This is a genomic window from Paraburkholderia diazotrophica (assembly GCF_900108945.1).
Classification (GTDB): domain Bacteria; phylum Pseudomonadota; class Gammaproteobacteria; order Burkholderiales; family Burkholderiaceae; genus Paraburkholderia; species Paraburkholderia diazotrophica.
Map to the genome: position 1 here is coordinate 1 of NZ_FNYE01000035.1, position 84,968 is coordinate 84,968.

73 protein-coding genes and 1 pseudogene are annotated in these 84,968 nt (G+C 61.0%); 28 read left to right on the top strand and 46 right to left on the bottom strand.

The features are described from left to right. The 3 genes from BMW76_RS30850 to BMW76_RS30860 all read right to left on the bottom strand — a co-directional run. A partial coding sequence (locus BMW76_RS30850) for an acyl-CoA dehydrogenase N-terminal domain-containing protein (RefSeq protein WP_143062358.1) occupies positions 1-110 on the bottom strand: 110 nt, incomplete at its 3' end. A 183-nt stretch (positions 111-293) separates the two neighbouring features. Then, a complete protein-coding gene (locus BMW76_RS30855; RefSeq protein WP_090872136.1) occupies positions 294-1,307 on the bottom strand; it encodes an AraC family transcriptional regulator in 1,014 nt (337 codons plus the stop codon). 60 nt (positions 1,308-1,367) lie between these two features. Then, positions 1,368-2,606: an acyltransferase family protein gene (locus BMW76_RS30860; RefSeq protein ID WP_177200543.1), complete on the bottom strand. Its 1,239-nt coding sequence runs from the start codon at positions 2,604-2,606 to the stop codon at positions 1,368-1,370. Positions 2,607-2,882: 276 nt separating this feature from the next. Between BMW76_RS30860 and BMW76_RS30865 the strand changes: the two genes are divergently transcribed. Continuing rightward, the gene (locus BMW76_RS30865; protein ID WP_177200544.1) at positions 2,883-4,037 is read left to right on the top strand and encodes a patatin-like phospholipase family protein; all 1,155 of its coding nucleotides are present in this window, start codon (positions 2,883-2,885) and stop codon (positions 4,035-4,037) included. A 111-nt stretch (positions 4,038-4,148) separates the two neighbouring features. Here the strand turns inward: BMW76_RS30865 and BMW76_RS30870 are convergent, their stop codons facing one another. Beyond that, on the bottom strand, positions 4,149-5,696 hold the full coding sequence (locus tag BMW76_RS30870) for a hypothetical protein (protein ID WP_090872139.1): 1,548 nt from the start codon (positions 5,694-5,696) through the stop codon (positions 4,149-4,151). A 569-nt stretch (positions 5,697-6,265) separates the two neighbouring features. Between BMW76_RS30870 and BMW76_RS30875 the strand changes: the two genes are divergently transcribed. The 3 genes and pseudogenes from BMW76_RS30875 (at position 6,266) to BMW76_RS42870 (ending at position 7,615) form a co-directional block, all read left to right on the top strand. Then, positions 6,266-6,451 (top strand): hypothetical protein, encoded by a 186-nt coding sequence (locus BMW76_RS30875; protein WP_245763440.1) that lies wholly within the window; start codon positions 6,266-6,268, stop codon positions 6,449-6,451. Next, a pseudogene (locus BMW76_RS30880) lies at positions 6,448-7,307 on the top strand (ABC transporter ATP-binding protein). Before BMW76_RS30875 ends, BMW76_RS30880 begins: the two are co-directional and overlap by 4 nt. Continuing rightward, positions 7,280-7,615, top strand: a complete 336-nt coding sequence (locus tag BMW76_RS42870) for a CBS domain-containing protein (RefSeq protein ID WP_407669047.1) — start codon at positions 7,280-7,282, stop codon at positions 7,613-7,615. Before BMW76_RS30880 ends, BMW76_RS42870 begins: the two are co-directional and overlap by 28 nt. Positions 7,616-7,628: 13 nt before the next feature. Here the strand turns inward: BMW76_RS42870 and BMW76_RS30885 are convergent, their stop codons facing one another. The 3 genes from BMW76_RS30885 to BMW76_RS30895 form a co-directional block, all read right to left on the bottom strand. Next, positions 7,629-9,554 carry a hybrid sensor histidine kinase/response regulator gene (locus BMW76_RS30885; protein WP_245763441.1) on the bottom strand — a complete coding sequence of 642 codons (1,926 nt, stop codon included), beginning with the start codon at positions 9,552-9,554 and terminating at the stop codon, positions 7,629-7,631. A 455-nt stretch (positions 9,555-10,009) separates the two neighbouring features. Beyond that, entirely contained in the window at positions 10,010-10,636 is a 627-nt protein-coding gene (locus tag BMW76_RS30890; protein WP_090872142.1) for a class I SAM-dependent methyltransferase, read from the bottom strand. 117 nt (positions 10,637-10,753) lie between these two features. Continuing rightward, positions 10,754-11,953 carry a hypothetical protein gene (locus BMW76_RS30895; RefSeq protein ID WP_218162562.1) on the bottom strand — a complete coding sequence of 400 codons (1,200 nt, stop codon included), beginning with the start codon at positions 11,951-11,953 and terminating at the stop codon, positions 10,754-10,756. Positions 11,954-12,438: 485 nt separating this feature from the next. On the opposite strand from BMW76_RS30895, the gene BMW76_RS30900 reads away from it, so the two are divergent. Continuing rightward, positions 12,439-12,933, top strand: a complete 495-nt coding sequence (locus tag BMW76_RS30900; RefSeq protein ID WP_090872144.1) for a hypothetical protein — start codon at positions 12,439-12,441, stop codon at positions 12,931-12,933. Between the two features lie 384 nt (positions 12,934-13,317). Here the strand turns inward: BMW76_RS30900 and ehuB are convergent, their stop codons facing one another. From ehuB to BMW76_RS30965, 12 genes are all read right to left on the bottom strand, one after another. Next, a complete protein-coding gene (gene ehuB / locus BMW76_RS30910) occupies positions 13,318-14,175 on the bottom strand; it encodes an ectoine/hydroxyectoine ABC transporter substrate-binding protein EhuB (RefSeq protein ID WP_090872146.1) in 858 nt (285 codons plus the stop codon). 61 nt (positions 14,176-14,236) lie between these two features. Next, on the bottom strand, positions 14,237-15,544 hold the full coding sequence (locus BMW76_RS30915; RefSeq protein WP_090872148.1) for an amidohydrolase: 1,308 nt from the start codon (positions 15,542-15,544) through the stop codon (positions 14,237-14,239). Between the two features lie 15 nt (positions 15,545-15,559). Then, positions 15,560-16,987 carry an aldehyde dehydrogenase family protein gene (locus tag BMW76_RS30920; protein ID WP_090872150.1) on the bottom strand — a complete coding sequence of 476 codons (1,428 nt, stop codon included), beginning with the start codon at positions 16,985-16,987 and terminating at the stop codon, positions 15,560-15,562. Continuing rightward, positions 16,987-18,039, bottom strand: a complete 1,053-nt coding sequence (locus BMW76_RS30925) for a threonine aldolase family protein (RefSeq protein WP_218162563.1) — start codon at positions 18,037-18,039, stop codon at positions 16,987-16,989. Before BMW76_RS30925 ends, BMW76_RS30920 begins: the two co-directional genes overlap by 1 nt. A gap of 8 nt (positions 18,040-18,047) precedes the next feature. Further along, positions 18,048-19,418 carry an L-serine ammonia-lyase gene (locus BMW76_RS30930; RefSeq protein WP_090872152.1) on the bottom strand — a complete coding sequence of 457 codons (1,371 nt, stop codon included), beginning with the start codon at positions 19,416-19,418 and terminating at the stop codon, positions 18,048-18,050. A 16-nt stretch (positions 19,419-19,434) separates the two neighbouring features. Then, on the bottom strand, positions 19,435-20,700 hold the full coding sequence (glyA, locus tag BMW76_RS30935; protein WP_090872154.1) for a serine hydroxymethyltransferase: 1,266 nt from the start codon (positions 20,698-20,700) through the stop codon (positions 19,435-19,437). A 16-nt stretch (positions 20,701-20,716) separates the two neighbouring features. Then, positions 20,717-21,112: a tunnelling fold family protein gene (locus BMW76_RS30940; protein WP_090872156.1), complete on the bottom strand. Its 396-nt coding sequence runs from the start codon at positions 21,110-21,112 to the stop codon at positions 20,717-20,719. Further along, positions 21,109-21,735: an aminomethyltransferase family protein gene (locus BMW76_RS30945; RefSeq protein ID WP_090872158.1), complete on the bottom strand. Its 627-nt coding sequence runs from the start codon at positions 21,733-21,735 to the stop codon at positions 21,109-21,111. The genes BMW76_RS30940 and BMW76_RS30945 overlap by 4 nt, the downstream gene beginning before the upstream one ends. After that, positions 21,728-24,727, bottom strand: coding sequence for a sarcosine oxidase subunit alpha family protein (locus BMW76_RS30950; protein ID WP_090872160.1), 3,000 nt, complete (start codon positions 24,725-24,727; stop codon positions 21,728-21,730). The genes BMW76_RS30945 and BMW76_RS30950 overlap by 8 nt, the downstream gene beginning before the upstream one ends. Next, positions 24,724-25,041: a sarcosine oxidase subunit delta gene (locus BMW76_RS30955; RefSeq protein ID WP_090872162.1), complete on the bottom strand. Its 318-nt coding sequence runs from the start codon at positions 25,039-25,041 to the stop codon at positions 24,724-24,726. The genes BMW76_RS30950 and BMW76_RS30955 overlap by 4 nt, the downstream gene beginning before the upstream one ends. Before the next feature lie 8 nt (positions 25,042-25,049). Then, positions 25,050-26,306, bottom strand: coding sequence for a sarcosine oxidase subunit beta family protein (locus BMW76_RS30960; RefSeq protein ID WP_090872164.1), 1,257 nt, complete (start codon positions 26,304-26,306; stop codon positions 25,050-25,052). Positions 26,307-26,380: 74 nt separating this feature from the next. Next, complete coding sequence (locus BMW76_RS30965) at positions 26,381-27,526, bottom strand: M24 family metallopeptidase (protein WP_218162564.1); 1,146 nt, start codon at positions 27,524-27,526, stop codon at positions 26,381-26,383. A 325-nt stretch (positions 27,527-27,851) separates the two neighbouring features. On the opposite strand from BMW76_RS30965, the gene ehuC reads away from it, so the two are divergent. The 5 genes from ehuC to BMW76_RS30990 all read left to right on the top strand — a co-directional run bounded on the left by ehuC (position 27,852) and on the right by BMW76_RS30990 (position 32,336). Beyond that, positions 27,852-28,580 carry an ectoine/hydroxyectoine ABC transporter permease subunit EhuC gene (ehuC, locus tag BMW76_RS30970; RefSeq protein WP_090872168.1) on the top strand — a complete coding sequence of 243 codons (729 nt, stop codon included), beginning with the start codon at positions 27,852-27,854 and terminating at the stop codon, positions 28,578-28,580. A gap of 38 nt (positions 28,581-28,618) precedes the next feature. Further along, positions 28,619-29,245 carry an ectoine/hydroxyectoine ABC transporter permease subunit EhuD gene (gene ehuD / locus BMW76_RS30975; protein ID WP_090872250.1) on the top strand — a complete coding sequence of 209 codons (627 nt, stop codon included), beginning with the start codon at positions 28,619-28,621 and terminating at the stop codon, positions 29,243-29,245. Beyond that, positions 29,242-30,033, top strand: coding sequence for an ectoine/hydroxyectoine ABC transporter ATP-binding protein EhuA (gene ehuA, locus BMW76_RS30980; protein ID WP_281248564.1), 792 nt, complete (start codon positions 29,242-29,244; stop codon positions 30,031-30,033). Before ehuD ends, ehuA begins: the two co-directional genes overlap by 4 nt. A 50-nt stretch (positions 30,034-30,083) precedes the next feature. Beyond that, a complete protein-coding gene (locus tag BMW76_RS30985; protein ID WP_090872171.1) occupies positions 30,084-30,770 on the top strand; it encodes a GntR family transcriptional regulator in 687 nt (228 codons plus the stop codon). Positions 30,771-30,956: 186 nt separating this feature from the next. Further along, entirely contained in the window at positions 30,957-32,336 is a 1,380-nt protein-coding gene (locus BMW76_RS30990) for an MFS transporter (RefSeq protein WP_090872173.1), read from the top strand. Between the two features lie 40 nt (positions 32,337-32,376). On the opposite strand, the gene BMW76_RS42505 is transcribed toward BMW76_RS30990, so the two are convergent. The 7 genes from BMW76_RS42505 to BMW76_RS31020 form a co-directional block, all read right to left on the bottom strand. After that, complete coding sequence (locus BMW76_RS42505) at positions 32,377-32,499, bottom strand: hypothetical protein (RefSeq protein WP_281248565.1); 123 nt, start codon at positions 32,497-32,499, stop codon at positions 32,377-32,379. Next, positions 32,496-33,974, bottom strand: coding sequence for an outer membrane protein assembly factor BamB family protein (locus BMW76_RS30995; RefSeq protein WP_090872175.1), 1,479 nt, complete (start codon positions 33,972-33,974; stop codon positions 32,496-32,498). Before BMW76_RS30995 ends, BMW76_RS42505 begins: the two co-directional genes overlap by 4 nt. A gap of 167 nt (positions 33,975-34,141) precedes the next feature. Continuing rightward, on the bottom strand, positions 34,142-34,684 hold the full coding sequence (locus tag BMW76_RS31000; protein ID WP_090872252.1) for a DUF488 domain-containing protein: 543 nt from the start codon (positions 34,682-34,684) through the stop codon (positions 34,142-34,144). A 166-nt stretch (positions 34,685-34,850) separates the two neighbouring features. Continuing rightward, positions 34,851-35,432: a hemerythrin domain-containing protein gene (locus tag BMW76_RS31005; protein ID WP_090872177.1), complete on the bottom strand. Its 582-nt coding sequence runs from the start codon at positions 35,430-35,432 to the stop codon at positions 34,851-34,853. A gap of 339 nt (positions 35,433-35,771) precedes the next feature. Beyond that, entirely contained in the window at positions 35,772-36,899 is a 1,128-nt protein-coding gene (locus tag BMW76_RS31010) for a YbdK family carboxylate-amine ligase (RefSeq protein WP_090872179.1), read from the bottom strand. Positions 36,900-37,159: 260 nt separating this feature from the next. Further along, positions 37,160-37,492, bottom strand: a complete 333-nt coding sequence (locus tag BMW76_RS31015; protein ID WP_245763443.1) for a hypothetical protein — start codon at positions 37,490-37,492, stop codon at positions 37,160-37,162. A gap of 256 nt (positions 37,493-37,748) precedes the next feature. Beyond that, positions 37,749-38,090 (bottom strand): hypothetical protein, encoded by a 342-nt coding sequence (locus BMW76_RS31020; protein WP_090872181.1) that lies wholly within the window; start codon positions 38,088-38,090, stop codon positions 37,749-37,751. A 258-nt stretch (positions 38,091-38,348) separates the two neighbouring features. On the opposite strand from BMW76_RS31020, the gene BMW76_RS31025 reads away from it, so the two are divergent. Next, on the top strand, positions 38,349-38,822 hold the full coding sequence (locus BMW76_RS31025) for a YbhB/YbcL family Raf kinase inhibitor-like protein (protein ID WP_090872183.1): 474 nt from the start codon (positions 38,349-38,351) through the stop codon (positions 38,820-38,822). 64 nt (positions 38,823-38,886) lie between these two features. On the opposite strand, the gene BMW76_RS31030 is transcribed toward BMW76_RS31025, so the two are convergent. Further along, positions 38,887-39,813, bottom strand: coding sequence for a LysR family transcriptional regulator (locus BMW76_RS31030; protein ID WP_090872185.1), 927 nt, complete (start codon positions 39,811-39,813; stop codon positions 38,887-38,889). 101 nt (positions 39,814-39,914) lie between these two features. Between BMW76_RS31030 and BMW76_RS31035 the strand changes: the two genes are divergently transcribed. The 5 genes from BMW76_RS31035 (at position 39,915) to BMW76_RS31055 (ending at position 45,853) form a co-directional block, all read left to right on the top strand. Beyond that, positions 39,915-40,817 carry an HpcH/HpaI aldolase/citrate lyase family protein gene (locus BMW76_RS31035; protein ID WP_090872187.1) on the top strand — a complete coding sequence of 301 codons (903 nt, stop codon included), beginning with the start codon at positions 39,915-39,917 and terminating at the stop codon, positions 40,815-40,817. A gap of 76 nt (positions 40,818-40,893) precedes the next feature. Then, complete coding sequence (locus BMW76_RS31040) at positions 40,894-42,099, top strand: CaiB/BaiF CoA transferase family protein (RefSeq protein WP_090872190.1); 1,206 nt, start codon at positions 40,894-40,896, stop codon at positions 42,097-42,099. A 12-nt stretch (positions 42,100-42,111) separates the two neighbouring features. Beyond that, the gene (locus BMW76_RS31045; RefSeq protein ID WP_090872191.1) at positions 42,112-42,966 is read left to right on the top strand and encodes an amidohydrolase family protein; all 855 of its coding nucleotides are present in this window, start codon (positions 42,112-42,114) and stop codon (positions 42,964-42,966) included. A gap of 87 nt (positions 42,967-43,053) precedes the next feature. Further along, positions 43,054-44,418 (top strand): short-chain fatty acid transporter, encoded by a 1,365-nt coding sequence (locus BMW76_RS31050; RefSeq protein ID WP_090872193.1) that lies wholly within the window; start codon positions 43,054-43,056, stop codon positions 44,416-44,418. A gap of 97 nt (positions 44,419-44,515) precedes the next feature. Beyond that, a complete protein-coding gene (locus tag BMW76_RS31055; protein ID WP_177200546.1) occupies positions 44,516-45,853 on the top strand; it encodes an alpha/beta fold hydrolase in 1,338 nt (445 codons plus the stop codon). A 145-nt stretch (positions 45,854-45,998) separates the two neighbouring features. Here BMW76_RS31055 and BMW76_RS31060 read toward each other — a convergent pair whose 3' ends face one another. Further along, entirely contained in the window at positions 45,999-46,628 is a 630-nt protein-coding gene (locus tag BMW76_RS31060) for an MBL fold metallo-hydrolase (RefSeq protein WP_218162565.1), read from the bottom strand. A gap of 618 nt (positions 46,629-47,246) precedes the next feature. Here BMW76_RS31060 and BMW76_RS31065 point away from each other — a divergent pair. From BMW76_RS31065 to BMW76_RS31075, 3 genes are all read left to right on the top strand, one after another. Next, positions 47,247-48,908, top strand: a complete 1,662-nt coding sequence (locus BMW76_RS31065; protein ID WP_090872200.1) for a Na/Pi cotransporter family protein — start codon at positions 47,247-47,249, stop codon at positions 48,906-48,908. A gap of 219 nt (positions 48,909-49,127) precedes the next feature. Beyond that, positions 49,128-50,540, top strand: coding sequence for a GAF domain-containing sensor histidine kinase (locus BMW76_RS31070; protein ID WP_177200547.1), 1,413 nt, complete (start codon positions 49,128-49,130; stop codon positions 50,538-50,540). 209 nt (positions 50,541-50,749) lie between these two features. Beyond that, on the top strand, positions 50,750-51,223 hold the full coding sequence (locus tag BMW76_RS31075; protein ID WP_090872204.1) for an NUDIX hydrolase: 474 nt from the start codon (positions 50,750-50,752) through the stop codon (positions 51,221-51,223). A gap of 73 nt (positions 51,224-51,296) precedes the next feature. On the opposite strand, the gene BMW76_RS31080 is transcribed toward BMW76_RS31075, so the two are convergent. Continuing rightward, positions 51,297-52,178, bottom strand: a complete 882-nt coding sequence (locus tag BMW76_RS31080; RefSeq protein ID WP_177200548.1) for a response regulator — start codon at positions 52,176-52,178, stop codon at positions 51,297-51,299. Positions 52,179-52,209: 31 nt separating this feature from the next. Between BMW76_RS31080 and BMW76_RS31085 the strand changes: the two genes are divergently transcribed. After that, positions 52,210-52,626: a response regulator gene (locus BMW76_RS31085; protein WP_245763444.1), complete on the top strand. Its 417-nt coding sequence runs from the start codon at positions 52,210-52,212 to the stop codon at positions 52,624-52,626. Positions 52,627-52,682: 56 nt separating this feature from the next. Here BMW76_RS31085 and BMW76_RS31090 read toward each other — a convergent pair whose 3' ends face one another. Further along, positions 52,683-53,222, bottom strand: coding sequence for a low affinity iron permease family protein (locus BMW76_RS31090; RefSeq protein WP_090872208.1), 540 nt, complete (start codon positions 53,220-53,222; stop codon positions 52,683-52,685). Between the two features lie 545 nt (positions 53,223-53,767). Between BMW76_RS31090 and BMW76_RS31095 the strand changes: the two genes are divergently transcribed. From BMW76_RS31095 to BMW76_RS31110, 4 genes are read left to right on the top strand one after another with little or no spacing between them, the layout of a single operon-like run. Further along, positions 53,768-54,685: a DUF3034 family protein gene (locus BMW76_RS31095; RefSeq protein WP_090872256.1), complete on the top strand. Its 918-nt coding sequence runs from the start codon at positions 53,768-53,770 to the stop codon at positions 54,683-54,685. A 53-nt stretch (positions 54,686-54,738) separates the two neighbouring features. After that, on the top strand, positions 54,739-55,143 hold the full coding sequence (locus BMW76_RS31100) for a group I truncated hemoglobin (protein ID WP_245763445.1): 405 nt from the start codon (positions 54,739-54,741) through the stop codon (positions 55,141-55,143). Continuing rightward, complete coding sequence (locus BMW76_RS31105) at positions 55,140-55,796, top strand: methylamine utilization protein (protein ID WP_245763446.1); 657 nt, start codon at positions 55,140-55,142, stop codon at positions 55,794-55,796. Before BMW76_RS31100 ends, BMW76_RS31105 begins: the two co-directional genes overlap by 4 nt. Before the next feature lie 7 nt (positions 55,797-55,803). Beyond that, complete coding sequence (locus BMW76_RS31110) at positions 55,804-58,140, top strand: putative bifunctional diguanylate cyclase/phosphodiesterase (protein ID WP_090872212.1); 2,337 nt, start codon at positions 55,804-55,806, stop codon at positions 58,138-58,140. Positions 58,141-58,494: 354 nt separating this feature from the next. Here BMW76_RS31110 and BMW76_RS31115 read toward each other — a convergent pair whose 3' ends face one another. The 6 genes from BMW76_RS31115 to BMW76_RS31140 all read right to left on the bottom strand — a co-directional run bounded on the left by BMW76_RS31115 (position 58,495) and on the right by BMW76_RS31140 (position 63,623). Then, positions 58,495-59,670: a DUF4382 domain-containing protein gene (locus tag BMW76_RS31115; protein ID WP_090872215.1), complete on the bottom strand. Its 1,176-nt coding sequence runs from the start codon at positions 59,668-59,670 to the stop codon at positions 58,495-58,497. Between the two features lie 218 nt (positions 59,671-59,888). After that, on the bottom strand, positions 59,889-60,665 hold the full coding sequence (locus BMW76_RS31120; protein WP_090872217.1) for an alpha/beta hydrolase family protein: 777 nt from the start codon (positions 60,663-60,665) through the stop codon (positions 59,889-59,891). Next, the gene (locus BMW76_RS31125; RefSeq protein WP_090872219.1) at positions 60,662-61,858 is read right to left on the bottom strand and encodes a DUF3182 family protein; all 1,197 of its coding nucleotides are present in this window, start codon (positions 61,856-61,858) and stop codon (positions 60,662-60,664) included. The genes BMW76_RS31120 and BMW76_RS31125 overlap by 4 nt, the downstream gene beginning before the upstream one ends. Positions 61,859-62,074: 216 nt before the next feature. Then, positions 62,075-62,503 (bottom strand): VOC family protein, encoded by a 429-nt coding sequence (locus tag BMW76_RS31130; protein ID WP_090872221.1) that lies wholly within the window; start codon positions 62,501-62,503, stop codon positions 62,075-62,077. A gap of 224 nt (positions 62,504-62,727) precedes the next feature. After that, positions 62,728-63,183 (bottom strand): carboxymuconolactone decarboxylase family protein, encoded by a 456-nt coding sequence (locus BMW76_RS31135; protein ID WP_090872223.1) that lies wholly within the window; start codon positions 63,181-63,183, stop codon positions 62,728-62,730. 23 nt (positions 63,184-63,206) lie between these two features. After that, positions 63,207-63,623, bottom strand: coding sequence for a cupin domain-containing protein (locus tag BMW76_RS31140; protein WP_090872260.1), 417 nt, complete (start codon positions 63,621-63,623; stop codon positions 63,207-63,209). Positions 63,624-63,952: 329 nt separating this feature from the next. Between BMW76_RS31140 and BMW76_RS31145 the strand changes: the two genes are divergently transcribed. After that, positions 63,953-64,642, top strand: a complete 690-nt coding sequence (locus BMW76_RS31145) for an HD domain-containing protein (RefSeq protein ID WP_090872262.1) — start codon at positions 63,953-63,955, stop codon at positions 64,640-64,642. 299 nt (positions 64,643-64,941) lie between these two features. On the opposite strand, the gene BMW76_RS31150 is transcribed toward BMW76_RS31145, so the two are convergent. From BMW76_RS31150 to wecB, 3 genes are all read right to left on the bottom strand, one after another. After that, on the bottom strand, positions 64,942-66,615 hold the full coding sequence (locus tag BMW76_RS31150; RefSeq protein WP_245763447.1) for an NfrA family protein: 1,674 nt from the start codon (positions 66,613-66,615) through the stop codon (positions 64,942-64,944). Between the two features lie 17 nt (positions 66,616-66,632). Beyond that, on the bottom strand, positions 66,633-68,555 hold the full coding sequence (locus BMW76_RS31155; protein ID WP_090872264.1) for a glycosyl transferase family protein: 1,923 nt from the start codon (positions 68,553-68,555) through the stop codon (positions 66,633-66,635). A 123-nt stretch (positions 68,556-68,678) separates the two neighbouring features. Next, complete coding sequence (gene wecB / locus BMW76_RS31160) at positions 68,679-69,899, bottom strand: non-hydrolyzing UDP-N-acetylglucosamine 2-epimerase (protein ID WP_090872227.1); 1,221 nt, start codon at positions 69,897-69,899, stop codon at positions 68,679-68,681. Between the two features lie 1,948 nt (positions 69,900-71,847). On the opposite strand from wecB, the gene BMW76_RS31165 reads away from it, so the two are divergent. After that, positions 71,848-73,491, top strand: coding sequence for a DUF2334 domain-containing protein (locus BMW76_RS31165; protein ID WP_090872265.1), 1,644 nt, complete (start codon positions 71,848-71,850; stop codon positions 73,489-73,491). A 52-nt stretch (positions 73,492-73,543) separates the two neighbouring features. Further along, entirely contained in the window at positions 73,544-75,364 is a 1,821-nt protein-coding gene (gene glmS, locus BMW76_RS31170; RefSeq protein WP_090872229.1) for a glutamine--fructose-6-phosphate transaminase (isomerizing), read from the top strand. Positions 75,365-75,562: 198 nt separating this feature from the next. On the opposite strand, the gene BMW76_RS31175 is transcribed toward glmS, so the two are convergent. The 6 genes from BMW76_RS31175 to BMW76_RS31200 form a co-directional block, all read right to left on the bottom strand. Continuing rightward, positions 75,563-77,122, bottom strand: a complete 1,560-nt coding sequence (locus BMW76_RS31175; protein ID WP_090872231.1) for a SulP family inorganic anion transporter — start codon at positions 77,120-77,122, stop codon at positions 75,563-75,565. A 94-nt stretch (positions 77,123-77,216) separates the two neighbouring features. Next, positions 77,217-77,840, bottom strand: coding sequence for a carbonic anhydrase (locus tag BMW76_RS31180; RefSeq protein ID WP_090872233.1), 624 nt, complete (start codon positions 77,838-77,840; stop codon positions 77,217-77,219). A 320-nt stretch (positions 77,841-78,160) separates the two neighbouring features. Continuing rightward, a complete protein-coding gene (locus tag BMW76_RS31185; RefSeq protein ID WP_090872235.1) occupies positions 78,161-79,795 on the bottom strand; it encodes a choline dehydrogenase in 1,635 nt (544 codons plus the stop codon). Positions 79,796-79,797: 2 nt separating this feature from the next. Further along, positions 79,798-80,109 carry a cupin domain-containing protein gene (locus tag BMW76_RS31190; RefSeq protein ID WP_090872267.1) on the bottom strand — a complete coding sequence of 104 codons (312 nt, stop codon included), beginning with the start codon at positions 80,107-80,109 and terminating at the stop codon, positions 79,798-79,800. An 82-nt stretch (positions 80,110-80,191) separates the two neighbouring features. Then, positions 80,192-81,055 (bottom strand): glycine betaine ABC transporter substrate-binding protein, encoded by an 864-nt coding sequence (locus BMW76_RS31195; RefSeq protein WP_090872238.1) that lies wholly within the window; start codon positions 81,053-81,055, stop codon positions 80,192-80,194. Between the two features lie 56 nt (positions 81,056-81,111). Then, on the bottom strand, positions 81,112-82,368 hold the full coding sequence (locus BMW76_RS31200; protein ID WP_090872240.1) for a M24 family metallopeptidase: 1,257 nt from the start codon (positions 82,366-82,368) through the stop codon (positions 81,112-81,114). Positions 82,369-82,528: 160 nt separating this feature from the next. Here BMW76_RS31200 and BMW76_RS31205 point away from each other — a divergent pair, with 160 nt between their 5' ends. Then, on the top strand, positions 82,529-83,443 hold the full coding sequence (locus BMW76_RS31205) for a LysR substrate-binding domain-containing protein (RefSeq protein WP_090872242.1): 915 nt from the start codon (positions 82,529-82,531) through the stop codon (positions 83,441-83,443). Between the two features lie 1,167 nt (positions 83,444-84,610). Here BMW76_RS31205 and BMW76_RS41380 read toward each other — a convergent pair. Then, a partial coding sequence (locus BMW76_RS41380; RefSeq protein ID WP_218162566.1) for a hypothetical protein occupies positions 84,611-84,968 on the bottom strand: 358 nt, incomplete at its 5' end.

The following is an 84,968-nucleotide window of genomic DNA, read 5'->3' on the forward strand; positions in this document are numbered from 1 at the left end:
GCCGTTTCAAGGCCGGCCTCTTCGAAGCCGGGCAACGTTGCAATGTCTTCGATGCCGCTCAGCTCGCTGAGCACGAAAAGCATGTCTTTGACGGGGGCGGTGTAGCTCATGGTGATTCGTCCAATCAAGCGGTCGATGAATAACTGCCACGACGCCTGAAAAGGAAATGGCCAAGGCCGTGACGATGCAACCGATCGTACCGGCATATGCCGCGCACAAGCTGTCCAAACCTGCCCACGTAGTGGCAAATCCGGCCAGGACGAGCGGGCGCGCACGTACCGGCCCCAGGGTTTTCACCCAGCCTCGACGGGCCGTCGGTAGGTGCCGGGCGTGCTGCCCGTCCAATGGCGGAACGCGCGATGAAACGCGCTTGGATCGTCGAAGCCGATGTCGCCGGCAATCACTGCGATCGTATCGTGTGTCTCGGTCAGCCGCTGGATCGCGATGTCGCGCCGCAGCTCGTCCTTGAGCATCTGAAAGGTCGTCTCTTCGGAGGAAAGCCGTCTGCACAGCGTGCGAACCGAGCAATGGAGATTCTTCGCGGCCTGCTCGATCGTCGGCAGGTCGGGCAGGTCGCCCGCGAGATATTGGCGGACGCGATGACTGACGAGTTGCTCGCTGAACGACTCGAAGATCCACTCGCCTGGAGAGCGCGCGAGAAATTTGCGCAGATTGCGTTTGCGCTGGCGGATCGGCATGTCGAGAAAGGCCGCGCTGAAGCGCATCAGCGTGGCATCGCAGCCGAAGCGCACGGGGCCCGAAAAGAAGTAGCGGTGATCGACGGCATGCGGCGGTTGCGGACACGCGAAATCGACTCGCAGCAGCGGAATTTTCTGTCCGACGAGCCACGACGAAACGCCGTGCACGAGCTTGAGCATCAACTCCTGGCCGAACGGCCCGATGTTCCCGAACGCGGGATTCGGACGCAGTTCGACCTGAGCCATCAGATCGCTGCGGCGCGATTCCAGACGAAAGTCGTCGAGCACGATATGAAAGAACTGGCCGAAGCGGCGCAGCGCCGTTTCGAGGTTCGGCGCATCCAGCAGACTGAGGCAGAGAAACTTCAGTGTGCCGCTGCGCAGCGGACGACTGAAGATGCCCGGCATTTCATCATCCATTTCGATCGCGAGCGTGCGATACAGCGTGGAGAACTGCTCCTCCGTCACGCGGGCGCCTCGCTTGCCGAGTAGTGCAGGCGTGATGCCCGCCCCGTGGAGATAGCGATGCGTGACGTCGGGCTGCGCGCCGGAGGCCTCCAGAAAGCCTTTGACGAGCGAGATCGGGACAGTTGCACTTGGTGTCTGCATTCGTGATCCCGTCGAGGTGGGTACTTCATGCTTCACGGCACGCGTCACTGCATGCGCGGCTCACGCATCATTGTGGATCAGCGACTTTAACGGCTTCGAGTTTTGTTTTGCCGGCGCTCGTCGGCGATCGATGAACGGGTGCTCGACGAATTGGAATGTTATCAGCGAAAGCATGATTGTCACGACCAATACGAGCATGCCCAAGAGCCAATACTCGGCGGGGGTCAGGTGCGCAACGGGCGTGAAATGGTCGACGGCTCTTGACGCGAGGTAAAGCAGCCAGTTGTGCAGCAAATAGATACTGTAGCTGACCAGCCCGAGCAGTCTTGCAGGACGGCACGTCAGAATCCCGAAAGCGTTATTACCGCTCGCAAAAATCGTGAACGGCACGAAAAGAAGTGCCGCGCCGAACATCGTGTAAACCGAGGGCTGCCAGATCAGCGTGGCAACCATGCATGAAATCGCAAGCACTGTAGCCGGCCACCCGCGCGCCATTTGACGCACTCGCTCAATACGCACGACGACAGCCGTTATACAGCCGGCCAGAAAGAACCATTCCAGGTTGCCCTGCGAGAAGACATAGATCAGCACCGCAGACACGGCGGCGAGAGCCCACTGTCGTTTTCCCGTTGCGAAGATCGCGAGCAAAGGAAGCATCAGGTAGAACTTCCATTCATAGGCAAGCGACCAGAAAACTGTATTGACGAGTGACGTCTTTTCGAATCCGTTGATGGGAGGCGTGCCCGGAATGGTAAACAGTGCCCACGACAAGGCTTGCTGCAGCAGATCGCGCGCGCCGACAACCAGCCTGAAGTGCGTCAACGAGAGGGAAGTGACAACCAGTAGACCGGATGCGAGCAGGTACATCGGCACCATGCGGGCAATTCGCGAAACGAAAAACTTGCGAGTATCCAGACTGCCATTCGAAGCGATCACGCGGCTCCAGAACAGGAAAGCGGTGATCATGAAGAACATTGCTACGGCGCCCCGTCCGAGGAAAGTGTTTACGCGGGACGGTGTGAGTTGCCAGACGCCAGTCTGGTAATAGAGGTAGTTGATGCCTATGTGGTGAATCACCACTGCAACGGCGAGAAAGCCTCGCAAGCCGTCTATCGCGTGAAATCTTCGAGAAGCGATTTCGCGGTCGATCGCTGACCGGAAGAACGACAGTTTCGATGCGAGCAAGCTCGCCATCGCGAGTGACACGACGAGCAGGGCTAGCGCCGGAATGGCGGGGTGACTTTCAAGCAGGGACATAAAAGAGGTGGCGGCGGTCGAGCGAGGATTATATGACAGCAAGGAAGCGCGCCTTCGGCTCGTCGAATGCGGTTTCGCCTTTCCTATGAAAGTCCTCCACGAATTGCGCACCCCACGCGCGTGAGGCGTGAAACGGAACGTGTTGGCCGGTCGGTCGAATACGCGTTGCATTTTCACGCTTTCTGTTCGTCTTCCTGGTCACGTGATCGGAGAACCCGAACTTCAACGCCGTTCTTTCTGATCGCTCGCCAACTCGATACGTGTCCTATGAGCGCGCAACGCGAGCGCGTTGAACATCTTATGAGCCGAGGCAACCCTATGGACGCACATGATCGCAAGCGTATCGCAGTTGCCGTGCAAGGCGGGGGTGCACATGGCGCGTTCAGCTGGGGCGCGCTCGACCGACTGCTGGAAGAAGTGGAACGCGACCGGCTCGAGATCGTCGCGTTGAGCGGCACCAGCGCCGGTGGCTTTAACGCTACCCTGTGCGCCTACGCGCTAGGCACGGACGATGAACAGGTATTGCGTGCGCAAACCGCACGGAAGCTGCTAAAGGAATACTGGCTTTCGGATGCGGCCGAGGCGCCGTTCAGCCCGTACACGGTAACGGCAAGAGCCTGGCACGAGACGACGGGATCATGGAACATCGACTCCTCCCTTGTCGCGTTGACAGCCGCGCTAGGCAACCAGTTCTGGTCCCCCCTCTTCTTTCCGCAATACGACTGGCTCGCACAGGTACTCGGCAACAGGATCGACTTTCCGACACTGCAACTTCAACGCGAGCCTCCTCATCTTTACATCGCGACGACGAATATCACACTGGGACGTCGCGACATCTTCGCGAAGAGTGCCGTTACGCTTGAAGTCCTCAAGGCTTCAGCCAGCATTCCGCAGATCTTCATGCCGGCACACTATGGCGATTACGACTACTGGGATGGCGGATTCATGGGTAACCCGCCCTTGAGCCCGTTGATCTCTCACGCGACGGACGTGGTCATCATTCAGCTCAACCCGTTTGCGCGCAACGAGAGGCCCTTGACGGCGATGGCGATCAGCAATCGGGTCAACGAGGTGACGTTCAACTCGTCGCTAATACATGAGATCAACGCGATAGAGGCCATGAACAAAGTGCTGGATTATCTCGATGACAAATCAAAGGACAATGCATCCGTCAGGCAGGCACTGGAGACGCTCGGCCCGCTCCCGTTCAACCGCGTGAACCTTTATCGGATTACCGATGAACCGTACATGAGAACACTCGGCTATGCGTCGAAGGCCGTAATCGTGAGGGAGTTTCTTCAAGAGCTTTATGAAAAAGGATGGAAAGCAGCGGATGACTGGGTGAACAAATATTATTCTTCGCTCTCCAGCACCGCGCCGCGAGTGACTGCACTATCAGATGCACCTCCAGCGAAAGACTTTCCCGATCAGGTTCTGGACGACCTGTTGAGCAGAAAGAATACTTTCAGATGAGCTGAAAGAGCTTCGCGCACGACGATGGACCATTCGAGCCGGCTCGTAACGTCCGTCGAAACCGGCCCAAACGCATCTCTTGATGCGCGTGGGCCTGAAGCGACTCGTCCATCAGACGTCAGGGTTGCCGGCGACGAAAGCGGTAAATGCGTTATAGGGCTGAGTCACCAGGGTTCCGTCGATCATCAGGCCGTAAGTCGTGTCTCCGCTGTCGAGCACGTAATACATCACCGACTGGATGTTCTTCGTCTTCCGCGCGCGATAGTAGTTCGCGAACTGGGTGCTGATGTAGTTCGCGCGATAGGCCTGCGTGCTTTCCGGTCCGGTGTTCCATTCCGTGATCAGGAACGGTACGCCGTAGCGAGCCTTGCAGTAGCCCGGCAGGTCGAAGCCAGGACCCGCTCCATCCGTGCCGACGTTGAAGATGTCGCCGTAGACTTCGTAGTTGTGCCACGTCGTCATATCCCAGCGCACCTTCGGATAGCCGCCCGTGCCGTCAGGCTGCATACCGTCCCACAGTGCGTCGGATGCGCCGACGTCGGCCACGCAAAAGTTGACGCCGCATTTGGCCGTGGGCTGCACCGACTTCACGCCGTCGATCATGCCGCGCATCGCGCCGCGCATGATCGGCCAGTTTGCGTTGTTGAAGTCGACTGCTTTCGATCCTGCATTGGTCTGATCGAGGATGATCTCGCTTTCCCGGGTCAGCTCGTTGCCGCATTCGTACATCGTGACGCCCCACGGTGCGAGCGCGGCGGCGATAGTGGCCGCACCTGCGCGAGTGCGGTTATAGGCAGCCGATTCGCTCGAAAACATCACGCCGGCGGATTCGTGGATGCCGAAATTGATGAGCACGAACAGCTTCAGTCCCGCTGCCTGAAAAGTCTTGGCCAGTTCGACGACTGCGCCTAGCGACACCGGATCGTCAATGCAACCGACCCGGTAGGTCGAGCATCCCATGCGCTTCATGATCGACACGATCTGGTCGGGCGTGTAGCGATAGTCGTAGTGTCCGTTGATACCGTAGAACGTGCCAGCCGTCGCCGCCGACACTATGCGAGGATCGTTGCACGGCAACCAGGTGCCCGCGTCAGTAAAGACATAGAACTGCCCGCCCGTGCCGCGATGCCAGATCTTGCCGCCATACCATAGCAGCAGCGAAACGTTGTAGGTATTGCCGACGGTGTTGTTATTCCGATAGATGACGCCGTTCACGACGGTCCACACATTGCCGAGCTTGTCGATGATGTACGAGGCGGACGGAATCGTCGTGCCATCGGCCGAAGTGCCGCCGAGACGCGGGTCGTTGCATGCGATCCACGTGGTGCCGTTCCATCCGTAGAACTGCCCGCCCGTTCCCTGGTGATAAACGCTGCCGCCATACCACAGCACCATCGACACGTTGTAGTTGTTATTGGCCTTGACCCCGTCCTTGTAGACGGAACCGCCAACCAGCGTCCAGACGGCGCCCTGATTGTCGATGATCGAGTTGGCGGGCGGAATCGTTGTCCCGTTGGCGGATGCCGCGGCCGCTTTGGCTGCTGCTTTGGCCGTAGCGCTGTCGCCTGCGCCGAAATCGGACGCGCCGCCACATGCGCTGAGCACGTAGCTGCCACCGAGTGCCGCGACGCGGCCTAGAAATTGACGTCGATTAATCATGGAATGGTCCGCTGCCGAAAAATGGCTAAAAGGGAACGGTGGTTAAAGCGGCACATGGGAACGAGTGACGACCGATGCATATACTTCGGATTCCGAAATACCAGCCATTGACCTCTGCCGAAATGCAAAGCGGAGATCAGTTGCTTAATCGGTAATTACTGCCCTAATGCTCGCGAATGCGTGTAATTAATACCTGGTTTTCGGCAACGAAAAGGCCGCACATTAGGGTGAAAAATCAAATAAGTCGTTTCTTCTGATGAATGCGTGGTCAAGAGATTTTTTTCGCGTATTGACCTATATGGAGGGACGTTGCCGCGCCATGTAACAGGATGTTACGAAGGAAACGTTTATATATGGCTTCAAAAGAATTCGCTCGCGTTCTATCGGAATTTTATTCTTTATTGATCCCCAATTAATACCGCCGCTCGATCGGGAACGATATTGCATTTAATTGGGGAATGATGAGTGGAAATACCGCCGGCGGAGTGAGACCGCCGCGACTGCCGTAGCGACTGCAGTAGCAACGCCATAACAACGGCCATAACGACTGCCGTAACAACGGAGGAACGATGACCCTGTTCGACTATCTGCCGGCGAACCGGCCTCAACTGCTTCAACTCACGCTGCAGCATGCGTGGCTCGTGAGCCTTGCGGTGGGGTGCGCGATCATCGCCGGCGTGCCGATTGGCGTCGCCGATTTGCTGCTGCAACTGTTGCAGCGCGTACTGACACCGAAGGGAGTGCAGCAAACATGATCGAACTCGACCAGTTGACCAAGACTTTTACGCAGAAGGACGGCCAGCAGGTGCACGCTGTCGATTCTGTCAGCCTCACGGTGGACGAGGGCGAAATCTGCGTGTTTCTCGGACCGTCGGGCTGCCGCAAGACGACCACGCTCAAGATGATCAACAGGCTGATCGAGCCGACCTCGGGCCGCGTACTGATCAACGGCGAGGACACCGGCACGCTGAACCAAACGGACCTGCGTCGTCATATCGGTTATGTGATCCAGCAGATCGGCTGTTCCCGAACATGGCGATCGAAGAAAACATCGCGGTCGTGCCACGCCTGCTCGGCTGGGACAAGAAGCGCTGCGCGGAGCGCGCGACCGAACTGATGTCGATGGTCGCGCTCGATCCGAAGAAGTATCTGAAGCGCTATCCGCGCGAGTTGTCGGGTGGACAGCAGCGGCGTATCGGCGTGATTCGCGCACTCGCGGCGGACCCGCCCGTGCTTCTGATGGACGAGCCGTTCGGGGCCGTCGATCCGATCAACCGCGAGACGATCCAGAACGAGTTCTTCCAGATGCAGCGGCAACTGAAGAAGACCGTGATCATGGTGAGCCATGACATCGACGAGGCGATCAAGCTCGGCGATCGCGTGGCCGTGTTCCGGCGCGGCAAGCTCGTGCAGTACGACCATCCGGACACGTTGCTCGCGCATCCGCGCGATGACTTCGTCGGTCAGTTCGTAGGCGCGGACAGCACGCTGAAGCGCGCCTGTTACTGGTCCAGGCCGGCGACGCGGCGACGACGCCAGAAACCGCGCGTCCCGACACACCGCTCTCAGAGGCATTCACGACGATGGACGACCACGACTTCCGCTATCTGACCGTGGTGGACGAAACCTTCCACGCGCGCGGCTTCGTCACGCGCCGCGCCGCACGCAATGCCGAAGGCGTGTGCGCGGACAAGCTGGCCGAATTCCCGGCCACCGTATCCGACGGCGACAATCTGCGCATCGTGCTTTCGAAGATGTACCAGTTTCGAACCTCGTGGATGCCGGTACTCGACGCAGACGGCGTATATGTCGGCGAAGTCACGCAAGATTCGATTGCGGACTATCTGAGTTCGGGCCGCTCGCGTCATCAGACGGGCATGGCGCCGCAGGGCAAGACGAGCGAGATGGCGGGCACTTGAGGCACGTGTGCGCTCAATCGCTATTGCTGGCGATGCGCGCCACGATCGCGAGCAGCGCCTCGATCTTGACGGGCTTGACCAGGTGACTGTCGCAGCCGGCCATTATCGAGCGAGCCTGATCCTCTGGCTGACCATAACCCGACACGGCCACGATTTCGAGGCGCTTACCCGCTGCGTGCTGGTCCCTTGCCATTTCCCTCAGCCGACGCGCGACATCGTAGCCGCTGATCCCCGGCAGACCGAGATCGAGAAACACGACATGCGGTTCGAAGGCAACGGCGATCTGAAGCGCTTCTTCCCCGCTGTGTGCGGTGCGCACGTCGTGCGTGTCGAAGATCATCGCGAGCGATAGTGCCGCATCGGTGTTGTCGTCCACGATCAGGATGCGCAGCGGAACAGGTGACCGTTGCCCGGCTTCGCCGACGTCCGTCGCCTGCTGGTTGCTATCCTCGCAGATGGGCAGGCGTATCTCGAACTCACTGCCTCGGTTCCTGCCCTCGCTTCTCGCAGTAATCGTCCCTCCGTGCATCTCGGTCAGCGTCTTGCAAACCGACAGCCCGATACCGAGACCGCCTCTCGATTGCTCGCCGTGGCCGGAGCCCTGCACGAACAGATCGAACACGTGAGGAAGCGCTTCGCCGGAAATCCCCGTGCCCGTGTCCGACACGGTGACGGATATGTCCCGCCCGACGACGCTTGCACTTACAACGATCCGCCCGCCGTCATCCGTGTATTTGATGGCGTTGTCCAGCAGATTGGAAAACATCTGCGTCATCCGCGCGGGATCGCCATCGACATGAACGGGCTGATCCAGCGGCAGACGCACGATGTCGTGATGCCGCTGGTGCGCGGCCGGCATGGTGATTTCGAGCGCATGGTCCAGCGCCCGCCGGATATCGAAGACCTCGCGCCGCAATTCGATCTTGCCCGTCGTGATCCGCGATACATCGAGCAGGTCGTCGATCAGGTGCGACAGATGACCGGTCTGGCGCTCGATCACATTGCGCAGCCACTCTCGCTTGACGGGATCAGCGCCTGCGCTGTGGCCCAACAGATGCGCCGCGTTCCGCACGGGCGCCAACGGGTTGCGCAGTTCATGAGCCAGCGTTGCCAGAAAGATGTCCTTGCGGCGATCTGCATCCTTCAGTTTCGCCTCCGCGTCCGCCCGCTCTGTCACGTCGCACAGGCTGCCGACGAACACATAATCGTCCTGCTGCACGGGCGGACGGAGGTACCCGAACATTTCGACGGTCCTGAGCGCCCGGTCAGTGACCCGATACAGCCGGAACGCGACATGCACAGGCTGCCCCGACACCAGCCGGGACTGGAAATGCGATCGCAGCAGTTCGACGTCGGCCGGGTGCACGACTGACGTCATGAACTCGGTTTCCGTCAACGGGCCACGGTGCTCCGGCTGTCCGGTGATCTCGTACATCTGCCGGTTTTCCCACACGCCCTTGCGCGACGCACCACTCCACTCGAAGATGCCGATGCCGGCCGCGCTCGTCGCGACGCGCAATCGTTCCTCCGTGGCCTGCAGCGTGGTCAGCGCTTTTTGCAGGCTGTCCTGTGCCGTCGACACCTCGGCGGCCTGACGCTGCAATTGCCCGTCGATCGCGCATTCGATAATCGCGCGAAACGTGCGCTCGACGATCTCGTGCGCCCGCATGTGCACGTCGACGGAAGCGGCCACGGGACCGAAATAGGCGCGGATCTCGTCCTTCAGACAGTGTTGGAGCAGTTCAATGTTGCGAAACAGGTCCGTGACTCGCCACTCGGCTGGCCAGAATCTGCCAGGCTGGGCGATGCCCGCATTCACCGATACGGAAGCGTCGCTCTCGGCGATCAGCAGTGCGGCGCACACTTCGGACAGCACGTAAGCGAAATAGCCGATGAGTCCCCGTTTGGCGTCCGCATCGGTGCGCGCGCACCGTTTCAAGGTCTCGGCTAGCCAGCGACGCAACAGCTGACGACGTGTGCGTGCCAGCCTGCGAGCGAGGTCGCTGAGGCTCGAGGCGCCATGCGATTCCAGCAAAAGGTCCCGCTTCATAGATGCCCCCTCAGGCGAAAGCACCTGAGCCGCCATGCCGTGCCGGCAGCGGGACGCCCCGTCGAGTCAATCAGCCTCTTTCTCATGGACTGTCTGTTCAAGGTTACGTTTGCGTGTAACTGAAGGTGTCAACCAGCCGGCGCGTGATGACGGTCCATGTCGGTCCGCGTCGTTCACGCCGGTTCGCGCCGGTTCACCGTACCACGCGTGACACTGTACCTGCCGTCCGGCGGCTGTTTAACCGAGACAAACCCGGACCCTTTCCTGTGGAAGCGATTTCAGCGGCGTAACGGGATGGGTGCCTGATTGATTTGAAAAGTTCTCGCTCGCGTATTCGGTGAAAGTCAGTTCGATCCACGGCCTTTGGCAAATACGAGTCGGGTCCAGGTCACGTTCATGCGTTGGTTCGATCGCTGGACGGATTCCGATCGAACGACGTGTATCGGTTGCAGACCGTGAGCCTTCGCGAGCTGGACCGTCTCTTCAGCCGAGACGTCGAACATCCGCCGACCGTCCGGAATCGGACCATGTCGCAATGACATGATCAGCAAAGCGCCGTCAGACAGCAGACGAGCGACATTGGGCATCGCGCGACGACGTTCTTCTTCGTCGAGATGCATCCAGACGGCCGTCAGCATGGCGAGATCGAAACGTCTTCTCATGGCGCGCAGGACACGGATGTCCGGAAGGCTATCGTCGAGCCATTCGATCCGCGATGCCGGATGCAGCTTGACGCCAGCGGCTCTGAACTCGTCGACCGGCTCGACGGCGAGTACTTTATGCCCCATTGCCGCAAGCGCAGCCGCGTCGGTTCCTATACCTGCTCCAACGTCGAGCACCCTGGACGGGCGCGTCGGTATGAAATGCAAAACAGCCGCGTGGTGCTCGGCAAACGAGATGCTCTGCCATTGGCTGATCAGTGATTGGGCGGCCTCCGCGTAGCCCTCTGTGCCGCTTACGTCGATAGACACTGACGCCTCCCCCGTCTGGTGATCCGTGAAGTTTGCCAGATGATCTGGTGGACGCTCCGTCCGAAGGCCGCATAGACGCGTGTTCCGCGGCCTTCAGCAAACACTCGCGCATCGGATCTATGGCTGCGGGACGGCAGTTCGATTCGCCGGCACGATCTGTGGCTGGAAGGAAAAGACTTCGCGAGTGCGGTCGTCGACGAACACCTTTAACCAGTGCACGTCGTTATTACCGTTTGCCTGGTTGTCGCCAAAGGTTTCGACGCGAAGGAAGGTCTCGAGCCGCCTGCCTTGAGCATCCAGAAAAGGCCGGTCGATGCGGAAGTAATGTGAATCGCCATGCACATAGGCAACTGGCTTTCTGAACGCGATAACCTCATCGCGCAGTGCAAGCAAAAAGTCCTTGAAGCCGTCAGGCGTCGGGCCGGGAAATGCCGGGTCCGAGCTGGGCAACATGTCGTTTTCGACCAGCGTCTTTGGATCGCGCGTCGGCGCACGCGTAGCGTCTGAATTGTCCCAACCCGGATCGGCTTGTGAAATGAACATGATGGCCGACGCGCCGCGTGCTTTCGCTTCATCGAATGTCTGCCGCATCCAGACGATATCGGCATGGTTCCGCGCTGCATACTCCGCCGGGTCCGGACTCGTATCGCAAAGGTTGTTGCACGACCCCTGGATGTTGAGCGTCGCATAAACCACGCCGTTCACCATCCAGCGTCGATTCTCGACACAACTCACGAGGTGACTGTTGCTGTCCAGACAAAGCTTGTCCGTCTGTACCTCCTGAAGAATCGGACGTTGTCCCAGCGACCAGGGAGAGCTGAAGAAGAGCTGACGCTCGTGATCGAGCCTCTCCCTCGACGAAAACGCGCCATTCGACGCACGGTCGCAGTCGGTCCAGTCGTTGTCACCCGGCGTGAACATCGCCGGCGATTTCAACGCATTGAAGTAGCCCTGCGCCTGTACGTACAGAGCATCGCTGCAAGTCGAAGGCACGACCGATCCGGGCGTGCCACTGCCGGCCTTGAGGTCGCCGTCGTGGACAGTGAAAGCGAGTTTCTGGGAGTTCATGTCGGCGATCAGGTTCGGCACACCGACCAGTGCTTGCGTGTCGGAGTAAGGCAAGTCACCCCACAGCCCGATCGCATAGGCACGCCCTTCGTCATGTCCGTCATCGTGACCGTTTGCAAGCACATCAGCGGCTGACCCGGCGGCCAGCGAGACGGCCGCGATTGCGCAGGCAACGTTCCGTAGCCAGCGCCACCCTCTCCCTTTAGATTCCGTCTGCAAGCCAGACAACGTACACCGATCTTTTGCCATCGTTAGCTCCTTTATTCATGGCGCGAATTGCGCGTACTGAAGTGAAGGCGCTCCATATGACAGGTGAATGTCGTAAGCCGCAATTCGCCTTTATCCGGTTAATTCGATGAAACGACTCAAGGATAGTCGCGATAGAGAATGTGATGTATTCGCACAATAAGAGCTGTGGAGCATCATTTGGCAAAAGCAATAGCAGCGAACGGTTCGTCGGACCAGGCAGCTCCATCTTCAAGCGCTGTGTGCGGGGGCTCTGATTTCGACAGACATTCTGGCTCACCACTCCTTCTCAATCTAGCTGGTTGCCCCGCCTGAATTTGGCTATAACAAAGACAGAACAGGTGGTAAAGATGCTGCGGCCTACCCTCGACTTACCTCTTCGCTATCCGCAAAGCACCGCGAGCCTCTCGCGCGCAAGTCCTGAGTTGACCCTATCCGTCAGTTCAATCCCGCCTGCCACGCCACATCAACCAGCCGGGAGGCACGACATGAAGATGATTGGTTTGCTCGGACTACTGGCGAGCGCCGCTGTGCAGGCTCAAGTCGCCTTGCCGTTACCAGCGGCATACCCGACGCTGCTCGGAGTCTCGTGCGGCGGTGTACATGTGGCCAGCTATGTCACGGGATTCGATCAGAACGGGTATATCCACGGCGAGGTTTACGCGTGGACGCGCTGCGGCGGTTCGGGGCGCGGCGGCGGCTACCAGAGTCAGACTTATCAGTCCTGGCACACCATCGTGTGGGATCTGCGCCAGAACTACAAGGTGCTGCCCTACGACAACGTGGTTCCCGACCCGGCACTCAGGGCCATCGATGCACACGGCAATAGCATTCTGGATACCTGCACCGTTACAACCGATGGACCGCCGGCCTGCGTTGCGAGTGCTTATATCTACTATATTCCGCCAACCATGAAGCCGATTTCGGACACCGTTCCCGTCACCCAGAACGTTCCGGCGAGACCGGTCGTTCCCGATCGCTGAACTGCGAACGGTCCGGGCTCAGCGCCACTCATGGCAAGCACCTGGGCGAGTGAATTCGTCGGGCACCGTCACGACGACCGGATGACTGAGTTCCGCTGCCAGCGAAGCTTTTGTGAACAGGCCGATTCCAACACCCGCCAGCACTGCCGGCCCGGATTGTTTCAACGCTGTTGGACGACAGGGTTCCTCGCACCGTCACCGTAAATGGCCCTTCCGGTCCGACAAACGGCCACGCAGCAGCCGACTGCGTCAGACCACCCTAGATCAGGTAGTTGTGGTCGACCAGATCGGCAGATGTCTGCGGTATTCCGTGTTGATCGAAATAGCGGCGTGAACCGACGCATATCAACGGCCTGGATTACATGGCTGGGTACCGCAACTGATTTACTGGCCCGAGCAGATCTGCTCGGTCTTCCGGGTCGGCAAGAATCCCTTGCCGAAGCCAAAGGGCGTCACGAGCGACAGGTGTTCACTCGATCCAATGAAAGGCACCAGTGCCTTGTTAAAGGCGTCGCGCAAATCCTTGTCGCTCTTCCTGAACCCGAATGCGCCGTGCGACGTCACAGAGTTGTTGTTGACGCTCTGAAAAGGCGCCGTTGCCTGCACACCGTCGGCTTTCTGCGCCATGTTGTTGATCGAAAGCGCCGTCAGCGCCGCCGCATCGGCGCGCCCCGTCTGCACGGCGCTGACGAGGCTCGGTTGATCGGACAGTTGCACGAGCTGATTCGGCTTTACGCCGCTTTGCTCCGCGTAGCCGACCTCGACGGTGCCCGCCATCACTGCAAGCTTCGTATTCGGCTTTGCGGCAACCGACTGGAAATCCTTCATGTTGTCCGGATTGCCTTTCTTGACGAGCAATGCCTCGCCCATCCCGTAACTCGGCTCCGAGAACAGAATCTGCTGGCAACGCGGAGGCGTGACGGCCATGCCCGCGGCGATGATATCGAAGCGCCCGGCCTGCAAGCCCGGAATCAACGACCCGAAGTCGGTCAGCACGCCGACTACGTTCTTGATACCCATCTTGTGCAGCACGGCTTTCGCAACCTCCGGAGCTTCGCCCGTCACGTTGCCGTCCATGTCCGCGTAGCCATAGGGCGCTTCGTTGGCGAATCCGATCCTGATCGTGCCCGTATGCATTGCCCGTTCCAATGTAGTTTCAGCTTGCGCCGCGACGCTGACTGCAGTCATTGCGAATGCCAACACCATTGAAATGCCGTACCGCAGAGTCTTGCTGTTAAACATTTTCGTTCTCCTGTTTACCGAGTCGAATGGATTACATCCCGTCACTACGAATGCGATGTGCTCAGTCATCCGAGTAGATGCCGGTCAATTGCGCACACAAATCGACACCCCAGCCAAGCAGATCCTCATCGAAGTCGAACCGCTCGTTGTGGTGCCCGCCGCGCGTCTGCCCCGCCAGCAGCAGATAGGTCGAGCGCCCTCCGCGCTGCTGGACCGCGCGCGCCATGTACGTTGCGTCTTCGCTCGCCGGAACGAGGTAGTTCGACACCGAGATGCCGGCGTCATCCCGCATGCCCACGTGGCGCGCCGCCTCGGCCACGGCGTTGACGAGCGCCTCGCTGTTGTCCGCGCCGACAAACTGGGCGACGGGCCGCACCTCGGCCTGCACGCCGTTCATCCGCGCAGCGCCTTCGATGATCTCGATCGCACGCTCATGCATGTACGAACACACTTCGTCGTTCGCGCCGCGGACTTCGAAGCGGAATTGCGCGGCGTCCGACACGACGTTGTTCGCGTTGTTAGAACTGAACTTGCCGACGTTGACGCGCGACGCGCCCTTGCTGTGTCGAGGGATCGCGTACAGCGCCTGCACCGCGCCGCAGGCGGCGAGCAGCGCATTGCGTCCGTCCTGGGGCGCATTGCCCGCATGGCTCGCGCGTCCGGAAAAATGCACGTCGCAGATGCGCGCCGCGAGCCACGTCGCGTCACAGATCAGCTTGCGCTCGGAGACGATGCCGAGATGCAGCGCGACGAACGACTCCACTTCCGCCAGTTGCGGCAAGCGGGCAAACACGGCCCCGCCTCCCGCCACTTCTTCGGCTGGCTGAAAGAAGAGATGCACGCGGCCACGCAGGGTCGCACGCGAAGCCGCGAGCCGCCGTGCAAAGCCGAGCCCGATGGTGAGATGTCCATCGTGGCCGCACGCGTGCATCACGCCGTCGTTGCACGAACGAAATCCCGCAGCGGCCGGCATGTGCCCGGCTGCATCGCTTTCGGCAATCGGCAGCGCGTCGATGTCGAAACGAAACCCATGCGTCGGTCCGATCGATGCTCCATCGAGCGTCGCAACCAGTCCCGTGAAGCCGCCCTTCATCGCAGGCAAATACCGGTTGTCCGCGCCCAGTGCCTCGCTCGCGCGCGCAAACGCCGCATCGAGCGCGGCCGGTGGGGGCAGACCTGAACGCGGGGCGCCTTCGTACAGCGCCTCGCCCCACGTCACCGTGAAGCCGAGCTGTTCAAGTTCTTCGCACAGCTTTGCGGTGGTATGGAACTCAGTCCACGACAGTTCAGGGTACGCATGGTAGGCACGGCGCGTGGCCACGAGCGGCGCCAGACGTTCGGCGTGCGGATACAGCGGAAGTGTGTGCATCGGGTCGGCCCTGCCTCAGGCGAGTAGAGTGGGATCGATGTTGACCGACCGCGCATTGCTGAACGCGGGCAAGCCAAGCGGGGAGAGCGCGATCGAACCGTTACCCGAGTTCTTGTGACCGATCCAGCCGAGCCGCGCATCGACGAAATTGCAGCGGTTCACATACACCGTGCCCGTCTCCGACGCATCGATGAAGCGTTCGGCCCGTGTGCGCGAGCGCGTGAAAATCGACGCGCTGAGTCCATAGTCGGAATCGTTCGCGAGTTCGATGGCCTGTGCGTCGGACTTCACTTTCATCACGGGAAGTACCGGGCCGAATGTCTCTTCTCTCAGGACAGCCATCCGGGGATCGACGCCGGCCAGCAGGGTCGGCAGCAGAAACAGCGCATTGCCGATCCGCTCGCTTCGCCCTCCCGTCACCGCCGTCGCGCCTTTTGCAACGGCGTCGTCGACGAGCTGTTGCAAACGATGCACGGCCGCATCGCCGCCGAATAGCGGACCCAATGTCGTATCCGGCGCCGTGGGGTCGCCGCATCGCTGCTCGGCCATCACCTGTGCGGCCGCCTCGACGAAGCGCTCGTAAAGCTTCTCGTGAACGAACACGCGCTTGACCGCGCAGCACGATTGCCCCGAGTTGTGCAGGCGTCCGACCCGCACGGTCCATTCGACGGCACTCGCGAGATCCGCATCCTCGGCGATATACGCGGCATCGTTGCTGCCGAGTTCGAGCGAAACGCCGATAAACGGATTGCGCAGCGTATTCGCCGCGCGCTTCGCGATGCTCGCCTGAATGGAGCGACCGCCCTGCACGGAGCCCGTAAAGACGACATGATCGATGTCGGCCGTTTCGATGATGCGTGCCGACACGTCGTAGTCAACGGTGATATTCACCAGCAACGAACCGATGCCGCCCAGCGAGCCGAATGCCCGCTCGAAGTGACGACCCACGGATGGCGTGGTCGTATGCTTCAGCAGCACCGCGCTGCCGCTCAACAGCGCGCAGACGGTGCCGTTTATCGCGCAGAACAGCGGATAGTTCCAGGGCGTGATGATGTACACGAGCCCTTTCGGCACGAAGTCGATGCGCCCTTCGAAATCTTCACTGTTGTACGACGCGAGGCCATATGGCGCGAGCGCGCCGTCACTGGCGAAACGGCACATGAACTCGGCGCGCTCGATCATGTAATCGACCTCGGCGGCGGCAGCCGACACAGGCTTGCCCATTTCACGCGTGACCTCGCGCGCGATTGCATCGCGATGTTCGCTGAAGTACCGCAACGCAGCCTTGACCAGGCCAGCACGGTCTTTTGCCGGGAACTTGCGCCATTCGCGCGCCGCTGCGCGAGCCTGGGCAATGCGGCTCGACACCGCCTCATACGTTTCGGACGGCACCGAGAACACCTGTTCCCCAGTGAACGGGTTGCGCAATTCGATCATGCTCATCAAACAGTCTCCCTGGTTGCCAGTCGGGCCATCTCGCCCGTGAATGCATCGATGTCCCGCTCGCTCGTATCGAAGGACGTGACGAAGCGAACCTCGGATACGCGCGGATTCCACACGTGAAAAGCGGTGTGCTGTTGCAGCGGCGCAATCCACGACGGCGGCAAGGTCGCGAACACCATATTGGCCTCCACGGGCGCCGTGACGCGAACGCCTTCGATTGCGCGCAGCGCCGACGCGAGACGCGCCGCCATCCGGTTCGCGTGCCGCGCGTTGTGCAGCCACAGGTCGTCTTCGAAATAGCCGAGGTATTGAGCGGCGATGAACCGCTGCTTCGACGCGAGCTGCATGCCCTGCTTGCGGATCGACGGCAACGCGCCGCCGAGCGTGGGATCGATGACGACGATGGCTTCCGCCATCATCAATCCGTTCTTCGTGCCGCCGAACGACACGATGTCGACGCCCAGATCGCGCGTGATTGCTCCAAGCGACTGTCCGAGCGAAGCGGCGGCATTGGCAAGACGCGCACCGTCCATATGAACGAGCATGCCTTGCGCGTGGGCGAACCCGGCGATGCGGCGAACCTCCTCGGGCTGATAGACGGTTCCGCGCTCGGTCGCCTGCGAAAGCGATACGACGCGCGGCCGGCTTCGGTGCACGAGCCCCGCATGAAACGCGACCGCTTCTTCGAGCGCCGGCAGTTCGAGCTTCCCGTCTGTCGTCGCAACGCCCACCACCTTGCAGCCGGCCATGCGCTCGGGCGCGCCGCATTCATCGACGTAGAGATGCGCACAGTCGGCGCAAAAGACGGCATCGACCGATTGCGCGATCGCCTGCAAGGCCAATACGTTGGCCGCTGTGCCTGTGGTCACGAAAAACACCTTGGCCTGCTCGCCGAAGTGGAGGCGAAACAGCCGCTCGGCGCTCGCCGTGTACGCATCGGCGCCATAGCCGATCGCATGCCCGGCGTTGGCCGCCATCATTCGCTCGAAGAGGGCGGGATGCACGCCGGACGCGTTATCGCTCGCCAGCATCGGTTTTACCGATTCGTTCATGTGGGTTCCTAACATGCGACCACGTTCAGCGCGAGACCGCCGCGCGCCGTTTCCTTGTATTTCGTCTTCATGTCGGCGCCCGTGTCGCGCATCGTCTTGATCACGGAGTCGAGCGAAACGAAATGCTTGCCGCCGTTGCGCAACGCGAGTCGCGCCGCGTTGATCGCCTTCACCGCGCCCATTGCATTGCGCTCGATGCAGGGCACCTGAACCTGCCCGCCGACGGGATCGCAGGTGAGACCCAGGTTGTGCTCCATGCCGATCTCGGCGGCGTTCTCGACTTGCTCGGGCGTTCCGCCCATCACCTCGGCGAGCGCGGCGGCCGCCATCGAGCAGGCCACGCCGACTTCGCCCTGGCAGCCGACCTCAGCGCCCGAAATCGACGCGTTCTGCTTGTAGAGCATCGCGATCGCGCCCGCCGTGAGCAGGAAGCGTACGACGCCCGCGTCGCTCGCACCCGGCACGAAGCGCGTGTAGTAATGCAGCACGGCGGGAATGATGCCCGCGGCGCCGTTCGTCGGCGCGGTGACGACGCGGCCGCCCGTCGCGTTCTCTTCGTTGACGGCGAGCGCGTAGAGCGAAACCCAATCGAGCACGGTCAGCATGTCGCGCAGATTTTCTTCAGGACGCGCGGAAAGATTCCGATGCAGCGTGGCTGCACGCCGCATCACGCGAAGCGGCCCCGGCATGACGCCCTCGCGCGAACAGCCGCGCGTTACGCACGCCTGCATGACCTGCCAGATGCGCAGCAGGCTCGAACGCGTCTCCTCGTCGGCACGCCATGCGCGCTCGTGCTCGAACATCAGGTCGCTGATCGAGCAATTACGTTCGCGGCACAGCGCAAGCATCTGCGCGCCCGATTCGAACGGAAAGCCCGCGTTGGGCGGCGGCTCGTCCGCAAGCCCGGCCGATTGCTTGACGATGAAACCGCCGCCAACCGAAAAGTAAGTCTCGGACTCGCAACGCTCGCCTTGCGCATCGAACGCGGTGAAGCGCATGCCGTTCGGGTGAAACGCCAGCGCACGGCGATTGAAGATCAGATCGGTCTTTTCGTTGAACGCGATCGGCACGACACCGCCAATGCGCAAGCTGCGCGTCTCGCGAATGCCCGCAATACGCGCATCGACCGAGTCGATATCGACGGCATCCGGGTATTCGCCTTCGAGTCCGAGCAGCACGGCCTTGTCGGTGCCATGTCCCTTGCCTGTTGCACCCAGCGAGCCGAACAGCTCGACACACACCCGCGATACGGCGCTCGCCCCATGCGCCCGGCGCAGTACCTGCGCGGCAAAGCGGGCCGCCGCGCACATCGGCCCAACCGTGTGCGAGCTGGAAGGCCCGATGCCGACTTTGAACAGATCCAGCACACTGATCGTCATCACCGCATCCTTTTCATTACAGCGCCTGCGTGCCTTGATAAACCGGAAAGCTCCGGCACAGCGCCTGAACCTTGTCGCGAACCTTGTCGATCGTTGCGCGGTTGTAGACGTCATCGAGCACGTCGCACATCCAATGCGCGAGTTGCGCCGATTCGGCTTCGCGCAGTCCACGCGTCGTGATGGCCGGCGTGCCGACGCGAATGCCGCTCGTCACGAAAGGCGACTCGGGATCGTTGGGCACGGCGTTCTTGTTGACCGTGATATGCGCGGCTTCGAGCGCGGCATCGGCGGCCTTGCCAGTGAGCCCGCGTCCGATAAAGCTCACGAGGAACAGATGGTTGTCGGTGCCGCCGGAGACGACGCCATATCCGCGCGCGACGAACGTCGCCGCCATCGCCTTCGCATTCGCGATCACCTGCCGCTGATACCCGGCGAATTCGGGCCGCGACGCTTCGAGCAGCGCAACGGCTTTCGCCGCCACCACGTGCATCAACGGGCCGCCCTGCGTGCCGGGAAAGACCATCGAATCGATCTTCTTCTGCAACTCGGGATTCTCGCGACCAAAGATGAGTCCGCCGCGGGGGCCGCGCAACGTCTTGTGCACCGTCGTCGTCACGACGTCCGCGAACGGCACCGGGTTCGGATACAGGCCCGCCGCGACCAGTCCTGCGACGTGGGCAATGTCGACGAAGAGCAGTGCACCGACTTCATCGGCAATCTGCCGGAAACGCGCAAAGTCCAGTTGCCGCGAATAGGCGGAAAAGCCCGCGACGATGAGCTTCGGCCGGTGTTCCCGCGCGAGCGCCGCGAGCGCGTCGTAATCGATCAGCCCGTCGTCGTTCACGCCGTATTGCACGGAGCGAAAGAGCTTGCCCGAGAAATTGACCTTCGCGCCGTGAGTCAGATGCCCGCCATGCGCGAGGCTCATCCCAAGCACGGTGTCGCCGGGTTGCAGCAGAGCGAGATACACGGCTGCGTTCGCCTGAGAACCGGAATGAGGCTGCACGTTTGCCCATGCCGCGCCGAACAGCTTTTTGGCGCGCTCGATGGCGAGACGCTCGACGGCATCGACATGCGCGCAGCCGCCGTAATAGCGCTTGCCCGGATAGCCTTCCGCATACTTGTTGGTGAGCGCGCTGCCCTGCGCTTGCAGCACGCGCGGACTCACGTAGTTTTCCGAGGCGATCAGTTCGATATGTTCTTCCTGCCGTCGCTGCTCTCCGCGAATGGCGTCGGTCAGTTCCGGGTCGAATTCCTCGATGCCTGGTGATGCTGTAAACATGTGTGTTTCCTTTTCGTCAATGCCTGGTGGCGTAAACGGTCTCGTAGCTGCTTTGCGTGCCGGCCGCGTCTTCTCCGCGTTTGCACGCACGTACTCTCACTGCGCGAATAGCGGCATTCGAAATCAGCCGTTGCGCGACTGCGCCGCAAAAATCCGCGATGCCTCTGATGTGCGCCCGTCTGCAATCCTCGATCGCATGCCACATCACTTCGTAATCCACGACTTCGTCGAGCGAATCGGAAGCCGGTGTGCAAGCGCGATAGGGCACGTAAAGATCAACCGATATGAAAAACGCGGCTTCCCGATCGTCGCGGTCCGGATCGGTCAGACTCACGCGCCGGTTGCGAAGAAACAGCCGCCGGTGCTGTGCGAGGTCGACGACGTGGACCTCGCTGCGAACGACGCCACTCATCCGTGTGGTACTCGCGATGCACCGTGCGCCGCGATCCACTCCTCGATGCTTTTCGCGAATGTGCGCGGCACATACAGATCGAAGGCTTCGGCGCCGTCGTCGTCGAGCACCGCCATCGCGAGCACGGGAACGTGATGCACGTGGCTCTGCGCGATCGCATGCAGTGCAAATGCCGGAACCGAAAAGTCGATCGGCATCAGCGCGGACATCAGATGACGCACGCCCGCACCCGACAGACGCAGCAACTCGCGGCTATGCCCAAGCTCGGTGACGACGCCAATCGACGCGTCGGTCAAACGGCGCATGCTGTCCAGCCGGCGGTCGCCGCGCGGCGCGCAGATCCGCACGCGACGCGCGCCGACGCGCATCACCCGCAAGCCTTCCGACTCGGCGCCTGCGTTGACGAGCGTCGGCACTGCGCAGCCGATTGCCTTCTCCATTTCCGCGATGGCAGCGTCCCAGTTGTCCTGCCAACCGCCGAACTGCAGCCAGTCGCGGCCGGACACCGCGCGCAGCTTCGTCTGATGACGCGGGTACGAGTGATAGAGGGACGCAGAACCGCCGAAGCCGCCGATGCCGATACCGGCTTGCGCCGCCAACGTATTGAACTGTTCGTTACGCACGGAGACGCTCTCCTTCCGGATCGATAAAAATCGGATTGACGACACGTACCGTGACCGTCTCGCCCTTCAGCGGATACACCGCGCGCAGCCTTTGCCCTTCGCGCTGCCTGCCTTGCTCGACCAGTCCGAGCGCGAGATAGCGGCCGAGCGTCGGGCTATACGTCGTCGATGTGACGTGGCCGATGCCGTGTCCCTTGAGCGGACCATCCTCGGGAAACACGATGCAGCCGGGACGCAACCGCTCTTGCGGGTTCTCGGGCTGCAAGCCCATCAGCACGGGACGGTCGGCGCGAATCAGGTCCGCTCGCTGACGCAGCACGCTGCCGGCGAAGGGCTTTGCTTTCGCCATCCGGCCCAGCCCGAGGTCATCGAGCGTCGTGCGGCCGTCGAGCTCGGGGCCTGCGGCGTGCCCTTTCTCGACGCGCAACGCACCCATCGCTTCCGTGCCATAGGCGATGACGCCATGCGGCTGGCCCGCCGTGTACAGCCGGTCCCACAGGCGCGCCGCATCGCCCGCCGGGCAATAGACCTCATAGGCCAGCTCGCCCGAGAAGCTGATCCGGTGCACGCGCACCGTCACGTCCTCGAACTGTGCGAGCGCACAGCCCATGTATGGCAGCGCGTCGTTCGACAGATCGCCGCCCAGCACCTGCGCGAGCAGCGCGCGGCTACGCGGCCCCGCAACGGCCATCGCGCCCCACTGGTCCGTCACCGACGTGACGTGCACGCGCAACTCGGGCCACGCGGTTTCGAGCAGGAATTCGAGGCGGCTCATCACGGCGGCGGCGTTCGCGGTCGTCGTCGTCATGAAGAAATGATGCTCGGCGAGCCGCGTTGTCGTGCCGTCGTCGAAGACGAAGCCGTCGTCGCGCAGCATCACTCCGTAGCGTGCCTTTCCGACCGCCAGCTTCTGCCAGCCGTTGACATAGACGCGATCGAGAAACTCGGCCGCGTCCGGCCCTTGCACATCGATCTTGCCGAGCGTCGAGACATCGACGATGCCGACACCCGAGCGCACGCTCTTCATCTCATACACGTACGCGGCATCGACGTCCGCGCCGCTCGACGGGTAGTACCAGGGACGCATCCACAGCCCGACCTCCGCCATGTGAGCGCCGCGCGCGACGTGCCACTCGTGCATGGGCGTGCGGCGGACGGGACGGAAATGCTGGCCGACGGCCGCTCCGCCGAGTGCGCCGAGCGCCACGGGCGTGTATGGCGGACGAAACGTCGTCGTGCCGACGGCGGGCAGCGACGCCTGCCGATGTCCCGCCATCGTCGCCATCCCGTTCAGGTTGCTCGTCTTGCCCTGATCAGTGCCCATGCCGAGCGTCGTATAACGCTTCAGATGCTCGACGGAAACGAAGCCTTCCCGATGCGCGAGCGCCACGTCGGCGTCCGTCACGTCCGTTTGCAGGTCGATGAACGCCTTGCCTTTGAAAGCGCCAGCGCCCTTCATCAAATGCAGCGGCAGCAGCGGACTGTGCGCATCCGCGCGCGGCAACTGCTCGATCAGCGCGAGCGCATCTGCGGGCTTTTGCCCAAGCTGCCCGGCGACTTCATGACCGGCTCTGAGGCCCCCGGCGATCGCATCGACGGTCGTCGCCGCGCCGCGAATCGCGCCGGCGCATACGCAGTCGGACGTGTCGGGGCCCGCGACGAATGTGTCGAGCTCCGCGTTGAAGACGGCCTTCGTGCCCCGCTGGCTCTGCAGATGAATGACGGGTGTCCAGCCTCCCGATACGGCGAGCAGATCGCACGCGATGCGCCGCGTCCGCTGTGCATGCACGTTCGCCGACGCGACGGGTGCAAGCCGCACCGCGCGCAGCGCGCGGCCGCCTTCCGCTTGCGCGACGACGTGTCCGCGGATGATCTCGATGCCACGCCGCTCGACTTCTTCGATGAGCGGACTTGCCGCATGGTCACGTCCATCGACGACGGCGATGACCTGAACGCCCGCATCGGCAAGATCGCGTGCCGTGCGGTACGCACTGTCGTTGTTGGTCGCGACGACCACGCGCCGGCCGGGCACCACCGCGTACGCATTGCAGTACTCGCGCACCGCGCCCGCGAGCATGATGCCGGGCAGGTCGTTGTTCGCGAACACCTGCGGCCGCTCGATCGCTCCCGTTGCGAGCACCACCTTCTGTGCGCGCATCAGCCAGACGCGTTGTCGTGGCTCATGCGGAAGCGGCGCGGGCCGATGGTTCGCGACGGCTTCGAGCAGGCCGACCGTGTTGCCGTCGAAGTAGCCGAACGCCGTCGTGCGCGCAAGCAGCGTCACGTTCGGACGGCTCGACAGATCCGCGACCATGCGCTCGACCCAGCGGCTCGTGCTTTCCTTGCCGAGCTGATCGCGCTCGAAACGCAACGCGCCGCCGAATTGCGGATGCTCATCGACCACGGTCACGCGCAAGCCCGCACGTGCGGCCGTGCTGGCCGCAGCAAGACCAGCGGGACCGGCGCCGACGACCAGCACATCGCAGAACGCATTGACGGTTTCGTAGTGGTCGGGGTCGGCGTGATGCGTCGCGCGCCCCATGCCCGCGGCGCGCCGGATGTGCTTTTCATACCATTCCCACGCGCCGCCCGGCCACATGAACGTCTTGTAGTAGAAGCCCGCCGACAGCACGGGCGACAACAGGTTGTTGACGGCCATCAGGTCGAAGCGCACGGAAGGCCAGCCGTTCTGGCTGTTCGCGACGAGGCCGTCGAACAGCTCGACCATCGTGGCGCGCGTATTGGGTTCCGTGCGCGCGCCGCTGCCGAGCGCGACGAGCGCGTTCGGCTCTTCGGCGCCGGCGCTGACGATGCCGCGCGGACGGTGGTACTTGAAGCTGCGGCCGATCACCTGCACGCCGTTGGCGAGCAATGCCGATGCAAGCGTATCGCCTGCATATCCGCGATAACGGCGGCCGTCGAACGTGAAGTTCAATTCGGCTTGCCGGTCGATCAGCCCGCCCGCTGTCTGCCTGAATGCCTGTGCGCTCATGGCTGGACCCCTTCGGCGGCGAGCACGGCGGCCTTCGCGTCATCGCGCGCGGTTGTGTGCTCACGCGCCGCGATCACGTTCAGAATCTCGTGCGTGCCCGTGTCGCGCGTGACGACGAGCCACGCGCGGCAACCGGACGTGTGTTGCCAGCACTCGTCGTGCAGCCCGCGCGGGTTTCGGCGGTCGAACACATACGCGTACCAGCGCTCGAACGACGGGTCGTCCAGCGCGGGACGCGTAACCGTTGCGTCGCCGCCGTACTGAAACTCGGTGTGATCGCGCACACCGCAATAAGGACATCGGATTCTCAGCATGATGCAAATCAGTGCGCGTAAGGGTATGGGCCGGCACCCGACTCGTTGATCGTTGCGCCGGTACGGAAGCGGTCAAGGCTGAACTTGTGGTTGAGCTCGTGGGTGCGATCGTTCGCGATCGTGTGGGCAAAGGTCCAGCCGGCAGCGGGCGTCGCCTTGAAGCCGCCGTAGCACCAGCCGCCGTTCAGATACAGCCCGTCGACGGGCGTCTTCGAAATGATGGGACTGCCGTCCATCGACATGTCCATCACGCCCGCCCAATGCCGCAGCAGCCGCAAGCGCGAAATGCACGGCATCATCGAGCACGCGATCGACGCGACTTCGGCGACGACGGGGAAATTGCCGCGCTGCGCGTACGAGTTGTAGCCGTCGAGGTCGCCGCCGAATACGAGGCCGCCCTTGTCGGACTGGCTGACGTAGAAGTGCGCGGCGCCGAATGCGACCACCTGATCGACGAGCGGCTTGATCGGCTCGGTGACGAACGCCTGCAATACGTGGCTTTCGATCGGCAGCGTGATGCCCGCTTTCGACGCGACGAGACTCGTGCTGCCCGCGACGGAAAGACCGACACGCGCAGCGCGGATTTCACCGCGCGTCGTTTGCACGCCCGCGAGCCGCCCTGCTTCGAACAGGAAGCCGAGCACTTCGCAGTTCTGGATCAGGTCGACGCCGAGCCGGTCGGCCGCGCGCGCGTAGCCCCAGGCGACGGCGTCGTGCCGCGCGGTGCCCGCCTTGCCCTGGTACATCGCGCCGTGAATCGGGAAGCGCGCGGCGTCGCCGTACTCGAGATACGGCACGACCTTACGCACCTGATCGCGCGACCACAGCTCGCCATCGATGCCGTTCAGCCGCATGACGTTCAGACGCCGCGCGAAGCTGTCCAGCTGATCGGGCGAATGCGCGAGCGTGATCTGCCCGCGCTGCGAGAACATCACGTTGTAGTTGAGCTCCTGGCTCAGCCCTTCCCACAGGCGCATCGACCAGTCATAAAACTGCGTGTTGCCGTCGATCATGTAGTTCGAGCGCACGATCGTCGTGTTCCGGCCGATGTTGCCGCTGCCGAGATAGCCCTTTTCGAGCACCGCGACACGCTTGATCCCGTGCACGCGCGCGAGATAGTAGGCGGTCGCAAGCCCGTGCCCGCCCCCGCCGATCACGATGACGTCGTACTCCCGTTGAGGCTTGGGGTCCCGCCATGCGCGCCGCCAGCCCTGATTGCCGCGCAGGGCCTGCCGTACGAGTTGAAGTGCCGAGTATTCTTTCATTTCGATCAGGTGAGTTGGCGTTCGAGCGATCCGCTAGAAGGCGTTTGCGATTGGGGCCGATGGAGCGTTGCTGTTTAGCGGGCGACGGGATCAGACGGCACGGTGGACAGCACCTCTGCACCCGCAGCGGACAGCAGCACCGTGTTCGACATGAAGTAATCGCCTTTGCCCGTTCCCATCAGCCACGACAGGATGTGGAATGTCATCCCCTGCTCGATCACGCGCTCGCTGTCGTGCCGCAAGCCGACGACACGGTTGCCGCCCGTCCAGCTGGGCGCGCATCCGATGCCGACCAGATAGCCGCAGTGATGGCGCCGGTAGTGTTCGAGCCCTGCGCGATCGGCGACGCGCTGCCACGCGGCGTACACGTCTCGTGCGAGTACGCCGGGGCGCAATGCTTCGACGACGGCGGCGAACGCGTCCTGGCAAACGGCCGCCATCGTTCGTGCGGAATGCGGCACGGCGCCGACATGGACGAGGCGTCCCATCGGAGCGTGATAGCGATTCACACAGCCGGACATTTCCAGAAAGACGGTATCGCCGTGGACGAGCCCGCCGCTGCCCCATGTCGTGTGCTCTTCGCCGAGGCGGCTGCCGGGGCGGATGAACGGGCCGAAGCCGGGATAAGTGCCGCCCGCCTCGATCATCGCAGCGCTGCAACGCGCAGCCACATGCCTTTCGGGCACGCCTTCGCGGATCGCGTCGATCGACGCGCTCATCATCGCGTCGGAAACGCGCGCGGCTGAACGCATATAGACCAGCTCGGCGTCGCTCTTGACGAGCCGGATGTCATCGATGACCCACGAGAAATCCACGCACGTCGCGTGACGCATGCCGCCGCGCAGCGCCTGCCCGATGCCATCCGGCAGACCCGCCGACCAGCATTCGAGACCGACGCGCCGTGCGCCGTGTCCGGCGATGCAGGCGAGCGCCTTGTCCGCGATCGACTCACTGTCGCTATGCCCGACGAAGCGCGCATTGCCCACCTGGTTACGGATCGTCACGCCTTCCATCGCTCGCGTAATCAGCGTCAGCTCGCCCGTGAGCGGCACGATCAGAAGATGAGGCGCGAAGTAGCCCCAGTGATCGAGCCCGGTCAGATAGAAGATGTTCTCCGGGCTGCTCACGAGACACAGATCGATCTCGCGTGCCGTCATGGCCTCGCGCACCTTGCGCAGGCGCGCGTCGTATTCGGCGGCTTCAAAAATGACTTGCTGCACAGTTGTCTCCCTTCGTTGTTGCATCACGCTAGTTGTACACAAGTATCGATCAAGAAAATCGGGCTTTCAAGTACCGGCAATAAAAATTTAGCGATGATGTGTACATCATGCCTCGCTGGCGCACGATTTCGTCCCGTTTTATAGGGGATTTACCTGGCTGATGCACACTTCCAATATCGACGGGTGTATACATCTGTCACAGAAGGGGAGCGCACTCTCACGAAGATGTACACAACAGCGTTGTGCCGGGAATTTTGGTTTGACATACTCGCCGCGACGCATCGCTCGTGCGCCGAAGCGGCAACAGGATCAGGAGACGACTGGAATGAGGATCAGCAAGACCCGGGCAGTGTGTGGCGTGGCCGCGACTGCACTGCTGTTGGGCTGCGTCGCCACGCAGCCTCAACTCAGGCAATTTGTTCCCGCGTTGCTCAAGGCGACCGTGATGACGGTGCAGATCACGGCGGGCGCCGCGAGTGTCGCCGTGCCGATGGCGCTCATCGCGGCATTGATGAAGATGTACGGGCCGCTGCCGTTGAGGTGGCTGGCCATCGGCTATATCGAGGTATTTCGCGGCACGTCCGCACTCGTTCAGCTGTTCTGGCTTTTCTTCGTGCTGCCGCATTTCGGCGTCGAGTTGCAGCCGGTGCCGGCGAGCATCATCGCGCTCGGCCTGAACATCGGCGCATACGGCGCGGAAGTCGTGCGCGGCGCGCTGCAGGCCGTCGCCCGCGGCCAGTGGGAGGCGACCATTGCGCTGAACATGAGCTTCGCGACCGCGATGCGCCGCGTGATCATCCCTCAGGCGGTCGTCGCGATGATTCCACCGTGGGGCAACCTGTTCATCGAACTGCTGAAGTCGACTTCGCTGGTCTCGATGATCACCGTCGCGGATCTGACATTCAGGGCCCAGCAGCTCAATCAGTTCACCTTCAAGACCGTGCCGATCTTCACGCTGGTGCTGCTGATCTATCTGATTATCGCGGTGTTGATCACCTTCGGCTTCCGTACGCTCGAGGGCCGCGCGTCGCAGGGCATAAGGAGAAAGTCGTGACCGTATTCGATTGGCACTACGCTTTGCAGATCCTGCCGATGCTCGGGCAGGCGTCGATCATCACGGTGGAAGCCACTGTCGTCAGCTTCGCCGTTGCGGCCGTGCTCGGCCTTGCGTTCGCGATTCTCAGGATGGTCCCGGCGCCCGCCGTTGCCGTGCCCGTCTCCATGCTCGTCGAAGGCATACGAAGCACGCCGCTGCTCATCCAGATCATGTTCATCTACTTCGGCCTGCCGAAGCTCGGCATTGTGATCGACGCCTTTCCCGCCGGCGTGATGGCGCTCGGCCTGCACTACGCGACCTACTGCTCGGAGGTGTATCGCGCGGGTCTTGCGGCGATCCCGCGCGGACAATGGGAGGCCTGCGTCGCGTTGAATTTCAGTCCCGCCGACACGATGCGCAAGATCATCATTCCGCAGGCCATTCCGCCCGTCGTGCCGGCGCTCGGCAATTATCTGATTGCGCTGTTCAAGGACACGCCGCTGCTCTCGGCCATCTCCGTGATCGAGCTCATGCAGACGGCGAGAGTCATCGGCTCCACGAACTTCCGTTACGTCGAGCCCGTGACGCTGGTGGGCGCGCTCTTTCTGGTATTCAGCCTGATCGCTGCATCGGGCGTACGACACGTCGAGGCATGGCTGCGCTCATGCCGGGGAGAAAAATGATGTCGCAAAACACGCAGGATTCGATGTTGCGTTTCGATGGGGTGTCCAAGCGTTTTGGCTCGCATACCGTGCTCGACAACCTGGACCTGAGCATCCGGCCGAACGAGAAGGTCAGCATCATTGGCCCATCGGGATCGGGCAAGACGACGGTGCTTCGCACGTTGATGACGCTCGAACGGGTCGACTCGGGCTCGATCTGGATCGACTCGGAGCCACTTACGCATATGCATCGCAACGGCTCGCTGGTGGCTGCCGACGGACGTCACCTGCGGCGCATGCGTAGTAAGATCGGCATGGTTTTCCAGCACTTCAACCTGTTCCCGCACCTGAGCGCATTGCGCAACTGCATGCAGGCGCCGATGAGCGTCCTCGGCCTGAGCGCGCAGGAGGCGGAGGAACGCGCAACCGCGCTGCTCGACCTGGTCGGCCTCGGCAACAAGCTCGGCCATTACCCGGCGCAGCTGTCGGGCGGTCAGCAACAGCGCGTGGCCATCGCGCGTGCGCTCGCGATGCGGCCGAAAGTCATGTTGTTCGACGAGGTCACTTCCGCGCTCGACCCTGAACTGGTCGGCGAAGTGCTGGGCGTGATCAGGCAGCTCGGCAGCGAACACGATCTGACGATGCTGATGGTCACGCACCAGATGGGCTTTGCCCGTGAGTTTTCCGATCGCGTGTGCTTCTTCCACGGAGGCCGCATTGCCGAACAGGGACCGCCCGAACAGATATTCGGCGACCCCAGGCACGACCGGACAAAACAGTTCCTGCGCGCGGTCCTCTCAGGCTCATGATCGCGCGCGTGCGGCTGCATCTTGTTCACATGAATCGTTGCGAGACTTAATTGCCAAAGAACAGCAATAGCAAAGGAAGCAGTTCCCGTGAGCGCTTCGAGCGGATCTACAGCGCGATCCGCGAAAAAATCTGTCTGCTCGAATATCAGCCGGGCGCGCTTTTATTCGAGGATGAACTCGCACAGCAGTTCGGCGTCAGCCGCACGCCGATGCGTCGGGTGCTGAGCCGCCTCGAAGCCGAAGGACTCGTCGAGAGCCAGCACGGTGTCGGCACGTTCGTCACCGACTTCGACGACGACACGCTGAAAGAGGTCTATCAGTTCCGGCTCGAACTCGCCTCGTTGATGGGACGGCTCGCGCCGATCGCACGCAGTGACGAAGATCTCGACCGGATGAGAGCGCTGGCCGCGCGCGGAAAGCGCCTCGCTGCCGCGCCCACGATGAGTGAGTTCGCGAGGCTCAACCTCGATTACTCGCTCGAACTGACGTCGATGATCGGAAACCGTCCTTTGAAGGAAACCGCCCAGCGCCTGTTCTTTCTCGCGATACGCATCTGGATAAAGACGCTCGAAGCCGACCGGCTGAAGAACGAGGCTCACATATTTCGCCAGGAAATCGAGGATGTGCTGAAGGCGATGGAAATCGGCGATCTCGAATCGGTTGGATATCTGCATCGGACTCATCTTTCGATGAGCTTCGCGCGGCTGCGTCACTATCTCGAATCGAAGCAGGAGTAATTTCTGCGGGGGCCGCGGCGTTCGTATGGATCTTCTACCGAAGCAGAAAGGCGGGGACGTCCCCTGCGTTTCTTTTTCTGCCGACCTGGTGAAATCCCGATGCGAACATCGTCCTATGACATCGGCGTATGTATCCGTCGACGGTACTTTAGGAACCCGACAGATCTAACTTTATTGAGGAAACCAATGAGTTACGCAGAATCGTGGTCCCCCGCCCGCATCACGCCATCCATCGACGACGAGGCTCTTCAAAGCGAAAGCCACGTCATCTCCTCGCGCCAGCTGACGCGGGCCATCACGGCCGCCGCGCTCGGCAATGCAACCGAGTGGTTCGATTACGGTATCTATGCGTATGGTCTCGTCTATATCTCGGCGGCTTTGTTTCCGGGCAACGCGTCAAGCGCGACGCTGTTCGCACTCGGCACCTTCGCCGTTTCGTTTCTGATCCGTCCGCTCGGCGGCCTGTTCTGGGGCCCGCTCGGCGACAGGCTCGGACGCAAGCGCGTGCTTGCGCTGACCGTGCTGCTGATGTCGGGCGCAACGCTGCTGGTCGGCGTGCTGCCAACTTACGCTTCCGTCGGATGGCTGGCGCCTGCCGCGCTCATCGCACTCAGGATGATTCAGGGCTTCTCCACGGGAGGCGAATACGGCGGCGCGGCGACCTTTATGGCGGAATATGCGCCCGACAACCGTCGCGGCTTCTGCGGCAGCTTCCTCGAATTCGCGACGTTGTCGGGCTTCTCGCTCGGCGCGCTGCTGATGCTCGGCTTTTCGATGCTGCTCGGCGACAACGCGATGCATGCATGGGGCTGGCGCCTGCCCTTTCTCGTCGCAGCGCCGCTGGGCCTTGTCGGCTGTTATCTGCGTTCGCGTCTCGAAGAAACGCCCGTGTTTCAGGAAGTCGCGCAAGAGATCGACGCGAAGCATCAACCGGCCGTCTCGCTGAAAGAACTCTTTCGGCACTACGGCAAGCAGTTGATCCTGCTGGGCGGCCTCGCCGCCGCGCTCAACGTCGTCAACTACGTGCTGCTCGCGTACATGCCGACCTACATGCACCGGCAGATGCATGCGAGCGAAACCATGTCGCTGCTGATTCCGCTGATCGGCATGCTATCGATGATGGTGTTCCTGCCGCTCGCGGGCTGGATGTCGGACCGCTGGGGCCGCAAGACGATGTGGTGGTTCTCGCTCGTCGGGCTGTGCGTCGCGGCCGTGCCGATGTTTTCGCTGATGACGCACGGCCTTGTTGGCGCGCTGATCGGCTTCACCGTTTTGGGCTTGCTCTATGTCCCGCAACTCGCGACGATCTCCGCGATGTTCCCCGCGATGTTCCCCACGCAAGTTCGCTACGCCGGGATGGCGATCGCGTACAACATTTCGGCGACGCTCTTTGGCGGAACGGCACCGATCATCAGCGACTGGCTCGTGGACAGGACGGGCAACGCGCTGTTCCCCGCGTACTACATGATGGGTGCGTGCGTGGCGGGCGCGATCGCGCTGTATTTCGTGATCGAGACAAAGGGATGTTCGCTGCGTGGACCTGGATTGCCTGGCAAGTCCAACTGATTGCCGAACTGGTTGCCGAACCGATTGCCGGTGGGGAAGACTACGCCGGCCACTCCAGGCCGATGCCGACTTCGATGAAGGGCACGCCGACGGCTTCGAGTTTATGGACCCGCTTCTGCGCCAGCACGCGCCAGTCTTCCCCGGCATCCGGCGTACGACTCACGGCCCGAAGCTGAACGCGTAGATCCTGTTGTCGCCTGCGATATAGAGCCGTCTGCCCGCCGCCAGAATGGTCGCAAAGTGCCGCAGGCCTGGAATACGGTCTTCGTTCCCACCGCCGGCAAACACGGGCTGGCCATTGTCTCCGCGGAAGCCGTGCAGCTTGTTGTCGCCCTCCGCGCCCGCGATCCACACGATGCGATCTGCCGTGCCGTCGCTGGTCGTGGTGATGGGACTCCCCGCGCCATCCACCCGGGCACACCAGGCGGTGCGGATGCCGCCGCGCGATGCCGCGACGATCTGCAACACGATCAGGCCCGCTCCGCCCTGCCCGGCAGGGCAAGCGACGCCGTTGCCATGAAGCGCGATGTACACGCCGTTCGGCGCCGGATATGATGCGGGTCCCGTTCGGGTCTGCACGCTCGATACCTGCTGAACGTCAAGCGCGCCACCCATGCCGCCCAGGTGGTCCCGATCCAGCATATAGGCCTTGCCATCCTTTCCGAGCGCGACGATCAGCCGCCGCCCATTGACGTCGACCGGCATCGGATTGGTGCCGCCCATATCGAGGTCGCTGTCATCCAGTCGATGCCAGTCGGCAGGCGCAAACGTGTCGCGTCCGCTCGCGGGCGTCTTCAGATCGGTGGCAAGCCGGAGGATAGCTTCGCCGTCGGCCCACGTCTCGATGCCGCTAGTATTGCCCGTCGCGACGAACAGCGCCCTGTCGGCCACGGCGATGCCGCCCGGCGCCCAGATGCCGCCCTTGGGCCCGCGAGTCATCCAGCCGCCAAACACGCCGGGGCTGTCCAGGCGCAAGCCGACCACCCCGCCGTGATAGTTGCCGCAATCGCCAAAATAGCCGCCGTACGGTACGAAAAGCCGGCCTTCCAGAATGACCAGCGCGCCTCGCTCGCTCTGCACGCGCGAATCAAACGACATGCCTCGTGCGCGCAGGCCAGCCGCGACGTCGACGGGCCAACCGGGCAGCACGGAGCCGTCGCGCAAGGACAAGCCATACACGAGATGTGCCGGCTCACCCTGTCGGCCCACCAGCGCGTCGACGTAGAGCTTGCCCGCAGCGGGATCGATGACGGGCGTGCCCGTCACGCCAACGGGATCGACGTTGCCGCACGGCAATGCCGAGCGCGGCACGGGAGGCCCGAGCACCGTACGCCAGACGACACGGCCCGTTGCCGCATCGAGTGCATAGACGATGTTCGCCTGCGTTGCCGCGATCAGCAGTCCGGCCGCCGAACCCGGCGGGCGCCAGTACAGAGGCTGGGCGTAGATATGGCCATCGACCTTGCCGTCGAAGCGGGAGTCGCGATGGAGGTGCGAAGCGCTTTGCCACGTCAGGCCGGGCACGACGTACTGTCCGCTTCGATCGTCCGTGCGGTGGTAGCCGGGAACGGTGTCGACGTCCTGGGCGCGAACCGCGCTCAGACAGGCGCAAGCGCATGCAATGCAGAGGACGAACATCCTCAAGACTGGATTAGCGACCGACACATGCGTCTCCCTTGCTCATCCCTTCGGAACAGCGTCACGCTTGCGGCCACCTGGCTCTATCTTCGATTCCCTTTCCGCCGTGGCCCGCTTCGCTGTGCGAGCGCATTCTATTCTCTTCGAATTGCGCCGGGATATCGCGTTCAGTGTTCCGGCTTCGATGGATAGATCAGCGTTCCGTCAAGCTGCGGTTGCGCTCCGGGTGTCATCGTTGCTGGCTCCACGCGACCGGCGTTCATGATATGCAGCACCGTCTCGCCGCGCTGCAACAGGTAATCCGCGATGATGCGCCGGTGGCATCGCCACCACACGGCTTCTGAACACATGATCACGCACCTTCGCTGATGACCGAGTTCGAGTAGCTGCGCGAGGGCGTCGCGAAATGCGGCGCTCATCGCGTAGTCCGCATAGTTGCGAAAGGCGGGATGCGTCCAGTAGCCATTGGGTGACGGAGCGTCGCCCTTCGATCGGCTGCGCCGCCCGCCCAGCCCGGCAAGGTGGATGTAACCCATGTGCTTGCGACCCAGCGCGTCCGGCAACGTCTCACGATTGAATTGCGGATTAGTGCGAGAACGGGGAATGCTGCGCACATCCACGACTGTCTCGACCTCCGCGCCCGTCAACAGGTCGATGAATTCGCCCAGCGGGTGAGTCGAATGGCCTACCGTGAAAAACGCATTTGACATCGATGTCTCGCGCAAATGATCGCGACGATGCGTTCAGTGTACAGAATTCCTTCTTCGGGACTCGCCGTTCAATGAGTTGATGCAAATACCCGTCTGCTCGAGTCCGGCCTGCGCGCGTCCGGCCGGCGACGTTGAGCGTCCGTCTCACGGCATGGTCCATACTCGCTCAGGCCTGCGCATCCGGAATCGTCTGAACGATCAGAGAAAACAACCGCTGGAAATCCTCGTCAAGCTTTGCGCCTTCAAACGGGTCGCGGTTTGCGCCAAATGCATCATCGAGTTCAATCCAGTCTTCTGTCGTAAGCAATCTTCGTGCGGCGGGAAGGACTATTTCTTCTTCGAGCCGCCTGTGATTTCTGTAAAACGCGGCGTACTCGTTCACCATCGAGCGCAACTGCGGGAAGGCAGATTCGCCCGCCAGTTCGTAACGGGTCAGCGCATGTTCGATGTTTTGTATTCGCCTTTCGCCCTCTACGTGCTGCGCTTCCAGTTCGGCGATCACCTTGTCGAGTTCATGCGTGCGATGCCACAGACGCGCAAACAGATATTGATCTTCCTTCGGATGATGTATCCGTTCAGGATACTCACGGATGTAGTACAGCATCGCCCGGAAGACCATCAGCCCGGGCGTCTTTACGCCATCCCCAAGCAATTCGACGAAATGCTGCATGCCCGCGATGACGACGGCAAGCTGCTGATGCTCTCGCATGATGACCTGAACAGCGCTTCTGGCAGATGGTGTTTGCATGTCACTCCTCCATCGACTCATCGCTGCCGCGCCGTTACGGCCTGGAGTACTCGCATCGCTCGATCAGATGCACGTCCGATCGGCAGACGATAATCGGAGAAAACCTCCGTGCAGCGACTCAAGACAGCGTCGTGAACAGGACGCCGCGCATTCAGGACATCATCGGACGTCTTAGGCTCAATAGATTGATGCTGATCAACCCGAGCGATGAACAAGCAGTACCGGCGAGACTTGTATTGCCTGCACTGTTCGATTGCGATGCATTTGCGGGAGCGTAGGAGAAAGCTGGAAACCCGAAATTGCCGCGGCTGCCACATCGCGTTCGCACAGACTCAACCCCTATTCCGGCATCTGTGCACCACGCCAGATCTGACATTGCTGGCGAGCAACTTCATGCAACGAGTCGTTCGCACTGTAAATACGGCGCAACCACATAGCGTCGCTGAAACCGTCACTCACACTGCGCCTGATCATATCGAGGCCCTCTTCCGCGCCCAGATTCCGCGCATGGCGAGCGATTGCTTCGAGCGTCGCAAGAATGTCGCCCCGAATCGGACCGCGATGGCCCGTCTCCGGGTTCAGGCACACTCCATCGAGCCCGAAGCGGCAGGCCATGAACCGGTTCGTCCGGTAGACCTCATAGTCCCGCTCACTGAGGCGCACGGGCTTTTCATCCAGCAAATAACACGCAACCGTTTGAATATAAGCGGCGATTGCGGCGGCCCATTCCACGCGCAGCGGTGTGTCCATGACACGTACTTCAATCGTGCCGTACCCCGGGCTCGGACGTATATCCCAGTAAAAGTCTTTCAGGCTATTGACGAGGCCCGTTACCGCCATGCGATCGAAATATTGTTCGAATTCGGACCACCTCGTCACGAAAGGCGCTTGCCCAGACAAAGGAAATGGGGCGACCGAATTTAGCCGGGCGCACTGGAACTGCGTATCGCTTCCCTGTACATACGGCGAAGAAGCAGCCAAGGCTATGAAATGCGGAACGTAACGCGACAGCGAATGCAATAGAACAAGCGCCGAATCAGCATCTGGGCAGCCTACATGCACGTGTTGGCCGAAGATCGTGAATTGCTGATATAGCGCCCCGTACAGCCCCATCAGATATTCAGAACGTTCGCGGCCGTCAGAACGCTGGTCGTACCAGTTCTGGAAAATATTGGTGCCTCCGCCGCAAACCCCGACATTCAGAAAGTCGGCTGCTCGAACCAGCGTATCGCGAAGAACCTGCAATTCGCTCCTCACCTGGTCGAAACTCCGGCACACGCCTGTCGATAGCTCGACCATCCCTTCTGTCGTCTCTGGCCTGATCGCCCCAACAAAGTTCTGCTCTCTCACGAGATTCAGCAACTCCGTCGCCGCCTTCGTCAGATTGTAATCGTGGGTATTGACGACCTGAACTTCGAGTTCGACGCCGATCGTGAACGGGTCCGAGGACGCAAATGGTTGCAACATAGAATGTCCTGTTGCACGACGATGCTCACGCTGTGCCTGGCGTGCGAGCCGGCGCTAGCGCATCGGGCCGGGCAAGAGTTTTCAACGGGCACTGCCGACGTGCGGCGCCAACAGCAAGTTCTCTGTCAACCGTCGATGCGGGACCAACGCCGGGCGGGTTCTCTTATTCTACGCGCGTTGGCAGGGCCAAATGGCCCCCGTCGCAGGTGCGCGTACCTTTCGCAGTCGAACATGCGAAACGATGCCGCACACGTCTCTTCCTATTCGCTTTGAGCGTCGTTCATGCCAGCCACCCACGATTGCAGTAGAGGACTGCTTGTCGTGCACTCGCCGCCATCCGCCAGCATGGCGTCGATAAGGGCACGAGCGCTGCGGTCGATGCAGGTGAGAGCGATGCTCTCGGATTCGTACATGAGGGGATCGGCGAATTGACCGATGCGCCTTGGTGTCGTCGTTTGTGCCGACGTCCTTGTGCGCAGCCACCAGGTAACGCAATAGCTCAGCACGAATCCATCGGAGGAGCGGATCGTGCGCGGCTCGATGCGCGCTTCAATGACGAATCCGCGATACCGCCCGACGATGTGATCTTTCATTGGTTTAATCCACAAATCATTGCTTGAGCGGCCGTACCACGCCAACGATGCTGTCTGCCCGATGCTCTCGGGTCAGCGCTTCTCCCACCGGCGAGTGGCTCGCGCAAGCAACCGCATCTGCTGCACTTCTTCGACCTGGCCTTCCGCTCTTCGGGCCTGTTTCGTCCGCGATTGCGCGCGTAAGTTCCCGCCTTGTGCCACGCGTGCCCGCTGCGACGCGTGGCCACCGTCGAAGCACTTCGTCACGTTGCGGCGATCACCGCCCGCTCAGCATCCGAAGGATCTTCTGTACGATGCGCTCGTGCTGCTCCAGCGCCTCATCGAGCGTACGTGCGCCGTAGCTCTCGTTGTCCGGCTCATGGAGCCCGGCAATGCGGGTCACAAATAGCAGGGCATCTCTGGTCCCTGTGTCGGACACACCGCGGAAGCGGGTCGTGACTGTCACGCCGAACTCCTCCATCAACGTGCGACGAAAGGTCAGGTCGTTCTCGGACATCCAGCGCGACCACTCGCTGAAGTCGAATACCTCGACGGGCCTGTTCTTGCCATCGAGGACATACAAGCGTTTGCGTTTGCGCGGGACGCTGCCGGGTTTCATATTTCAATGAGGGTGCGAACGCATGAGCAATGAAGCTGATCGCCTGTCGCCACGACCTCGGGGACGTCGAATCATTGTGGCCGCCGCTTTCACGTGCGATACATCCATCGTATATCATGAAAATTCCTGGCAGCCGCGAAGGTGCGACGCTTCACAGACGCGCGGATTCGTTGACCTTCCGGCCGCGCCAGCGCTTGTGACCGTCTTTTGTGACCGTCTTTTATGACCGTCTTTTGTGACCGTCTGCGTGAGGTCCCTATGACCATGAACCTGACGTCTTCAGCCTTTCGACACGGCGATGAGATCCCCACACGTCATACTTGCCAAGGCGGAGATCTGTCGCCCCCACTGGCATGGACGGGCGTGCCCACGAACGCGAAGAGCCTCGTCCTGATCGTCGACGATCCCGATGCCCCGGACCCGGCCGCGCCCAAAACCGTCTGGGTTCATTGGGTTCTCTACAATATTCCGCCGACGTCCGGCGGCCTTGCAGAAGGTGCTGCGGGAACCCAGGTACCGCAAGGCACGCTCGCAGGCGCCAACGACTGGAAGCGCGCGGCGTATGGTGGCCCCTGTCCGCCCATCGGCCGTCATCGTTACTTCTTCAAGCTGTATGCGCTCGATGCCGCGCTGCCAGATCTCGGCAAGCCCAACAAGTCAGCATTGGAACAAGCAATGAAGACGCATGTGATCGCAGAAGCAGAGCTTCTTGGCACATACCAGAAGCATTGAGTACCGACGCGACTCCTAGCCACCAGGTCACGCGCGCAAAACGGGTTATGCGCAGCATCGCTTGTCAGGCTGAACTGCGCGTGGTTTCGGTTTTCTGCTTCGAGCGCCGGCCGGCACCCGTGTTTGTGAGTACATCGTCAGCGCACTGCAAAAGCCCTCTGATCAACCGCCCACGCGGTGATGTCTTCTGCCACAGCACGCCAAAACGCCGCGGCTCCGTCGGCGTCGGCAAGGCGATTTTTGCGACCTTCAAGGATGCTATCAATGGCGAGACGATATCCGGGACCAGCGACACGCCCAATCCCCGGTCCACCATCATCGCAATCGCCATCAGCGCATTGAGTTCGAACAGTTCATGCGGAACGATGCGTGCGGATCGCAGATATCGATCGGCCTGCTTGCCGCCACCCAGCGACCGGTCATAGCGGATGAACGGCTCGCGCCGCAGCAGTTCGTGCGGGTCCTCGTTTTTCAGCTTCGAAGGCGCGAGCACAACGATCGGCTCCTCTCGAAGCAGATGCCAGTCATACGCCTTGGGCAACGCAAACGCGGGATGCAGGCACACGGCGACATCCAGTTCTCCACGTTGGAGCGTCTCATACAACTCATTCGATGTACCCGCGCGTATCAGCGTCTTGCACTTCGGAAAGGCACGCGCGAATGCAACGAGGACGTCCGGCAACAAGCTGAGCAGCGCCGACGTGATGGTACCGATGCGCAATTCGCCCGCCGTTTCGTCTTCGAGCGCAAACGCTTTCAGATCGGCGAATTCGCGTACCAGGTTTCTTGCGCGCGCGATCACGCGATGCCCGGCTTCCGTCGGAATCACGGTTCGTCCAGCACGAACGAGCAGACGAACACCCAGTTCCCGCTCCAGCGCCTGCACCTGTTGTGCGATTGCCGCAGGCGTTACGCCGACGCGGCGCGCAGCTTCGGCTATCGAGCCGGTATCGACCACGAGCAGCAGATTGTCGAGAAACGCGATGTCCATAAAGATAGAAACACTACGATTTGAAGATAGCTCCAGATAGTTTATCTAAAACATCGGTGTCCGTAGACTGGTTGCCAGGAAATAAAACTGGAAACGCACTCATGAGAAGCAAGCTGTTCGTGCCGGCATCACGGCCAGAACTGTTCGAGAAGGCATTGGCGAGCGCCGCGGACGCCCTCTCGTTCGACCTCGAAGATGCCGTCACGCCCGATCGCAAGCCCCAGGCGCGGCTTGCACTGCGCGATCTGTTATGCGGCGGCGCCATTCGGGATCGCAGGAAGGTGCTGATCGTTCGCGTCAATGCTATTGATTCCCCTTTTTTCGCCGACGACATCGACGCCGTCGTACAGCCGGGACTCGACTACATCAATCTTCCGAAACCCGAAAACGTGGATCACGTGCGCGCCGCAGCGGCTGCGCTCGAAAAAGCCGAGCGGACAAACGGTGTAAGCGTGCCTGTGCGGCTGCTGCTCAATATCGAGTCGCCGGGGGCCTTACGGCACGCGGCGGAATTGGCCGCCGCGCATCCGCGTGTCGCCGGCCTGCAACTCGGACTCGGGGATCTTTTCGAGCCCCTGGGCATCGCACGCCGCGAACCGGCGGCCGTTCAACAGGCGATGTTTGCGCTGCGCGTCGCAGCGGGCGAGGCGAACGTTTTCGCGTACGACTCCGCGTTCGCGAACATCAAGGACGAAGCTGGTTTCCGGGCGGAAGCGCAACTCGCGCACGCGTTGGGCTTTCTCGGCAAAAGCTGCATTCACCCGAGCCAGATCGCGCTCGTCAACGACGTGTTCCGTCCGTCCGATGCAGAAATCGCGCATGCCGTGCGCGTCGTCGAAGCGGCACGCGATGCGCAAGACAAAGGGCTCGGCGCGTACGTCGTCGACGGTCGGATGATCGATCCGCCCTTTGTCGAGCGGGCCCGCGTGCTGGTGCAAAACGCGGCGCGTCTCGAACTGCTGACGGGCGAGCAGCGCGCCGTGCTCGACAGCGCGAGCCTCTGACGCTTGAACACATCGCCGACACACCCGCCATACCCTTTACATGTGCATTGAAAAGAGAATCGAGTTGGAGACAACGATGGAACAACGGCCACATTCGCCGCAGGCCGCTCGGCGAGGTCCGCTGGCAGGTTTGCGGGTGCTCGACCTGAGCGCCTATATTGCCGGTCCCTATGGCTGCACGCTGCTGGCCGATCAGGGCGCCGAGGTCATCAAGATCGAACCGCCGTCGGGCGACAACCTGCGCAAGTATCCTTCGACGCTCGAAGCCGAGAGCCGCGCGTTTCTCGGCGTGAATCGCGGCAAACGCGGTCTCGCACTGGACCTGAAGCAACGGGAGGCGCTCGACGTATTGATACGTCTCGTCAAGACGGCCGACGTCCTCGTGCACAACTTCCGTCCGAGCGTGCCCGCGCGCCTTGGCATCGCGTACGAGCAACTGCGCGAAGTGAATCCGCGGCTCATTTATTGCGCCGTGACGGGTTATGGCGAAACGGGCCCGAACAAGGACAAGGCGGGCTATGACCAGGTCCTGCAAACCATGACGGGCATGTGCACAATGCAAGGTCCGCGTGGCGGTCCGCCTGAAATCCTTTATGGGTCGGTGGTCGATTACTATGCGGCCGCACTCGTCGCGGCGGGGGTGTCGTCGGCGCTCTTCGATCGCGAGCGCAGCGGACTTGGACAGTACGTCGGCGTGTCGTTGCTGCGCAGCGCACTGACGATGCAGTCGGCCCGCATGATCTGGGCCGAAGGCGAGCCGAAGGACATCAGCCGCGACATGCGTTCGGGCGGCATCACGGGCATTCATCCGACGCGCGAGGGCTATCTGTACATTTCGGCGAACACGCCGCATTTCTGGCAGGCGCTGTGCGAGAAGACCGGTTTGCATGCGCTCGCGAACGACGAACGCTACGACACCGTCCGCAAGCGCGCAATTCATCGCGACGAGATCGTGCCGCAATTGCACGCCGCGTTGCAGGCGCGCACAGCACTCGAATGGGAGGCGCTGTTCGGTGACTCGGTGCCGTGTGCCGCCGCGCGCAGCGTCGAAGACATGTTCGACGATCCGCAGGTGCTAGCCGAGGACATGGTGTCGAGCTTCGAGTATCCGGGCGTCGGCCGATATCGCGGCTTCAAGCATCCGATCCGGTTCGGCTCGACGCCGTTGCCCGAGCCTTTCGCCGCGCCCGCGTTCGGCGAGCACTCGAACGAAGTGCTACGCGATGCCGGATGGTCCGACACAGAGATCGAAAATCTTCGCGGGAAGCAGGCCGTGTTGTAGCCGGAGACAGCGATGAATGCAAACCCCCACGCAAACGCTCCGCGCGATACCCCTTTGCGCGCGTGCGATGCGCACATCCACATCTATAGCCGCAGTTTCGCCACGCGTGCCGATGCAGCCGGATTCGTAGAGCAAGCCGATGTCCCGGCATACCGCGACGTGCAGGCGCGCATCGGCACACAGCGCGTCGTGATCGTGACGCCGCGCATCTATGGGACCGACAACGCGGTGACGCTCGATGCGATTCGCCAGCTGGGTATCGCGAATGCGCGTGGCGTGGCCGTCGTGCGTCCCGATGTAACCGATGCCGAACTTGCGAAGCTGCACGAAGGCGGGATTCGCGGCATTCGCTTCACGCTCTATACGCCGGCGAACGCGGTCGTTGGTTTCGACATGGTCGAGCCGCTTGCATGGCGTGTGGCCGAGCTCGGCTGGCATGTCCAGTTGCATTGGACGGCTGCGCAGATCGTCGAACATCAGGCGCTGCTGGCCCGTCTTCCATTGACGATCGTGTTCGATCACTGTGCACGCCTTCCGCTGCCCGATGGGGCGACGCACGCGGCGTTCACGACGGTACGCCGTCTCGTCGATGCGGGGCGCGCATGGGTCAAGCTGTCGGGACCGTATCTCGACTCGATCGACGGGCTTGATGCGCGCTATATCGACGTCGCGCCGACCGCACGCGCCTGGATAGCGGCCATACCCGACAGACTCGTGTGGGGCAGCGACTGGCCGCACGCGACGGAAACGCACAAGCCCGCCGACCCGATGCTGCTGGACCTGCTCGGCGAATGGGCAGACGACGAGACCACGCGCGAGCGCATTCTTACCGACAACGCTGCAAGGCTGTACGGATTCGACAATTGACGGCTGCTGTCTGGACGACAGCGCCGGGTACACAAAGCCCGAACGCACGCAGAACGCGTGGGCACATTTAAAAACCGGAGACACGTGATGAAATCCACCGTTGCGCCCTCTTCCGTGCGCAAGACGCGCTTCACGGAAGCGACGATCAGCCTTTTCGAGCGGACCATTCCCGATCCGTTCGTGCTGGCGATCCTGATTACGTTCATCGTCGCCGTGCTGTCCGCGATATTTGCACCTCATGGATCGTTGGACAAACTGGTAAGCGGCTGGTACAAGGGCTTTTTCGATATTCTCACGTTCGCATTTCAGATCACGCTGGTGCTCGTGACAGGCCATGCGTTCGCCCATGCGCCCGTCGTGCAGCGCGTATTCAAGTCTCTCGTCGCCGTTGCGCGCACGCCCGTGCAGGCCGCGACGCTCACCTTCGTACTGGTCGCCATCGCGTCGTTCTGCAACTGGGGTTTGGGGCTCGTGGTCAGCGCGCTGCTTGCACGTGAAGTCGCCAAACGCATGCGCGTCGATTTCGCATGGATCGTTGCGGCTGGCTTCTCCGGATGGGTCGTGTGGGCGAGCGGCATTTCGAGCTCCATCGCGCTCGCGCAGTCGACACCGGGCAGCGCGATGAACGTCGTGCAGAAAATCACCGGCGAAGTGCTGCCGTTCGGCGCGACCGTCTTCACCCGTTTCAACCTGGTGCCGACGATCGTCATGCTGCTCGCGATGCCGCTCGTTCTCGCATGGCTCAAGCCGCGCGACGAAGACGCCGTCCTGCTCGATACCGGCAAGCATCCCGATGCGCCGCTACGCGAGAAGCCCGAGGGCAAGCTGAGCTTCGCACGCTGGATCGAATATTCGTGGCTCGGCACGGCGTTCATCGGCGCCACCGGCATCGCGTTACTCGTGATCGCGCGGACTCAGCACATCGCGTTTTCGGGGGTCAACGCGGTGATCTTCGTGATGTTCATTGCGGGCGTGATCCTGCATGGCTATCCGCTGGCCTACGCCGATGCCGTGAAAAACGCCGCGAAACAGACGGGTTCGATGATGCTGCAATACCCGCTCTACGGCGGGATCATGGGAATGATGGATGCGACGGGCTTGCCGAACGTCATTTCGCATTTCTTTATCGCCATTTCCAGCGCGCATACGCTGCCGTTCTGGAGCTACGTGTGCTCGCTGATCGTGACGTTCTTCATTCCGAGCGGCGGCGGTCACTGGGCGGTGCAAGGACCGTTCGTCGTGCCGGCGGCCGTCGCGCTGCATGCATCGGTTCCGGCAACGACGATGGCTGTCGCGATGGGCGAGCAGGTGTCGAACATGATGCAGCCGTTCTGGGCCGCCCCTGTCGTCGCGATGGCGGGCATCGGTGTGCAGCGCGTGCTCGGCTTCACGGTGATGACATTCGCCGTCGGCGTGCTCGTCTACGGCGCGGCCTTGCTGCTTCTCGTCTGAAAACCGCCTGCCTGTTCGCGACATGGGTGACGACGGGCCCACCGCTTGCGGCATGCGACGAGGTAAGTCTGCATACGTCGCGAGAAGGGAGATCGACATGGCCAGGGTCATCGAAACGAGGCTGATTGCACAAGCACCTGACGCCCTTTGGAGAGAGATCGGCCGGTTTGGCGCCGTCGGCCTATGGCACCCGATGCTGTCCAGGGTCGAGAGCGAAGGCGAGCACGAAGGCGGTCTGCGCATGGCTGAGGGCAAGGACGGCAGCCGGCAGATCGAGCGCCTGGTCAAGACAGACTCGGAGCGGCACTTCTATCGTTACAGGATGGAATTCACGCCGATGCCCGTTCGCGACTATGTCGCCGAGTTCCGGATCGATGCCAATGCGGACGGCACGAGCACGGTCGTCTGGTCCGCGGAATTCGCGCCGCTGTCGGACGACGAGGGAACGACCAACGTGATCAGCGGCTTTCTGAACGCCGGCCTCGACAACATTGCGACGCTGTACGGCAACGCGCCGATCGCGGATCAGGGACGCACTCGCACAACGCAACGCAATTTTTTCACTTGCCGCACGAAAGAACTCGAAGTGGCCTACGAGGTATCGGGCCCGGCTGACGGACGGCCGCTCGTGCTGGTACACGGCTGGCCGGACGACGTCACGTGTTGGGACAAGACGATCGCGCGGCTCGGTGACAGGGATTTGCGGATTTACGCGCCATATCTGCGCGGATCAGGCCCGACACGTTTCCTCGCTGACAGCACGATGCGCAGCGGCGCGATCGCTGCACTGACGCTCGATCTAACGGAGTTCCTGGATGTGCTGGACCTGAAGAACGTCGTACTGGCCGGCTATGACTGGGGCGCGCGCGCCGCCTATGGCGTCGCTGCGCTGTTCCCCGACAGACTGACAGGCATCGTCGCCGCCGCGGCGGGCTACGCGACCGCGATTCCTCCAGCCGAAATGCCCTATGAGTTGGCGCACGCGTACTGGTATGAGTGGTACGTCGCAACGACATACGGACACAGGGCTTACCGCGACGACCGCGAACGGCTATGCAGATACCTGTGGGAAAGCTGGTCGCCTGCGTGGCCGGACAGGGACACGGAGTTCGACGCGATGGCGGGCTCCCTCAACAATCCGGACTGGGCCGACATCAGCCTTCACGCTTATCGGCAGCGCTGGCACGACGCCGCCGGCGCAAACGGGCACGAAGAGGTTGAGCGACGGCTGGCGGAGTCTCCCACGATCCGTATCCGGACGATCATGCTTCAGGGTGCGGAGGACGGGGACAATATGCCTGTCACGTCCGAAAACAAGGAACGCTACTTTTCGGGCGGCTATGAACGGCGCCTGCTCCCCGGCGTCGGTCACTTCGTCCCGCGCGAAGCGCCCGATGACTTTGCCGACGCGATATGCGCGGTTGCAAAGCGCTGAATAAGGGGAATCCATCTCCTTCTGCAATGCAGGCCAATAGCGGCCCGAGGAGCGCTGCGTGCTCGAACGCCTTTGCAGAAGCAATGAAGGCCGGTGTGCCTATCGTCGCGATCCGTTGCAGCACTCAGCAGATCGTACGCACCGACTAGCCGCGACGCGCCGATGCATCGAAACGGTCTTCGAGGAGGTCGATGTATCGCTGAACCGACGACGCAACGGCCGCCTTGCCATCGGCTTCGATTTCGGCATGACGAAAGCTGCCGTACACGCTCTCATACTCGAAACCGTCGAGCAGCGCCGCCATCGAGCGAACGGTCGAGCCGGACAGCGGCAGATAGTTCGGATAGCTATACATGAACGAGACGTGCGAGCGGTCTGGCGTCACCTGCAGAATATCGCCCGACAGGAGCGTTCCTGCTCCCGAGTTCCAGTGAAGCACGGAGCCTCCCGGGAAATGGCCGCCGAGTCGCAGCAAGGTCATGTCCGATGTAATGGGCAGCGTATCGCCACGCCAGAACTGCACTGCATCGCTATGGCAAACGACCCACTGCCGGTCGGCTTCGTGGGCCCATACCGTGCAATCGAATGCGCGAGCCCACTCCGACATCGTCGAGTAGTAGTGCGGATGCGAAATCGCAATCGCCTTCAGGCCGCCAAGCGCATGAATGAGGTCGACGGTCGCGCCGTCCAGCAGCGCGATGCAGTCCCACAGCACGTTGCCTTCATCGGTTCGCGCCAGCAATGCCCGCTGTCCGATGCCGAACGTCGGTTCCATCCGGATTTCGAACAGATCGCTCCGCAATGCGCGCCAGGCGTTGGCGTGACTTTGACGGAGCGAATCCAGCGACGTCCAGGCCTGGCCCGATGGCGGAATAAACTGCCTGACGTCTTCACAAATCAGACACCGCTCCCGTCGATCGGTCTCGGGGTACTGCGTGCCACACGTTTCGCAGATTCGTTTCATCGGGATTTCCTCCTCGGTTCTGTCCGCGCAATCCGTTGATACGCTTCGTTTGACTTCGTTTAGCTTCGGGAGCCGAAGCACCAATCGCAATGCGTCGCACGCTGTCGTGCATCGAATGAACGCAGCATTGGCTATGCCGCGTCCACATCTTCTGAACCGACGAAACGGAAACGGCTTCTCCTTGGCCGTCCCCGCAGCGAAGCCGGTCACAACTCGCCGACCGTCAAAATCGAAGTAACCCGCGCGTGGCCTGAAACTTGCACAAATACAGCGGCAACCACCGGGGCTTGCGAGAGGAAGTCGCGCCGATGCTCCCCGGGGTTCCCGTTCAGCCGGTAACGGTTCAGACTCCGATGTGAACGCAGGCCAGACGCGACACGCGTAGCAAGAGGCACATGACCCGTCGTTCGGCACGGAGGGCGCAGAATCATGACATTGACGTTCACCCTGATCGATCTGGCCGGGTCCGTCGCGCTGCTGCTGTGGGGTACCCACATGGTGCAGACGGGCATCCAGCGCGCCTTTGGTGCCAGCCTTCGCTCTCTGCTCGGTCGGGCCCTGCACGGGCGACTGGGCGCATTCCTGGCCGGAATGGGTATCACCGCTGCCTTGCAGAGCAGTACGGCGACGGGACTCATGACGGCCGGCTTCACTGCAGGCGGCCTCGTCGAACTGGTCCCCGCGCTCGCTGTCATGCTTGGCGCGAACGTCGGCACGACACTGATCGTCCAGTTGATGTCGTTCAACGTTGTCACGGCCTCGCCGGCACTGATACTCGCCGGCGTATTGATGTTCCGGAAGGCGTCAACCACACGGGCACACGATCTGGGCCGCGTCCTGATCGGCCTGGGCCTGATGCTGCTCGCGCTGCACCAGTTGCTAGGCCTGTTCACGGACTACGAGGACGCGCCCAGTTTACGCATGCTGCTGGGCGCCGCATCCACCGTGCCGCTGGTCGATGTGCTGCTGGCGGCAGGTCTCACCTGGGCTGCGCATTCGAGCGTGGCGATCGTCCTGTTCATCATGTCGCTGTCTGCGCAGAATGTGGTGCCGCCCGATGCTGCGTTCGCATTGGTGCTGGGCGCGAATCTCGGCACGGCCATCAACCCGTTGCTGGAGGGGGCGACCGCAAGCGATCCGGCGTCGAAGCGGCTACCGGTGGGTAACCTGCTGTCCCGGGCCGTAGGCGTCGTGTTGGCGCTCGCCGCAATCGGGCCGCTTGGCCGGTTCATGGTCACGATCGAACCGGACAACGCCCGGGTGGTGGCCGATTTCCATACGCTCTTCAACCTGGTGCTCGCGTGCCTGTTTCTGCCGGTGCTGTCCCCGTACGCGCGACTGCTCGGCCGGCTGCTGCCCCAGCGCGCGGCCCCCACTGACCCGTCGCGCCCACTGTATCTGGACCCGGCTGCACTGCAGATTCCCATGGTGGCGCTTGGCAATGCCGCTCGTGAGGCGCTGCGTCTGGCCGACGTGCTCGGCGACATGCTGGCGGGCGCTCGCGCGGCGCTGGTAGATGGCGATCGCAAACTGATTGTGGAAACCCGGCAGCGCGATGACATCCTGGACCACCTGAATACCGCGATCAAGACTTACCTGACATCGCTCGATCACGAACAACTTGCTGAAAACGATCTTCGGCGGGTGCATGAGATTCTCACCTTCGTTATCAACATCGAGCAGGCTGGCGACGTAGTGGATCTGAACCTGCTCCCGCACGCAACCAAGCGCGTGAAGCGCGGACTCGCATTTTCAAAGGAAGGGGAAGCGGAACTGCTGGCCATGCTGGATCGCCTGATGGCCAATCTGCGTACGGCCGCCTCGCTGTTCATGACGGAGGACACACGTGCGGCTCGCATGCTGGCGGACGAGAAAGTGACCTTCCGGGAAGCGGAATCTACCGCGACCGCTTCGCACTTCGAGCGCCTTCGCTCCCGTCGCATCGACACCGCGCAGACCAGCGCACTGCACCTCGATCTGCTCCGCGACCTGAAACTGATCAATTCGCACATCGTGGCCGCCGCCGCGTACCCGGTCCTCGAACGCACGGGCGCGCTGTTGCCCAGCCGGATTGCCGCAAACGAGATGTGATCGAAAGGACGCGGACTCATACCGCGCTGCACTTGACGGTCGGCCCAGATAGCGCCCGGATCTCTGCGTCCGAACCCGCACCGATCGACCTTGAAGCGCGCACAACAGCGACAACTGCGATGCCGTGAGCGGGAACAGCCCTTGCTGTCGGTTTCGCATCCTCCTCCGGTATACATTTCGATGCCAACACCTCGAGACGTTTGCGCCGAGCGTACAGATATGAACTTCGAAGCGGGCATGGCCTTGACTGATGCAGGCATCCGCGCGGCGCACCGCGAATCGCTGATTACCAGCGAGCTCTCATCGCGAGCAAGCCGCCGTCCGAACCATGGGGCTGAGGCCAAAGTCCTGAGACGCCTTGCCCGCGCGCTGGCCACATCCGACGCGGCCATGCTCGACACGCTGGCATCGGAGGCTGCTCGTTTGTGCCGGGCCGGCAGCGCCGGCATCAGCGTGCTGGAGTCGCCGCCCGGCAGGCCGGCGAGTTTTCGATGGGCGGCCCTCGCTGGCCATTGCGCGCCGCTTCTCAACACCTATCGCCCTTTCGACGACAGTGTCTGCGGTGTCACGCTGGCCATGGGCAAGCCCGAGCTGTTCAGGACGCCACAGCGTTACTTCTCGTCGATAGAAGCCGTGTCGCCGCCCGTCGTCGAAGCGCTGCTTGTTCCCATTCCCGTCGGTGAAGGCCCCTGGGGCGCGATCTGGGTGATGTCCCACGATGAGAACGCCCGCTTCGATGCCGAAGACCTGCGTTTGCTGACGAGTCTTGCGGACTTCACGGGTGCCGCAATGCAGGTGGCCCGAATGCAGGCGCTGGCAGAAAAACGGGCAACGGAAGCAGAAGAGGCCCAGCAAGCACTACGTCTTGCCGAAGAGCGCACCTACAAGTTCATCGCAATCCTCAGCCACGAGCTCAGAAGCCCCATTGCGCCCGTCGTTTCTTCTCTTGATGTTCTTGGACGCCTCGAGACCACCAGCTCGGCGGCGACGCGCGCTCTCGATATCGCGCAAAGGCAGATGGGACGACTGCAACGGCTGATCGATGACTTGCTCGACGCGTCTCGCATCCGCCACGGCAAGGTCGAAGTAAAAATGGGCACATGCCAGCTTGCTGACATCGTGTGGGATGCCGTGCACGCGGTGCAGCCTGCAATCGAGGCGCGCAAGCATCAGCTGACGGTTCATTCTCCGTCCGAGCCTGTAATCCTGCACGCAGACGCGGCCCGTCTGACCCAGGTGCTCGTGAACCTGCTCACCAATTCCGCCAAGTACTCGCCTGACGGCAGCCATATTGAACTCGCCGCTGTCGTCGAACACGCATCGGAGAGCGACGGCATGACACCCACAGGTTCAGTCCGCTTTACCGTGACGGACAACGGATACGGTATTCCTGCCGACAAGCTGCCCTACGTGTTCGACATGTTCACCCAGCTCGACTCGCGGCCTCCGTCAGTGGATTCGGGGCTCGGAATAGGACTCGCGCTTGTCAGATATCTGGTCGAATGCCACGGCGGGACGGTCACCATTGCAAGCGGCGACGGACGGACAGGCACATCGGTAACGGCCATGCTTCCAGTTCTCGAACGGCTTCAGGTTATCTCGCCGCCCGCGCGGGCGGGACAGTGCGAATGACCTGACGAAACATGCCCGTCGCCGCTCCGGCATGCCTGATCGGAAGCGTCGGCTGTCGTCGCGCAATGCGAGTCTGCACTCGCATCCATCACACGCGAAGAGATACACGCCGAATACTCTTGCACTGAACGGCCTTGGCAATCGAGTGGACCATCGATTCGCTCGCGGCATGCGGACTGCTGCATTCCGTATAAGCCGGAGAAATTGCCATGAAGCATCGCGCCACCGTTTTGTGCATCAGACAGGACTGTCTATTACTGGTCGCTAAACGGGGCGGCCGGTGGGCCATACCTGGCGGTCGCAGGAAACGCGACGAGGTGCTGTCGCGCGCGGCGGCACGCGAGCTTTGCGAGGAGACGCAACTGACGGCGTATCGCGTCGATTATCTTTTTCAGTTCTGGGGAGCACACACGCGGCACTTTGTTTTTGCTGCGCAACTGTCGCCCGGTGCCGAGGCAAGGCCCGACAACGAAATCGCCCGATGCAGATGGGTCAAGCTGCGCGACGTGAGCCGACTGCCCGCGAGCATTCCAACAAAAGCTATCGTTCAATATCTGCTGCGTTCGCGGAGCTCTCTGCATCGCTTACAGTGGATCGCCGAAGAATACGAAAACGACCCGCTGACCGAGGAGCCGCTGGAGGCACACGATGCCTCGCACGACGTCAGTGCGCCGACGGTCTGACGAGCATCGCACGGCGGGCCTCGTGAAAGCCATCATGCCAAACGTCATTGCTCAGCGGCGGCGCGGCCAGCGCTCACGGTTTCCCGCGAAAGACTGCTGCGGCATTGCCGGATGACATGTGCTCCAACCGGATGAGCGTCGCAACGCTGACACGCAGGCAGTCGCATAGCTGCTCCGCGACTTCCGAATTGACGCTGAGGCTGTGAAGCCTGTGCAACCGTTCCTCCTGAGCCTCGAGCAACTGCATGCCCCGGTAGATGTGGCGCAGGAGTTCCCGCGTCGCCCGGGTATCTGCTTCTTCTCGTGCAATCGTCAACGGCACATCGACTGGCTGTCGACGGGCGCCCTCGTTCGCCGACACAGCAGCTGTTTCCCATGCCATCGTGTCGCTTGCGCAGGCGTCGGCGGTAAGCTCATCGAGCAACGGCAGCAGTTCCGACGGCGTCACAGGTTTTCGCAGCATAGCCGACACAGCGATACTGGGAACGTTCACGAGCGCCGACATCAGAACGATTGGTATCTGCGCAAATCGCGGCATGGTCCTGATTCTGCGAACCATCTCGACGCCATTCATCGATGGCATCGTCACGTCGGAAACGATGGCATGCGGACGGACGTCGGGCAAAAGACGCAAGGCGTCCATCCCGTCACGCGCGACGATTACATCGTGCCCTGCCACTTCAAGCGCAGTGCCGAGAGCGTCCCGCACGTTAACATCGTCGTCGACCAGTAGGATGCGAGTCATGCAGATGGCTTCAACCCGGGTGAACGGTTTCGCGCATGTTTTGTTCCTGGCCGTGTCGCGTTGCCCTCGCGTAAACTCGGCATGGTGCCCTGAACGGCCGGCGTGGCGCGGCTTTGTACGTTTTACGCTGTCGGCAGAAAATATTCGTGCTCCGCAGTCCCTGGGTTGTGCGCTGCCGCTCTCAGGAAATGGGAATAGCAGATGCTCCATGAGAGGGCGAAGGCAGCCAGGGCACAGTGCCGTGTTCACCATCCTGTTGGTCGACGACGATACCAAACTCCTCCACGCGCTCCAGACGGTGCTTGAGGGAGAAGGCTATCGGGTTCTCACTGCGCCCGACGGGGAGATAGCAACCGCCATCGCCGTGAAAAACCTTCCGGATCTGGTTATAACGGATTGGATGATGCCCCGCGTCGATGGCGTCGCACTATGCACGCGCATCAAGGCCGACCCGACGACCAATAACATTCCCGTCGTGATGTGGTCGGCTGCGTTGCTTCCCCTTCCCGAGGAGCCGCTATGGAACGTGTTCCTCCGCAAGCCGATACCCATCGAGCGCCTGCTTGAGGCTATAACGAACCTTCTGCATCGACCCGTGGCGCTGCCCAGTCGATGTACACAGATCAGCGGCGAGCCGCCGGCGACAGGTGCTGGTTAAACGCAGTGTCCCAGGCGCCCGATATCATTTTCCGGCGCATGTGATGCCCGTTGTCCTCATGAATGGCCTGAACCGCTGGAGCCGTTGGCGTTCGCTTTGGCCTGCGCCACTGACCTGTCGACGGTGCCTTTGTCGCGTGCACGTCTGCCCGCATGTTCGGCGAGCTGCAGATACGCATCGGCGACGCGCCTCAAGTCGTCTTCCGACGCATCCTCAATGCCGATCAGAGCGTCGCTCGCGGTTTTCTGCGATGCCAGGAGTTCGTTGAGCTTCAGATGAACGGCAACGCTATCCTTGTTCTGGCTCTGCTGGATCAGGAAGACCATCAGGAAAGTGACGACGGTCGTCCCGGTGTTGATGACCAGTTGCCAGGCATCCGAGTAGTGAAAAAACGGTCCCGATACAAGCCATGCCACGATGGTTATCACGGCAAGGCCGAACACTACGGGCGAGCCCGCCCATCGCGTGACGGCCGCGGCGAACCTGTCGAATGCGCGTGTAACAGGGTTCCCGGTGGCGTAGGCCGGACTTGACGTGTCCGGCACGGTCTCAAGACGGTCGACAGGACGACGGTCGGTTGAATGTGTGGAACGCATGAGACCTCCATAGCGACGTTGCCTTGTTTCGCCGCGCAAGGCTCGCGGTAATCAGCGTCGGCAAACGACGCGTTGGGGCTTTTCGAGCGCTCAGCAAGCCCTATGCCGATGATTTGCATTGAATGGCCGTCAGTCGCCAGCGGTGGCGAGGACCTGTCCGAGCCCGCGTACGAAAACATCGACACAATGAATGCAACTATGGCACTTGCTTCCGCAAACATTTGCGCGCCGCAATTTGTGCGCGGTCCGAGGTCAATTGGAATAAAACGGCCTAAATCAACGAGCGAAAACAGAAGGACGTTTTAAACCGGGCCGCTGCCGCCTTTAAGCAGATCCGGCAGATTCGGCACTGAGCGTTTTTACCGCTAAAGTTGCTGACGCCTGATGCCGATAAGCGAGAGGTCAGCCGACGCTCCGTTGATCGACGAGATCCGACGACCCGCCGCGCGACGAGAAGAACATGTATCCAATATCGCGAAACATCATGCTGCGCGGCCGGCCACGTGTTGCCCGCCGCGCGACGCAATCTCTTTTTGTCAAACGATATGCGTTGCAGAACTCCCGCACGCGCTGTCGCCAACGCGTTGCTCGCGGCGCTTGCAATCCACGCTTCCATCGTTCGTGCAGGCGAGCCGGCCGCCAACGACGCGCCCGCCGTTCCATTGACGGGCGGCAAGCTGCTGCTTACGGGCGGCGTATCCGAAATCGAAGGCGCGGCGGGAGGCGGCCTTACGCCGTGGGCCGTGATCGGTGGCTACGGCACCGCATCGCAACTGGGCGCGAATGCGCACGCCACCTACGTGCACACCCAGGACTTTGCGCTGACGACCTACGGCGCGCTCGTGGGCGTCGCGAACCGCGTCGAGATCTCGATTGCGCGCCAGGTGTTCGACACCCGCGACGCCGGCGCGCAGCTGGGTCTCGGCTCGGGCTTCAGGTTCGATATGGACACGATCGGGCTGAAGGTGCGTCTGTTCGGCGATGCCGTCCTCGATCAGGATACGTGGGTGCCGCAAATCGCCGCCGGCATTCAGTTCAAGCACAACGAACAGGGCGACGTCGTGAAGGCGGTCGGCGCGACGAGCACTTCGGGCACCGACTTCTACCTGTCCGCAAGCAAGCTGCTGCTCGCGCAAAGCCTGTTGCTCAACGGCACATTGCGATTCACCAAGGCGAACCAGTTCGGCCTGCTCGGCTTCGGGGGCGACAAGTCGAACGCGTATCACCCGGAATTCGAGGCATCCGTTGCGTATCTGCTGTCACGCAACGTTGCCGTGGGCGCCGAGTACCGCAGCAAGCCGGATAACCTCGGCTTCGCGCGCGAGCAGGACGCGTACGACGCGTTCGTCGCGTGGGCGCCGACGAAGCATGTTTCCCTGACGCTCGCGTATGTGTCGCTGGGCGATATCGCGACGATACGCAATCAGCGCGGCGCATACGCGTCGCTGCAAGTGGGGTTCTGATGAAACGCGCACTTTCATGCATTCGACGCCTCGCGTGCGTTACATGTGCCGCCATGCCGCTTGCCGTGCTGCTCTTCGCTGCCCCCGCGCATGCCGACGACGATTCGCTCTATCGGACCTTCGGCGGACAGGCCGGCCTCGCGAAGATCATCGACGACTTCTACGATCTGGTGCTCAAGGACCCGCGCACAGCACCCTATTTCGACGGCGCGCCTATCAGGCGCATCAAGCAGAAGCTCGGCGAGCAGTTGTGCGTGCTGCTGGGCGGCCCGTGCACCTACACGGGCCGCACGATGAAGCGCACGCACGAAGGTCAGAACATCGACCGCGCCGCGTTCAACGCGGCCGTCGAGGATCTGCAAACGGCCATGGACAAAAACGGCGTGCCGTTTCACGCGCAAAACAAATTGCTTGCGAAACTCGCGCCGATGTATCGAGACATCCAGGACCGGGAATGAACACGACAGCACGTCCTTTCATCTGCAACGGCAAACACCGCAAACGCGCGCTGCTCGCGACGGCCGTCCTCGCGCTCGGCTGCCACTTCGCGAGCGCGAGCGCCGCGAGCCTGCAGATTTCGGTGATCGATCAGACGGGAGCGCCCGTGCGCGATGCCGTTGTCTACGCGACACCCGTCAGCGGCAAGCTGCCTGCGGCAAAACCGGCCGCCGCGATCATCGATCAGATCAAGCGCAAGTTCGTACCGATGGTGTCAGTGGTGCAGACGGGAACCGCGATCACGTTTCCGAACAAGGACAACTTCGAACACGACGTGTACTCGTTTTCTCCTGCGAAGAAGTTCGAGTTGCATCTGTACCACGGCGTGCCCGCGAACCCGGTCGTCTTCGACAAGCCTGGTGTCGTCGTGATGGGCTGCAACATTCACGATTCGATGGTCGCGTACCTGCTCGTCGTCGACACGCCCTGGTTCGCGAAAACGGACGCGAGCGGCCACGCGACGATCGATAACCTACCCGCCGACAGCTACAGGCTCACCGCGTGGCACTACCGCCTCGTGGATACGCATGCGCTGCCGGCGCAAACCACGGCGGTGAGCGCCGACACGAAAGCGTCGTTCAGGCTGAACCTGTCGGCTCAAACGCCGGAGTAAGCAAGCGATGCGATTCCATAGCCTGCGCGCCCGTATCGCGATCGTCGTCGTGCTGCTGATGCTCGCCGTGCAGCTTGCCGGCTATGCCGTCATCAGCACGGTGATCCGCTCGAACGCGCGCAGCAACTCCGAGCGACAACTGGCCGTCGCCGAAAACGTGTTTCGCCAGGTGCTGCGCGCGAACGGCGAAAAGCTCACGCAGGCCGCGACGGTCGTCGCAGCGGACTTCGGCTTTCGCGAAGCCGTTGCGACGCACGACGAGAACACCGTCGTCTCGGCGTTGAGGAATCACGGCAGCCGCATCGATGCGGACATCGTGATGCTCGCGACTCCGGACGGCAAGGTGACGGCAGACAGCCGCGGCCCGTCGCAAGGCGCTGCGCCGTTCCCGCTCGCGAGCCTGATCCGCACAGCCGTGCGGCGCGGCGATGCGTCGTCGATCGTGCCGATAGACGGCAAGCTGTACCAGGTCGTCGCCGTGCCCGTCAAGGCGCCCGTAACGATCGCGTGGGTCGCCATGGGCTTCGTGATCGACGACAAGACGGCGCGCGACATCGCAACCCTCACGTCGCTCGATGTATCGTTCCTCGATCGCCTTTCCGATGGGCGCTGGAGCGTGCTCGCGAGTTCGATGCCCGATGCGCGCCACGCGCACGCGAGCATCGCCGATATCGCCGACGAGAACTACGCAACGCGCGTCGTGCTGCTGCAATCGGGCGGCGAAACCATTGCGGTGATGCTGCAGCGCTCACTGCACGAGATCACGGCGCCGTTTCATCGGCTGCAGTCGGTTCTCGCATTCATCACGGCGGTCGGTGTGCTGCTATCGATTGTCGGCAGCATGCTCACCGCGCGCAGCGTGACGCGGCCCGTGCAGGCGCTGATGCATTTTTCGCGGCGTGTCGAGAGCGGCAACTACGATCAGCCGATCGAGGTCTCGCATCAGGACGAGCTCGGCAAGCTCGCCAAGGCGTTCAACCACATGCAGCAGGCGATTTCGGAACGCGAGAGGCACATTACCGAGCTCGCGTATATGGACCGTCTGACGGGCCTCGCCAATCGCGCGATGTTCAACGACCGTCTGCAAGCCGGGATCGAACACGCACGGGCACAGGCGGACGATGGCGACGCGCCGCTCACGTTCAGCGTGATGATGATGGACCTCGACCGCTTCAAGTATGTCAACGATACGCTCGGGCATCCCATCGGCGATCAGCTTCTGTGCGAAGTGGCAACGCGTTTGCGCAATGCGCTGCACAGCAAGGATCTCGTCGCGCGTCTAGGCGGCGACGAGTTCGGCGTTCTCCTGCCCGCCGACGACAATGATGGTGCGCAGCGCGTGGCCGCGCATCTGATCAAGACGCTTGAAGTGCCGATCACGATCGAAGGACAGCTCGTCGATGTGGGCGCGAGCATCGGCATCGTCACCTGGCCGCAGCACGGCGCCGACATGAACGTGCTGATGCGCCGCGCCGATATCGCGATGTATGTCGCGAAGCGCACCAATACCGGCTTCGCGGTCTACGACGAGAAGCACGATCACAACAGCGCCGAACGTCTGTCGCTGATGAGCGAACTGCGCCAGGCGGTCGAGCAGGATCAGCTGATGTTGTACTACCAGCCGAAGCTCGATCTGGCGTCGGGCACCGTCAAGTATGTCGAAGCGCTCGTGCGCTGGGAGCATCCGACGCGCGGCTTCGTGTCACCCGACCAGTTCATTCCGTTTGCCGAACAGACGGGCTATATCAAGGCGATCTCGCATTGGGTCGCGGACAAGGCGATCGGCCAGTGCGCGACGTGGCGCGCGGCGGGGATCGAGCTGGCCGTGTCGGTTAACGTGTCGGCGCGCGAACTGATCCAGTCGACGCTGCCTGAGACGTTCAGCGCGCTGCTGAGCAAGCATGGCGTGCCGCCCGAGCTCGTGTGGATCGAGATCACGGAGAGCGCGATCATGGACGATCCCAATCACGCTATCGAGACGCTCGACCGCCTGCACGCACTCGGCATTCGCCTTGCCGTCGACGACTTCGGCACGGGCTATTCGTCGCTCTCGTATCTGAAACGGATGCCCGTCGACGAACTGAAGATCGACAAGTCATTCGTGATGGCCATGACGCATCACAAGGACGATGAGACCATCGTGCGCTCGACCATCGATCTCGCGCACAACATGGGCCTCAAAGTGGTGGCCGAAGGCGTCGAAACCGAAGATGTGCTCGGGCGGCTCCGCGACTTGGGCTGCGATCTTGTGCAGGGCTTCCATCTGAGCCGTCCGTTGCCGCCGTCACGGCTCGAAGCATGGCTCATCGAGTGGGAAATCCGCCAGACGGCGGACGAGGCCTGATGTCGTCTGAAACGTGGGCATGCCCGTTACGCGATAACGACGCCCACGGTTACGGTCAGTCGATTAGCGAACGCGGCACGGCACGGCCCACGAACGGTTATCTGCGCGGCGTGACAGAGGGCTTGAGTTGCGAAGCAATTAACAGTTTCCCTTCTTCGCCTGTCCGGGCGGACAGAATCCATTGCCCGGCCCTCCTTGCGGCTTGCCTTGCGGCGCGACGACTACGCCAGGCTGATCGGGTACATACACCGCGCACCCCGAGAGCACAGTTACAGCGACTGCCAACAGCGTCATGATCGTTTTCATTGAATGTGCGCCGGGAGGGACCGTTGCGTCCCTCCCGCTTCCCCAAAATCAGAAGTTGAAGTTGATGCCCGACTGGCTGCCAGCCGACACGTTGACATTGGTCGATTGCGTCGTGCCGCTCGCGCTGTCCGCTTCGACGGTATAAGCGCCAGCAGCACTGCCTGCCGGAGCCAATGCAACAGGCAATGTGCCTGCGTAAGTTCCCGTCATCGGCGCCGCTGCCGGGACGGCAAGCGTGTAAGCACCCGTATCGAGATTCGCGTTGACGGAAGCGACTTCATATGAGCCAGCACCGTCGTTCTGCAAGGCGCGCACGAGGGCCTGGGCAGACGCCGTCACGGTACCTGCAACCGTGTTCACCGTAGACGCCGGAAGCGTGATCGGTGCGGCAGTCGTGGCGATCGTCGTAGTCGCACTTGCCGTAACCGGTACCGAGTGGATGACGCCGTTCGCGTGCCCCGTCGGCTGCCGGTTGTCCACGATCACGACATCGTAGTTGCCGTTCGTCGAACTCTGGATCAATGGGCTGAGGACAAACTGGCCATTACTGTCAGCGACCGTGCCGCGAATCACATGACCGTTCTGTTCCGCGTAGACCGTGGCTCCCGCCTCGCCTGGCGCGACATAACCAGCGATGCTGCCGCTGACCACGGTCGGTGTAGCCGTTACCACGGGCTTCAGACTATAGCTGCCGTTGCCGCGCTGGACGATCGATTTGCACGCGTTGAAGTCCAGCACGAGATCCACCAATGTGTTCGCCTGAACCGTAAACGGCTGGATGATCTTGTATCCGCTCTGCGTTGCGCTCGGCGTGACTAACGGCTGCTCGGTACTCGTACCCGTGACCACGACGGAATTCGCAACCGAGTTGCCCTGATTCTGCGCCAGTACGAGTCGGATCTGCTGATACTGACCCGCAGCCAGCGGTGCGCGACCGAGGTCGGTCAGAACGCCATTGGTCAGCGAAAGCAGATCGATCTTTTGCGGTGCCGGCAGCGCGATGTCGGTCCAGCCCCCGTCCGAATCGCCGGCCGTCGAGCTTGCATTGACGCGTACCTTATCGACGGTCACATAGACATGGTCAAAACCGCACGACGGCGCATCGGTCATTGCCACATGCAGCGTGCCGGTTCCGCTGCCAGCGTTATCACCACCGCCGCCGCCGCATGCTGCCAGCACCATAGGAAGTGCCAGCGTACAAAGCCACTTTCTAGTCGTTTTCATGGGAACCCCAGTTATTTGTTCTGTGAGCGGAAGGATACGGAAAGCTCCCGTAAGTTTGCTCGGCAAATTGCAATAATCTGTAACCGATATGTCGTGCCCGGTATATCGTCGGCATGCGCGCACATCATCTCGGCCATCATCGCGGCCAGGATTTCCGGTGCGTCAGCGATCGCGCGACACCGCCTTGACTGTCCGGCTCGCCAGAACTTGGCGAACGTCTATGTCCCTGTCTGATCCGGCGCAGTTCCCCTGACACCTGCTCGCCGGCCCGCGACCATCTCCACCAGCCAGTTCACGACGAGCGCGGTATACGCCCGCTGGCTGGGATCGTCCGATAGCCCGTGGTCCGCGCCTTCGATGATCCGGTACGTGAGCGAATGCGCCTGCAAAAAGGCCTGCAGATAGCTGGCGATCACGGTGTGCGGCACGATCTCGTCGTGTTCTGATTCGACGAGCAGCACATCGCCGCCAAAACGGGCCGCCGCGCGCAACGCGCGATTGTCCGACGATGGCACGATGCGTTTGCGATAAGCGACGAGATCGTGTTCGACATGCAGAGCGCGCTTCGGCGTGTTCCATCCTTCGTCCAGGTAGAGCGCCGGTACGCGCAGACCTAGCCAGCGCACGGGACGCAGCTCCGTCAGGATCGCCGCGAGATAGCCGCCGTAGCTGCTGCCGATGACGGCAACCGCATCGCGGTCGATCGACGGATGTGCAACGAGCGCATCGTAGGCGGCAAGCAGGTCCTGCAGATTGGTTTCCCGCGTCACGTTTTGCTGTTCGTCGAGCGTGCGCCCATGTCCCGTCAGATCGAAGGTCAGGCAGACGCAGCCGAATGCCGCCGTCTGCCGCGCGCGCTCGAGATACTGCCCCTGATTGCCGCCCCAGCCGTGCACGAAAAGAACGCCTGGCACCGTTGTCTTCGGTGCGAGCAGGGTCCCGTCGAGGTAGCCGTTCTCGACCTTGATCTGCACGCCATAACGTTCCGCTGTCATATGCCGCTGCTCCCTTGCAAGGTATGGCGATCCACCGTGTAGTACTTCGTGATGGCGCCCGCTCGCGCATCGACGCCTCGATAGACGATGCAGGCGCCATCGGGCACCTGCACGTCGTCGCCGTAAAGCTCACGTGTCGAGGCGCGCACCGCATAGACCCGAGGGTCCGCCCTGAACATGCGCAACGCGCCAAGCTCGGCGCCCGTCGCGCCGCCGACCCGCCACGACTGCTCGAGCACGCCGCAATGGCGCACGCCTTGTGCATCGATGCCCCAGGCGACGTCGTAGTTGCGTCTCGATGCGAAGAAGCCGGCGTAGTCGTTTTGAACGGCGGCATCGAATGCACGGGCCTTGCTGATTGCCTCATGGATATCGCTCGTGACGTCGAGCTGCGCAAGCATGTCGAAGCCGCCATGCACGACGACCAGGTCCGTGCCGCCATAGACGTGGTGGCCATGGTTATTGACAGTCAGATGCTGCACGCCGTAGTAGCTCGCTACCAGATCGTCGAGCGTCACCTGGCCGACGCTCAGCGTTTCGATGCTATCCAGCTGCCGTTCGACGACGATGCCTTCGGCTCGCAGCGTCGCATCGCCAAGCGCGTCGAGTTCTGCTTCCAGTTCATTCATATCGGCGACCAGTGATTGTCCCGCTCCGCCGATCCCGTAAGGGCGCTTGATCCGCACATGGCCCTGCGGCCAGAGCATGCGTGCCGCGTTGCAGGCATCGTCCCGCGAAAATGCGGAATGGCCGGGCAGAACCAGCGAAGCAGTGTGCTCGCCGAATACGCGCGACCAGCCCGGTGGCGAAGCCTGCGCGTCATCGGGCAGTGCGTGTGCGATCAGCTTCGTCGCGACGAACGGAAACGGCACGACGCCGCCGAACAGATCGCGCACGGATCGAACGCCGAGCTTGCGCGCTTGCGTCAACGTCAGCGTATCGTCGGGGACCAGGTAACGATGCGCGGGATAGGCATCGCTTGCATTGAACTCGCCCGCAAGCGTCGTGCCTTTGAGTTCGGCGATCTGCCTCGCGAGCGCCCAAAGCGTCTCGACCTCGTGGCCAGTCTGATCGGTCTTGCGTTGCCCACGATAGACGAGCACAACGGGCAGCGCCGGTCTCGCCGGAGATAAACGCACCTTCAAGTTGTCCTCCCCGCGCCGGGGCGCAATAGTCGCGGTATTCGTTTTCATGCGCGCGCATCATCGGTCTACGCCGACGTTTGTCAGAGAGCAAGGCTTGTGCCTTTGTCTGCCGGAGGGGGAAGGATTCGGGCGCTAAATCCGCAGAGTTAGTACTGGATTTTTGAGCACGCGCATCGTCGTTCCGGCGCGCTCGCTACAATTGTGCCCGCTCGCGCCTCCCGGCCGGCCGTCGCAGGGGTGTTGACGGATTTATCGCGGTCTGTTTCATTTCTCTTGCCGCATCGATGGCGTAAAGGTGATGCCTACCAGCAATCCTTCCGGCCCGATGAAGCGGCTGACAGTCTGGCCCCACGGCTCATTCCGGCTCCTGACCAGCATCCGATACCCTCGTGATTCGAGTTCCGCCGTAGCCGCTTCGACGTTGTCGACATCAAATTCAATCCAGGCTTGCGGAATGGGCACGTCACGAGGCCACGAATCCGTGCCGAAGCACGACTGAGCAGCCTGAGAGAGCGGCCACAAGGCGAACGTGTTTGCACCTTGCAGCCTCTCCGTATGAAGGTAGCCGCCTTTCTCTTCCTTGAAGGCGATACCGAAGGCACGACTGTAGAGCTCGCGGCTTGCCTGGGCTTCACTCACAATCGGGCCGAAGCCTGCGATGAACAAGGCTGTGGCTTTTGTGATCTTTTCCATGGCTTCTCCTTTGTCGCCAATGAGCGGCGCAATGAGGAATGGACATGAACATGTCTGCGCGCGCCCGTCGAACGGATGTGGCGGCCAGTATTCATGTAGCGCGGGGCATGGATGAGTGTAGGCTTTTTTCAGGTCGCGATTGTGTGTGTCACGTCGCAGGCGTACTACTGACGCTCGATTGTGGCTTTCCAACTTCACGCGCTTCAGGAATCAGCCAGTCTATTTCATTGCTCCAGTACAGCCTGAGGAGTATTCCGGAAGCTGATCGCCATACGGTTATACGTATTCATCACGCTGATCGCGATCGTGAGGTCCACCAGTTCCCGCTCATCGAACACTGCGCGGGCAGCCTCGTAAGCCTCATCGGGTACACCCGTCTGCGCAACCAGCGTGACCGATTCGGCCCATGCGAGCGCGGCGCGCTCCCGTTCGTCAAACAGATGGCCGGCTTCCTCCCATGCCTGTACCAGCGCAAGCTTTTCGACTTTCACGCCCTTGTTCAGCAGGTCACGTGTGTGCATGTCGAGACAGTAGGCGCAGTTGTTGATCTGTGAGACGCGAAGATAAGCCAGATCGACTAGAACAGGCGACAGACTGCTCTGCATGACGTAGCCATAGACGCCGCCTAGGGCTTTGACGCCTGCAGGCGCAATCTGGTTATAGTCGAGACGCTTGCTCATGAGGGTTACTCCTTGCACTTGATCTACTTGACGGGGGTGGTCAGGACTTTGTCGTCGCTATCCGCAACGAACACCGCAAGCAGCTTCGCAGGCCTGGACCTGCTTGCATTGCGGCTTATACGGTGGACGGCGCCGGGCTGCTCGAAAAAACTTTCGCCGGCATGGTAGATGCGCTTCGGGCCGTCGTTCACTTGTGACTCGATGTCGCCCGATACGACGTATGCATAGATGAAAGCGGACTTTGCATGCTCGTGTGCTGGCGATGCTCCGCCGGGGGCGTAGTCAACGACTACGGCGGTCAACGACTTGCCCGGGATGTTGGGAATAGCGTGCTCGAAGTTTGGCGTGACGGTTTCACCCGAGCCATGTGCAGCGGCAGGCATTGCAATGGTGAAGGCAATCCCTGTGCAGGCGGCACCAACGACAGATCGAATGTTCATAACGATGAGGCTCCTTGATATCACCGCATTGTGGTTGCAGACGGGAGCGGAGGAAAGGACCAGGAATGAACATTCTTGATGCACCATGAAGCGATGACGAAGCCCGTCTATGCGGCCGGAGCGATCAAGGCCAGTGGGGAGAGCGGCCATATTGCAATGGTACATTCAGAATGCTCATTCCTGGTGCTGTTCTATGGCCTTAGGGAAGCGTAGTGTTCTCAGTGTAATGAGCCCAGTCGGTCCTGACCGAAAGGTCCCCGGCGGAGCGGTTCGGAACTGCACGAAAACGGCCGAACCGGGCAGCAGCCATCCAGACAATGAGTACCGAGATGAAGCAAGGCAAAGTTGCTCCGACTAACGGAATAGTCGACGTTTCGATCCCTGACAGTTTATTGACGCGTGAGGCTACGCAGCTTATACGCGACACCGAAAGCGAATTGCTATTTAATCACTCGACCCGCGTGTACCTTTGGGGCGCGCTACTCGGAAAAAGAAGAAATCTGACCTTCGACCCAGAGTTGCTATACGTCGCAGCCATGTTTCATGATATTGGGCTGACATCAATCTATTGCGAAAGCCAGCTTCGCTTCGAGGTGGATGGCGCGAACGCCGCGCGCGATTTTCTGCGGAGCCATCACATCTCCGAGGGCGATATAGATAAGGTCTGGATGGCTGTTGCACTCCATACGACTCCGGGCATTCCCGAGCACATGCATGGAGAAATCGCGCTGGTACAGGCCGGAGCCGGAATGGATGTGGCGGGACGTGGCTTTGAGCAGTTCACCGACGAACAACGTACCGCAGTGGTTGATGCATATCCTCGCGGCACTGATTTCGCCACCAGGATGATCGATGCCTTCTATCACGGTATGAAGCATCGACCGGGCAGCACCTTCGGCACCTTCAACGATGATTTCCTCGCCCATACGGACCCGAGCTTCGAGCGGGTGAACCTGTGCAGCGTCATCTTGAAGTCGGATTGGGAGCGGCGAACAGTTCGCGAAATGCCCGATTTCTGAGAGCTCGGGTTTCGTTTTATTACCCCTCGTGCGAAGAAACGGATTCTACTTGTGTGCCGTCGTGAAACACGGACGCATTCTCCCTTGGGTGACGGCTGCGAGTCTCGCGCCCGTCACGCGCGCCGCCGATCCACGACTGACGCGTTGGGTGCTGCATTGGCAGATCGATTGCGGGAGCGGCGTCCTGGCGGCATGCATGCTCAGACACGGGTACGAATAGAACGACGGCGTATCGCCTGATGCGTCGTCTGTTCGTGGGCGATAGCTGAGGCCCTGACGCGTCGCACTATCGACCAACATCAGAACCACAGCGTCGCCCGCACGACGAGCCCGCGCGCACGCGCGGCCGATGTCAACGGCAGCCGATATTGCACGGTTAGCTCGGCCCAGCTTGCAGGCGCGCTATATCGACTCTCGCGAAACCAGAAGCGGAACTGAACGCCGGGACCGATACCGATAGCCGTCTGATCCGTCTGGCGATTATCGTGATCGCCCGCCAGGGCAACGTGCGGGTACACGGTGAGGTGATCGCTGATCGATGGCAGCGACCACGTATGACCATAGCGGAGTTCCGAATAGAGTATGTACCGGCCTTGCTTGAAGAAATAGTCAGCTTCCGCATAGACCTGCCAACTGCGCCAGCTCGGTTCGGTCACCATGAGATCAGTGCCTGCCTCCGACGAATAGCCAAGCCGCACTAACCAGTCGTTCACCGACAGGCTGCCGATGCGGACCAGCCGCTCGCCGGAGATGACGAGATTCTGGCTCGCGAGCGGCTTGTAACGCGCTCCGACAGAACCCTGCACCGTCGGCATACCCGTCACGTTGCCTGCGCCATCGTAGGCAGTGCCGTAGGCACGGGTAAAGAACTGCAGGATTCGCCCGTTGTCGTAGCCAATGCCAGGCGGCTGCCAATATGCCTCGATGCCCGGCTGCAGCACATCGATCGTACCCGCCTGACTGAATGCCGATTGCTGATAGGGCAAGCTGAGCACAAAGCCCCACCTGCGTTCCAGTTGCTGGATCTCCCGGCGATATCCGAAGCGGCGCTGGTCATCGAAGGTGCGCTCGGCGTCGTCGGCGTCCAGGCTGTGCTTGAAGTCTGCGATTGCCTCATCATTCCCGCCGAGCCGCTTGGCGGCGTACGCAGCATCGGCATAGTTTCCGGCATTTCCCGCTCCGCCCGCGAAACCCTGCCTGAACGCCTCGAGTGCTTCACTATCCTTTTTTTCCCGCAGCAAATCGTAGGCCTTTTGCAGCGTTTTCCGGGCCGTGTCGTCTTCCGGCTCTGGCTGCTGCGCAAACGCAATCACCGACGCTGCACTCTGTTTTTCCTCTTCCGTCGACGCGCGGCTTTGGGCCAGTTGCGCCGCCTGAATCGCACCGGCACGGTCACCGTTACGCAAGCGCAGTTGCGCAATTCGAAGCTGTACCGCGCTGTCCGGTTCGCTTTCAAGAGGAGCAAGCGCCCTGGCGGCCTGATCGGGTTCGTGCGCGGCGAGCGCGGCGTCGCTCCAGGCAAGACGAAGATTGCGCTCTTCCGTGACGTTCCATCCGCCCTTCTGCAACGCTGCAGCGAAGTCGCGCGAAGCGACGTCATTGCGGCCCTGCTTCTGTGCGAGAAAACCGTGTTGTGCGAGAACCCGGCCATCCCCCGGGAAGCGTTGCAAGAGCGCCTCGGCCTGTGCATCGGCCTCAGCAATCTTCCCTTCCCGGACGTACACGTCGAGCAGCAGCAATCCAGTCTGACGACTCCCCGGCTGCGCCTTGACAGCCCCTAACGCAAACCGTTCGGCGCGCGGCAGATCTCCGGCAGCAATCGCCTTATACGCCGAGTCTGCGAGACGATAGGCTCTCGCTGTCAGCGTGTCCGTGCCGTTTGCCTGTGCATGGATTGCGATCGACATCGCGACTGCCAGCCCGCCGGTACGGACTAGCAGCCGCTTTAAATTTCGCGGCATTTTGGTTTTCACGCAGCTCCCCCTGACTTCTAAAAGCGCGCTACGCGCCGACTACTATCGCCGGCGCTGCGACTCCGTTCTAATTCGTCAAAGCGCGCATGCCGCGCCAGTTCAGCAGTGAGGTCGAAATCGCTTGCAATAAAGTAAGCGACATTGGAGGGCACGCCACGCTTCACGATCTCCCGCTCATCTTCCGAAAGCGGACTTCCGACTGCGACGTTCAATGTGCCGTCGTCCGAGACGGAAAATGGGACCGCCCGATACGCGTGCTGCAATTCGAACGCCAACGTTTCAGAAAAGTGTCCCGCAGCAACATTGTTCAGGCTGACCCGCGGCAAGTCAGCCTGATCTGCTAAAGCATCGGCGAGCGTCTCAGTGCTAATCGCGTCGCTTTCGACGAGCAGTTCACCCAGACGCTTGCCGGAGCTAGCCTGGCGCGTGAGGTACTCCTCCACTTGCGCCGTACTGAGCAGGCCCCATCCGACAAGGATTTCGCCGAGCTTGCGGCGCGCCTTACCGAGCTCCTCACTCGACAGGTAGGTGTGGCTCGTCTTGTCCCAGGCAATCGGCTTGCCGGTCGCGAGATGTTTTAGAAAGATTCGCCACGCGCGGCAGACAGCAAAGAAGTTGATGAAATTGTTTACGAAGATGCGCGGCACCGAAAGGAGCCCCTGTAACGGCCCATTGAGCTTGCTGACGAAGTAGTAGCGTTCCGCGAGCCGCACGAAGAGCAATGCCGCATTGACCGATAGAAGCGGATACAGCCATGTGTCCAGCACGCTGTTTGACATATCGGCGGGCGCCGCAGACAACGTCGCATGCAGGGAAGCAAGCACGAGATAGTTGAGCAGCACCACGTAGGCGATCACAGATACGATCGACGTCACCATGCCTTTGCGATCGCGGAAAAACATGTAGCGTGTCCAGAAATTCCCTTGCCACCGCAACTGCTGCCAACCCTGAAACGCGATGCCGAGAATCCAGCGCGCGCGCTGACGATACGCCGTACGGAACGTGCTCGGAAAATACTCGCGTGTCGCCAGCAGATTGCTCGCTGAAGCGCGCCGGATAGCACGGCTTGCAGTGTCGCCGGTCGCGGCTTCCGTCATCGGGAAATGAGCGAACATCTCCTTCATTCCCAATGCTCTTAGTCGAAAGCTGAAGTCGTAGTCTTCAGTCAACGAGTCGGTGTTGAAGGGGCGACCTTCGCGTTCCGCCATCACCGCCTCGATCGCGCGCCGACTGTAGCAGGACGCGACACCCGCCCCTGGAACGACGCCCGTCAGCCTCTGTCGCGTCGGCATATCCTTCTGATGGGTTTCACTAAAGTCGTCCATGTAGGTGCCGGCAACGAACTCGCTCCATTTGCGCGGCAGCGAGAGGACAGGCAACTGAACCAGGTCGTGTTCCGCGATCGCATAGTTGAAGTACTTGAGCTCGATTGGATGAATGACATCCTCGCAGTCGTGCATCACAACGCCCGCAAAGCTAATGTGATGCGTTTGCTCGTAGCGAAGAATCGCTGCAATGATCCAGTTGAGGCAGTCGGCCTTGCATGTCGGCCCATCATTCAGGTCCGTCGCACGAGTGACACGATGTGGATAACGACGCACCATGCGCTCGACCTCCGACGTCGTCTCGGCATCGTTGTGATAAGTCCCGACGAAAATCACATAGCGCTCGTACTCCATGGTAGAGAGTGTGTTTTCGATCATCCTGGCGATGACATCGTATTCCTTCCAGGCAGGCACCATGATCGCGAGGTACTTCTCTTCTAGCGAGCGCAATTGCGCCACATCGATCGAAACCGATTTCTTCCCGCTAAGGAATCTTTTTATCTGGAATAGCCAGTAATACGAATCCAGCATGAGATCGTCGACTGTGCTGATGAAAATCACCACGGCAGTCAACAAAGCCACTATATTCAGTACCTCGAAGTACCAGATCCACATCGGATTCGCGTGCATTTTCCTTCATCCCCGTTTTTTTCAGCTTCTCCGCGAAGCGCGTCCCGTCTCGCCGGGCTAAATTTCCCGGCGTAGCAGGATCTCTCTGAGCATGAAACGCGTGCCTTGCTAACTGGCGCGCAGTGCCTGAAGGCCCGACACCATCCCCGACACCATTGCACCCTGTACAGCAGCGGCGAATGGAAAATGGCTCTGCGAACTCACCGCCGGCAATCGTAAGAGCGCATCGACGATCTTCTCGCTCGCATGCCCGTCTCCATATGGATTGGCCGCATGCGCCATGGCGCCGTACTGAGTCGAGCTGTCGAGCAGCACACGGGCCTCATGAACGATGCGCTCGGTGTTCGTGCCAACGAGCCGCGCCGTTCCCGCCGACACCGCTTCGGGACGTTCCGTGGTATCGCGTGTGACCAGAACGGGCTTGCCAAGCGCGGGGGCTTCCTCCTGAATGCCGCCCGAATCCGTCACGATGAGATACGCGCGCGACATCAGAAAGACAAAGGGCAAATAGTCCTGAGGCTCGATAAGGTAAATGTTGGATTGTCCCGCGAGAATTTCCTGCACGGGCGCCCGGACATTCGGGTTGAGATGGACGGGGTACACCAGCTGGATATCGTCGTGGCATTGAGCCAGCTCGCGCAACGCCTGGCAGAAATGCCGGAATGGTTCGCCAAAGCTCTCGCGCCGATGCCCTGTGACGAGGACAAGCCGCCGCCGCGGGTCCAGGAACGGATAACGTGCGGCGATGCTTTCCGCAAGAACGGGATCGTCGTCCAGGCGGTCTTTGACCTGCAGCAGGGCATCGATGACGGTATTACCCGTCAAGACCACATGCGCGTCTGGTACGCCTTCGCCAAGCAGATTGCGCTTCGCCATTTCGGTGGGTGCGAATAGCCACGACGATACTGCGTCGGTCACCCGTCGGTTGAGTTCTTCCGGCCAGGGGGACCATATATTGCCGGTTCGAAGTCCTGCTTCGACATGGCCAATCGGAATGTGACGATAAAATGCGGCAAGGCTCGCTGCGAGCGTCGTTGTGGTATCGCCATGTACCAGTACGACATCGGGCTTGCTGGTTTCATACACTGCGCCAATTCCCTGCAAGATGCCTGAAGTCAGATCGCTTAGCGTCTGGCCTTTGCGCATGACGTTCAAATCGAAGTCCGGCTCTATGTCGAACAGTTCGAGTACCTGATCGAGCATCTCGCGGTGTTGAGCCGTCACGCAGACCTGCACGTTGATATCGTTTCGGGCCGCGAGCGCACGCACTACGGGCGCCATCTTGATGGCTTCTGGCCGTGTGCCGAACACAGTTAGCACTTTTTTCATGTCATCCTCTATGCACTGTCGAACTACGCTGATCGCACTCCCGTGCGCGACTCGATACCACAATCACCTGCTCATGCCAGGCCCCGCACCGCAACGCAGTTGCTCATTGCGATTTCCATGGCTTTACCGATCTCTGCGGAGATGAACATCCAATGCGAGACAGTTGTCGGCTATCCCTCGTGAGAGGAAAAACCTCTTCAATACGCAAACAGTCGCTAACCACAGACTTCATACTCGACGTCTCGTTGAATCCCATCTGTTGGGTCACGCACAATTATTTCGTAATTCGTTGCGTCTTCCTCAACATTGACGATATGTGAACTGTGAACCGGCGCGAGTTTTCTCGTGAAGTTGCGGCGATCCGGTACATCACGCATCGGCCCGTTCCGGGCGAAACGCAGATGCAAACGCACCGCCTCACTGACGGTCTGAATCGCTGTCAGTCGTAGATGGTCTGGCGAGAAAAGAGATTGCGGCCTAGTTGAGAAGATGAAGACGAGCGCCGCATCAACCGCATCGCATAGTCCTCAATCGAGTTGATATGCATAGGCGAGCAAACAGCACGCGGCTTGCGACTCGACGGTGAAAGCGCTTTCACATCGGAACACACGTACGAGTCCATGCCCTCGGAAGGCTGATTAAACACCTACTCCAATTCGAATAAGGCAAACGCGGAAACGGTTATGCCTTTACTTAAAGTCGAATTTCACAAAAACGCTAAACCAGAACCATCTCGAAACCAGCATCGGGTTAACGCTTGTCGAATGGTCAATAGGCAGTATCGAGTTCATCAAAATTGACCACGTCTCATTTGCATTGTGTTGTTTCGTGCATGTCGCACTGGTGGTCCGAGAAATTCGACCGAAGCGAAAGCCGGATACGCCTGCAAACTCATCTTTCTCTCCGCAATCGAAGCTATAAGAACAGCAAGACGGAGCCCCGTACCGATACAAACGTTTGCCGAAAATAACGGCTGACGGAACGCCGGGTCAACGAACCCGAGAGACGCTGCGACCTCAGCACCGAACCATGTCGCGTTAACCCTGTACGCGTTCAACGTTGGCCGGAGATGTTATGCAAAGTCCATTTAAAAACCGGATGCAAAATGCGCATGCTCCGTCTACATATAGGATCTCGAATATTTGTTCCTGTTTGAAGAATAGTGATATACGCAACTTGACTTCAGACGAATTAGAGTGGCTTGTAATTCGTCTATATTTTGGTATCCAAAATATATTTGCGTATCTTGCTTATGCGGCTTACCAAACATTTCCGGCAACATACCGCGAGTATCTTCAAGACGAACGAGATCTCCATCACGTTAAAACGTGGACAAGCCGACGATTCGAAACGTAGCCCATGCCGCGATTTGTTCGAGGAAAGCAGAGGCGACAAAAAAGAGCGAGGAGACGAACGTTCGTCGACTGTCGATGAAACAACAAAATGGCTGTTTACAGGCTCAGAAGAGACCCGCGTTCGGTTGCGATGAACCGCAACCTGAAAAAACACGCTCCGGCTCATATTCCTTGCTTGCTCATGGCATCACGCATTTGCATCCAATGTAAATGGAGAACTCAGATGACACCGCTAAAGCTTATCGCTAGCACCGTTTTGTGTAGCACCTGCCTCTGCGCAACGTGGAGCGCTACAGCAGAAGAGATTGTCAGCGTGATGAATTCCACTGCGGTAGCGCTTCCAGGCGGGCTTTCGGTGACGCCCAATTTGCGCATTTACGGGAAAAAGCCACCCATGCCGAAACCGGGCTATACGGTGACGCCACCCGAAAGACCCCCCGTCGTTTCCATGGTTTCACCTGGCATGCGAGATCAGGATAAGGACGATCTCGAACGGGGACATGGTCAGCGGACTGGTCAAAATATGCGGAAGTTCCTCGGCGCGGATGGTGCATTCGCTCGTCAATAACGACGCGCAAACAGGGAGTCTGATCATGAAAAAGGTTTTGGCGATGGCTGTACTCGTCTGCACAATCTGTCTGGCGGGCGCACCGGGTCCGGTACGCGCACAATCGACGACGGCGAAAGTACTCGTGCTTTACGATGCTCCCGCCAACGACGTCTATTCGAAACTGGGTCTTGCGTATGCGATCATGCTGCGCAACCTGATCGGCCACTTCAATGCAACGGTCGATCTCGCCCCCGTCAACAACTACACGGCGGGCACGCTTGCGCCCTACTCCGCTGTCTTCTATATCGGCAGCTACTACGGCAATAGCACGCCCACCGCTTTCCTCTCTGACGTATCGGCGAGTACCAAGACCGTCGTCTGGTTCAAGTACAACATCTGGAACCTCGCATGGGACCAGACGTATAACTTCACGGGGAAAACGGGCATGACGTTCTCGGGTCTGCGTGGTCTTAGCACGACGCCGTCATCGAGTAATCCGACGCCCGATTTCTTCGACACGGTCAGCTACAAGAATCTCAATATGGTCAAGTACTACTCCTTTAATTCCACGTCGGGCACTGTCAGCGCCGACCCGGACATCGGAGTCGTAGCGATCGCGGATTCGACGAAGGCATCGACGCTTGTCACGATCAAGGACAGTCAGACCAATGAAGTCGCGCCCTATGTCGTCAAGGCCGGCAACTTCTGGTATTTCGCCGATGTACCGTTTTCGTTCATCGGGCCGCGCGACCGCTACCTCGTGATCTGCGACATGCTGCACGACATTCTGCAGAGCGGTGCGGCTACCAGCCATCGGGCTCTCGTGCGGCTGGAAGATGTCAGCGCGGTTACGACGGTCAGTTCAATGAAATCGCTGACGGACTACCTGTACTCCAGGAGAATTCCGTTCTCGATCGCGACAATCCCGCTGTATACAGATCCGCTCGGCGTGTACAACGGTGGCGTCCCGCAGACCATTCATCTCGCGCAGGCGACGGGATTAAGACAGGCGCTGAACTACGCACTTGCACGCGGCGGCAAGATTGTGATGCACGGGTACACGCACCAGTACAACTCGGTTCCCGACACCGAAAATGCCGTCAGCGCAAACGATTACGAGTTCTGGTACAAGCCTGAGGAACGTCCGGTGGACGAGGACTCGACTCAGTGGGCATCCGGCCGTCTGACGTCAGGTTTGCACGAACTTTCTCAGAGTGGCTATACGCCTTTTGCCTGGGAAGCGCCTCATTATCAGTCATCGCCACTTGCGATCAAGGCCGTGCCGCCGCTCTTCAAGAAGACATACCAGCGTGTCGTGTACTACACGTCCGATACGCCCCAGCTCAATTCGAATGTGCCAAACAAGGACTTCGAGGTTGGCCAGTTCTTTCCGTACATCATCAGGAACGACTACTACGGACAACTGGTATTGCCCGAGAACCTTGGAAACGTCGAGTACAACATCTGTTCCATCGACCCGTATTCGTGTCTGACATACACGGCGCAGGACATTCTGACGAATGCCCAATATGCGCTCGCCGTTCGTGACGGATTCGCGTCGTTCTTCTTTCATCCCTTCTGGCTCGAACCTGATTTAGGCCAACCCGGGCTGACGGATTTCAAGTCGATCATCACGGGGATCATGGGACTTGGTTACACCTTCGTCGATGCGAGCGCCGTGCAGTAGCGGACTCGATACCTGATCTACGAAAACTGACAGTTCGACATGGGAGGCGACCATGTGTGGAATCGTTGCGGGTGTTGCCCTGCAAAGAAGTATCGTTCCTGCCTTGCTTGATGGGCTCAAACGGCTGGAGTATCGCGGTTATGATTCGTGCGGAGTCGCCGTGCTCCAGGCGGGAGGGCCGCGTTGCATTCGCACCCTTGCGCGGGTCGAAGCACTCGAAAGCGATGTGCGAGCAGCCAACCTCGACGGTTCCACAGGAATCGCCCACACACGCTGGGCGACGCACGGCGTGCCGGCGATCGCAAATGCGCATCCCATCTTTTCCCATGACCAGATTGCGGTCGTGCATAACGGCATCATCGAAAATCACGAGGCGCTGCGCGAATCGCTTGTCGAACAGGGTTATGAGTTCGTCAGCCAGACCGATACAGAGGTCATCGCCCATCTGGTTCACAGCCATTATGAGGGCGACCTGCTGGCCGCCGTGTTCGATGCGGCGCGTATGCTGCAAGGCGCCTATGCGATTGCGGTGATCTGCAAGGACGAGCCGCAACGCGTAATCGGCGCGCGGCAGGGCTCGCCGCTGGTGGTTGGTCTGGGTCCTGATGGCGCTTTCCTGGCCTCTGACACCTTCGCGCTGTCCACCTACGCGAGCGGGATCATTTATCTCGAAGATGGCGACGTTGCTGATCTGCGTTCCGGCAACCTGCGCATTCTCAACAGCGCTGGCGAAACCGTGGTGCGCGGGGTGAACCAGATCACGGAGCAGGGAGGGGATTCCGAACTCGGCGCCTATCGCCACTACATGCAAAAAGAAATCTTCGAGCAGCCGCTTGCCGTGGCTCGAACGTTCTCCATGGTTCGCTCGCTCGATGCCACACTGTTTGGCACCGTCGACCCCAATGCTTTCTCCGGGGTCGACAATGTTCTCATGCTTGGCTGCGGCACGAGCCACTATTCGGCGCTCACCGCACGCGGCTGGTTCGAAACGATCGCTGGTATTCGCGCTCATGCGGAGATTGCGAGCGAGTATCGCTATCGCGACTACGTGCCCCAGCGAGGCACGCTCGTGGTGCCCATCTCGCAGTCCGGCGAAACCGCCGACACACTGGCCGCATTGCGCTACGCGCAATCGGTCGGTGAGGCACTCACGCTGGCGATCTGCAATGTTGCGACGAGTGCGATCGTGCGTCAAAGCAACTGGGCTTTCATCACCCAGGCGGGGCCCGAGATCGGCGTCGCCTCGACCAAGGCTTTCACGACGCAGCTCGTCGCGCTTTTCCTGCTTGCCCTTACGCTCGGGCGGCAACGCGCACGGTTGAGTGCGGGGCAAGTGGCGAAGCACCTTCGGGACCTTGCTGCGTTACCCGACGCGATACGCAGCGTGCTTGCCCGCGAGCCTCAGATCATCGGGTGGGCGCAGGAATTGCGAAGAAAGGAGCATGCGCTCTTCCTCGGTCGCGGGTTGCACTACCCCATCGCGCTCGAAGCGGCACTGAAGATGAAGGAGATCTCCTACCTGCACGCTGAGGGTTATCCTGCCGGAGAGTTGAAACATGGTCCGCTTGCGCTCGTCACCGAAGCGATGCCTGTCATCGTCAGTGCGCCGAACGACTGCTTGCTGGACAAGCTCAAGGCAAACCTGCAGGAAATCAGCGCGCGAGGCGGAAAGCTTTATGTACTCGCGGATGCCAATACCCGGCTGCAAGCTGCTGAAGGGATGCGAATCATCAGGCTACCGGACTATTACGGCTTCCTCTCTCCACTCCTGCACGTCGTTGCGTATCAGTTGCTCGCTTATCATGTCGCGTGCTTACGTGGCACCGATGTCGATAAGCCTCGCAATCTCGCCAAATCGGTAACGGTTGAATGAATCGTCGCCGCCAGACCGGCGGGCTGACTCGCAACTGGCGAACGGAAGATGCATCGGAAGAGTCGGAGTCCATCAAAGCACTGTTGACACTGCAGGGCCGATTTCGATCCCCGCTCTCGTGCAGTCTCCATCCCCTGATCCGGCGAGGGCCGGCAAGGATTTTGACGCCCTCGCCGTTACTCCTCGCGCTGTTCGCCCTTAGCCCATCACGCGCAACGGCGGCAGCAACGCCCGCCCTTCCTGCGCCGATGTCTCCGGCCAGCGCAGCCGCTCGACCGTAATCTGCCGTCGCGGCGCCTCGCTCACGAACGCATCGAGCGTCTCGCGAATATCGCGGTCGATGAAATCCGCGCGCTCGGCGTCGATCAGCACGGTCGCGCGGTCCGGAATCTGCGCGAGACAGTGCGTGAGCATCGGCTTCGACAGGAACGTCGCGTCCTTGCGCAGGCACAGCAGAAAATGGTCGTCGTGACGCGTCAGCGTGAAGGTGCGCGACAGGTTCGCGCGCATCGCGAGCAGCGCGCTCGTTGCGATACCGATGCCAATGCCGATCAGCAGGTCAGTCGCGAGTACGCCTGCGATCGTCGCCGCGAACGGCACGAAACGATCGATACCTTCGCGCGCCATTGCCGCGAACAGCGCCGGCTTCGCGAGCTTGTAACCGGTGTGAATCAGGATCGCCGCGAGACACGCGAGCGGGATCAGGTTCAGCACGGCTGTCAGCGCGAACACGCTCGCCAGCAGCAACACGCCGTGAATCACGGCCGACATGCGCGTCTGCGCACCCGCATGCACGTTCGCCGAACTGCGCACGATCACGGCCGTGAGCGGCAAACCGCCTAGCACGGCCGCGACCATATTGCCCACGCCCTGCGCCTTCAGCTCGCGATCCGGCGACGCGCGGCGGCGCCTCGGGTCGATCTGCTCGACGGCTTCGAGACTCAGCAGCGTTTCCAGACTCGCGACGACGGCGAGCGTCAGCGCGACGCGCCACACGTCGGCATCGACGAGTTGCGTGAGGTCGGGCATCGAGATCACGCCCACCAATGCGTCGAGCGAATCCAGCGACATTAGCGACACGCGATGCTCAGCGGGCAACGCAAGCGCGGGCGCAAGCACATTGAGCGCAAGCGTCACGCCGATGCCGAGCGCGACGACGGCCAGCGGCCCCGGCAGCATCCGCGTGATCGCAAGACGTTTCGCGCGCGCCGTCTCCCATGCAAACAGGATCGCGACCGACACGACACAGATCACAATCGACACCGGCGATACCCGGCCGAACGGCGTCGCGAGCGTGGCGGCGTGTGCGGCGTTCGCATCCGCGCCCGTGATGAGCCCCGCGCCCAGCGGAATCTGCTTGACGATCAGCATGATGCCGATCGACGCAAGCATGCCTTTGATGACGGCGACGGGCACGAAGCTCGCGAGCCGCCCCGCGCGCAGCAGGCCGAAGCCGATCTGCAGCGCGCCCGCAATCAGCACGGCGGCGAGAAACGCGGAGAAACTGCCGAGCGAAGCGATCGCCGAGACGACGATCACGACGAGGCCCGCGGCCGGGCCGCTCACGCTCAGGTGTGAGCCGCTCAGGAGCGCGACGACCAGTCCGCCGACGATGCCCGATACGACGCCCGAAAACGGCTCGGCGCCGGACGCCGTGGCGATGCCCAGACATAACGGCAAGGCGACCAGAAAGACGACGATGCCGGCAAAAACGTCGCTGCGCAAAGTCGATAGACGGGAGACAGAAGGTGTGTGCATGGTATTCGCGAGGTCGAGTTGAGCCACGCCGCCCGGCGATGGGCGCGGGCGGCTCGTTAGTCAGATCGTGAAAAGGAGTTTGTTTCGAGGCCGGTTACGCTGCGTCGCGCATGTCGGCCATCTGCTGCGCTTCTTCCATGTCGGTGAGTTGCATGAGCAACCCTTCGCGCAGCCCGAAGATCCAGCCATGCACCTGCGGCGGACGGGACGCGCGGCGCACGATCGGCGATTCGCGCAACAGCCGCACCTGCTCGATCACGTTCAATTCCGCGAAGCGATCGACGCGTTCGTCGAAATCGGCGATTGCGTGCAGTTCCTCGCGGTGCCGTTCAGCCAGTTCGCGCAATCCGGCGATGCGGCGGTTCACGACGGGCAGCGCATCGGACGGAGGCGACAGAGCCGCGCGCGCGCCGCCGCAATGGTGATGTCCGCAGATGATGATGTGTTCGACATTCAGCGCGTGCACCGCGTATTCGATCACGCTCGACGCATTGCCGTCGTCGGACGTATAGAGGTTCGCGATGTTGCGATGGACGAACAGTTCGCCAGGCTGCGCATTCGTGATGCGCTCGGCGGGCACGCGGCTATCGGAACAGCCGATCCACAGAATACGCGGCTGTTGTCCGCGCGCCATTTCCGTGAAGAACTCGGGCTCGCGCATCGACACCTCCTGCGACCACGCGAGATTGGACAGCAACAGACGTTTGGGGTGATTCATCAATCGGGCTCCTGCCGGGTCTGAATTGAACAGGGTCGGCTGTCCGTCGCGGACAAACGCGATGGTGATTACGAACAGCTTACGGCAAGAAGGTTCCGAAAAAAATCGACAAAAATCATTTGATGCTGACTGCATCCGATGCCCGGATAGCGTGCATTCATGCGGCTTTCCGCACTGATGTGTCATTTGCGTGATCCGCTGCACCTTGGTGGGGCGTCCCTCTTACCTCAAGCACGGTTCCTCGAATAACAACCACAGTTCGGAAATGCCGATGCGCTTGCATACTCTTTCCGAATACACCAGCGGACGGCCGCTCAAAGTCAGGCCGCGAACTGTAGAGGTTGTGCTTGCATTGCTGGTCGCCCGAGCACAAGATCGCTTGCACGCTCGGCCAGCATGATGGTCGCAGCGTTGATGTTCGCGCTTGGTACAGACGGCATGACCGATGCGTCGATGACACGCAGTCGTTCTACGCCCCTCACCTTTAGATCGGGACCCACGACAGCGGACGGATCGTGCTTCGCTCCCATCTTGCAAGTTCCGCAAGGGTGATAGGCACTTGATGCGTCCCGTCTGATGAACTCGTCCACGGCCGCCATCGCAGTTACATCGACGCCCGGCATGTCTTCACGGTAATGAAAGCGACGAAAGGCAGGTTGTCGTGAAAACAGCAGGCCGAGCCGTACCGACTCGCGCATCACGCACCAGTCTTCCTCGGTGTCCATGTAGTTCGGATCTATCGAAAGCGGGTCTTCGGCGTGCATCGACTTCAGTCGGACACGCCCACGACTGGTGGGGCGCATCGGACCTACTCCGATGCGATATCCGTTTGTTTGCCGAGTGGGTATCCAATCCTTGTTGAAGAACACCGGGAAGAAGTGAAACTGGATATCCGGATGCGTAATGTGAGGTGCGCTCTTCAGAAAGGCGCCGACATGGCACTGGTTGACGGATGCAACGCCCGATTTGAAACCGAACCATTGCACGCCAGCCCACAGCATTCGGTGAAGCTGCAGTTCCCGGTTGAGCGAGACAGGCTCCCTGGTTTCGATCTGGATGTGACATTCCAGATGGTCCTGCAGATTTTCTCCGACCCCGGGCAACTCGACTCTTGGGACGATGCCTTTTTCCTTGAGATGATCGCCCGGCCCGATTCCTGACAACATCAGCAGTTGCGGGGAACCGAAGACACCCGCGCAAAGTAAAGTCTCCTTACGTGCAGTGACGTTTACGACAGAGTCGCCGTGCAGCACCTTGAACCCGGTCGCACTGTTGCCGATGAGGTTGATCTGCTCGAGTGTGCTCTGCGTCCAGATCGTAAGATTACCGTCATCCCTGCGCGAGCGAAGGTAGCCGTATGAAGCGCTGTTGCGAATACCATGATCGACGCTCATCTCGAAGCGCGACACACCTTCCTGCCGGTATCCGTTCACATCGTCGGTGAGTGGAAAGCCCGCTTCGATACCCGCATCGAGAAAGGCCTGGTTAAGCGGACAGAGAGACTCCTGACGCTGCGCATGAATGAACCCGTCGGTACCGCGATAAGCGCTGACTACATCACTCCGCTCGATCTTGCGGAAGTACGGCAGACAATCCCTCCAGCCCCAACCGGTCGCCCCTTCCTGCTCCCAGCGCTCATAGTCGAGCGGATGACCGCGAAGCCATGTCATACCGTTGATGGATGATGAGCCGCCGAGAACGCGACCGCGCGGCTGCTGGATGCGGCGGTTGTCGAGGTTCCGCTGCGGCTCGGTCTCGAACCAGTAGTTATATCGCGAGCTCGGCTTGAAAATCGATCTGAGGCCAGCGGGCATTCGGATCACCCACGAATTGTCACGTGGGCCCGCTTCGATCAGCAGTACCCGATTGCCAGCATCAGCGAGCCGACGCGCGAGCACGCAGCCAGCCGAACCCGCTCCGCCGATTACATAGTCGAACTCCACAGCCTCGCTCATGATCACGCCCTTGTCGCTGCGCTGCCATCGTCGTGATATGTGTAACGCGTTTCGATCGGCGCGTAGATCTCCCACGTCGCCTGCGCGCCGTCGCCGATCGAGACGAAGTCTCCCGCTTCGATGTCGAGTTGCACGCCATGTGCGAAAGTCAGCCGTGCCCGGCCTTTAACGACGTAGAACGTCGCGCCCGGTACATAGCGATGCTGGAACGTGTTGCTGTCGCAATGCCACGTTTCCCAGTCGGCAGTCGTGTGCTCGATACCGGCGGGCGCTCGTTGTCTGGAAATGGATGGTGTCGTGGTGGAAGCGTTCATGTCGGATATGAAGAGTGAAAGCTGGAGTTGACGCAAACTGAAGAGCAAGGCGTCCGGGTTCATCGTCGCGTGTTACGCAGGCTTACTTCGTCCACTGCTGAACCAGCGTGCGGTTCGCATCGATCCAGGCCTTTGCGCCTTTCTCGGGGTTTGACGCACCTTGCTTGATGATTTCCGACATTAGCCCGCCCAGCGAGTTGTCATCCATCTTCCATTGCTGCAACCACCGCTCGACGTCGGGATGCTGCTTCTTGAATGCCTGGGTCTCGATGCCATAGATAGAGTCGGTCGAACCGTAAGCACCTTTCGGGTCCTTTAGATATTTGAGCTTGTACTTGGACCAGATCCAGTGAGGCTTCCAGAGCGTCACCACAATAGGCTCCTTGCGCTGAACTGCTCGCTCAAGCGACAGGACCATCGCAGACTCGGACGATGACTGAACGTCATAGTCGAGCTGATAGGTGGTCTTTGCCCTCTCCGTCAACTGCATGAGGCTGCTGCCGGAATCGATGCCGACGATCTTCGGGCGGCCACTGGACGCAAAGAGACTTTTGTTCGCATTCAACTGGTCGATGCTGTCCACGGCAACATAGTCAGGAACGACGAGGCCCAGATTGGCCTCCTTGAACCACGGCCCGATCTGCACCACTCTGTCCTTGACCTTGTCGAACGCAGGCTTGTCGCCTGACGGAAGCCAGACTTCGAAGGTCAGATCGATCTTTCCCTGTGCGACGCTGTTGTAGATAAGCGCCTTGTCCGCGTTCTGTAACTGGACCTTGACGCCCTTCTCGTCGAGAAGAACTTTCCACATGTTTGCGACGGCGATGTTCTCCGCCCAGTTGTTCACGCCGATCGTGATCGCCTTGTCCTCAGCGCGCACCGTGGCGCCGGTTAGCAGAAAGACTACGGGCAGTAGCCACTTGAACAATCCCAGCAACTTGGTCATTTTCTACGCTTCCGTTTAAAGGTTGAAACCGTCCAGCACATGCAGCGCCGTCTTGCTTATCGCAGCAGTGTTTCTTCGAACGGAAAAAGTGAAAGCAGGCGCGTTCCCGTCTCCGTCACGAGCAATTGCTGCTCGAGCTTCACGCCTTCCTGTCCGCCCTCTTCGCCGATGTAGCTCTCGACGCACAGCGTCATTCCCGGCTGGATCTCACCGTCGTAGCCAGAGGTGGCGAAGTCCGCGTGATGGTAGAGGTACGGATATTCACCCGTCATCCCGCACCCGTGTGCCGACAGGTAATAGCGATTCGCGTGATACTTGTGCGGGATGTTCCAGGCCTTGTCGCTGTACTCCCTGAACGTCATGCCCGGACGAATGATTCCGATGTTGTGATGCACCTGCTCGTAAGCGAACTTGTAGATCGTGCATTGGTTCTCGCTCGGCTTATCCGGTCCTGCATGGAAAGTGCGAGAGAAGTCGGAGTAGTAGCCATGACAGCCGACGACATCAGTGTCCAGCGCGATCAGCCGGTTCGGTTCGATCACATGACTCGATGTTTCCTGAAACCAGGGATTGGTTCGTCTCCCGGCGCTCAACAAGCGCGTCTCAACGTAGTCCCCATCCTGGGCAATAACCGATTGATGAAGCACGGACCAAAGCTCGTTCTCCGACATGCCGGGCCGGATCGCGTCCCGAAGCTTCCCGACGGCGACTTCTGTTGCCCGCAGCGAAGCGATGACGCACTTCAATTCCTCGGCCGACTTGATGGCGCGTGCCATCTCGATCGGCTCCTGTGCGTCCACCAGACGCACGCCGTGCCCGGCCAACGCAATCGCGACTCCGGCGTTCATGCGCTCGATACCGACCGTGGGCTTCTGACCGACGAGTTCAGTCAGCGTGGCCGCGATGTCGGCCGCCCATGCCTTTTCCCGCGCCGCGATGGCCGGACCTGCCGCGACGAAGCTGGCAGTCGACGATGAACGAACTTCGTCGATGGTCTCGAGGCCATTGGCGAGGTGCTCGCAACCGGTGAACTCGAACAGAATCGTCCGGCTTTCCGTGACGATGAGGTAGCGCGAAGGCGTGTTACGCGCGCAAAAAATCTGCATGTTGCGCGCGCCCGTGGCGTACCGGATGTTCACCGGGTCGCTGATGATCAAGGCCGCGATATCGCGCTTTCGCATTTCCGCCCGAACTCGCCCAAGGCGATACGCTCGCACCGACACGAGGTCGATTTCAGAGCCGTGCAAAGAGCGATCGAGCGACTGACGATCGGAAAGATCGCGGCGCTCGCGGTGCCAGTTTAGCGTGGTCATAAGAACGTCCAGATGGGGAAAACACCAACCTCTAGTTATAAAGCTTGTCGCTGCGGCCGATGCGCTGAATTACGAAATTCGCTGCCATGAAAACGACTTTACGAGTTACCAATTTCGCTGTACACAGATGAAATCTCATGTGCATCGATAACCCCCCGTTATGAAGAGCTTGCGCCATCGCCTTCCGCCGCTGACCAGCCTGATGTTTTTCGAGGCAGCGGCCCGGACGTTGAATTTCACGCGAGCCGCGGAAGAGCTTCACGTTTCACAGGCAGCGGTAAGCAAGCAGATTCGCCAGCTTGAGGAGGGGCTTGGGTTTGTACTCTTCGAACGGGTCGGTCGACGGGTACAGCTGTCGCCGCGCGGAACGCAGCTTCATAACAAAGTCAGCGCAGCGTTCAATTACCTCGCTGATGCCGTGGACGAGATCAGCGACAAGCGGAGCGCGAGTATGGTGACGGTGGCCGCCAACACGGCGATCTCGCATTTCTGGCTGAGTGAGGTCATGAGGGACTTCCGTGATCGCAATCCGAGCTTCGCGGCGAGCATTCGCACCATCACGTCCGATCAGCCTTCTGATCTTTTTAACGACAGCGTCGACCTGGCCGTGGTGTATGACCCGGGTCAGCGAATCCACTGGACGGCGCAGTTGTTATTCGAGGAAGAGATATTTCCTGTCGCGAGTCCGGCTTATATCGAAAGCCATCCGCTGCTCGGCGACGGTCCTGAAGCATTGCTGTCACAGGTGCTTCTCGAGTATGAACGCGTCCAGCCAAACTGGATCAACTGGTCTATCTGGTTTAAGTCGCTAGGAATTGAACCGGGCCGCGTGAAGGCGACCGAGTATGGCAACAACTACATCGTGCTTGTGGACGCCGCCACGCGAGGACGAGGCGTGACGTTGGGCACTCGCTATCTTCTTGACGCGGAAATTCGCAGTGGACGACTGGCGCGCCTATCGTCGTTGAGCGTGCGCCCGGGTCGCGGCTACTTTCTGATGCGCAATGACCAGCGTCCACTCGGTACCGACGTTGAACAGCTGTATAGCTGGATCGCCAGTTACCGGGTGAACTAGGATATTCGCGCGGCAAGGCGAGGCATGCATAGTCGACCCGGACTCATATTCACCGTCGGCCAGGTTGCGCGAAACGGATGTTCACTCCAAGTACGCCGCATGCGTGTGAGTGGCGGGCTTTCGGCCGAAAAACCGGCATATGGCAGGAGGCCCGTACAAAACCGGTCTCAAGCGACCGCTGCTCTATCGTTGCCGACTATCTGACCTGTCAGGAACGATCATGGAGCTTCGGCATCTTCGCTATTTCATCTGGGAGGACAGCAAGCGGGCCCGGTGCAGCCGGTCGAGATTTGCCCTTCCAGATGTCCCTTCTTACAGTATTCTTGACATCCATTTCCGCTATGCGAGATCCGGTGCCCAGACGAGCTTCGCAGAACGTCGCGATAGCAAGCAATGAAGCGACTGCGTCCCCAACCGGATTAGTTTTCACGTAAGCACGTGCTCGATCTCTGCTTTCTGCTCATCGAAAACCCGGCGAACGAAAGCCGGTACCACAGGCGAACGCAGACATTGCTGGATCTCGGCAATGTTCGGCTTCGGGGCCTTCTACGGAACCGAGGGAACTAAGACGCGTTGCAAGAAGACCGCTGAAATCTTGCGCAAACTCAAGACAAAATTGGGCCGCATCCACGGTCGGCGCGGGAATCTCAATCAGGTCGCCGGCAGGACCAAACCGGTGGATGTCATTTGGTACGAAGTAGCGCCCGTCCGTCCACGCGGTTATCACCGGATTACCGTCATGAGCAGCTGCATTTCTGCTGAGCCAAATGAACTTCCATGACGCAGGCCTTCGATGTCGCTCCACGTAATCTTCGGCTTCAGAAACGTTGAGCCGGCATCTTTAAGAGGTTGGACGGTGTTGCTAAACGCTGAGAACGCGTAGACGATCCTGTTTTCGGTTCGTCCGACTCCCTGTCGCCCGCTGAGGAATCGGTGCATTGATTGATCGCAGCATTCGACGACTGAACGCAAGCAAAAATCAAATTCTTTGAGCTTCAACGTGAAGAAGCTGGACACCCAGCGGCGGTGCTGATCTTGCGTAAGGCTCGTGATCGGAACGCTCGGAACGCCCCAATTATCGAAAACCGGATTGTACGACCGCAGTCTGACTCATCCGAGCCTAGCCGAGAGCCACACTTGAGCCTCACCGCCGAACAACTGCGACGGTCAATACGGCCAGTTCGCACTGCACCCAGATGTCAGTTGAAAACACCTCGGCCGATTACCTTGACCCGCCCCCGCCGTTCCCACCTCCTCCGTTCCCGCCTCCGCCGTTCCCGCCTCCGCCGTGACCGCCTGCACCGTGACCGCCTGCGCCTGCACCGCCTGCGCCCGCACCGCCTGCGCCCGCACCGCCTGCGCCCGCACCGCCTGCGCCTGCACCGCCTGCGCCCGCACCGCCTGCGCCTGCACCGCCTGCGCCCGCACCGCCTGCGCCTGCACCGCCTGCGCCCGCACCGCCTGCGCCTGCGCCTGCACCGCCTGCGCCCGCACCGCCCGCGCCGTGACCGCCTGCGCCTGCACC

Excerpts from the sequence above, each read along its gene's own strand:
- BMW76_RS30855 (WP_090872136.1), bottom strand. The coding sequence starts at position 1,307 with ATGCAGACACCAAGTGCAACTGTCCCGATCTCGCTCGTCAAAGGCTTT.
- BMW76_RS30865 (WP_177200544.1), top strand. The coding sequence starts at position 2,883 with ATGGACGCACATGATCGCAAGCGTATCGCAGTTGCCGTGCAAGGCGGG.
- BMW76_RS30870 (WP_090872139.1), bottom strand. The coding sequence starts at position 5,696 with ATGATTAATCGACGTCAATTTCTAGGCCGCGTCGCGGCACTCGGTGGC.
- BMW76_RS30875 (WP_245763440.1), top strand. The coding sequence starts at position 6,266 with ATGACCCTGTTCGACTATCTGCCGGCGAACCGGCCTCAACTGCTTCAA.
- BMW76_RS42870 (WP_407669047.1), top strand. The coding sequence starts at position 7,280 with ATGGACGACCACGACTTCCGCTATCTGACCGTGGTGGACGAAACCTTC.
- BMW76_RS30895 (WP_218162562.1), bottom strand. The coding sequence starts at position 11,953 with ATGGCAAAAGATCGGTGTACGTTGTCTGGCTTGCAGACGGAATCTAAA.
- BMW76_RS30900 (WP_090872144.1), top strand. The coding sequence starts at position 12,439 with ATGAAGATGATTGGTTTGCTCGGACTACTGGCGAGCGCCGCTGTGCAG.
- ehuB (WP_090872146.1), bottom strand. The coding sequence starts at position 14,175 with ATGTTTAACAGCAAGACTCTGCGGTACGGCATTTCAATGGTGTTGGCA.
- BMW76_RS30915 (WP_090872148.1), bottom strand. The coding sequence starts at position 15,544 with ATGCACACACTTCCGCTGTATCCGCACGCCGAACGTCTGGCGCCGCTC.
- BMW76_RS30920 (WP_090872150.1), bottom strand. The coding sequence starts at position 16,987 with ATGAGCATGATCGAATTGCGCAACCCGTTCACTGGGGAACAGGTGTTC.
- BMW76_RS30925 (WP_218162563.1), bottom strand. The coding sequence starts at position 18,039 with ATGAACGAATCGGTAAAACCGATGCTGGCGAGCGATAACGCGTCCGGC.
- BMW76_RS30930 (WP_090872152.1), bottom strand. The coding sequence starts at position 19,418 with ATGACGATCAGTGTGCTGGATCTGTTCAAAGTCGGCATCGGGCCTTCC.
- glyA (WP_090872154.1), bottom strand. The coding sequence starts at position 20,700 with ATGTTTACAGCATCACCAGGCATCGAGGAATTCGACCCGGAACTGACC.
- BMW76_RS30940 (WP_090872156.1), bottom strand. The coding sequence starts at position 21,112 with ATGAGTGGCGTCGTTCGCAGCGAGGTCCACGTCGTCGACCTCGCACAG.
- BMW76_RS30950 (WP_090872160.1), bottom strand. The coding sequence starts at position 24,727 with ATGAGCGCACAGGCATTCAGGCAGACAGCGGGCGGGCTGATCGACCGG.
- BMW76_RS30955 (WP_090872162.1), bottom strand. The coding sequence starts at position 25,041 with ATGCTGAGAATCCGATGTCCTTATTGCGGTGTGCGCGATCACACCGAG.
- BMW76_RS30960 (WP_090872164.1), bottom strand. The coding sequence starts at position 26,306 with ATGAAAGAATACTCGGCACTTCAACTCGTACGGCAGGCCCTGCGCGGC.
- ehuC (WP_090872168.1), top strand. The coding sequence starts at position 27,852 with ATGAGGATCAGCAAGACCCGGGCAGTGTGTGGCGTGGCCGCGACTGCA.
- ehuD (WP_090872250.1), top strand. The coding sequence starts at position 28,619 with ATGCTCGGGCAGGCGTCGATCATCACGGTGGAAGCCACTGTCGTCAGC.
- ehuA (WP_281248564.1), top strand. The coding sequence starts at position 29,242 with ATGATGTCGCAAAACACGCAGGATTCGATGTTGCGTTTCGATGGGGTG.
- BMW76_RS30990 (WP_090872173.1), top strand. The coding sequence starts at position 30,957 with ATGAGTTACGCAGAATCGTGGTCCCCCGCCCGCATCACGCCATCCATC.
- BMW76_RS30995 (WP_090872175.1), bottom strand. The coding sequence starts at position 33,974 with ATGTTCGTCCTCTGCATTGCATGCGCTTGCGCCTGTCTGAGCGCGGTT.
- BMW76_RS31000 (WP_090872252.1), bottom strand. The coding sequence starts at position 34,684 with ATGTCAAATGCGTTTTTCACGGTAGGCCATTCGACTCACCCGCTGGGC.
- BMW76_RS31005 (WP_090872177.1), bottom strand. The coding sequence starts at position 35,432 with ATGCAAACACCATCTGCCAGAAGCGCTGTTCAGGTCATCATGCGAGAG.
- BMW76_RS31010 (WP_090872179.1), bottom strand. The coding sequence starts at position 36,899 with ATGTTGCAACCATTTGCGTCCTCGGACCCGTTCACGATCGGCGTCGAA.
- BMW76_RS31015 (WP_245763443.1), bottom strand. The coding sequence starts at position 37,492 with ATGAAAGATCACATCGTCGGGCGGTATCGCGGATTCGTCATTGAAGCG.
- BMW76_RS31020 (WP_090872181.1), bottom strand. The coding sequence starts at position 38,090 with ATGAAACCCGGCAGCGTCCCGCGCAAACGCAAACGCTTGTATGTCCTC.
- BMW76_RS31025 (WP_090872183.1), top strand. The coding sequence starts at position 38,349 with ATGACCATGAACCTGACGTCTTCAGCCTTTCGACACGGCGATGAGATC.
- BMW76_RS31030 (WP_090872185.1), bottom strand. The coding sequence starts at position 39,813 with ATGGACATCGCGTTTCTCGACAATCTGCTGCTCGTGGTCGATACCGGC.
- BMW76_RS31035 (WP_090872187.1), top strand. The coding sequence starts at position 39,915 with ATGAGAAGCAAGCTGTTCGTGCCGGCATCACGGCCAGAACTGTTCGAG.
- BMW76_RS31040 (WP_090872190.1), top strand. The coding sequence starts at position 40,894 with ATGGAACAACGGCCACATTCGCCGCAGGCCGCTCGGCGAGGTCCGCTG.
- BMW76_RS31045 (WP_090872191.1), top strand. The coding sequence starts at position 42,112 with ATGAATGCAAACCCCCACGCAAACGCTCCGCGCGATACCCCTTTGCGC.
- BMW76_RS31050 (WP_090872193.1), top strand. The coding sequence starts at position 43,054 with ATGAAATCCACCGTTGCGCCCTCTTCCGTGCGCAAGACGCGCTTCACG.
- BMW76_RS31055 (WP_177200546.1), top strand. The coding sequence starts at position 44,516 with ATGGCCAGGGTCATCGAAACGAGGCTGATTGCACAAGCACCTGACGCC.
- BMW76_RS31060 (WP_218162565.1), bottom strand. The coding sequence starts at position 46,628 with ATGGAACCGACGTTCGGCATCGGACAGCGGGCATTGCTGGCGCGAACC.
- BMW76_RS31065 (WP_090872200.1), top strand. The coding sequence starts at position 47,247 with ATGACATTGACGTTCACCCTGATCGATCTGGCCGGGTCCGTCGCGCTG.
- BMW76_RS31070 (WP_177200547.1), top strand. The coding sequence starts at position 49,128 with ATGAACTTCGAAGCGGGCATGGCCTTGACTGATGCAGGCATCCGCGCG.
- BMW76_RS31075 (WP_090872204.1), top strand. The coding sequence starts at position 50,750 with ATGAAGCATCGCGCCACCGTTTTGTGCATCAGACAGGACTGTCTATTA.
- BMW76_RS31080 (WP_177200548.1), bottom strand. The coding sequence starts at position 52,178 with ATGGAGCATCTGCTATTCCCATTTCCTGAGAGCGGCAGCGCACAACCC.
- BMW76_RS31090 (WP_090872208.1), bottom strand. The coding sequence starts at position 53,222 with ATGCGTTCCACACATTCAACCGACCGTCGTCCTGTCGACCGTCTTGAG.
- BMW76_RS31095 (WP_090872256.1), top strand. The coding sequence starts at position 53,768 with ATGCGTTGCAGAACTCCCGCACGCGCTGTCGCCAACGCGTTGCTCGCG.
- BMW76_RS31100 (WP_245763445.1), top strand. The coding sequence starts at position 54,739 with ATGCCGCTTGCCGTGCTGCTCTTCGCTGCCCCCGCGCATGCCGACGAC.
- BMW76_RS31105 (WP_245763446.1), top strand. The coding sequence starts at position 55,140 with ATGAACACGACAGCACGTCCTTTCATCTGCAACGGCAAACACCGCAAA.
- BMW76_RS31110 (WP_090872212.1), top strand. The coding sequence starts at position 55,804 with ATGCGATTCCATAGCCTGCGCGCCCGTATCGCGATCGTCGTCGTGCTG.
- BMW76_RS31115 (WP_090872215.1), bottom strand. The coding sequence starts at position 59,670 with ATGAAAACGACTAGAAAGTGGCTTTGTACGCTGGCACTTCCTATGGTG.
- BMW76_RS31120 (WP_090872217.1), bottom strand. The coding sequence starts at position 60,665 with ATGACAGCGGAACGTTATGGCGTGCAGATCAAGGTCGAGAACGGCTAC.
- BMW76_RS31125 (WP_090872219.1), bottom strand. The coding sequence starts at position 61,858 with ATGAAAACGAATACCGCGACTATTGCGCCCCGGCGCGGGGAGGACAAC.
- BMW76_RS31130 (WP_090872221.1), bottom strand. The coding sequence starts at position 62,503 with ATGGAAAAGATCACAAAAGCCACAGCCTTGTTCATCGCAGGCTTCGGC.
- BMW76_RS31135 (WP_090872223.1), bottom strand. The coding sequence starts at position 63,183 with ATGAGCAAGCGTCTCGACTATAACCAGATTGCGCCTGCAGGCGTCAAA.
- BMW76_RS31140 (WP_090872260.1), bottom strand. The coding sequence starts at position 63,623 with ATGAACATTCGATCTGTCGTTGGTGCCGCCTGCACAGGGATTGCCTTC.
- BMW76_RS31145 (WP_090872262.1), top strand. The coding sequence starts at position 63,953 with ATGAAGCAAGGCAAAGTTGCTCCGACTAACGGAATAGTCGACGTTTCG.
- BMW76_RS31155 (WP_090872264.1), bottom strand. The coding sequence starts at position 68,555 with ATGTGGATCTGGTACTTCGAGGTACTGAATATAGTGGCTTTGTTGACT.
- wecB (WP_090872227.1), bottom strand. The coding sequence starts at position 69,899 with ATGAAAAAAGTGCTAACTGTGTTCGGCACACGGCCAGAAGCCATCAAG.
- BMW76_RS31165 (WP_090872265.1), top strand. The coding sequence starts at position 71,848 with ATGAAAAAGGTTTTGGCGATGGCTGTACTCGTCTGCACAATCTGTCTG.
- glmS (WP_090872229.1), top strand. The coding sequence starts at position 73,544 with ATGTGTGGAATCGTTGCGGGTGTTGCCCTGCAAAGAAGTATCGTTCCT.
- BMW76_RS31175 (WP_090872231.1), bottom strand. The coding sequence starts at position 77,122 with ATGCACACACCTTCTGTCTCCCGTCTATCGACTTTGCGCAGCGACGTT.
- BMW76_RS31180 (WP_090872233.1), bottom strand. The coding sequence starts at position 77,840 with ATGAATCACCCCAAACGTCTGTTGCTGTCCAATCTCGCGTGGTCGCAG.
- BMW76_RS31185 (WP_090872235.1), bottom strand. The coding sequence starts at position 79,795 with ATGAGCGAGGCTGTGGAGTTCGACTATGTAATCGGCGGAGCGGGTTCG.
- BMW76_RS31190 (WP_090872267.1), bottom strand. The coding sequence starts at position 80,109 with ATGAACGCTTCCACCACGACACCATCCATTTCCAGACAACGAGCGCCC.
- BMW76_RS31195 (WP_090872238.1), bottom strand. The coding sequence starts at position 81,055 with ATGACCAAGTTGCTGGGATTGTTCAAGTGGCTACTGCCCGTAGTCTTT.
- BMW76_RS31200 (WP_090872240.1), bottom strand. The coding sequence starts at position 82,368 with ATGACCACGCTAAACTGGCACCGCGAGCGCCGCGATCTTTCCGATCGT.
- BMW76_RS31205 (WP_090872242.1), top strand. The coding sequence starts at position 82,529 with ATGAAGAGCTTGCGCCATCGCCTTCCGCCGCTGACCAGCCTGATGTTT.